General features: G+C 41.7%; 96 protein-coding genes, 1 tRNA gene and 1 pseudogene. 47 read left to right on the plus strand and 51 right to left on the minus strand.

Features of this window, described 5'->3' with window-relative positions:
- Positions 1-80: 80 nt before the first annotated feature.
- Positions 81-242 (minus strand): hypothetical protein, encoded by a 162-nt coding sequence (locus tag CQ839_RS25210; protein ID WP_181016235.1) that lies wholly within the window; start codon positions 240-242, stop codon positions 81-83.
- A 96-nt stretch (positions 243-338) separates the two neighbouring features.
- On the opposite strand from CQ839_RS25210, the gene CQ839_RS17425 reads away from it, so the two are divergent.
- From CQ839_RS17425 to CQ839_RS17435, 3 genes are all read left to right on the plus strand, one after another.
- Complete coding sequence (locus tag CQ839_RS17425; protein ID WP_103669566.1) at positions 339-806, plus strand: hypothetical protein; 468 nt, start codon at positions 339-341, stop codon at positions 804-806.
- 104 nt (positions 807-910) lie between these two features.
- Complete coding sequence (locus CQ839_RS17430; protein ID WP_103669567.1) at positions 911-2,605, plus strand: AarF/ABC1/UbiB kinase family protein; 1,695 nt, start codon at positions 911-913, stop codon at positions 2,603-2,605.
- Between the two features lie 86 nt (positions 2,606-2,691).
- Positions 2,692-3,648, plus strand: coding sequence for an RluA family pseudouridine synthase (locus CQ839_RS17435; RefSeq protein WP_103669568.1), 957 nt, complete (start codon positions 2,692-2,694; stop codon positions 3,646-3,648).
- Positions 3,649-3,764: 116 nt separating this feature from the next.
- On the opposite strand, the gene rsmI is transcribed toward CQ839_RS17435, so the two are convergent.
- On the minus strand, positions 3,765-4,607 hold the full coding sequence (gene rsmI, locus CQ839_RS17440; protein WP_103669569.1) for a 16S rRNA (cytidine(1402)-2'-O)-methyltransferase: 843 nt from the start codon (positions 4,605-4,607) through the stop codon (positions 3,765-3,767).
- A 3-nt stretch (positions 4,608-4,610) separates the two neighbouring features.
- Positions 4,611-4,934, minus strand: a complete 324-nt coding sequence (locus CQ839_RS17445; protein WP_103669570.1) for a phasin family protein — start codon at positions 4,932-4,934, stop codon at positions 4,611-4,613.
- Between the two features lie 425 nt (positions 4,935-5,359).
- Here CQ839_RS17445 and CQ839_RS17450 point away from each other — a divergent pair, with 425 nt between their 5' ends.
- Entirely contained in the window at positions 5,360-5,842 is a 483-nt protein-coding gene (locus CQ839_RS17450) for a peptidylprolyl isomerase (RefSeq protein ID WP_103669571.1), read from the plus strand.
- A gap of 63 nt (positions 5,843-5,905) precedes the next feature.
- On the opposite strand, the gene hmpF is transcribed toward CQ839_RS17450, so the two are convergent.
- The 5 genes from hmpF to CQ839_RS17475 all read right to left on the minus strand — a co-directional run bounded on the left by hmpF (position 5,906) and on the right by CQ839_RS17475 (position 10,152).
- On the minus strand, positions 5,906-7,591 hold the full coding sequence (gene hmpF, locus CQ839_RS17455; protein ID WP_103669572.1) for a pilus motility taxis protein HmpF: 1,686 nt from the start codon (positions 7,589-7,591) through the stop codon (positions 5,906-5,908).
- 169 nt (positions 7,592-7,760) lie between these two features.
- Positions 7,761-8,789, minus strand: a complete 1,029-nt coding sequence (locus tag CQ839_RS17460; RefSeq protein ID WP_103669573.1) for an ABC transporter permease — start codon at positions 8,787-8,789, stop codon at positions 7,761-7,763.
- On the minus strand, positions 8,789-8,974 hold the full coding sequence (locus tag CQ839_RS17465; protein ID WP_103669574.1) for a hypothetical protein: 186 nt from the start codon (positions 8,972-8,974) through the stop codon (positions 8,789-8,791). The genes CQ839_RS17460 and CQ839_RS17465 overlap by 1 nt, the downstream gene beginning before the upstream one ends.
- 18 nt (positions 8,975-8,992) lie before the next feature.
- The gene (locus CQ839_RS17470; protein WP_103669575.1) at positions 8,993-9,739 is read right to left on the minus strand and encodes a hypothetical protein; all 747 of its coding nucleotides are present in this window, start codon (positions 9,737-9,739) and stop codon (positions 8,993-8,995) included.
- 5 nt (positions 9,740-9,744) lie between these two features.
- Positions 9,745-10,152, minus strand: coding sequence for an endonuclease (locus CQ839_RS17475; RefSeq protein WP_103669576.1), 408 nt, complete (start codon positions 10,150-10,152; stop codon positions 9,745-9,747).
- A 130-nt stretch (positions 10,153-10,282) separates the two neighbouring features.
- Here CQ839_RS17475 and CQ839_RS25750 point away from each other — a divergent pair, with 130 nt between their 5' ends.
- The 4 genes from CQ839_RS25750 to CQ839_RS17490 all read left to right on the plus strand — a co-directional run bounded on the left by CQ839_RS25750 (position 10,283) and on the right by CQ839_RS17490 (position 12,679).
- Positions 10,283-10,417 (plus strand): hypothetical protein, encoded by a 135-nt coding sequence (locus CQ839_RS25750; protein WP_258040775.1) that lies wholly within the window; start codon positions 10,283-10,285, stop codon positions 10,415-10,417.
- 88 nt (positions 10,418-10,505) lie between these two features.
- On the plus strand, positions 10,506-10,994 hold the full coding sequence (locus tag CQ839_RS17480; protein ID WP_103669577.1) for a flavin reductase family protein: 489 nt from the start codon (positions 10,506-10,508) through the stop codon (positions 10,992-10,994).
- 111 nt (positions 10,995-11,105) lie between these two features.
- A tRNA-Gly gene (locus CQ839_RS17485) sits at positions 11,106-11,177 on the plus strand.
- A 59-nt stretch (positions 11,178-11,236) separates the two neighbouring features.
- The gene (locus CQ839_RS17490) at positions 11,237-12,679 is read left to right on the plus strand and encodes a TldD/PmbA family protein (protein ID WP_103669578.1); all 1,443 of its coding nucleotides are present in this window, start codon (positions 11,237-11,239) and stop codon (positions 12,677-12,679) included.
- Positions 12,680-12,708: 29 nt separating this feature from the next.
- Here CQ839_RS17490 and CQ839_RS25215 read toward each other — a convergent pair whose 3' ends face one another.
- Positions 12,709-12,864: a hypothetical protein gene (locus tag CQ839_RS25215; RefSeq protein WP_181016236.1), complete on the minus strand. Its 156-nt coding sequence runs from the start codon at positions 12,862-12,864 to the stop codon at positions 12,709-12,711.
- Between the two features lie 191 nt (positions 12,865-13,055).
- A complete protein-coding gene (locus tag CQ839_RS17495) occupies positions 13,056-14,654 on the minus strand; it encodes a glycoside hydrolase family 57 protein (RefSeq protein ID WP_103669579.1) in 1,599 nt (532 codons plus the stop codon).
- A gap of 1,043 nt (positions 14,655-15,697) precedes the next feature.
- On the opposite strand from CQ839_RS17495, the gene CQ839_RS17500 reads away from it, so the two are divergent.
- The 4 genes from CQ839_RS17500 (at position 15,698) to CQ839_RS17515 (ending at position 22,301) form a co-directional block, all read left to right on the plus strand.
- Entirely contained in the window at positions 15,698-18,214 is a 2,517-nt protein-coding gene (locus CQ839_RS17500) for a peptidoglycan DD-metalloendopeptidase family protein (protein ID WP_146048758.1), read from the plus strand.
- Between the two features lie 176 nt (positions 18,215-18,390).
- Positions 18,391-19,395 carry a phenylalanine--tRNA ligase subunit alpha gene (gene pheS, locus CQ839_RS17505; RefSeq protein ID WP_103669581.1) on the plus strand — a complete coding sequence of 335 codons (1,005 nt, stop codon included), beginning with the start codon at positions 18,391-18,393 and terminating at the stop codon, positions 19,393-19,395.
- Between the two features lie 194 nt (positions 19,396-19,589).
- The gene (hepA, locus tag CQ839_RS17510) at positions 19,590-21,437 is read left to right on the plus strand and encodes a heterocyst formation ABC transporter subunit HepA (protein WP_103669582.1); all 1,848 of its coding nucleotides are present in this window, start codon (positions 19,590-19,592) and stop codon (positions 21,435-21,437) included.
- 21 nt (positions 21,438-21,458) lie between these two features.
- Entirely contained in the window at positions 21,459-22,301 is an 843-nt protein-coding gene (locus tag CQ839_RS17515; protein WP_103669583.1) for an ABC transporter permease, read from the plus strand.
- 193 nt (positions 22,302-22,494) lie between these two features.
- Here CQ839_RS17515 and CQ839_RS17520 read toward each other — a convergent pair whose 3' ends face one another.
- From CQ839_RS17520 to cpeB, 6 genes are all read right to left on the minus strand, one after another.
- Positions 22,495-23,274 (minus strand): TIGR03943 family putative permease subunit, encoded by a 780-nt coding sequence (locus CQ839_RS17520; RefSeq protein WP_103669584.1) that lies wholly within the window; start codon positions 23,272-23,274, stop codon positions 22,495-22,497.
- A gap of 158 nt (positions 23,275-23,432) precedes the next feature.
- Positions 23,433-24,629, minus strand: coding sequence for a bifunctional 2-polyprenyl-6-hydroxyphenol methylase/3-demethylubiquinol 3-O-methyltransferase UbiG (locus tag CQ839_RS17525; protein WP_103669585.1), 1,197 nt, complete (start codon positions 24,627-24,629; stop codon positions 23,433-23,435).
- Between the two features lie 46 nt (positions 24,630-24,675).
- Positions 24,676-25,290, minus strand: coding sequence for a HEAT repeat domain-containing protein (locus CQ839_RS17530; protein ID WP_103669586.1), 615 nt, complete (start codon positions 25,288-25,290; stop codon positions 24,676-24,678).
- A 66-nt stretch (positions 25,291-25,356) separates the two neighbouring features.
- On the minus strand, positions 25,357-26,628 hold the full coding sequence (locus tag CQ839_RS17535; RefSeq protein WP_103669587.1) for a HEAT repeat domain-containing protein: 1,272 nt from the start codon (positions 26,626-26,628) through the stop codon (positions 25,357-25,359).
- 233 nt (positions 26,629-26,861) lie between these two features.
- The gene (gene cpeA, locus CQ839_RS17540; protein ID WP_103669588.1) at positions 26,862-27,356 is read right to left on the minus strand and encodes a C-phycoerythrin subunit alpha; all 495 of its coding nucleotides are present in this window, start codon (positions 27,354-27,356) and stop codon (positions 26,862-26,864) included.
- A gap of 96 nt (positions 27,357-27,452) precedes the next feature.
- Positions 27,453-28,007, minus strand: a complete 555-nt coding sequence (cpeB, locus tag CQ839_RS17545; protein ID WP_103669589.1) for a C-phycoerythrin subunit beta — start codon at positions 28,005-28,007, stop codon at positions 27,453-27,455.
- Positions 28,008-28,257: 250 nt separating this feature from the next.
- Here cpeB and CQ839_RS17550 point away from each other — a divergent pair, with 250 nt between their 5' ends.
- A complete protein-coding gene (locus tag CQ839_RS17550; protein ID WP_103669590.1) occupies positions 28,258-29,403 on the plus strand; it encodes an ABC transporter ATP-binding protein in 1,146 nt (381 codons plus the stop codon).
- 121 nt (positions 29,404-29,524) lie between these two features.
- On the opposite strand, the gene CQ839_RS17555 is transcribed toward CQ839_RS17550, so the two are convergent.
- Together CQ839_RS17555 and CQ839_RS17560 are read right to left on the minus strand one after the other, a co-directional pair.
- Complete coding sequence (locus CQ839_RS17555) at positions 29,525-30,100, minus strand: Uma2 family endonuclease (RefSeq protein ID WP_103669591.1); 576 nt, start codon at positions 30,098-30,100, stop codon at positions 29,525-29,527.
- 87 nt (positions 30,101-30,187) lie between these two features.
- Positions 30,188-30,394: a hypothetical protein gene (locus CQ839_RS17560; RefSeq protein ID WP_103669592.1), complete on the minus strand. Its 207-nt coding sequence runs from the start codon at positions 30,392-30,394 to the stop codon at positions 30,188-30,190.
- 330 nt (positions 30,395-30,724) lie between these two features.
- Between CQ839_RS17560 and CQ839_RS17565 the strand changes: the two genes are divergently transcribed.
- The 4 genes from CQ839_RS17565 (at position 30,725) to ispD (ending at position 36,046) form a co-directional block, all read left to right on the plus strand.
- A complete protein-coding gene (locus CQ839_RS17565; protein ID WP_219817805.1) occupies positions 30,725-33,460 on the plus strand; it encodes an ATP-binding protein in 2,736 nt (911 codons plus the stop codon).
- A gap of 11 nt (positions 33,461-33,471) precedes the next feature.
- Positions 33,472-34,875 carry a diguanylate cyclase domain-containing protein gene (locus tag CQ839_RS17570; RefSeq protein ID WP_181016238.1) on the plus strand — a complete coding sequence of 468 codons (1,404 nt, stop codon included), beginning with the start codon at positions 33,472-33,474 and terminating at the stop codon, positions 34,873-34,875.
- Positions 34,876-35,137: 262 nt separating this feature from the next.
- Entirely contained in the window at positions 35,138-35,356 is a 219-nt protein-coding gene (locus tag CQ839_RS17575; RefSeq protein ID WP_103669593.1) for a DUF2839 domain-containing protein, read from the plus strand.
- Positions 35,357-35,359: 3 nt separating this feature from the next.
- Positions 35,360-36,046: a 2-C-methyl-D-erythritol 4-phosphate cytidylyltransferase gene (gene ispD, locus CQ839_RS17580; RefSeq protein WP_103669594.1), complete on the plus strand. Its 687-nt coding sequence runs from the start codon at positions 35,360-35,362 to the stop codon at positions 36,044-36,046.
- Between the two features lie 36 nt (positions 36,047-36,082).
- Here the strand turns inward: ispD and CQ839_RS25220 are convergent, their stop codons facing one another.
- From CQ839_RS25220 to CQ839_RS17610, 8 genes are all read right to left on the minus strand, one after another.
- Complete coding sequence (locus CQ839_RS25220; RefSeq protein WP_181016239.1) at positions 36,083-36,247, minus strand: hypothetical protein; 165 nt, start codon at positions 36,245-36,247, stop codon at positions 36,083-36,085.
- Positions 36,248-36,301: 54 nt separating this feature from the next.
- The gene (locus tag CQ839_RS25225; protein ID WP_181016240.1) at positions 36,302-36,463 is read right to left on the minus strand and encodes a hypothetical protein; all 162 of its coding nucleotides are present in this window, start codon (positions 36,461-36,463) and stop codon (positions 36,302-36,304) included.
- A gap of 490 nt (positions 36,464-36,953) precedes the next feature.
- Positions 36,954-37,463 (minus strand): hypothetical protein, encoded by a 510-nt coding sequence (locus CQ839_RS17585; protein ID WP_103669595.1) that lies wholly within the window; start codon positions 37,461-37,463, stop codon positions 36,954-36,956.
- Entirely contained in the window at positions 37,460-38,557 is a 1,098-nt protein-coding gene (locus tag CQ839_RS17590) for an AAA family ATPase (RefSeq protein ID WP_103669596.1), read from the minus strand. Before CQ839_RS17590 ends, CQ839_RS17585 begins: the two co-directional genes overlap by 4 nt.
- Positions 38,558-38,633: 76 nt before the next feature.
- A complete protein-coding gene (locus tag CQ839_RS17595) occupies positions 38,634-38,822 on the minus strand; it encodes a type II toxin-antitoxin system prevent-host-death family antitoxin (protein ID WP_103669597.1) in 189 nt (62 codons plus the stop codon).
- Between the two features lie 43 nt (positions 38,823-38,865).
- Entirely contained in the window at positions 38,866-40,134 is a 1,269-nt protein-coding gene (locus CQ839_RS17600) for a PIN-like domain-containing protein (protein WP_103669598.1), read from the minus strand.
- A complete protein-coding gene (locus tag CQ839_RS17605; protein ID WP_103669599.1) occupies positions 40,131-40,391 on the minus strand; it encodes a DUF2281 domain-containing protein in 261 nt (86 codons plus the stop codon). The genes CQ839_RS17600 and CQ839_RS17605 overlap by 4 nt, the downstream gene beginning before the upstream one ends.
- A 118-nt stretch (positions 40,392-40,509) precedes the next feature.
- Positions 40,510-41,214: a Uma2 family endonuclease gene (locus CQ839_RS17610; protein ID WP_258040776.1), complete on the minus strand. Its 705-nt coding sequence runs from the start codon at positions 41,212-41,214 to the stop codon at positions 40,510-40,512.
- Positions 41,215-41,535: 321 nt separating this feature from the next.
- Between CQ839_RS17610 and CQ839_RS17615 the strand changes: the two genes are divergently transcribed.
- The 3 genes from CQ839_RS17615 to CQ839_RS17625 all read left to right on the plus strand — a co-directional run bounded on the left by CQ839_RS17615 (position 41,536) and on the right by CQ839_RS17625 (position 47,594).
- Positions 41,536-44,286: a phycobilisome rod-core linker polypeptide gene (locus CQ839_RS17615; RefSeq protein WP_103669601.1), complete on the plus strand. Its 2,751-nt coding sequence runs from the start codon at positions 41,536-41,538 to the stop codon at positions 44,284-44,286.
- A gap of 204 nt (positions 44,287-44,490) precedes the next feature.
- Complete coding sequence (locus CQ839_RS17620; protein ID WP_103669602.1) at positions 44,491-45,504, plus strand: type I glyceraldehyde-3-phosphate dehydrogenase; 1,014 nt, start codon at positions 44,491-44,493, stop codon at positions 45,502-45,504.
- Between the two features lie 122 nt (positions 45,505-45,626).
- Positions 45,627-47,594 (plus strand): CHASE2 domain-containing protein, encoded by a 1,968-nt coding sequence (locus CQ839_RS17625; RefSeq protein ID WP_103669603.1) that lies wholly within the window; start codon positions 45,627-45,629, stop codon positions 47,592-47,594.
- Between the two features lie 27 nt (positions 47,595-47,621).
- On the opposite strand, the gene CQ839_RS17630 is transcribed toward CQ839_RS17625, so the two are convergent.
- Positions 47,622-49,481 (minus strand): hypothetical protein, encoded by a 1,860-nt coding sequence (locus CQ839_RS17630; protein WP_103669604.1) that lies wholly within the window; start codon positions 49,479-49,481, stop codon positions 47,622-47,624.
- A 179-nt stretch (positions 49,482-49,660) separates the two neighbouring features.
- Between CQ839_RS17630 and trpC the strand changes: the two genes are divergently transcribed.
- The 6 genes from trpC (at position 49,661) to CQ839_RS17660 (ending at position 53,908) form a co-directional block, all read left to right on the plus strand.
- The gene (gene trpC, locus CQ839_RS17635) at positions 49,661-50,530 is read left to right on the plus strand and encodes an indole-3-glycerol phosphate synthase TrpC (protein ID WP_103669605.1); all 870 of its coding nucleotides are present in this window, start codon (positions 49,661-49,663) and stop codon (positions 50,528-50,530) included.
- A gap of 27 nt (positions 50,531-50,557) precedes the next feature.
- Complete coding sequence (locus tag CQ839_RS17640) at positions 50,558-51,211, plus strand: type I restriction endonuclease subunit R (protein ID WP_103669606.1); 654 nt, start codon at positions 50,558-50,560, stop codon at positions 51,209-51,211.
- A gap of 2 nt (positions 51,212-51,213) precedes the next feature.
- The gene (locus tag CQ839_RS17645; protein WP_103669607.1) at positions 51,214-52,092 is read left to right on the plus strand and encodes an alpha/beta hydrolase; all 879 of its coding nucleotides are present in this window, start codon (positions 51,214-51,216) and stop codon (positions 52,090-52,092) included.
- A 102-nt stretch (positions 52,093-52,194) separates the two neighbouring features.
- A complete protein-coding gene (ruvX, locus tag CQ839_RS17650) occupies positions 52,195-52,596 on the plus strand; it encodes a Holliday junction resolvase RuvX (protein WP_103669608.1) in 402 nt (133 codons plus the stop codon).
- A gap of 241 nt (positions 52,597-52,837) precedes the next feature.
- Entirely contained in the window at positions 52,838-53,281 is a 444-nt protein-coding gene (locus CQ839_RS17655; protein WP_103669609.1) for a photosystem I reaction center subunit II PsaD, read from the plus strand.
- A 480-nt stretch (positions 53,282-53,761) separates the two neighbouring features.
- Complete coding sequence (locus CQ839_RS17660; RefSeq protein WP_103669610.1) at positions 53,762-53,908, plus strand: chlorophyll a/b-binding protein; 147 nt, start codon at positions 53,762-53,764, stop codon at positions 53,906-53,908.
- Between the two features lie 54 nt (positions 53,909-53,962).
- On the opposite strand, the gene CQ839_RS17665 is transcribed toward CQ839_RS17660, so the two are convergent.
- From CQ839_RS17665 to CQ839_RS17705, 9 genes and pseudogenes are all read right to left on the minus strand, one after another.
- Entirely contained in the window at positions 53,963-54,799 is an 837-nt protein-coding gene (locus tag CQ839_RS17665; protein ID WP_103669611.1) for a RimK family alpha-L-glutamate ligase, read from the minus strand.
- Between the two features lie 58 nt (positions 54,800-54,857).
- Positions 54,858-57,494, minus strand: a complete 2,637-nt coding sequence (gene alaS, locus CQ839_RS17670) for an alanine--tRNA ligase (RefSeq protein WP_103669651.1) — start codon at positions 57,492-57,494, stop codon at positions 54,858-54,860.
- 427 nt (positions 57,495-57,921) lie between these two features.
- Entirely contained in the window at positions 57,922-58,767 is an 846-nt protein-coding gene (locus tag CQ839_RS17675; protein ID WP_181016241.1) for an AAA family ATPase, read from the minus strand.
- Complete coding sequence (locus CQ839_RS17680; protein WP_103669612.1) at positions 58,768-59,343, minus strand: Uma2 family endonuclease; 576 nt, start codon at positions 59,341-59,343, stop codon at positions 58,768-58,770.
- Positions 59,344-59,833: 490 nt separating this feature from the next.
- Positions 59,834-60,091 (minus strand): annotated as a pseudogene (gene minE / locus CQ839_RS26070) (cell division topological specificity factor MinE); the annotation flags it as partial.
- An 8-nt stretch (positions 60,092-60,099) separates the two neighbouring features.
- On the minus strand, positions 60,100-60,903 hold the full coding sequence (gene minD / locus CQ839_RS17690; RefSeq protein ID WP_103669614.1) for a septum site-determining protein MinD: 804 nt from the start codon (positions 60,901-60,903) through the stop codon (positions 60,100-60,102).
- A 2-nt stretch (positions 60,904-60,905) separates the two neighbouring features.
- Positions 60,906-61,991: a septum site-determining protein MinC gene (gene minC, locus CQ839_RS17695; RefSeq protein WP_181016242.1), complete on the minus strand. Its 1,086-nt coding sequence runs from the start codon at positions 61,989-61,991 to the stop codon at positions 60,906-60,908.
- Positions 61,992-62,082: 91 nt separating this feature from the next.
- Positions 62,083-64,572 (minus strand): ATP-dependent Clp protease ATP-binding subunit, encoded by a 2,490-nt coding sequence (locus CQ839_RS17700; protein ID WP_103669616.1) that lies wholly within the window; start codon positions 64,570-64,572, stop codon positions 62,083-62,085.
- Between the two features lie 452 nt (positions 64,573-65,024).
- Positions 65,025-65,939 carry a sulfite exporter TauE/SafE family protein gene (locus CQ839_RS17705; RefSeq protein ID WP_103669653.1) on the minus strand — a complete coding sequence of 305 codons (915 nt, stop codon included), beginning with the start codon at positions 65,937-65,939 and terminating at the stop codon, positions 65,025-65,027.
- A 93-nt stretch (positions 65,940-66,032) separates the two neighbouring features.
- Here CQ839_RS17705 and rimI point away from each other — a divergent pair, with 93 nt between their 5' ends.
- The 3 genes from rimI to CQ839_RS25905 all read left to right on the plus strand — a co-directional run bounded on the left by rimI (position 66,033) and on the right by CQ839_RS25905 (position 68,809).
- Complete coding sequence (rimI, locus tag CQ839_RS17710; RefSeq protein WP_103669617.1) at positions 66,033-66,572, plus strand: ribosomal protein S18-alanine N-acetyltransferase; 540 nt, start codon at positions 66,033-66,035, stop codon at positions 66,570-66,572.
- Between the two features lie 256 nt (positions 66,573-66,828).
- Positions 66,829-67,440: a hypothetical protein gene (locus tag CQ839_RS17715; protein ID WP_103669618.1), complete on the plus strand. Its 612-nt coding sequence runs from the start codon at positions 66,829-66,831 to the stop codon at positions 67,438-67,440.
- 100 nt (positions 67,441-67,540) lie between these two features.
- On the plus strand, positions 67,541-68,809 hold the full coding sequence (locus CQ839_RS25905) for a peptidoglycan-binding protein (protein WP_103669619.1): 1,269 nt from the start codon (positions 67,541-67,543) through the stop codon (positions 68,807-68,809).
- A gap of 33 nt (positions 68,810-68,842) precedes the next feature.
- On the opposite strand, the gene CQ839_RS17725 is transcribed toward CQ839_RS25905, so the two are convergent.
- Both CQ839_RS17725 and CQ839_RS17730 read right to left on the minus strand, forming a co-directional pair.
- Entirely contained in the window at positions 68,843-69,421 is a 579-nt protein-coding gene (locus CQ839_RS17725) for an L-threonylcarbamoyladenylate synthase (protein ID WP_103669620.1), read from the minus strand.
- Positions 69,422-69,514: 93 nt separating this feature from the next.
- Complete coding sequence (locus tag CQ839_RS17730; protein ID WP_103669621.1) at positions 69,515-70,081, minus strand: DUF2854 domain-containing protein; 567 nt, start codon at positions 70,079-70,081, stop codon at positions 69,515-69,517.
- 482 nt (positions 70,082-70,563) lie between these two features.
- Between CQ839_RS17730 and rpoD the strand changes: the two genes are divergently transcribed.
- The 7 genes from rpoD to CQ839_RS17765 all read left to right on the plus strand — a co-directional run bounded on the left by rpoD (position 70,564) and on the right by CQ839_RS17765 (position 75,472).
- Positions 70,564-71,751, plus strand: coding sequence for an RNA polymerase sigma factor RpoD (gene rpoD, locus CQ839_RS17735; RefSeq protein WP_219817806.1), 1,188 nt, complete (start codon positions 70,564-70,566; stop codon positions 71,749-71,751).
- A gap of 258 nt (positions 71,752-72,009) precedes the next feature.
- The gene (rpmH, locus tag CQ839_RS17740; protein ID WP_103669622.1) at positions 72,010-72,150 is read left to right on the plus strand and encodes a 50S ribosomal protein L34; all 141 of its coding nucleotides are present in this window, start codon (positions 72,010-72,012) and stop codon (positions 72,148-72,150) included.
- A 76-nt stretch (positions 72,151-72,226) separates the two neighbouring features.
- On the plus strand, positions 72,227-72,577 hold the full coding sequence (gene rnpA, locus CQ839_RS17745; protein WP_103669623.1) for a ribonuclease P protein component: 351 nt from the start codon (positions 72,227-72,229) through the stop codon (positions 72,575-72,577).
- Positions 72,567-72,965 carry a PH domain-containing protein gene (locus CQ839_RS17750; RefSeq protein WP_103669624.1) on the plus strand — a complete coding sequence of 133 codons (399 nt, stop codon included), beginning with the start codon at positions 72,567-72,569 and terminating at the stop codon, positions 72,963-72,965. Before rnpA ends, CQ839_RS17750 begins: the two co-directional genes overlap by 11 nt.
- 102 nt (positions 72,966-73,067) lie before the next feature.
- A complete protein-coding gene (gene yidC / locus CQ839_RS17755) occupies positions 73,068-74,369 on the plus strand; it encodes a membrane protein insertase YidC (RefSeq protein WP_103669625.1) in 1,302 nt (433 codons plus the stop codon).
- Between the two features lie 81 nt (positions 74,370-74,450).
- The gene (locus CQ839_RS17760) at positions 74,451-74,969 is read left to right on the plus strand and encodes a R3H domain-containing nucleic acid-binding protein (RefSeq protein WP_103669626.1); all 519 of its coding nucleotides are present in this window, start codon (positions 74,451-74,453) and stop codon (positions 74,967-74,969) included.
- A complete protein-coding gene (locus CQ839_RS17765) occupies positions 74,969-75,472 on the plus strand; it encodes a DUF177 domain-containing protein (RefSeq protein WP_103669627.1) in 504 nt (167 codons plus the stop codon). Before CQ839_RS17760 ends, CQ839_RS17765 begins: the two co-directional genes overlap by 1 nt.
- A gap of 285 nt (positions 75,473-75,757) precedes the next feature.
- On the opposite strand, the gene CQ839_RS17770 is transcribed toward CQ839_RS17765, so the two are convergent.
- Entirely contained in the window at positions 75,758-77,290 is a 1,533-nt protein-coding gene (locus CQ839_RS17770) for a lipopolysaccharide assembly protein LapB (protein WP_103669628.1), read from the minus strand.
- 310 nt (positions 77,291-77,600) lie between these two features.
- Between CQ839_RS17770 and CQ839_RS17775 the strand changes: the two genes are divergently transcribed.
- A complete protein-coding gene (locus CQ839_RS17775) occupies positions 77,601-77,753 on the plus strand; it encodes a chlorophyll A-B binding protein (protein WP_094534911.1) in 153 nt (50 codons plus the stop codon).
- An 86-nt stretch (positions 77,754-77,839) separates the two neighbouring features.
- On the opposite strand, the gene rpsF is transcribed toward CQ839_RS17775, so the two are convergent.
- Positions 77,840-78,235: a 30S ribosomal protein S6 gene (gene rpsF, locus CQ839_RS17780; protein ID WP_103669629.1), complete on the minus strand. Its 396-nt coding sequence runs from the start codon at positions 78,233-78,235 to the stop codon at positions 77,840-77,842.
- A 314-nt stretch (positions 78,236-78,549) separates the two neighbouring features.
- Between rpsF and CQ839_RS17785 the strand changes: the two genes are divergently transcribed.
- The 4 genes from CQ839_RS17785 (at position 78,550) to CQ839_RS17800 (ending at position 81,807) form a co-directional block, all read left to right on the plus strand.
- Positions 78,550-79,662 carry an ATP-binding protein gene (locus tag CQ839_RS17785; protein WP_103669630.1) on the plus strand — a complete coding sequence of 371 codons (1,113 nt, stop codon included), beginning with the start codon at positions 78,550-78,552 and terminating at the stop codon, positions 79,660-79,662.
- Positions 79,663-80,346: 684 nt separating this feature from the next.
- Positions 80,347-81,120: an SDR family oxidoreductase gene (locus CQ839_RS17790; RefSeq protein WP_103669631.1), complete on the plus strand. Its 774-nt coding sequence runs from the start codon at positions 80,347-80,349 to the stop codon at positions 81,118-81,120.
- 209 nt (positions 81,121-81,329) lie between these two features.
- On the plus strand, positions 81,330-81,545 hold the full coding sequence (locus CQ839_RS17795; RefSeq protein WP_103669632.1) for a hypothetical protein: 216 nt from the start codon (positions 81,330-81,332) through the stop codon (positions 81,543-81,545).
- Positions 81,538-81,807 (plus strand): type II toxin-antitoxin system mRNA interferase toxin, RelE/StbE family, encoded by a 270-nt coding sequence (locus CQ839_RS17800; protein WP_103669633.1) that lies wholly within the window; start codon positions 81,538-81,540, stop codon positions 81,805-81,807. Before CQ839_RS17795 ends, CQ839_RS17800 begins: the two co-directional genes overlap by 8 nt.
- Before the next feature lie 57 nt (positions 81,808-81,864).
- On the opposite strand, the gene CQ839_RS17805 is transcribed toward CQ839_RS17800, so the two are convergent.
- From CQ839_RS17805 to CQ839_RS17820, 4 genes are all read right to left on the minus strand, one after another.
- Positions 81,865-82,440, minus strand: a complete 576-nt coding sequence (locus tag CQ839_RS17805; RefSeq protein ID WP_103669634.1) for a Uma2 family endonuclease — start codon at positions 82,438-82,440, stop codon at positions 81,865-81,867.
- A gap of 220 nt (positions 82,441-82,660) precedes the next feature.
- Positions 82,661-83,812 (minus strand): IscS subfamily cysteine desulfurase, encoded by a 1,152-nt coding sequence (locus CQ839_RS17810; RefSeq protein WP_103669655.1) that lies wholly within the window; start codon positions 83,810-83,812, stop codon positions 82,661-82,663.
- 180 nt (positions 83,813-83,992) lie between these two features.
- Positions 83,993-84,451, minus strand: coding sequence for a photosystem II protein PsbQ (gene psbQ / locus CQ839_RS17815; protein ID WP_103669635.1), 459 nt, complete (start codon positions 84,449-84,451; stop codon positions 83,993-83,995).
- Between the two features lie 102 nt (positions 84,452-84,553).
- On the minus strand, positions 84,554-85,807 hold the full coding sequence (locus CQ839_RS17820; protein WP_103669636.1) for a pitrilysin family protein: 1,254 nt from the start codon (positions 85,805-85,807) through the stop codon (positions 84,554-84,556).
- Positions 85,808-86,706: 899 nt separating this feature from the next.
- Between CQ839_RS17820 and CQ839_RS17830 the strand changes: the two genes are divergently transcribed.
- Together CQ839_RS17830 and CQ839_RS17835 are read left to right on the plus strand one after the other, a co-directional pair.
- Complete coding sequence (locus CQ839_RS17830) at positions 86,707-88,065, plus strand: hypothetical protein (protein WP_103669638.1); 1,359 nt, start codon at positions 86,707-86,709, stop codon at positions 88,063-88,065.
- A 169-nt stretch (positions 88,066-88,234) separates the two neighbouring features.
- Positions 88,235-88,450, plus strand: coding sequence for a hypothetical protein (locus CQ839_RS17835; protein ID WP_103669639.1), 216 nt, complete (start codon positions 88,235-88,237; stop codon positions 88,448-88,450).
- 136 nt (positions 88,451-88,586) lie between these two features.
- On the opposite strand, the gene CQ839_RS17840 is transcribed toward CQ839_RS17835, so the two are convergent.
- The 4 genes from CQ839_RS17840 to CQ839_RS17855 form a co-directional block, all read right to left on the minus strand.
- Entirely contained in the window at positions 88,587-88,988 is a 402-nt protein-coding gene (locus CQ839_RS17840; RefSeq protein WP_103669640.1) for a ferredoxin, read from the minus strand.
- A 304-nt stretch (positions 88,989-89,292) separates the two neighbouring features.
- Complete coding sequence (locus tag CQ839_RS17845) at positions 89,293-89,874, minus strand: thylakoid membrane photosystem I accumulation factor (RefSeq protein WP_103669641.1); 582 nt, start codon at positions 89,872-89,874, stop codon at positions 89,293-89,295.
- 126 nt (positions 89,875-90,000) lie between these two features.
- Positions 90,001-90,768, minus strand: a complete 768-nt coding sequence (gene folE, locus CQ839_RS17850) for a GTP cyclohydrolase I (RefSeq protein WP_181016243.1) — start codon at positions 90,766-90,768, stop codon at positions 90,001-90,003.
- A 691-nt stretch (positions 90,769-91,459) separates the two neighbouring features.
- Positions 91,460-92,194, minus strand: a complete 735-nt coding sequence (locus CQ839_RS17855) for an SDR family oxidoreductase (RefSeq protein ID WP_103669642.1) — start codon at positions 92,192-92,194, stop codon at positions 91,460-91,462.
- Positions 92,195-92,233: 39 nt separating this feature from the next.
- Here CQ839_RS17855 and CQ839_RS17860 point away from each other — a divergent pair, with 39 nt between their 5' ends.
- Positions 92,234-92,794, plus strand: a complete 561-nt coding sequence (locus tag CQ839_RS17860) for a hypothetical protein (RefSeq protein ID WP_103669643.1) — start codon at positions 92,234-92,236, stop codon at positions 92,792-92,794.
- A gap of 11 nt (positions 92,795-92,805) precedes the next feature.
- Here the strand turns inward: CQ839_RS17860 and CQ839_RS17865 are convergent, their stop codons facing one another.
- On the minus strand, positions 92,806-93,306 hold the full coding sequence (locus CQ839_RS17865; protein ID WP_103669644.1) for a hypothetical protein: 501 nt from the start codon (positions 93,304-93,306) through the stop codon (positions 92,806-92,808).
- 92 nt (positions 93,307-93,398) lie between these two features.
- On the opposite strand from CQ839_RS17865, the gene CQ839_RS17870 reads away from it, so the two are divergent.
- From CQ839_RS17870 to CQ839_RS17880, 3 genes are all read left to right on the plus strand, one after another.
- Positions 93,399-93,851 (plus strand): peroxiredoxin, encoded by a 453-nt coding sequence (locus CQ839_RS17870; protein WP_103669645.1) that lies wholly within the window; start codon positions 93,399-93,401, stop codon positions 93,849-93,851.
- A 125-nt stretch (positions 93,852-93,976) separates the two neighbouring features.
- A complete protein-coding gene (locus CQ839_RS17875; RefSeq protein WP_146048759.1) occupies positions 93,977-94,669 on the plus strand; it encodes a DUF6636 domain-containing protein in 693 nt (230 codons plus the stop codon).
- A 442-nt stretch (positions 94,670-95,111) separates the two neighbouring features.
- Positions 95,112-96,086, plus strand: a complete 975-nt coding sequence (locus CQ839_RS17880; RefSeq protein WP_103669647.1) for an alpha-ketoacid dehydrogenase subunit beta — start codon at positions 95,112-95,114, stop codon at positions 96,084-96,086.
- A 33-nt stretch (positions 96,087-96,119) separates the two neighbouring features.
- On the opposite strand, the gene CQ839_RS17885 is transcribed toward CQ839_RS17880, so the two are convergent.
- Together CQ839_RS17885 and CQ839_RS17890 are read right to left on the minus strand one after the other, a co-directional pair.
- On the minus strand, positions 96,120-97,310 hold the full coding sequence (locus CQ839_RS17885; RefSeq protein ID WP_258040777.1) for a Y-family DNA polymerase: 1,191 nt from the start codon (positions 97,308-97,310) through the stop codon (positions 96,120-96,122).
- Positions 97,311-97,350: 40 nt separating this feature from the next.
- Positions 97,351-97,788 carry a translesion error-prone DNA polymerase V autoproteolytic subunit gene (locus CQ839_RS17890; protein WP_103669657.1) on the minus strand — a complete coding sequence of 146 codons (438 nt, stop codon included), beginning with the start codon at positions 97,786-97,788 and terminating at the stop codon, positions 97,351-97,353.
- Positions 97,789-98,315 lie beyond the last annotated feature (527 nt).

Here is a 98,315-nt window from a genome sequence, read left to right on the forward strand (position 1 = left end):
AATATCGGGAGCCGAGTGCAGTGAAAGTTGCACGCTCGGATCTAATAGAGAGGGGCTGGGGATAATACCCCACCTCGACTCTAACAGAACTCCTCGAACCCGCCAACATAGCCCTCCAAGAACGCGGACAAAAAGGCATAGTCGCGATCGTCGATAGCCTCGATCGCCTCGAAAACACCAAAGAACGCAACCAAGCCGAATATATCTTCGTCACACGCGGCGAAAAACTCCGTCAATTCCATTGCCACATCGTCTATACCACCCCCCTCGTCCTCAACTTCTCTAACTCGATCGCACCCCTCAGCGATCGCTTCGGCGGCGCACCCAAAGTCCTACCAATGGTGCGCGTCAAAAATCGCGATAACCAACTCCACGCCGAAGGCATCCACCTATTACGCGACATGGTTCTCGCCCGTGCCTTTCCCGACCTCCCCTCAGAGGAACGCGCCCAATATCTCGACCAAGTATTTGAAAATCAAGAAACTTGCGATCGGCTCTGCACCGTCAGTGGTGGTCACGTCCGCAACCTCCTCGTTCTCCTATACGGTTGTCTCCAAAAACAAGACCCACCCATCGATCGCGATACCCTCGAAGAAGTAATCGCCACCCAACGCGATTCCCTCGTCAGAGCGATCACCGCCAATGAATGGGAACTTCTGCAACAAGTCAAAGCCCAAAAAGCAGTAGTCGGTGAAGAAGGCTATCAAACCCTCCTCCGCAGCCTCTTTGTGTTTGAGTATCTCGACGAACTTGGCACATGGTTCGGACTTAACCCGATCCTCGCCGAAGCCGAGCAATTAAAATAGATTTTTGCCCCAATTATTGCAACTCTTTAAAAATTATTACAAATATATTATGTATTTTTGTATACTGGTAGGTTGAATGGGATATAAAAAAGGTATTTATCAGCGTGAGTCAGCATCCCCTCGAACAGCTAAATCGCTACGACGCAAAAGCCAATGCCGAATATTACGGTCGTCGTCCTTGGTTAGCGATCGCACGTATTTTCAAAATCATTTATTTTGCATTGAGCTTTGCGATCGCCTTTGGCTGGGATGTCTTGACAGGCAACACAGTCAGTCAGCCGAAGCTAGCTGAGCAGTTGCGCCGCATTATAACGGCTCTTGGCCCCACCTATATCAAAGTCGGGCAAGCACTATCGACAAGACCTGACTTGGTGCGGATCGATTTCCTAGAAGAACTCACTAAACTCCAAGACCAGTTACCACCGTTTTCTAACGAACAGGCTTTTGCAATTATTGAGTCAGAGCTAGGCAAACCAGTAAATGCAGTTTATCGCAACATCTCTGAAGATGCAGTCGCGGCAGCAAGTTTAGGACAGGTTTACAAAGCCACGCTTTACACTGGCGAAGAAGTAGCCGTCAAGGTGCAGCGTCCCGCATTAGTGCCTACGCTCACCCTCGATCTCTATATCATGCGGGGCATTGCAGGCTGGCTGGGACCACTATTACCACTTAACCTCGGTAATAGTTTAGAAGCGATCGTCGATGAGTTCGGCTTAAAGCTATTTGAAGAAATCGATTACGTCCATGAGGCAACCAACGCGGAACGTTTCGCTGGTTATTTCAAAAACGATCCTGATGTCAAAGTTCCATCGATTTATCGTCAATTTAGCACTCATCGAGTTTTGACACTTGAATGGATTAATGGTATCAAGCTCACTGAAATCGACCAGATTAAATCCGCAGGACTAAACACAGACAATCTCGTAAAAATTGGTGTTATGTCTGGTTTACGTCAACTTCTAGAATTTGGCTTTTTCCACGCTGATCCACATCCTGGCAATCTCTTCGCCACCTACGATGGCAAGATGGCATATATCGATTTTGGCATGATGGATCAATTAGACCTCACTACCAAAGAGCAGTTGGTTGACTCAGTTGTTCACTTACTGAATAAGGATTACGATGAACTTGGTCAGGACTATGTGAGACTGGGATTCCTGCAACCTGACATCGAGATGAAGCCAATTGTCAATGCTCTCGAATCAGTGCTAGGCGATATCATGTCCGAGAAAGTAAAAGACTTCAACTTTAAAGTTGTGACCGATCGCTTCTCGAAAGTGATGTATGACTATCCTTTCTGTTTACCCGCCAAGTTTGCGCTCATCATTCGCTCTGTAATTACCCAAGAAGGTGTTGCTCTGAGCCTAAATCCAGAGTTTCAAATCGTGCAGGTTGCCTATCCCTACGTGGCGAGACGTTTGCTTACTGATGAATCGGAAAGTCTGCGTCAACGTTTAGTTGGAATTCTTTTCAAAGACGATAAGTTCCAATGGGCAAGATTAGAGAATTTATTGGCGATCGCTAAATCCGATAATGATTTTGACATTATCCCCACCGCAAGCATGGGATTAAAATTCCTTACTTCCAAAGATGGCGAATATATCCGCCGCCGCATTTTGTTAGCTCTTACCGAAGATAATCGCCTTCATACCGAGGAGCTAATGCGTATATGGCAAATGATTGGCGCAGATCTCGAACCTGCGAAGCTATGGGATATGGCAGTTAAGACATTAACTGGAGCAGTTCCTAAAGCGATCGCAGCGGCTCTCCCCTTCGCTGCTTTTCAAAACATCAATTAATAAACTTGGCGTAATCAAAAACAAAAAAAGGAAAATCGACCGCTACGCGGTCGATTTTCCTTTTTACATGTACAATCAAATTTGATATGAATCTAGAAATCATCCCTACAGCGAATAATAATACTAACTTGATTGAAGTCGGGACAGATTTGATTAAATCTGAGCGAATTGATCGCTTCTTAGCACATCACCTCACCGAACTATCCCGCTCGCGAATACAAACATTAATTGATGAAGGGCATGTCACCGTTAATGACGTTCTTTGTAACAACAAAAAGGATTTAATCAAAGCAGGCGATCGCATTCAAATCATTACTCCCGATGCAACGCCCCTCGATATCGTTGCCCAAGAAATTCCCTTAGATGTTCTGTACGAAGATGAGCATTTAATTGTAATCAATAAATCTGCGGGAATAGTCGTCCATCCTGCGGCGGGACATAGTGATGGAACTTTAGTGAATGCGCTTTTAGCACATTGCAATGAGCTTTCGGGGATAAATGGAACTCAGCGCCCAGGAATTGTGCATCGTTTAGATAAAGATACCAGTGGCGTAATGGTGGTTGCCAAGAGCGATCGCGCTCATCAAGATTTACAAGCCCAGATTCAAGCAAAAACGGCACGACGGGAATATCTAGGCATTGTGCGCGGCGTTCCCAAAGGTGAATCAGGCATAATTGACGCTGCGATCGCCCGACACAAGAGCGATCGCAAAAAAATGGCAGTCATTTCCGATGGCAGAAAAGCGATTACACATTGGCAAATTCAGGAACGTTTGGGAAATTACACGCTTGTTAAGTTTGATTTAGAAACAGGACGTACCCATCAAATTCGCGTTCATTCCGCATATATGGGCTGGGCGATCGCTGGCGATCCTGTCTATGGATATCCGAATAAGGAAACTTCGCAATATCTGTCAGGTCAGGCGCTACATGCATGGCGGCTTACATTTACCCATCCAGTCTCAGGCGTATTAATTGAAAATACTGCCCCAATACCTGAAGGGTTTGAGAAGCTATTAGTATTTTTACGACGCAGAAAATAAAACCCTGCACTCAAGTGCGGGCTGAAAGCTAAAACCCGTTGAAACGGGTTAAAGAGAAATTTTTTTAGTCCACTTCAGTGGACTTGAGCTTTTAGCCAAGAACTTGATTTCTTGGCTTATTCTTGTAGAGTCAGCGCTAGCTGATAAATTTGGCGGCGTGGTAAATCGGCTAGTTCGGCTAATTGGCGACTTGCATCTGATCGCGAAACACCAGAATTAATCAAATCTTGCAACTCTTTTAAAATTACTTCCTCTGTCCAAACTGGCTTTAGACTAGCTTTCGCACCTTCTAAAACCAACGTGAATTCCCCTCTAGGAGCCTGTACCGTAAAATAGGCGATCGCATCTTCAATGGAACCACGCCAAAATTCCTCATGTAATTTGGTTAATTCCCTAGCGATCGCGATTTGACGTTCTTTCCCCAAACTTTCGGCAAGTTCTTCGAGAGTTCGTAATAAACGATGTGGCGATTCATAGAGAATCATCGTGCGGGTTTCTAAACGCAAAATCTCTAAGCGATCGCGTTTTTCTTTTTTATCAGTTGGCAAAAATCCATCAAACCCAAAATACTGAGTAGCAAAACCCGAAGCGGTCAAAGCAGCAATTCCTGCGGTGACAACAGGAATCGGGACAATCCGAATTCCTGCCGCGATACAACCCTGCACCAGTTCTACCCCAGGATCAGAAATCGCTGGCATTCCTGCATCGGTGACTAAGGCGATCGCCATACCTTGCAACAACTTTTCTACTAGTTCGGGGACACGCTTAAAAGCATTATGTTCGTGATAGCTTGTCTGCGGAGTCTCAATTCCAAAATGATGCAACAGCTTGCCCGTATGTCTAGTATCCTCCGCCGCAATTAAATCAACCTGTTTCAGCGTCGCGATCGCCCTGAAAGTCATATCCTCCAAATTACCGATCGGCGTTCCCACTAAATACAGAATTCCTGAAGCTTCCATTAATTAGCGCCACTGCTTATTTTCTAAATCACGCATCTGACGCTCTAGGCGATCGATTCGTCCACGCAATTCATCCATTTCATTTTGACGTGGTACACCCAAATCTTGCATCACATTACGAATCTGCCGCTGAATTAAAGTTTCCAGATTTCCCTGCTCTGACTTGAGTCGGCTTGCAATATCATTGAGGATCTCTGAAGCCTGTTCAGGATCGATTTTGCCATCTTTGACCCAATCTTCACTAGCTTCTTTTATTTTTTCTAGCACCATCGAAGTCGTGCCAACTCCAAGCATGAGTAACTGCTTGAGCAAATTATTGCTATCCATAACTATATGTGATCCTCAAAGCCGATCTATCACTCCATCATACTACTTCCTTCTCTGTCAAAAACAGTGGAGTGGGGCTAAGCCCCACTCCACTGTTTTTAATTATAGAAATGCAAATTCTAAACCCATAAGAATAATGGCGGCGCAAAGCGCCGCCATTATTCTTATGGGTTTATGTCCTATTTCCTTCCCACAAAAAAATAGACGTTGCAAAACCAAGAATTAGTGTTACGAGGCGAAGCCCCGCATCACTAATTCTTGGTTTAGAAGGACGGAACTAATTTGAGCATTACTATAAAAAACAAACAAAAGCGTGGGTAATTCATGAATTAACGCAGCTTTTGAGGTTTTGCATCTTAACCGCCTTGGCGGTTGCTATACTTTAAGCTGATTTAAAATTCAAAAACTTTTAGGTAAGTCTACTTATGATCCGTGCTGTAATCGAGACCGCTAAGGGAACTATCCGTGCTGAGTTTGATGATCAACACGCCCCAATCACTGTCAAAAATTTCGTAGACCTAGCCAAGCATGGTTTTTATGATGGATTAACTTTTCATCGTGTCGAACCAGGATTTGTAATTCAAGGCGGCGATCCTCTTGGTAATGGTACTGGTGGATCGGGCGATCGCATCAAACTCGAAATCTGGGCAGAAGGTGATACTGAAGCCACTATTGGCAACATCTTAACTGGTGGCAAAAAACCCGTGATTAAGCACAACAAAGCAGGTGTTTTCTCCATGGCACGCACTAATGACCCTAATAGTGCCACTAGTCAGTTTTTTATCACTCTTGGTGATGCATCATTTTTAGATGGTCAATATGCAGCTTTTGGATATACAGAAGATACCGAAGTTGCGCAAGCAATTCGTCGTGGTGACAAAATCCTCTCAATTAAAGTTGAAGAATAAAAACTACTCCAAAAAAGCAAAGCGCCCGCGTAGCGGGCGCTTTGCTTTTTTGGAGTAGTTTTCTTAAGAAGAAACTAAACTTTGAATAACAGATTGTAGATCAGTGAGAATTTGTGCGGAGCTATTACCATTTGACATAACTCCCAGATCCTGAATCGCTGCCTCTAGCTGTGGGCGTAACGTGTCCACAATATCCTGCACAGGACGTAAAAGCTGCTCTCTAGCACTAATTTGTCCTAACAATTCAGCAACAACTCTAACCTGATCTTGCTGTTGAGCCTCGGCAGCACGAATTGATTGTTCTTGTTGCTGATGTTCATGCGTTTGCTTTGCAAGAACATCTTGCTGCTGCTGCGTATAGTTTCTCACTGTCTCAATTTGGCTTTCCATCTTACGAAGCTCTTGTTCTTGACGATTCTTTTGAGCTTCAATTTGCGATAACAAAGGCAATAAATTCTGGACTGGATTTAAATTAACCGCAATTCCTTTACGGCGATCCAGAATCGCCTTTTGTTTATTTAGTACAGAAAGGCGCTGTTGCATCCCCCCTCGTGATCCCATAACGCTTTCTTCAAGAACCTTGTATTGTTCCTCAGCAAAATCCTTATTGCTTTCTAGTTCAATACGCTCAAATTGATCCGCAGTTTCAACCTGACTCTGTAGATCCGCTATTTCGCCTTCTAGCCCAGCTAGCTCATCTTCTTGAGCACTTACATAATTGGCTAACCTATCAAAATCAGCTTGCAATGCCTTAATTGTTGATTCTAGTTCTTCAATAGACATTGACTGTAAGCGACTTTCTTCTTCAGGACTAAGTACATCCATACAGCCAGGCCCCCCAAACTCCTCGATCGCTTTGAATGTCTGCTGATAGAGGTCAATTTGAGCATCTAGTTGTAACCTAGACATCGCCATATTATTTTCTTGTAGCTTTAGGATGCCACGCTGAGCTTTAAGCTCCGCTTGAGCATCAGCAAGTGCAATTTGAGTCTGCTGCCAATGAGTTTTACGAGCGTTAAGTTCTTCTGTCGATTTGCTTAGACTACTTTTTTGCTTCTCAGCTTCATTTTTTATTCTGTCTAAACTTTGCCAAAATCCTGTAAGTATTTCTTGACGCTGGTTGAGAAGATCAATAGCACTATGGATTCTGTCTCTAAGAGAATCAGGATTTGTAAACCCAGTTGACAATTGACTGATCAGCGTTTTGATATGCTCAGCCTGATCGACAGTTAAGGCTGCTGCCTTAGCTTCAAACCGCCCCCGTTCTGATTCAATATTCTTGCGTAATTCCTCAATTTCACTACGCTCTTTGCTAAATTTTGATTCTAACTCCTCAATTTCTTGTTTTCTATCATTAAGATGTTCTAGCTCTAGCTCTTTTTGTTCTAACTCTTGCTCACGCCGATGCAGCTCTTGACTCTGAAAATTAAGAGATTGCTTCCACTGCTCGACTTCTTCTTCGGCAGATTTATATTTATCTTGTGATCGTGAAAAAGCCTGCAAGATATTGACAATTTTTTTTGAAGCATCTTGGATACTTTGCACTTGGTTACTACCAGTAACCTCAGCAATTACTAACTGACCATCTTTAAAATCTTTTGCCATAGCCGAGTCAATTGGCAATGTTTGCTCGTTAGTAATCGGCTGCCAAACATTTTCACCCGTATTACGTGCTAATAGACGGATTGACGAATTACCGCCTAATCCAAAAGCTGCTTTCGATATTTGAAGTTCCGCTAAGTACTGCACGCTGAATATACTCCTATTTTGCTGATGCTAACTTTCAGATTGACACGACGAAAGAGCAAAAACCCTTCACAAACAATACAAAATAGCCTAAGTCCTAGTCTCATACTACCTAATTGCCTAAGCATTTTGGCGACAAATTTTCAGACTGTTGGGATTTTTTTTAAAAAGTCTATTGCCTAATGTTTTTGGGGTCAAGGGCATCGCGCAAACTATCACCCAAGAGATTAAATGATAGCACCGTCAATACGATCGCAAATGCAGGAACCCATACTAGCCAAGGTTGCAGAATTACAATCGAGGCATTTGTAGACACTGACAGCATATTACCCCATGAGGGATCAGGAGGTTGTATACCTAGTCCAACAAGACTTAAAACTGCCTCTACAACAATAAATCGGGGGATATCGAGGGTTGCAGAGATAATAATAAATGTGATTGTTTGTGGTAAGACATGATTGACAATGATCCGTAATGGGCTTGCTCCTGAAGCACGAGCTGCCAAAATAAAAGTTTGTTCTTTGATGGACAGTACTTGCCCTCGAATAATTCTTGCTAAGCCTGCCCATGATACAAATGAAATTATCGCAATGATTAACGCGAATCGCTCAGTATTACTGATTTCAGCTGGCAAAATTGCAGTTAATGCTACTAACAAATAAATTGAAGGGACTGACATCAGAACCTCAACAAAACGCATTAACACCACATCAAGCCATCCGCCAACATAGCCTGAAATACCACCGACAAGGCAGCCCACAGTATAAGAGATAATTGTACCGATAAAGCCGATTAGGAGACTAATCCTACCGCCATACAGTAATCTGGTCAATTGATCCCGTCCTTGCTCATCTGTTCCTAGTATATTCAGTTGAGCACTACTAGTGGTACTAAACAAATGTCCGCCATGAAAAATCTGAATCTGTGAAGGCTTGGTGTAGTCAACGATTAAGGCACGATCGCCTGTTTCCATATCGACTTTGCCCTGAGTAGTCGGATAGACATGAGCACCAATATATTGACCTTGACGATCGCGCCAATGAATTTGGGTAGGTGGTAGCAGTGCACCATTTTTAGCCGATTCATTAACACCATAGGGGGTTACAAAATTAGCAAATATAGCCAAGCCATAGAAAGTCGTTAAAATTACAATACCAATCCAAGCAAGAGGATTGGTTCTGAGTCGTTTCCACCAAGTCATTAGGAGCCTTTAAGTGCTTTAAAGAAATTTTTGCGGTAGTTGCCATTCATGGCGAATAAGACTGGCCAGAGCAATGCTAGTCCAATCTGATTTCCTTCAAAATCGGTACGACGAAAACCTAACAAAAATTTTATAACGCCGAATATATAGGCGATCAGTAGCAAAATTCCAATTAGCTGTGGCATATATCAATTTCTCTCGACTTAGTTATCTAATTTAACATCAAAAACTCCAGACCATTCTGCCCATAGCTGATCGCCTATTATTGCGCCTTTGGTCAAGATATCCTGATTCTGATTAGCTATATTTCCAATTTCACCCAAATATGCCGAGGCGATCGCCACCGCTTGTAGTGCGATTTGGAGATTATTAAGATTATTTGATTGTGGACAGCTTTGAGCGCGTTCAGTGATTAAGTGCAAACTATGAGGTGTGCTCAGGAAATAATACAAACTACTAGCGATCGCATCGGATAATCCATTTGCACTATGGGCTGTGATCGCGCTTGCACCTTGATTAACAAATTCATGTGCTAGCTGTAATTGTTCCAAGCATTTTTGTTGAGATTTAAGATCGCGACTGAGAGCTCTTCTTTTATTAAAATCATGACAAACCTGATTAATAAATGATTGCGGTTTCAACTCATTCTGACAAGCCAAGGCGATCGCATAGGCTAACACCAATTCTTGAATATCAGCATTGCTGTGGGACTGCAATCCTAATATTCGCGATCGCACTTCTTGTAAGTCTTGATGCCAGTATGCACCGATGGCAATCGTGACTATAGTTATATCTATTTCGTTTATGAGTTCTAGATTTCTCAGCTCGTCATTAATTACGGAGTTTGTCAGCGCTTTTATGTGACAGGCAAAATTTGGCGGTGCAATTAGCAAAATGCTTGTAAAAATAGCTCTAAATCGACTTTTTAAAGATCTTTGTGTTGTTAACATAGAATTCAATTTGATAGCAAATAGATAAGAGCTGTGATCGCAAGAAGTAGCAGCAAAACATAAATGACTACTCGTCCCCACACTGCCACAAACAGACATAGTAAATCCCCAAAGGTCACTCTTGCCGTGCCATTCCATGCAGGACGCAACCTCGCAATCTCAGCTTTTTCGTAGGAATGGATCTGAGTAGTTGTCAATACTTTGTAATGTAGTCTTCCAAACGGATGGAGTAGTTTAAATTGTTGATAACGATGATGGGCAGTTTTCCAGCGATTGCGTAAATTCTTTGCTTTACCAACATATAGCACGATCCATAAAGCCGTAATGTAATATACGCCTGCATCTTGAGGTAACTCCTTTAACTTCTGTATGGGTTTAGATGGTAGCCAAAAAATACGAAGCCATTCAGTCATAGGTAATTTACTATCCAAGCTCGCTGATTCCCAGAGATTTGATTATTTTTGCGCGATCGCTATAAAAGTTGAGCTATAACTAAATTGTTTTGCTTAGGCAATCTAAATCATTTAGTTAGGATTTGCTTGTATGACAGATTTTAATCGCGGCATCATGAAGTTTGAAAATGCTGATAGCCCTTTGTCAATTGTGCTTTCTAGCGTTGTTGTTTTGAGTGCGATCGGATTCTTACTCTGGTGGGGATTCCAGACTGCTTACGTCTAGGCTTATATTTAATAAAAAGCGGCGCAATGCGCCGCTTTTTATTTGCTAGGTTAAGCTAAGACAACTCTTTATCTGATTTTAGTAAATAATGACCGTTACCATTCCTCAAGATGAACAGCTTGGAGCCGCAATTGGCGCGATCCCCAGTGGCTTATTCATTGTTACCTCTCAACAAAATGGCAAAACTGCCACCATGCTAGCTTCATGGGTACAGCAGTCTGGGTTTACTCCTCCTTCCGCAACAATAATTGTTGCCAAAGGCAGACCAATTGAGTCTTTTTTAACAATCGGTAGTCCTGTCGTGGTTAATATTGCCGAAAAGGGACAGGGCAAAATCATCGGACATTTTGCCAAGGGTTTTGCTCCAGATATCGATCCTTTTGATGGTATCGAAACTGCTACTGCGCCAAGCGGACAGCCATATCTAACCGATGCGATCGCCTATCTTGATGCAACTGTTGTAGGTAGTCTTGATGCAGGTGATCACACAGTAATTTTGGCAACCATTAACGCAGGTGAGCGCCTCCGTGAAGGCGAATCAGCTATCCACACTCGCAAAAATGGTTTCAAGTATTAAAATAAGGCGGCGCAAAGCGCCGCCTTATTTTAATACTTGAAAAAAAATAGTTGACATTGTTCCCAATGTTTGTCATATTAGTAAAGCGCTAAACGCAGAAGACCACTGAATGCGGGTGTGGCTCAGTGGTAGAGCATCTCCTTGCCAAGGAGAATGTCGTGGGTTCGAATCCCATCACCCGCTTAATAATTGATAAAGTAAAAGGGACGCATTGCGTCCCTTTTACTTTATGGATTTTCCTGATGCAATTTGATTTAAAAGCTGCCTTATCTCATATTGATCTACCATCTGCCGAATGGATCGGCTTGCGTGAAGTCAAAGAAATTAATACAACTCGATATGTACGCGATCGCAAGCCACAGTCAAATGGACGTAGCCAATCCCATGGCGTAATGATCGAAGTGCTAGCAAACGGACAATTTGGCTATGCCAGCACCAATCATCTTGATCTCAAAAATATTCAATTAACGGCTCAGAAAGCCTATCAACAAGCGAAAACATCAGCACAGTGGGCAGTACATCACTTTACGATCGCTCAAAGGCCAAAGGCGATTGGGCAGTATTTCTCACCATTTCTCAAATCATCAGATGCGATCGCCCCAAAAGAAATAAATGAACTCCTAATCGAAATCTGCGACACCTTAAAGGTTTCCGATCAAATCGTTAAAACTAGTGCCTATGCAGTAATTACTGAAATCGAGACAAGATTTGTCAGCAGTAACGGTTCTGACATTTATCAAAAATTTCTCGCCATCGCTACGGACTATGCTGCTACAGCCCAAGATGGTGCAATTATTCAAAAACGTGGGGATAATGGACAACTGGCTCGTTGCAATCAGATTGGGATGGAAGTATTTGATCGTGAGGAAATCTTGCAAAGAGCGCAAGTTGTCGGTGAGCAAGCAGTTGAATTACTCACCGCTGTAGAATGTCCCACGGAGACTACAGCACTAGTTTTAGCACCAGATCAAATGTTGCTACAAATCCATGAAAGCATCGGACATCCCTTAGAAATTGATCGCATCTTAGGCGATGAGCGCAACTACGCAGGCGGCAGCTTTATCAAGCTCGAAGACTTTGGCAACATGCAGTATGGCTCATCGCTAATGAATGTCTCCTTCGACCCCACAATGGCTGGCGAATTTGCTAGTTATGCCTTTGATGATGCTGGGATTCCAGCCACCAAAGAATATTTAATTAAAGAAGGTAAATTATTGCGCGGTTTAGGCAGTTCTGAGAGTCAAGTGCGCTCTGGCATTGAAGGTGTAGCTAATGCCAGAGCCAACTCATGGAACCGTCCTGCGATCGATCGCATGGCAAATATTAATCTTGAGTCGGGAGAATATGCTTTTCAGGAGATGATCGCCGATATCGAACGCGGCGTATATATGGAATCAAATCGCTCATGGTCAATTGATGATTATCGCAACAAGTTCCAATTTGGCTGTGAATACGCGAAACTCATTGAAAATGGCAAATTAACCAAAACTCTCCGTAATCCTAACTATCGCGGCATCACCAATCAATTCTGGAATAGTCTTACTAAAGTTGGCGATCGCCACACAGTCGAAGCTTATGGTTCTCCCTTTTGCGGTAAAGGTGAACCTAACCAAGTGATTCGCGTTGGACATGCTTCGCCTGTTTGCTTATTTGCAAACATTGAAGTCTTTGGCGGTGCTACCTAAAAAAGAAGGGCGCTGCGCGCCCTTCTTTTTTAATTTAAGCCCAGTTGCTTCATTTCTTGTTCAAGGACATTTATTAATCCAGCATCATTATTGGTACGAGCAACTTCCATACGGCGTTTAATTGAAGCTGATAGACTAGCTTTATGATTTGCAGCGGCTTCAGCCTTTCTTTGAATAGTATTCATTACTAAATATCCCTTAAATTACACATTGTTTATATATAGCTACCATAACATATAATTATTTAAACGGTAACATACACTACTAAAATTTCATTAAAAAAAGGTTAAGAAAAGCTTCAGAATATAAAACAGAAAAGAGAGCTGCGGCGCTTCGCGCCGCAGCTCTCTTTTCTGTTTTGGGACTATAGCTATAATTAGCCAGCCGTCAATGGACGATAAGTTCTGTAATTGATATCGGGAAATATATTGTCAATATATTCAATTTTTTCTAGCCAGCCAGCATCGATTGTGCCAGCCTCAATATCATCAAATAGTTTCTCCAATCGCATTAAATGCGATCGCGTCCTTCTAATTGCATAGGGAACCATCGTGCCAGTGCGCATAATGAAAGCCCAATCAGAGGACTGCGCTAAAAGCAACTCACGCGCTGCTTGATTAAGCGCTCGCCATTCTAGCTCGTCAACAGGCTCACGATAGGACAAATGAATCATCCTCTCCGCACCTTTATGCAGATGTTGATAAACCCAAGCATTCGTCTCATTTAGCCAGTATTCATGGAAGCCCTTATAGCCCCAACTAGATTGAGCAGGACGAGATACCTGTTGAGTTGGATTGCCACGTAGATAGTCGGCAAGATGCGTCATCTCAAAAGTGGTTTGATCGTAATGAGACTTACGAATCAGAAAATCAATAAACCAAGGACCCTCATACCACCAATGCCCAAACAATTCTGCATCATAAGGAGATACCACTAGTGGCGGGCGACCCATCATGTCATGCAGATAACCGATCTGACTTTCACGATTTTGCATGAAATTAGTCGCATGTTCAGCTGCTTTCTCCTTTGCCCAATATGGATCATAAAGCTGCTTTGCATCTAGCCCAAAATCACTTCCTGTAATGCGGTGATACTTGACACCTGTATTTTTGCGCTGACCGTTAGGCATGATAAACGGCTTGATATATTCATACTCTGCCTCCCATCCTAGGTCTTTATAAAATTCTCGATAAACAGCATTACCAGGGTAGCCAACTTTTGATGACCATACTTGCTGTGAAGACTCATGATCACGGGCAAATGCAGCTACGCCTGTCTCTGTAAAAATAGGTGCATATGTCCCAAAACGAGGTCGGGGCTGACCATACAAAAGCCCATGCCCATCAGTCAGAAAATAGCGCAATCCTACATCCGCCAATAATCTCTCTAGCCCATCGTAATACGCACATTCTGGCAACCAAATTCCATTAGGTGCTCGTCCAAACTCTTGCGTGTAATGTTCAACGGCGACTTCTAATTGTGCCCAAACTGCCTCTGGATACATTTTCATCAGCGGCAGATAGCCATGCGTTGCACCACAGGTGATGATCTCAAGGTTATTTGTATCTTGGAACTGTTTGAATGCAGTTATAAGATCGCCACCATATTTTTCCCAAGTTTCGCGAGTTTCTGCAAATTCTTTAACGTAGTATTCAGCAAGATACTTGACATGACCATTATGCTCATTGCGAATTACTTCAAGTTCAACCAATTGCTGTAGCATCGCTAGATGCTTGTCATACCGTTCTTGCAGAAGTGGATCACGCAGCATTGAGACAAGCGGCGGTGTCATGCTCATGGTCATCTTGAAATCAATGCCATCTCGCCTAAGTCCCTCGTAGACTTTGATGAGGGGAATATAAGTCTCGGTGATCGCCTCATATAGCCATTCTTCTTCAAGTACGTAGTCGCTTTCGGGGTGGCGGACGTAAGGCAGGTGAGCGTGTAAGACCAGCGCGAGATATCCAATGCTCATAGATCTTCTTTTCCTAAAAAGTCTTTAAATTAGCCGATAGTGCTAAAAATGGCAGAATTTCACTATCACAACTGACAACGCTATATGTTGCCTATCTTGATATTGAAACCTACTCATTAGTCTGACAACAATTTTCAAGCAAATTAAGTACGTTAGAGCCTGACTACACGAATTTAAATGTGGGTAGGGGCTAAGTACCTTGGCGATGCATATGAAAGGTGCTGTCTACAAATGTGATTTCATTTTTTAAGGCATTTTTAAAGTAATTTTAAGCTATTCCTGTACCCATTGTGATTATGTATACATCTTGATAATTGCGAGTAAGATCAAAACCAAAAAGAGAGTTGCGGTGCAAAGCGGCGTAACTCTCTTTTTGGTTTTATGTTTTCAAAGTGGCGATCAGTTAGAGTTTTTAGACGAGCCAGTCTCATCCAAAAATTCTAACCAAAAGATAAAAAAATCCTGTAAATCGCCAACTTGAGATTTATTTTGTAAATTTTTTCCAGCAAATTGTTAAAAAATGATTACACAATAGAATAAATTGATTTCAATCGTTAAACACAGTAAACAGCAGCAAAATGGAGATATTAAGAGCTAACCCCTATGAAAAACTATAATAGCTGCTATTGCTATCTGTGGAGATGAGAGATACCTTAAGAACTCGAATTAAGCAAAATCATCTTCTAGACTCAAAAAAGGGATCGATTCGGAAATAAGGTTTTTAACAAAAACTATCTTTAGGTATAGTTAATTACAAATTGATTTTTTACAGATTTTGCAAGATTATTTTACCAAACTGATGGTTGACACAACAAACCTCCATATGCATTAAGCAAATGCGAAGGATTGAATGCACAAAATCAAGTTATTTACTGTTCATCATGAACTTGTTTTAAGGAAAAAAGCAAGGTAACTTATGATCTGTAATTGCTCCTTAAGCTGGGTTAATGATTTACTTATTTTAATAGGTTTAAATTATTTAACTCGCTTTATTCTCACACTTGATTTATCAGGAGCAAAGCTAGTTAAGAGGAGGCAGTTTTTTGAAAAAGATATCTTCCAAAGACGAGGATCTAAAGCCTAATGTTTCCCTGACATTAAGCGACAAGATGTCCTCTTTGAAGGTGCGTCGTTCGCTTGCAGTTTTAGGATTCGCGCTATCTGCTGGAACCGTGGGGGTGTTGGTCAACCAACAAACAGCGAATAATAATCTGAAGGCTTTGCCTGTTGCGGCTTCATCGCAAACCCTGACTGATGTAATGGCGCAAAATCAGGATCGCAAATATGAAATGGCAAGAACTGCGATCGCCTCAGGTATATGGGACAACTCCCAAGGCGTTATTGTCCATGAGGTTCGAGAAGATGAGACCTTATGGAAATTAACCCAAGTCTATCAAGTTGATGCAGCTGCGATCGCAGCTTCAAATAACATCAGTGCAAATACTGAGTTGCAGCCAGGCACAAAGCTAGTAATTCCACCTGTGAACGGGTTAGTTCACAAGGTTAAATCGGGAGACACTCTAGAAGCTATCTCCAGCTACTACAACGTTCCTAAGAGCGAAATTATTAAGTATACGTCTTTAAGTTCTGGCGACTTTTTGGCTATCGACCAGTCTCTAGTAATTCCAGGAAATGTATCGACTTTAATGCAAGTTAAAGAAGGTCATGTAAAGAGACAATTAGTGGCAGAAAAAGAGCGCTTAATGCAGCGCTTGCAGGAATTAGAAGGTAAAAAAGCTGTAGCGACCCTAGCTAGCAACAGTTCCAAGCCAACATTGGCTGAGAATGCGATCGCTAAGCAACCAAAGTATACTTCCTACCGAGTTCAGAATGGCGACACAATCGAGACAGTTGCACGTCGCTATGGGATTACTCAAAAATCAATTATTGAAGCAAATAAGCTAGAAAACCCTCAATGGTTAGAGCTTAATCAAGAGTTAAAGCTTCCTCAAGAGCGCAACCTACCTTCAACCCAGACAGTTGCATCTGTAAATGAAAAGCCAATCAAGCAGATTCCATCACCTGTAGCATCTTTGTCTGAGACTACTAGATTAGAGCCCACTAGAGTAGAAGCAGTTAGAGTTACTGCGGCAACACCGATGGTTTTGCCCAAAGATGCAGTAAAAATTGCAGCAGCTAATCGCGTTTCTCCTTGGGACGGCTTAATGCAGCTAACTGGAACAGAGGCTTCTGCTAATCTGCCAATTGCTCCTGCTCAAGAGCAGTCAAATAGCTTGCAAACTAAAGCAACGGCTATCCAACCAAGCTTACCTGTCGCTGGTGAGCCAGCAATTAAGGTTGCAGTTGCGCTTTTCCCTTTTGCGCCCAATCAGCTATTGGGAGAATTAGGTGCGCCTAATAACAAGAAAAGTCCTGCGATGTCTTCAACGGCACTTAATTTGCCAGCCAGATCGATCGCAACACCATCGATTCCTGCAGCAAGCGCATCTGAGCAGTTCAATAACAATCGCTCAATTCCCATCGAAGCCAACTTTGCTCAGCCAGTAGCTGAACCAAAGATCCAATTCTCACCTAGAGTTGCAGCAGCGTTATCGATACCACAGATTCCTACAGCCCTGATAAAGGAACAAAGAGTCAATGTGGGTAATACTCCTGCGGAAACATTAAATCAACCAGCCGCCGAGCCAGTTACAAAGCCTACGCCAGTAGCCGCAATCTCGACTCCGACTATTCCCGCAAATCAAGCGATCGAGCAAAGCAATAACTCTAACTCCGAGCCAATATCTGCCATCTCCCAACCTGCTTCTGAGCCAAACGTTCAGATTCCTGCAAGGCTAGCAGCTAATCTCGCACCGAAAGTGCCTGCTTCAGCTTCTGTTGAGCAACAGGGAGGAAGCATAGCACAGCCCAATCAAGTTGCGCTATTACCTGAGTCTGAAGCAAGGGTCACTTCTCTTGAAGTGAAGCTTTTGGAGTCGGAAGTGGATCAACTTAACAAAAAAGTCCGTGATGCTGAAATCAAGGAAGCATCTCGTAAAGCTGAAATGGCTAAGATTGCCGCAGCAAATTTAAATGCCTCACCTAATCCCGATCGCAATTTCGATAGTAATCGTAGTGCGATCGCAAATCCAGGTGATCGCTCAGGCATTTCTCCACAGTTGCCACAACTGACAGCTAGTGCTTACTTACCTGATGTCCAAGACTATGGATTATCGACTGGGTTTATCTGGCCCGCCGATGGTGTATTTACCTCTGGATACGGATGGCGTTGGGGCAGAATTCATGCAGGTATTGACATTGCCGCACCTGTTGGCACGCCAATTTTGGCAGCAGCATCAGGCGTAATTGAGTATGCTACTTGGAATGATGGTGGCTATGGCAATATGATCGATATTCGTCATGCTGATGGCACAATCACCAGATATGCTCACATGAATGAACTCTATGTCAAAGAAGGTCAAACCGTTAGCCAAGGTCAAACCATTGGTGCAATGGGAAGTACTGGTTTTAGTACTGGTCCTCACCTACACTTTGAAATCCGTCCAAACGGTGGCAGTGCGATTGATCCAATGGCATTCTTAGCTAGTGCCAAAAGATAAGGTTTAATCGTAAAAACGACAGAGAGTTGAGGCGCTTTGCGCCTCAACTCTCTGTCGTTTTTTGACTAGCTATATTTAATCCATACCGAGGAAATTTAGTAATCACCACAGAGTTTGTATTTTTTCTGCTAAAGTTATGACAGAAAAGATTCTTCATAAACAAATAGGAAGCGTTGATGGCAACGGACTTAGAGGGCTTAACCGCTCAATTGCAATCTCTAGCAGAACTCGCTACAAAATCAGTTGGAGATGTGCAAACTCCCGAAGAATTAGAGCAGTTAAGAGTTGAGTATTTAGGTAAGAAAGGTACACTTTCTCAGATACTTGGAGCGATGGGTAAATTATCAGCTGAAGAACGTCCTCAAGTTGGCGCGATCGCCAATCAGGTTAAGCAAACATTACAAACACAGCTAGAAGAACGCAAAACTACAATCCAGCAATTATTAATCGCCAAGCGTTTGGAAGCAGAAACTCTTGATGTGACAATGCCAGGAATACTGCATTCATATCAAGGTAGACAACACCCAATCCAAAGCACAATTGACCGTATGTTGGATATTTTGGTGGGGTTGGGATTTACCGTTGCTCAAGGGCCAGAGATTGAGACCGATTATTATAACTTTGAAGCCCTAAACACCCCTGCCGATCATCCAGCCCGTGACATGGCAGATACCTTGTATTTAAGCGATGGTAAATTACTGCGATCGCAAACTTCTTCAGTGCAAATTCGCTATATGGAAGAGAACGATCCCCCTTTAAGAATCGCTTGTCCTGGACGTGTTTATCGCAAAGATGATATCGATGCTACCCACTCACCAATTTTCCATCAGATCGAGCTTTTAGCTGTCGAAGAAGGGTTAACATTTGGGGATCTTAAAGGTACAGTCAAAACCTTTGTCGAAGAATTACTCGGTGAATGCCCAATTCGCTTCCGTCCTAGCTACTTCCCTTTCACTGAGCCATCTGCTGAAGTCGATGTGATGTGGAATGGACGATGGCTCGAACTTGGCGGCTGTGGTATGGTTGATCCCAACGTTTTCAAGGCTGTGGGCTACGATCCTGAACTAGTCACTGGCTTTGCTTGGGGATTTGGAGTAGATCGAGTTGCTATGGTTTTACATAAAATAGACGATATCCGCCGTCTATTTACAAGTGACTCACGATTTTTACGTCAGTTCTAGCAATTAATTTTAATCAATTCCATTAACATGATGTCTAATATAAAACTAATCAAACATATCTTGTAACTATACTTTCAATGCTATTGAAAAAAGGGACTTATTTGTAAAATCTGCGTTTAAGCTGCTAATAGACAGATCAGCACAATGCTTTAATAGGGTTTAAGATTAATTATCTATTTCTCAAGTAACATCATATGCAGAATGTCTTCGCATCCTTACGAAGCCTAATTAAGGTTACTTCATTTTGGAAAGAAAACCATGTTTTTCTACGAGAATTTAAGTATTTTTGGGGCGTAGCAGTTCTTGCGATTGTATTCTCATTTCTAGGTGCATTTTTTGAAGGCGCAGCACTTGCTGTGATAAATGCTTTTCTCCAAGTTTTAACTAGCCCTGATAAACCATCAGTCAAGTTGGGAATTGATTGGCTAAATTTATGGGCGCTTGGCAATCAATCTAACACAAGTGATCGACTCTCACGTCTTGGTTTTTTAGTAATCTTTTTGTCTTGGCTAAGATCGCTTTTTGCATATTTGGGTCCAGTTTATGCCAAATTAACCGACGCATCCTTTGCCGACCGAATGCGGAAGTCGATGTTTGAGCAATTAATTAGTTTAAGTCTTGGATACTATTCTCAAACGAGATCGGGTGATTTAGTAAACAGCCTAAATAACGAGATTGCCACTATTCAGAGAGGATTTGGTTCTGCATCTGCATTTGCAATTAGAGGGTCAACCCTGCTCGTTTATATTGTTGCTATGTTTTTGATATCTTGGCAGCTCTCGATTGTATCTCTAACGCTTTTTGGAATGCTCTCAGTAATGATATCCAGCTTTGTGGTACGGGTAAGAGAAGCAAGTTTTCCAGTATCTCAGGCTGGGGCAGATTTTACATCTTCAGGCATTGAGTTAATTAGCGCAATGCGAACAATCCAGACATCATCTACACAAGATTTTGAGAGGGTTCGCTTTTATAATGTTTCCGAAAAAGTCAAAAAAGCATTATATAAACTGAATAAAGCAGTAGATATTATTCGTCCTCTAGCCGAGGCTATTTCTACAACGATTTTAATCTGTGTGATTGTTTTTGCCTTTAATATTTTTGTCGTGAGTGGTCAATTGCAGACCGCTTCTTTACTTACTTTTATGTTCGTTCTATTTAGAATGATGCCTCTAATTGAACAAGTAAATGGATTGAGAGTTGAACTAGGAAGCTATGGCGGCTCGATCGCCAAGATCAAAGAAATTTTGACAACAGAAGATAAGATTTATCTCAAGGATGGAGAATTAGAGTTTACACATCTTGAGAATTCAATTGATTTCGTTTCTGTTGACTTTAGTTATAATGCCTTTGACAATCCTGTATTACATGATATCAATTTGTCAATTAAAAGGGGGCAAACAACCGCTTTGGTGGGAACTTCTGGGGCTGGGAAGACAACCTTAGCAGATCTAATTCCCAGATTATATGATCCGACCAATGGGGAAATTTTTATAGATGGCATTGATTTAAAGGATATTAAAATTAACTCATTGCGCCGCCGAATGGCAATCGTCAGTCAAAGTACATTTATTTTCAATGCTTCAGTGCGCTATAACATTGCCTATGGAGTCGATGACATTGATGAAGATCTTGTGGTACGGGTGGCTGAGCAAGCCAATGCTCTTGATTTTATTTTAGATATGCCGCAAGGTTTTGACACTGTACTAGGCGATCGCGGTGTGCGGTTGTCAGGTGGTCAATGTCAAAGAATTGCGATCGCCCGTGCGTTACTCCGTAAGCCAGATATTTTAATTTTAGATGAAGCAACAAGTGCGCTTGATTCTGTGACAGAACGATTGATTCAAGAATCGCTCGATCATCTATCCAAAGGATGTACTGTAATTGCGATCGCCCATCGTCTTTCGACCATAGTTCGAGCAGATAAGGTTGTTGTGCTGGAGAAAGGCAGAATAGTTGAGCAAGGGAAATATCAAGAACTAATTGAAAGAAAAGGGGCATTATGGAAATACCACCAGATGCAAAATTCTTCTGCTCAAGGATGATCACAAGTAAAAGTTAAATGTATGAAAGAGCAAAATGTTGCTTCCACAAAGGAACTAGTGATTGAAGCTGGACGAACTGAGAAGCAGTATTGGAAGGATTTGTGGCGCTATCGAGAACTATTCTATTTTTTAGCATGGCGCGATATTTTAGTGCGCTACAAGCAAACAGCGATCGGGATTACTTGGGCTCTGATTAGACCATTTCTGACTATGGTTGTGTTCACTGTAGTTTTTGGACAATTAGCTAAATTACCTGATCAGGGAGTACCCTATCCAATTCTTGTTTTTGCAGGAATGTTGCCTTGGCAGTTTTTTTCTAATGCATTGGGTGAATGCAGCAACAGCTTAGTTGGAAATGCAAATTTGATTTCTAAGGTGTACTTTCCGCGATTGATTGTGCCGACTAGTGCTGTGATTGTGAGTTTTGTGGATTTCTTGATTTCAGGGATGATTCTGTTGGGATTAATGGCATATTATAGTTTTGTCCCTGATTGGCGCATTTTGACTTTGCCGATTTTTATCCTAATAGCCTTTGCGGCTTCTATGGGTGTAGGTTTATGGTTGGCGGCGCTGACTGTGCAGTATCGAGACTTTCGGTTTGTTGTACCTTTTATTATCCAATTTGGGCTGTATATTTCGCCAGTTGGTTTTAGTAGCAGTATTGTGCCCCAGCAATGGCGTTTACTCTATTCCATCAATCCAATAGTAGGTGTGATTGATGGTTTCCGTTGGGCTATTTTAGGTGGCGAATTTAGTCTGTATTTACCTGGCTTTATTCTATCTTTGGTACTTGTTTTCTTGTTTCTTTGGAGTGGTATTTGGTATTTTCGCAAAATGGAGCGAACGTTTGCTGATGTTATCTAATTGTTAAGAACTAAACATCAAAAGAGCAAAGCGCCAGCTACATGGGAGCTTTGCTCTTTTGATGTTTAAGCGTTCTTCTGTCTAGTTATACCAATTCACAAAAGTGTGACAACACTTCTGTGAATTAAAAAGCAAACCCTGTAAGGATTTTAAAAACACAAAGTGGCGTAGCCACTTTGTGTTTTGGTATTACTTAGTAATCGTATGGGTTTTTCGGCTCAGCGATCGCAGTGATATTACTCGCGACGATCACAACTTGGCGCTTACCGCTGGATGTTTCCACATCGGCTTGACCTTCTATTTGTAACCAGCGATCAGGTGGATAGCTGGAACGACTTTCGGTAATCTTGACTGGCAAGCTGACAGGATATACATCAGCAGCACAACAGGTAATCACAAACCGCGTAATCAGAAACATATTGTCTGGCTGATCTGGGGCATGGACAACAAAGCCTGTGAGTTTTACCTTTTGCCCTTTATAGGCATCAGGTTCAGGATAAGCACTGATTGTACGCACCCATTCTACGAGAGTCCGCTCTTCAGGACGATTACTAGCTCGAAATGATTTGGGAATAGTTCTGGCATCGGCAATATTGTCAATTACGCCACGATGAATTGCTTTTTCGCTGGTGAAAGGGCGAGGATTGATGCATAAAGATGCGATCGCTACTATCAAAAGTAAGCTACTGCTCAAGGATGGCTTGATCAATGTCACATGTTGCTGATTATTGGTATAGCCTCGTCGCCGCTTAGTTACGCGCCAAGCCTCAGCTATTCCAACAACAGTTAGTCCTATACCTGCAATTACAGTTAGGGGAATGTAGTTGGGATGGACTAAGAGATATAGCTGCCCTGCTAGCCATAGCTTCAGCAGCGTGATTCCCCAAGCAGCGATCGCACAGGATTCTAGCCAAGGTGAGAACTTTTGCCAGTACTTATTTATAAGCGACGAATTCGCGGAACGAGATGGCATGGAGAAAGACTGCTAAATAGGGACTAGTTTGTATCTTATCCCAATTCTCAAAATGGCGTTGCCATTTTGAGAATTTAGTATTACAGCGATTTACGCTGAGATAAATGCCAAAAAGTGTTGCGCCCGCATAGCGAGCGTAATAATTTTTGAGATACTGATTAGATTTTATTCAAAAGAATAACTTGTTGTTTTTGAAGCGATCGCACATCTTCTAAACTTGCATCTACAGACTGTAAGATCTGAGCAACAGTTTGCTGTTTAGTTTGGTTTTCGTCACAAGCTCGCAAGAACTTCCACGCAGCATCACCAATTTTCGCAAGTTGATAATTATAGTCAAAGAAGTTAGGGCTATCTTTCCAGCCATAGATACAGGGACTAGGTTCAGGAACTGCCGCTAGTAAATCTGCATCAACTTTCCAAGTTTGCTTAGGAATTGGAGGACGTGCCAAAAAGAACTCATAATGGGAAATCGTCTGGGGATCGAGCACTTCAATGAGTCTGTAGCGCTGACGTTCAGAGAGATGCTGCGATCGCTCAATTAAGTTTGGAACTTTCCCAATTAAGCGATCTAAATCCCACACATGAGGATTTGAAAAACCGAGAAACTCCAAACCCGATGCATCAATTAATTCAAACAGCGTATTAACGTTGTAATCAATTTCTTGGGGATGCACATACATATCGGCAAAACAAGCATCCTGAGCGTTTTCCATTGACCATCGTTCTTTCTCACGACGACTTAGAGCATTAGTCTCAGGAAGATTCGCAAATAGCTCTCGTCCAATTTTTACACCATCGACATAATCTCCACGTTTGTCACCTTGCAATAGAGCGATCGCTTCTTGCATTAGTCTGATTTCCCATCGACCTAATTCGCCATAGACAAAGATATGCAACAGTCCTCCAGGAGCCAGCTTATTTGCCAAAGCTTGGATTCCTCGAATGGGATCGGATGTATGGTGTAGTACTCCCACTGAGTTGATTAAATCAAATTCGCCTTCGAGTTGATCGGCATCAAATAAGCTGAGATGATGGAATTCTACTCTAGTTGCTCCCGATCTTTTGCAACGTTCCTTGGCAACGGCAAGAGTTCCTTCGCTGAGATCAATTCCCACGACGGTGGCTTCAGGATTCAGGTGGACTAAATATTCTGTACTAACTCCCGATCCACAACCAGCATCAAGAATCCGAATATTATCTTTTGCAGGCTTTTGCCCAGTACAAAAGCTATAAGCCGCTTGCCAATTCCATCGCCAGTTATACCCTGGTGGTGGTTCATCCAAGATTGGCTCTGGAGGAAAAGGATAAGTATTATAGAGGCTGGCTACGGCGGCGCTAACTTTGGGATCTGACATGGTATTCGGGAGATTTTCCTTCAAAAAAGACTGCTAGCATATTAACCTAAGCTTGTCCTCTCTTAAAACCTGCCATCATCTCTAGCCTAGAGAATGCGCTAGTTGCAGTCTCTCTCACATAGGAATCCGCCGACTCATCATTAATAATTGCTTGTAACACGTCAATGCCACGGCTATCTCCAATTGTAGCGATCGCATTGACTAGAGAAACCGCCAAAGCAGGATTATCGGTCTCCGTCAAAGCCTCAATCAAAATATCCACAACAGGCTCACCGATCTCGCCCATCGCCATTACCGCCGCAATATTAACGACAGGATTAGGATCTTGCAACGCTGTTTTTAAACCTTGAACGCCTTCTGAGGACAATGGCTGCTCAGGATGGCAAATCACCACTTGCGCGATCGCCTTCGCAGCACTGCCTCGTACCGTCACATTTTCACTATTGAGCATCGCTTCAACCAATTGAGTCACGGTCGCATGACCAATTTCGCCTAGGGTTTTGACGGCTGCTCGCCGATAGGTCGTATCTTGCTCATCAAGGATGCTCATTAACTTGGCGATGATTGCTTCATCATAGTTTTCAGCAAGTTCCCACATCGCTTGATTGCGAAGATTAGGATTGGGATGTTTGAGTTGTTGAAATAGAGTTTCAGTTGACATGGGTTAATCAAGGTAAAAGGTAAAAGGTAAACCAAGAGACATTAATGGCGGCGCAAAGCGCCGTCATTAATGTCTCTTGGTTTTGTTTTTTTCGCGAATTAATAGGTCGCTATCGTTGGCTAGTATTTTGTAGGCGCTGCGATCGCCAAATTTTTCTAATGCCATCAGGGCAGCATATTTGAGATCCCAGATGGGTGTATTTAGGCAGGCTTTGATCTCGGGGATGGCTCTTTCATCACCGATTTCAGCAAGGGCGATTGCGGCGGCAGCGCGTGATTTTTGGAACTGTGGTTGCTTATTGTGCAAAGCAGTCAGCAATAAATCATAAGCGGGAGCATATTTCAGCCAGCCGAAAAGTTTCATCACATGGAAGTGCGCACCATAGTCATTGTGAGCCTCTTCTGCATATGTTCCAAAAAGTGCTTCAGGAGCTTTATCAGCATAGCTTTCTAAGATTGTCTTGATGGCAAGATAGCAACGTCCAAAATCTGTCTCGTACAACTCTCGTAGTAAAAAAGAAAGCTCAGGCAAAGTATCGTAACTATGCACCAAAATCAAATCTTCTGGATGGTCGCGTAAGGACTTTTCTAAATAAGGTTGCATATCGGAGAAGGCGATCGCGCCCGCTTTAATCCCTTCTTCGCCTAACATTCTAATTCCGCGCAATCGAAATACTAGGGATACTGGACAAGTCGAAATATCAGGAATCGCCGCGTGATAATTTGCATCAATCAAATCTTGAATTGATAAGCGTCTGGCAATCACACTAGCGTTATGCAATAGATCGACCACTTTCTCCATTTGCGAATAGTCTTTAGTCAAACGACAAACTGCTGTGATGGCAGCGCTAGCTAAAGACAGATCACTTTCAGTTGTAAATTTGCGAATCCGATCTAATGCTGGTTTGTAATCTAGTTTGGCTAAAGTCTGAATAATAGCGCGATAGGATTGTCCCGATCTATCTAACAACTGTGCGACTTCTTCTAATATCCGTAAGTCATCAGTGCCAATTTCACCGATCGCCCAAACGGCATTTTCTACTAAAAAACAATCAGGCTCACTTAAACATTCACGAATCACAGGTAACGCTTGTGATGCTCGCAGTCTTCCTAATGTTTCAACAGATTTTCGCCGCACAATCCGATTATCCATCGCATCGTCTTTTTGTTGAATAGCTCTACTAAGAGCAGCAATCGATTTATCCGTTGAGAAATTTATTAAATGTGAAGCAGCAATATAGCGAGAATCCTCCTCACCTATTTGATCTTGAGGTGTATCTAAAAGGGCGATCGCGTGATCTTCTGTCAAATTAAAAAAACTATTAAAGCGTTTATCCATAATCTTAAAATTATATCAATCGCTAACCAACCTATACCAAAGTACAAAGTGGTGTAGCCATTTTGTACTTTTAAAACCCTTACTGGGTTTGGCTTTTAATCCACAAAAGTGTGACAACATTTTTGTGGATTAGCATTAACTAGCAACACCAAAAAAGAAGAGGAAGCACTAAGTACTTCCTCTTCTTTTTTCTCAAGAGCAGCGCTTAGCTCTGCCCTTATCAAATCAATTGATTAGGAGAGTGAGTTGATTGCATAGTCGAGCAATGCATTGTACTCAGTCAATGCTTGTGCTGACATGTCACGAGGTGTGCAACCACGGTTACGAGCATAGCTCAAAGCTTCTACGTAAGGAGCGGTAGGCAAGCTCAATGCACGATATACTTCGCGTTGACCTGCAATACCCCATTCGTCCAAAGGCCCTGTACCACCAACAACAAGGCTGTACTGAATCAAACGCAAGTAGTGCTTGATGTCGCGAGCACACTTGGACTTGAAGGTATCGGTGGAGTTTGCTTCACCAGCATTGTTCAAGTAGGGATACTTCTTGATACAAGCATTGTAAGCTTCAGTAGCTACGTTATCAAGGTTAGCAGCTAGCTTTTCAGCAGCTTCCAAACGTGCTGCTGCACGTTGGATAGAACCTTGTACTGATTCTAAGTCAGAGGTGCTAGGGAAACGACCTGCTGCATCAGCAGAGGCGATGACGGTAGTAACAACGGATTTCATTTATTAAATCTCCAAACTGGATTCTTTTTATACTAGTGAGCTTAGTTTTAGTCGGGCTGAGCAAGTCTCAATCAGTAAATTGCAATCAGCAATCAATTAGCTAAGAGCTGCAATTACGCGATCGAAGTAGCTGGAAGCTTCAGCAACCAAGCTAGCGCAACGATCTTCAACAACAGGAGTTCCCATCTTGCGGAGCTTAGCACCTGCGCGAGCTTCGCTAGGATTGTCTTGAATGTGAGCAACTGCTTGTGCCTTCATGATTTGGACAGCACGTACTGTAGAGGTTGTAGGTACGCCCAAAGCAGAGTAGGTTTCTTTCAAACCGTTCAAGCAACGATCATCCAATACGGAAGAATCACCAGCCAACAAAGCGTAGGTGACATAACGTAGGATAATTTCAGCGTCACGCAAGCAAGCTGCCATGCGGCGGTTAGGGTAGCAGTTGCCACCAGCTTGAATCAAGCCTTGGTTTTCGCAAATCATACCTGCTGCTGCATCGGAAACCATGCAACTTGCATTGCTGGCGATCGCATTTACAGCATCCAAACGACGGTTGCCGCTAGCTACGAATGCCTTAAGAGCATTAATATCACCTACTACAGAGGTGCTAGCATCGGCTGAAACTACAGCTCTAGAAAAAGCGTCAAGCATTTCGCTCTCCTTAAAAAAATTGGTTATCTTATTAAAACGTTGTTCGCTTGTTTGATTTACAAGACATGTAGAACATAAAAGATCGAGGTATGCGTAGTCTCATCTATTGGAAACAAAGTAACATTCCTTAATAAACTAATAAAGAAGCCATTTGTTGTGGCGCGGCGAAGCCGCACCACAACAAATGGGTTCTTTTACTGAGGGGATTTCGAGATAAAATCGTTCAGGCTAATTTTTAGGATGTTTTGCGATGGCTCCCGTTCGTTTGTGTGGCATTACCAAGAAATTTGGACAAAATATAGTTCTTCGAGAGATTGATCTAGAAGTACAAGATCGGGAGTTTATGGTATTGGTGGGGCCATCGGGCTGTGGCAAAAGTACTTTGTTACGGCTGATTGCAGGATTGGAGGAGGTGACCGACGGGTCTATATATTTGGGCGATCGCCAAATTAATCATTTGCCGCCCAAGGTACGTGATATCGCGATGGTTTTTCAAAGTTATGCGCTTTATCCGCACATGACTGTATATAACAATATTGCTTTTGGTTTGAGGCGACAGCGATCGCGCCAATTAGCTGCATGGTTTGTGCCTCTGCCTAAAAAACAACGCGCAGAAATTGATCAGAGGGTGCAGGAGGTTGCTAAGTCTTTGCAAATCTCTCATTTACTTGATCGCAAACCCAAAGAATTATCGGGCGGACAAAAACAGAGGGTTGCACTAGGTCGGGCGATCGCCAGAAATCCCCAAGTTTTTCTAATGGATGAGCCGCTATCCAATCTCGATGCTCAGTTACGCAGTGATACGCGATCGCAAATTGTCCAGTTACAAAAGCAATTGCAGGTTACGACGATTTATGTAACCCATGATCAAGTTGAAGCGATGACTATGGGCGATCGGATTGTGGTTTTAAATAAGGGAGATATTCAGCAAGTAGATACACCTCTGAATATCTATCGCAAACCCGCAAATCAATTTGTGGCTGGATTTATGGGTTCTCCACCGATGAATTTTCTGTCCGTAAAAGTTGATGCTAATGGATGTTTGCAAGGAGAAAGTCTGCTCAAGACCATTTCTATTAACAAGTTCTCAATTAATGAAATTGGTTGCGATCGTCCATTTACATTGGGATTTCGTCCCGAAGATTTGCAACCTACAACGGCTGATATGGCACATATTGAAGGAACTGTAGAACTAGTGGAAGCTCTTGGCTCAGAAACAATTGTGCTATTGAAACTGCAAGATAGCGAATTAAGAGCGCGAGTCTCAGCGGATATTGGTTTAGAACATCATTGGCAAATTGGCGATCGCAGTTTCTGGCGCTTAGATCTAAATAAGCTCTATGGCTTTGATGCCGAGTCAGGCGTTACCTTGCATCATCCTTATAACAAAATTTAGCTTTTTAGTAGGAAGGCTTAATTTTTACAGGATGCGTTAGTGCAATGTAACGAATCCATTAGTCATCAATGATGGGTTACGCTATCGCTAACCCATCCTACATTTAATTCCAACAACTTACTTACCAAATAGAGGCTAAATCTAGAACAAATTCGGGTAATACGGTTTCACCAGAGAGCGAAATTGGTGATTGGAGAATTTCCACAGGTTGTCCAATGCGGTAAATTTCTACTTGGCGATCGCGACGATTGATCAGCCAACCGAGTCTTGCACCGTTGTCTTGATATTCTTGCATTTTGGCTTGCACGGTGGGCAAGCTATCAGTTCTCGACATTAACTCGATTACAAAGTCTGGACAAATTGGTGCAAATTTAGATTGCTGCTCTGGAGTCAGCACATCCCATCTTTCTTGTAATATCCAACAAGCATCAGGCGATCGCATTGCACCATTAGGCAAGATAAAACCTCCAGAAGAACCAAATGCTACACCTAACTTTTTGCGACGATTCCAAATTACCAAGTCTGCACTAAGCTCGATGCTACGCATACTTGTATCGCTACCTTCTGGAGCCATGATCGTAATATCTCCTTGAGCGCTACGCTCGAATCTTAAATCGCGATTTTTTTGGCAGAGTTGAAAAAACTTTTCTTCGGTCAGTTCAAATATTGGCTCTAGGCTTATAGTTAGGGCGTTCATAAAGAATATTTGCCTCTTGCTGCTAGGTATTGCAGATCCCAATTTTCATTATGACAGAATTACAGCTATCCTATAGGCGATCGCCTTCTAATCGTCGGGAAATTGCCAGCACATAATCCGTTCGACACTTTTGGAGCCGCATCGACATGCCTCGGCATGGGAGGCAACCCATTCATAATCACATTTACGACAGTGATGTAGGACGTTGTTAATATTAGCGGCGGCAATGCGATCGCGTCCAGCTTTTAATTCTTCAGGTGTTAGCAAAGACTCAGGATAATTTGGCTCAGTCATTATGAAATCTCCTTTTTTGGACAGCTTATCGATTGAATCATCTTTTATAAATTATCACTATAGAAAAGGATTTTGGATTTCTCCAACAGGCTGACAGCTCTGAATATCTAAGCAAAGCGACTCTTTCCCCCTCCTCCATATACTATAATGAATTTATTATTAAACTTTTCAACTTCTATATTCACTACTTCATTTTTTTCTCTGCGATTGTGTTACAACAACATCGGAAATAATTATAATTTTCCATTGCCTAATAGCTTCTAAGAGTTAATGATTAGCGATAAAAATCGAACACAAAAGAAAAATCGCCAAATCTCCCTGAGATTAATATTGATCATCCCCTTTGTTTTACAAATTGTCGGCTCAGTGGGTCTAGTAGGCTATCTTTCTTATCGCAGTGGACAAAAAGCGGTAGAAGACATTTCTGAATCTTTAATGAAAGAGGTGGGCGATCGCATTCATGAGAACCTAAAAAATTACTTTCGTAAACCTACAGAAGTTCTCCAAAGTAATGCTAATGCTATTAAACTTGGCATGATTCCTTCGCAAGATTTTGTGGACTTAGAGCAGTACTTTCGGCAACAACTGCAAGCTTTTGATGGCATCGGTTCTTTAGGGATTATTAATGAACAAAAAGAGCTTTTGATTTTACAAAAAAATGATGATAATTCTCAGACTATTAGTATCAGAGATCAATCAACTAATTACTTTTTCAATAGTTACATTGCTGACAATCAAGGAACCCGACTTAAACTAGTTAGAAGTTCCAACAAATCTGACACCCATAAATATCCACCTAACGACCCTTGGTATGAAAAAGCAAAAAAAGCCAATCGTTTAATTTGGATAATTAATGTTGAACGCATTAAAACTGATAAGTCTCCTTTTGTTGCTTTAAACTTTATGCCTTATTACGATCGCAACAATGTCTTTCAAGGAATTGTTGGTTCGTCAGTATCCTTAACACAACTGGGGAATTTCTTGAAAAGCCTAAAAATAGGCAAAACTGGTCAAGCTTTTATTATAGATCGAGAAGGATTACTAATTGATAGTTCTACCAACGAAAATCCTTTGATATCGGAATTACCTGTAACTAATCCTAAGCAAACCGTAGGGAAGAATAAGCTCGCTAAACCAGAGCGTTTAAATATTATTAATAGTAACAACTTGGTATTTCAAAAAGCAGCCATTTATTTGAAAAAGTATTTTACTGATTTTTACCAAATTAAAAATAGTCAAAATCTTAGCGTAGTTATTGATAACAGGAAATATTATATTCAAATTGTTCCATTTCAAGATCAAGTAGATTTGGATTGGTTAACAGTTGTGATCGTTCCTGAATCTGATTTCATGGCAGAAATTCAGGCAAATACTCAATGGACAATTGTTCTATGTAGTTTTACCTTGCTAATCGCTACTGGAATCGGTGTTTTGACTGCAAGGCGAATTACCAAGCCGATCCAAAAATTAAGTCAAGCAAGCCAGACTTTAGCCCATCAAGAATGGCAAAAATCTACTCTCGAACAAGGCTTTTTAGGATTTGAAAATATTACAGAATTAGCAATCTTATCGGACTCTTTTAATCAAATGGCGACCGAGTTACAAACGTCCTTTGAAACCTTGGAAAATCGAGTGGAGGAACGTACCGTAGAGCTAGTTATTGCTAAAGACAATGCAGAAGTAGCAAATCAGGCTAAAAGTACTTTTATCGCTAACATGAGCCATGAACTGCGATCGCCTCTTACTGCAATCATTGGTTTTTCGCAGCTTACGTTACGCACCAAACATTTACCATCCGCACAGTATGAAAATGCAGGAATTATTCAGCATAGTGGAGAATATTTACTAACTTTAATCAATAATGTATTGGATTTTTCTAAAATTGAGGCAGGGAAAACGACTCTCAATCAAAAGGATATTGACCTCTATCAATTGCTTGATGATTTGGACGATATGCTGCATCTGCAAGCGGTAAATGCTGGATTAGAGCTAATCTTCGATCGCTGTGATAATTTGCCCCATTATATTTATACAGATGGAGTGAAATTACGTCAGGTTTTACTAAATTTATTGAGTAATGCGCTGAAATTTACGCATCAAGGCGAAGTGGTTTTGAGTGTCAATTCTATAGAAAATCAAGATCCTCAAGAATATACTTTAAATTTCAGCGTTCGTGATACGGGAGTGGGGATTTCCTCTACAGAATTAGACAAATTATTTGAGGCTTTTAGTCAAACAGAATCAGGACGAGAATCTCAAGAAGGTACAGGATTAGGATTAGCAATTAGTCATCAGTTTGTACAGTTAATGGGAGGAGATATTACGGTCGAGAGTCAATTGGGTAAAGGTACAACTTTTAGCTTCTCAATTCAGGCGCAATCGGGTAAGGAAACTAGTAATGAAGAAGCCGATCTAAGACGAGTAATTGCGATCGCCCCAAATCAACCGACTTATAAACTTTTGGCGGTGGATGATAAAGCGATTAACCGTCAGTTATTAATGAGGATCCTCGCCCCTTTAGGATTTGAGATCAAAGAAGCCAGTAACGGACAAGAGGCGATCGCAATTTGGGATGAGTGGGAACCGCATTTAATCTGGATGGATATGCGGATGCCCGTGATGGATGGTTATGAGGCGACTAAATATATTAAATCCACCACCAAAGGTAATGCTACGGCAGTAATTGCTTTAACTGCAAGTGTGTTAGAAGAAGAAAAAGCGATCGTGATGTCGGCGGGATGTGATGACTTTGTTCGCAAGCCTTTCAAAGAACATGTAATTTTTGATACTCTTGCGAAGCATTTAGGCGTGCAATACATTTATCAGGAGATAGCTCCTGAAGGTACAATTAGCGATCGCTACGATCCTGTATTGGTATCTATAGATTTAGCCGTAATGTCTGATCAATGGCGATCGCAAATATACGAAGCTTTACTTGAAGCTGATAGTAATCGCGTTACAGAACTGATTCAAGAGATCCCTAACCAAGAATCACATATAGTAAAAGTCCTCAAGAAACATAATCGACAATATAAATTTGATGAATTACTAGAGTTATTATCTTAGATGAGAAAACCATGTATCAATTAGTTAAAGGAGCTTTAGTGAATCTTGATTCTCTATCTAAGAAAAAAGGCAATATTCTCTTAATTGACGATTTACCAGAAAATTTAAAGTTGTTAACTGATTCACTCTCTAAGCTTGGCTACACAGTTCGTTGTGCTATCAGTGGAAGTAGAGCACTCAAGACTATAAAGTCGAAACTCCCCGACATAATTATATTAGATGTGAAAATACCAGAGATGGATGGATATCAAATTTGTGAAGCTTTTAAAGCCGATCCCGATTTGTGTGATATTCCCATACTATTCATCAGTGCGTTAGACGAAGCTTTTGACAAATTAAAGGCATTTCAAGTGGGTGGTGTGGATTATATCACGAAGCCCTTTCAAATAGAAGAAGTCGTGGCTCGTTTAGAAGCTCATTTAACGATTCAGAAACAACATAGAATCTTGCAAGAAGAAATTATAAAACGCAAGGAAATTGAAGAAATCTTATATCAATCCAGAGCTATCCTTTCTGGTATTTTAAATAGTTCTTTAGATGGAATTGCGGCTATGCAAGCAGTCCGAGATCCGCTTACGGGCGATATTCAAGATTTTTGTTGCTTGGTGGTTAATCCCATAGTATCTAAAGTCCTCAACCGTAAGCGTGAAGATTTAATTGGCAAATCATTTCTGAAAGAGCTTCTTAAAAATATTTCTCCAGACCTATTCGATCGCTTTGTGAAAGTTGTTGATTTGGGCGAACCTTTAGATGAAGATTTTAACTATGTTTCAGGGGATTCTTATTGGTATCACTATGTTGTTGTGAAGTTAGGCGATGGGTTTGCGATTACGATCCGCGATATTACCACCCGCAAGCAAACTGAACTCGCTTTACAGAACTCAAATGACAAATTGGAATTGATTGCTAATTTAGATGGTTTAACCCAGATAGCCAATCGTCGCTGCTTTGATGATTACCTAGCAACAGAATGGCTACGTCATCAAAGAGAACAAAATCCTCTCTCACTAATCCTGATCGATATTGACTATTTCAAACGCTACAACGATAGTAATGGGCATCAGGCTGGAGACAATTGTTTAATTCGAGTTGCACAGGAAATTGCTAGAGTCACACAGCGTCCAACTGATTTAGTAGCTCGCTATGGTGGTGAAGAATTTGCCGTGATCTTGAGCAATACAAATATGGAAGGGGCGCTAAAGGTTGCCGCAGTCACCCAAACCGCGATCGCCAATCTCGCAATTCCTCACGATAATTCTGATATAAGCGATCTTATTACCCTGAGCATTGGTGTCGCTAGCCTGATTCCCACATCGGAACGGAGTATCGAAGGCTTAATTTCCCGTACCGATCAAGCGATGTATGAGGCAAAAAACCGAGGACGAAATCGAGTGATCGCATCACTTGTACGATAAATCGTCATCTCACTCATCTCCAAATAATGCTCTTGCTGTAAGACTTTAAAAAATCGAATTTCTTGGTAACGAAAAATTAAAGACACCGACGGCAATTCTGATCTCATAGTCACGCCACCATATTTTGGGGATCAATTATTTTATGTAAGCCCCTAAAACCCAAAGGAGAGTTGCGGCGCTTCGCGCCGCAACTCTCCTTTGGGTTTTAAGAAACCGAACTGATATCATGGGATAAATTATTTAGTTAGTAGGAGCATTAGCTATGGGCGAGTCAAAGCGCCGTAAGGAAGTCATGGGTGAAAAGTATGGAAGCTCAGAGCCGATCGCATCTTGGATACCTTTTTTAACCAAAGACAAGGCTGACACATTTGTGAAAGTTTCTACCCAAGCGGCTTGGTATGGTATTGGTGCAATGGTAGTCATTTGGGTGACAATTCGGTTTATTGGTCCCGCCTTTGGTTGGTGGCATCTTGCCGATTAACCTATGACCTGTCATTTATTAATTCCTGCGGCGGGTAGCGGCAAACGCATGGGAGCTGATTGCAATAAATTGCTGCTACCACTGCTAGGCAAACCAATTTTGCAATGGACTCTCGAAGCTGCGATCGCATCCGAAGCGATCGCTTGGATCGGAGTAATGGGACAACCCCATGACTATCCAGAATTTCAAAAGATTTTTAATGAGATTAGTCAACTTAAACCAATTCGACTAATTCAAGGTGGAGCAACCCGTCAAGCTTCCGTATTTAATGGCTTAAAAGCTTTACCAATAGACTGCGATCGCGTTTTAATTCATGATGGCGCAAGATGCCTAGCCACGCCTGAATTATTTGATCGCTGTGACGAAGCTTTGCAAAAAATGCAAGGTTTCATTGCGGCTGTTCCCGTCAAAGATACTATTAAAATCGTCGATGGTCTAACCATTGTCGATACCCCCAACCGAGATCATCTCTGGGCTGCTCAAACTCCCCAAGGGTTCCAATTAGAAGTGATCAAAAATGCTCATCTCACAGCAATAGAGTTAGGATGGGAAGTTACCGATGACGCAGCTTTATTAGAAAAAGTTGGCTTGGCAGTACAGATTGTGATGGGAGAAGAAACTAATCTCAAAATAACCACTCAACAGGATTTAGCGATCGCTGAATTTATCTTGAAACAAAGAGATTCATAAAAAAGAGATGGAGTGCTTTGGCACTCCATCTCTTTTTTATGGATTAGGACATTTTAGTCTCAAGAAATCTGCTCTAATCCAGCCCTTATAATCACTTGCTCTAAATCTTGTGGTCAAGTACCAGACATCTCCTTGGCTATCTTGGCGACTAAGTGGAGAGACAACACCACTTGTTTCTCGGTCGTCATTGGCGACAATCACCAGATTGCCTACCGATACCGTACCTATGACGTTAAAAATGGTTCCTGCACCCGATCAGATATTAACTTGAGAGCCAATATCTTCACCAATAATATTAGCAACGCAGCTTTTGTCTGTAATAGATTGAGCACTGACACTAGAGGTAAATTGTGGTGCAAATGTGGCTAGAGTAGCAATCTCTGCAAAGATGAAAGCACAAATTTTGATAGATTTCATAGGTGACATCCCAAACTAATTTTTGAGATTAAGATGAGCTCTGATTTAATCTGTCCATCTTAAAATCCTATAGATTAAGACTTCGCAATATCATTGGGAGTTCCACAACAGAGCCTATTCTGAAACAGCACAAGATTAAAAACACAAAAGGATAAGTCGCTTTACGACCTAATTCTTCCTAGTAAATAAGTTAGTGGTGCGCGGCAAAGCTGCGCACCACTAACTTATTTACTAGCTATTGCGGTTTTTAGATAAGTACGGTACTAGATTCAGTCTCAATAAAATAGCCAAGAAGGTCTTTTCGCTGAAGAGAGGCGTTAAAAAAAGTAACCTCTGCCATATAAATCTGTGATTGTATCTATGATTATGTAAACAAGTCTTAAGCGATTATATCTTTTGGGGTGCGACAATACACAATCTTGCTTATTGACTCTAGATTCATACTAAAAAATGACTAGCAACATTACCAACAATTTTTAAGAATCTGACGTTAATTAAAGAGAAATGGTTTGACAGCCAGACGTACACGCTTCAGCTCATTTTCGTTATGTCTAAGAAGGTGATGCTCCCATGTTTCATTCATATTTTCAACACAATCCTTAGCAAGAGCTTCGCCAATGTCTTCAAAACTCTTTTTCATATCATTCTTCAGTTTCTCTGGTGCAGTCCGAGAGCCAAGAATAAATACCCGTTCTTGTAGCTCCTCTGGAACTTGACTCTTGATATAAATTAGTCGATTTTCATAACTCAATCCATCTGGTTCCTTATAATCATCAAAATCGATAACCAAGACAATCATTCTCTTTGGGAATTTTCCCATCTCAGAAACATGATCGTTCTTGAATTTATCTACCACTTTTTTCCAGCCATTAGCGATCGGTAAAACCTGAATAGCAGTTTCGTTAACGTTTGAATTAAGAATAAATCCATTGATAATTTGGCGATTAGCATCATCTTCAGGTAGCACAAGAATATGCTCAACAAACTTATTCACGCTCATAGTTCTATGTCGCCAAGAATCAAGCTATTCACAAGATCGCCATTTATAGGTATCTCACTAAGCATCCTAATCAAAGTTGGCTCTGAGTGACTTTTGCGATCGAGTATAAAAGTATTTTCGTTAGAAAACTTGCGAATCGCTTCTTCGTTATGCGACGTTACTAAAATTTGTCCACTATTCTTAAATGAGCGCCGTAAAGTTGTGATGAAATGTCCAACTTCTGATAGTGAAAGATAGTTGTCAGGCTCATCCCAGAAGCAAAAAGGACTATAGTATTTGTTGGCTGCTAGAACGACAGCACAGAGAAAAAAGCATTTTTCGCCATCAGATAAGTCTTTAAAATCCAGACTCAATATTTGATTATTTGCTTCAAACTGAACAATCATGCTTTTAGCATCTTTGCCAATTAGTTCATTCTGGATATCCTGAATATCGGGCATGACTTCTCGAAGATATCTGTCAACTTGTGTATAAGCGGCGGGGTATCGTCTCAGTAAGCCAGAAAACCATTCGCCAAAATTTGATCCATCCCGCTTTGGTTCCAGAGTCTCACCACTAGATTCTCCTGTCATCAAGCTTGGGATCGGAGCTAAAATAATCATGCGCGATAGCCAATTCTTGAAAATATAAAGAGGATCAGTCTCTGATTGCACCTGAATTAATGTAAGAGCAACAAGATTCCAGCCTAATTGAAACAGAGCTGGACTGGTGTAAAGGCTGACCTGTGAAGCTTCACGCGAATAAATTGGAATTCCAGCAACTAACAAATGCTCTTCAAATATGCGGATTTCCTTGGAATTTTCGGTCGATAATTCTAACGCTAGGACATACTTATATAATTGCTCTTTAAGTAATACTTCTATTTCAAAACGGATTGGAATACCAGATCTACCATTATTAAAGTCCTTAGTCTGTATAAGCTGACTAACTCTATTAATGCCTCGACCTATACTTTGTAATACTTCTAACGCCGAAGCGATCGTTGACTTGCCTGTGCCATTTTTGCCAATTAAAAGTGAAGAGGGCAGATCTTTTAGATTTAGTTCAAAATTCTCCAAGCATCTAAAATTATGTACATAGAGTCTTTGAAGCATAAAAAACTATTCCAATAAATTTTAATGAGTATTAAAGTATTTTACAAGATCTGCGATCGCGCCATAATTTCTCAATTCACCATTCTAATGTCTCGCTACATTCACTAATGGGAGTTGCTAAACCTTCTACAATTGACTCTCCCACTTCAGGGATTGAAAGTAAATAGATTGTTTCTTGAATCCCTTTCCAATCTTGAGACTGTGAAACTTCATTTATTAGATATTGAAGCTTAACTTGAGCTTCGGTTAAAGGTATAGTTCCCATTTGTTGTTCCCTAGTTGTCGAGTTTTGCTTAACAAACTTAGTACTAACTATCGTCACTCTCAGCAATCTTTGCCTGTTCATGGACTTGTGATAAATCATCTGCCGTTTGGGCTAGGGCATTAATTCCATTAGACCGATCAGCCAGTATTTGATTAGACGCAGCAAGTATTTGAGAAACACCAGCCAAATTATACTGCTCAGCCAGTATTTGATTAGACGCAGCAAGTATTTGAGAAACACCAGCCAAATTATACTGCTCAGCCATTGCCTTAGCCACCAAATTAGACCCAGCAACCATTTGTGAAAATGCTTTAGACATCTTATTCTGCTCAAGAGACTGCGTTGTAGAGTCAGAAATTTGTATTTGTTCGAGATCTTGTCTTAGAGATTCGTCATCAGTTTCAAGATCGGCAATTGCGATTGTTTCATCAATTGATCTTTGCTCAATCTTAATTTTTAACCTCTGAACAACTAAATCAAGGAAATCCTGCGTTTGATATATCCAAAATGGTTGCTGAGTAACCTCTAGAAATTCGCACCTTAGATCTTCACGCGGAGAGACTGGTTTTCCATTTCGCTTTATCCACCAATCATCTTTCTTTTCCCCAGTCACAAAAATAATTGGTCGAGATTCTTTTTTTGCAAAATTTAGTATTTGTTTCCAAAGAAGAAAATCTCCGTATTCTCGTTCATCTTTTTTATTTTTATCCTTAAATCCAGGGGCTTGCAATCTTTGATATCTTTCATCAGCTTCCTTTTTTAGATTTGTCAAATCTTCTTCTGGGAAAGGTTCTCCTACTTTGGTGTCAAATAGCAAGAGAAGTTTTTCCAGAATAAAATCTTCATCTGGATTAAGTGAAGCATGATCTTTTTCTAGTTGCTCTATCTTTTCTCTAAAAGATTTCTCTACCTGTTCAATCGAGTCAAAATATGTTTTCTGATCATTAAATAAGCATTCCACCTCAGATGAAACTATCCTTCCTGCTTGACTAAGACAGCCACGAAGCCTACTAAAGCTTTGCTGCTCAGCTTTCCATTTCTCAAGCTCTGATATAGCCTTTTGAAAAGATTCTGCCTCTTTTTGTATGACACCTTCACGACGATCAAAAAATTCACTAGCTACTTGGTGAGGCAACCAAACTCTATTTTGAATATGCTCCAATATGTTATTTAGATAATCTTCTGCCGTAAAACGTGATACTCGATATAAGTCGAGGAGAAAATTTGTATCAAAAACAAATGTGGCGTTTTTCCATAAATCAGAAAATTCAGCTTCAGATGGTTTTATTCTCCAAGAAAATAAATTTTTCATATACGTATGCTCCAACCGCTAATTGAATTTATTTCACTAGCTAAAATTTCTTCATCTCTATCTGAAACATCTTTTTCAATAGAACTTCCTATCCCAGCAATTGAAAGCAGAAAGTTGGGTTTAGGCTCCTCAGGCTTTTGCTCAACTGACTTGTAACGCAGATATCCAATAAAACTAATAAGTTCAGAAAAAGCATCATCTGGCAATGTGTCTATCACCTCAATAACCTGTTGCCTTGATAAAGTTGAAGTATCCATCGTGATTATTTTGTATTGCTTTGATTGGATGAAGCCCGAAACTTCTGTGTAATTATTTTAGCTCTACCGCAAGCCGAAAAAGATCTGATTTTTGCTGAAATAGCGATTGCACTCAAGTTTAAACTTCCCCTTGCTGTGAATAATTTGCCCTCACCCATCCACGAAACTCTTTTAAAGTCTTACTTTCGCCTAATATCAATCGCTTCTGCACATATTCCACAATAATTGCGGCGGGTAAAGTCGGAAACGATAAACTATTTTCTATCGCCACATATACCCCATTTTGCAAAGCTAAAAACTCTAAACTATAACCATCATAAAGCCAGACTTCAGGCACACCGAGAAGCGCATAGATCGGTAAACGGCGATCGCTAGGATTCGTGATATCCACTTCTAAAACCAGATCAGGAGGAGGATCTTGTCCAACGATGACATTTTCTTGAGCGCGAATAGCCAACTCATTTTTGATGTAATAACAGGAATCTGGCTCCCCACCAATTTTTAGTTCTGAGCTTTTCATTAATAGCGAGCCTAAACATCGCATATCGATATCCAGTTCATCAACGAAAATAGTCAATAGCTTATCGAAAAAACGACTGCTTCCTTCATGGAGTGAGAGCGGAGACATAATCTCTAAATTACCTTTAATATAATTGAATAGAGTTTTACGACGATCACCAACATCTGCAAGTAAGCACTCAAAAGTTTCCCAACTCACCCCATGAAGCAAGACCCGATTTTCAGATAGTGGTCTGGATTTCTCGATTTCTTCACTTACTGATGTAGTAGCTTGCTCTCTTGGTAAGGTTGGAGTATTCATCATGATTGTTTAGAGAAAAATACGGGCAGTTGTAAACCTAGATCTTTAATGCTGAGAACAAGATCCAAAAATTTAAACCCAAATTTAGCTTAACAAAGATCGCTATAGCGATCGCCAATATGCCCTACTTACAGCTATATATAAATACATAGCGCAACCAACATACGTGCTTTACAAAACTTATCGTGTCTTTCTAGTTGAAATACCTGTAAATGCGGCATTTTCTGATGAGATAGAGATATATATTTAAGTTGGAAAACCCTATACTTGGGTAGATATTATTTCGACTTTTTACATACCCTTTAAAGATCTCAAGGCAGACACATGAGCGTAACAGCGTCAAGTGGTGCAGTAAATGCCCGCCCCAGTCTATATCAGACCGCTTTAACTTCCACAATTTCTCAGATAGAGCAACAAGATCGCTTTGCGACTCGTAGCGAATTAGATGATTTATCCATATATTTTCAATCTGGACTAAAACGCCTCGAAATTGCAGAAATTTTGACAAAAAACTCTGACAATATCGTATCCAAGGCTGCTAGCCGTATTTTTACGGGTGGTTCAGCAATGGCATTTTTGGAAAAACCCAAAAATTCCGAAGCCTTGGAGGTCGATCGCGCTGGTCGAGTAGTTGATGTCAAGATCGGCATGGAGCTTGGTACAACTACTTATACTGAGGCAAGCGAAGGTGGCTTTTTAGGGACAATCAAGAATTTCTTCAGTAACACAGGCATTACTGGCGTTGTTGATTCTGTGCCAGCCAATTTCCGCCCCATTAACATTTCTCGTTATGGCGCAGACCGCATGAAGAAGTCCCTACGCGACTTGTCATGGTTCTTGCGCTATGCCACCTATGCGATCGTTGCAGGTGACCCAAATATTCTTGCCCAAAACGTGCGTGGCTTGCGTGAAATCATTGAAGCAGCTTGCTCCACTGACGCAACTATTGTTGCTTTGCAAACCATGAAGCAAGCCGCAGCAGGTTATTTCCTCAACGATCCTGCGGCGATCGAAATTATCAAGCAATATATGGATGTAGCGATCGCTGAATTCAAAGCAGCGACCCCTTCACCTAAAGTCCGTCAGCGTAATTCTCCTGACCTTCAAGGGCTTGCACTGCCTCAGATTTACTTCAATACTGCTGAGCGTCGCCAGAAGTTTGTAATGAAGGCTGCCATGACGGGAGCTGAGAAAAATGAAGTAGTTAAGGCTGCCTATCGCCAAGTTTTCGAGCGTGATATCGCCCGTGCTTACAGCCAAGGTGTTTCTGACCTTGACTCTAAGGTGAAAAATGGTGAAATCTCGGTGCGTGAGTTTGTGCGCCGCTTAGGTTTATCGCCTCTATACCGCGATCAATTCTTTCTACCTTTCATCAACTCCCGTGCAGTTGAGCTAGCATTCAAGCATTTCCTTGGACGCTCACCCGAAAGCCGTGAAGAAGTTGCCGCTTACTTTGCGATCGTCTCCAAAGGTGGTTTGCCTGCACTAGTCAATGCTCTAGTTAACTCCAGAGAGTACAGCGACTACTTCGGCGAAGAAACCGTCCCTTACCAACGTGGATACGGACAAGAAGCCCAAACCGCACGTAACTGGGGCGCACAGTTTGACTTGTTCAACTACTCTGCACCTTTCCGTAAGGTTCCTCAATTTATTACCTTGTTTGCAGCCTATGAGCAACCATTGCCAGATCAGCATGTTTATGGCGCTGGTAATGATCCTCTCGAAATCCAATTTGGCGCGATCTTCCCTAAAGAAACTCGTAATCCTAGTGCATCCCCTGCGCCTTTTGGTAAGGATACTCGCCGCATCTTGATTCGTAATGGTGCTGGTATCACCAACCAACTTGGTAATCCTGCGGCAACTGGCTCGATTGATTCAATGAGTCCCAAGGTATTCAAGCTCGATCAAACCCAACGCGATAGCGTCAAGATTGGCAAAGGAGCTAGAATCAGTTCGATTAAAGGTCAGAGTGTTAATAACTCGGAAAGCTCTACTCAAGCTGTGATTCGCGCAATTTACTTACAAGTCACTGGCTACATTCCTTTTGCAGGTCAGCGCCTCACGGCAGCCGAGAGCAAGTTGGAAAATGGTCAAATCTCGGTACGCGAATTTGTCCGCATCTTGGCTAAGTCGCCTTTATTCCGCGATCGCTATTGGACGAAGCTTTATGTATGTAAAGCGATCGAATATACTCACCGCCGTCTATTAGGTCGTCCTACCTATGGTCGCCCTGAAATGAACGCTTACTTTGATCTTGCATCCAAGAAAGGCTTCTATGCAGTCGTTGATGCGATCCTTGAGACCAAGGAATACGAGCAAGCCTTTGGCGAAGATACCGTTCCTTACGAGCGCTATTTGACTCCCGCAGGTGTATCACTTCGCAACAATCGCAACAGCACCTTGGGTGAAGAAAAAGGCACTAAGGTTGTGGTTGAACCAACCGCTAAGTTCATTGAACTTGGTCAAGTCACCGAAGAGCGCTCCTCTGTATCGATCCGCGATCGCATCAACCAAGGTGTTGATAAGAAGCGCGAACAACGCAAGATTTTCAAGCTCACCACCACCGATCCTGTGGAAACAGGCGCATTGGTACGTGCAGCTTACCGTCAAGTGTTCGAGCGGGACATGGATGCCTATGTTGCTGACTCACAGTTCAGCCAGTTTACTTCTAAGTTGCTCAACGAAGAAACCACGGTCAAGGAATTCATTTTGGCGATCGGTACATCCGAACTCTATATCAAGGAATTCTACGCACCATTCCCCAACACCAAGGTTATCGAATTGGGTACAAAGCATTTCTTAGGACGTGCACCCCTCGATCAAGCAGAAATCCGTAAATACAACGTGATTTTGGCTACTAGCGGTATCAAGGCGATGGTGACGGAAATGGTTAACAGCCGCGAATACCTCGATGCTTTTGGCGAAGATGTAGTACCTTACAACCGCTTTGAAACTTTCCCTGCGGCTAACTACCCTAATACCAAGGAGCTATACGATCGCCTGACTAAACAGGACAAGTCGATCGTTGTACCTAGCTTTGCACCAGTGAAATCGAAAATTCCAACTACGGTGTAGTCAATAAAAAACAGATGAAATACGCATAGCCTATTTTATCTAAAAATCAAAAAGGTAGGGGCAATTCATGAATTGCCCCTACCTTTTTGATTTTAGAAAGATTCAAAATTTTGCTTGAATAGACAATAAATTGGTGACGGTTTTTCGGTATCATAAGCATCAGATTAAAGTAAAAAGTTAAATTTATATAAAGGGCGATAAGAAGTGACTATCAGGGTAGCGATTAATGGATTTGGGCGTATCGGACGTAACTTTCTCAGATGCTGGGCTGGTCGCTCAGAGACAAACATAGAACTAGTTGGACTTAACGATACGTCCGATCCCCGTACCAACGCTCACTTGCTAAAGTACGACTCCATGCTCGGCAAATTTGCTGGAGAAGTTAGTGCTGATGACACCACAATTACTGTCAATGGCAAAACCATCAAAACGGTTTCTGATCGCAATCCTGACAATTTACCTTGGAAAGATTGGGGCATTGATTTAGTCATCGAATCTACGGGTGTATTTATCGATAAAGTTGGAGCTGGCCGACATATTGGTGCAGGTGCTAAGAAAGTTCTAATTACTGCCCCTGGTAAAAACGAAGATGGTACATTTGTCGTTGGTGTTAATGATAAAGATTACAACCATGATATTCACCACATCATCAGTAATGCTAGTTGCACCACCAACTGTTTAGCACCCGTTGCCAAAGTCTTGCTAGAAAACTTTGGCATTGTTAAAGGTGTAATGACTACCACCCACAGCTACACTGGTGACCAACGCTTGCTTGATGCTAGCCACCGTGATTTGCGTCGTGCTAGAGCTGCTGCTTTGAGCATTGTACCAACCTCCACAGGTGCGGCAAAAGCAGTTGCACTCGTATTACCACAACTAGCTGGCAAATTGAATGGTATTGCTTTGCGAGTGCCAACTCCTAACGTTTCAGTCGTTGACTTTGTGGTCGAAGTGGAAAAAGCCACGATCGCTCAAGAAGTTAATGAAGCATTCCGCGTTGCTGCCGAAGGTCCAATGAAAGGCATTTTGGAATATAACGAATTGCCTTTGGTGTCTATCGACTATCGTGGTGTTGATGCGTCTTCGATCGTTGACTCTTCTTTGACGATGGTTATGGGTGGCAATATGGTTAAAGTTGTTGCTTGGTATGACAACGAATGGGGCTATAGCCAACGTGTTGTTGACTTAGCTGAAATTGTTGCTAAAAACTGGAAATAATTTCCCCGAAAATGGTCGGTGCAAAGCACCGCCCATTTTTTGTTCACGCAATTTCGCTGATGTATGAGTATCCAGAGATGTAGATAGAATATTGTGAAGTCAATGTTCTTATAGCGATCGCAATGAAACTTCCTGGTGCTTTGGTTAATTTCGGAGCTTTTTGTAAACGTAATCATCAGCAATTAGTAGCTGGATTGATTACGTTTTCATTGTCTTTAGGGGTATTGGGCTTAAGGGAAAGCGGAGCTTTTAAGGAAGTGGAGCTTTGGGTTTATGACAGCTTGATGCGATCGCAGCTCAAAGAACCTCCCGATCGCCGTGTTGTGATTGTCGAGATTTCGGAAGCAGATATTCAAGACTTCTCTAAGTTGTATTCTGAGCGATGGCCAATTTCGGATCGCTTATTTGCCAGACTGATTAACCAAATTTCCGTAGCTAAACCAGCCGTGATCGGCATTGATAAATATCTGGATTTACCAGTTCTAGAAGGACGTAGTGAGTTAGTTGCCGCAGTTAAAAATGCTGGAAATGTAGTTAATGCTAAATTTATTGCAACAGTCGAAGGTCGGAGTGGTGTCGATCCTGCAAAAGATTTAGAACCAATTAGCAGCTATGGATATGTGAATTTACCCACCGACAAAGGGGCACTTGTGCGGCGGGCTTCAATAGTTGGAGATTCAGGTTCTTTAGCCTTTGAAATCGCCAATTTATATTTAAAAAAATTACACGGCAAGCAACTTGAATTTAACCCAGCCGCAATTCAATTTACGGCGGGCAAACAAATTATTCCGAGGGTAACGGCAAATTACGGTGCATATCGTAAGGAGGATGATAGTGGATATCAAATGATGATTCGCTATCGAGGGAAATCGAGAGCTTTTGAGCATATTCGAGCGACTGATGTACTTGAGAAGCGAGTTGATCCTGAGAAACTGCGCGATCGCATTGTCCTTATTGGGGTGACTGCGGAAAGCCTCAAAGATAGCTTCCCCACTCCTGTCAGTGTTGATGGTGATGTGATGTATGGAGTGGAAATCCATGCAAATATTGTCAGCCAGTTGATTAGTAGTACTTTAGACGATCGCAAATTTATTCAGGTGTGGTCAAACGATATTGAAAATATTTGGATTTTGTTTTGGGCGATCGCTGGTGGTGCAATGGCAGCATTTATTGCTCATGCTGGTAAAAATATAGGGCTTTTAGTTCTCTTCTCTGGTGGTTTAGTTTGGGCTAGCTATTTTGCCTTTGGTCAGGCTCTGTGGATACCATTATTTCCAGCCTTGTTGGGTTTAATTTCTTCAAATGTACTAGTCATGGCTTATCAGCTTGCAATTCAGCAATCAGAACGCAAAGTGCTGATGGGATTATTCTCACGACATGTCTCCAAGGAATTAGCCGATATTATTTGGTCAAACCGTGAAAAATTTTTGCTAGAGGGTCGGATCACGGGACAAGAGGTATATGTTACGGTCTTGTTTACGGATATGCGAAACTTTAGTACTGCGGCGGAGGCGCAAGCTCCAGGCGAGACACTAAATTGGCTCAATAATTATTTGGGAACGATTGCTAACGAAGTTTTAGCCCATGGCGGCATGGTCGATAAGTATATTGGAGATGCGGTGATGGCAGTATTTGGCGTGCCTATTCCCCATAGCAATGAAGTGGAACGTACCCGCGATGCTCAATGTGCTGTTGCTGCGTCTTTAGCGATCGCTCATAAATTAGCAGAAATGAATGAGGTATGGGTAGCCCAAGGTCTACCTCCTGTCTCGACAGGAATTGGTATTAACTCTGGGCTTGTAATTGCAGGAAGTTTAGGAAGTTCGGAGCGACTGGAATATTCTGTATTAGGAGATGCGGTGAATGTTGCATCGCGCCTAGAAAGCTTTAATAAAGAAGTCGATGGTGGACCTCATCATATTTTGATTAGTGAAGAAACGCATCGGCGCTTAGATAATAATTTCCAGACTGAGTTTGTGGGTAAATTCGCTCTCAAAGGGAAAACACAAGAAACAGGGATTTACCGAGTTTTGGATGTCCAAAAGAAGTCTAATCAACTTAGTCCCACAAGCGCGTTTGAAAATAGATAAAGGGCGGCGCTAAGCACCGCCCTTTATCTATTTTTTAGTTAACACTTTAATTGGTGATGTTGTAGTTGTAGACAAATCCGTTAATGCTGGAGGCTTGTCTGTTGATTTAGCGTCAGATTTATTTTCTGATATGTCTTTGGTCTCGGAAGACTTATTTACAGGTTCTGTTTCTTCAGTTTTGGTTGGGAAAAATTTACTTGGATCAAAGTTGAAATTTTTGAATACATCTGTTGGAGCAGCAGTTGGTTTGAACTTCTTCGGTTCCTTCTCAGGCAAAACATCTTTGGGTGGTTCAGATTTTGGTATTACCAGAGTTGTATTTTTAGAGACTTCTTTGGCGGCTTCCTGATGAGCTTCTTTAGGTGTTGTTACTTGAGGTGAGACTTTGGGTGCGATCGGTCTTCCTGGTATTGCAATAGGGGCATATTTACTCCTAACTGGAGCAGGAGCGCTCTTGACAGGTTCTACAACATTTATAGATTTAGCCTTGGCAGATTCTGAAGTAACCTTTTCTGACTCAGTAACTGGTGTGTTTTTAGCCTTGATGGGCGCAGTTTTTACAGGTTCGGTAGACACAGGAGCATCTTTGACTTTAATTGGTTCAACTTTGACTGGTTCTGGGACTGGAACTGCCTTAGTCGGAATAGGTTCAACCTTGACTGGCTCAGCTACTGGTGATGATTTTGTAATAATTGGTGCAGCTGGAGCAACAGGAACTACAGGAATTACAGGAACTACAGGAATTACAGATGATGCTTTATCAACAGGTTTAGTCTCTTCCTTGGGTGCATCTACTGGCGTAGATGTGGGGCTAACAACCTCAGCTTTAGGTGATTCGGTTGGCTTTTCCGTAGGAGTGACGACTGGTGCGACAGACTCAACAGGCGAAGGTATAACTTCAGGAGCAGGTGGCACATAGTCTGGGTTAACGATCGCATCGATATTGGCAATCTTTTCCCCACGGACTAGACGCGCTAGGGTGTCAGTACCATTTGGTTGATAGTTAATGACATGGGCAGTGCTGTTAAATACATTCGCGATCGCATCGCCATCTGGTTCTAGCAATTCCAGTTTTACCCAATTTTGTCCAGTTTTAAAGCCTTTGAGATAGATTGGCTCCCAGCGATCAAAGGTAAAGCTTTGTCCATCAATGGTGGCGCGAACTTGCCAATCATCGATCGCCTCATCATCTTTGCCGAGTAAATGCAACGGTGCATTTTGGAGATAAAAATCAAGCATGATTGGCTCAGCACCATAGGTTCCTACAGGACGGCTGTAGGTGAGCAAAGGTGTTTTTGCTTCGGGAGTATTTTCGCCAGTCTTTGTCAATACATTAAAGGTCGTCTGTGCATACGCACCTTGGTTTTTGAAGCTTTCATGCCAAGGTCGCGAAGCAAAGGCTCGAATTGTATGAGTTCCCGCGCTGAGGTGATCAAATGTTGCGGTTTGATTTAGGTCGTAAATTGCTTTGTATTCTTGGTTATCCAAAGTCACATGGATATGTGGCCCTAAGCCAAAATCAGCATTTTTAAAAATCGGCAAATTTTTGACATCAAACTTCACTGAGACTTGGGTGTCGTTTAGCACTTCATCAGGTTTTGGGCTGACAATGCTGACCTGAGGTGCGTAGCCATCGAGTAGGCGACTGAGGCGTTGAATTTCAGTGGGTGGCGAAACTTCGGTGATGTTGATGCTAGTTACAACTTTTTTGTCTGTGGCTTTACTGACTGGCTTATTATTACCACCGCAAGCTGTGAGGTAAAAGCACAGGGCGATCGCCATGACCAAACTGGATAACTTTTTCCAAGGGATATTTCGCCAATAAGATGAAACTCGCGAAGTCTTTGGCTTGTCTTCGGGTTGGTTAGAGTTTGCGATCGCGCTCATAAAAACTATGCTCAACTCACATTACACAGGCAAATATACCGAAAAATGAGCGCTTTGCTTGTAAAGAAACCTCATAATTTATAAAGTAATTTGCTAAAAAGTAACCATAGGCGGCTTTTTGATAAATTGCTTTATGCTAAAAGCTATATCTTTTTACACGATCAACCAAATTCTCATCAATGCAAGTACGCCGCCAATCTGAAACCGCTAGTAGCAAAGGCTATGCGATCGCTGCCCTAACTGAAGCGCCCCAAAACATTTTAGAAAAAATCGTTTGGCATAAGGAGCAAGAGGTTGCGCAGATGTATGCCACCGAGCCGATTGAGTCAATTAAAGCTAAATTAACTAGCGTTAGTCCGCCGCGAGATTTTTATGGCAAGTTGCAAAATTCCCCGATTAAGCCTGCCCTAATCGCCGAAGTCAAAAAAGCCTCACCTAGCAAAGGTTTATTTCGTAAAGACTTTGATCCTATAGCGATCGCCCAAGCCTACGAACGCGGCGGCGCGAGTTGTCTCTCAGTATTAACTGATCGAGAATTCTTTCAAGGTGGTTTTGAAAATTTACAACTGGTACGCCAAGCCGTTGATTTGCCTCTACTGTGCAAAGAATTTATTATTGATCCCTATCAAATTTATCTGGGGCGATCGCATGGTGCGGATGCAGTTTTATTAATCGCCGCAATTCTTACTGATACTGAATTAACCGAACTGCAAGCATTAATCCATGAGTTAGGCATGACTGCACTAGTTGAAGTGCATACTCAAGCTGAGCTAGATCGTGTTTTACAAATTCCTGATGTGCGCTTAATCGGGATTAATAATCGCAATTTAGAAAATTTTGTCGTAGAGCTTGAACAAACTAAAATTTTAATGGATAGACTAGATCCATTAACTAGAGATAAATACCTTTGGGTGAGCGAGTCTGGCATTTATACCCGTCAAGATCTAGATTTTGTACAAAGTTGTGGAGCGAGTTCTGTGCTAGTTGGCGAGTCTTTAATCAAACAAGAAAATATTGAAGATGCAATCACAAATTTGCTAGAAAAATAAATCTCTAATCTTAAGAGCTAGGAATTAATGGTCACAACATTAGCAATTTCTAAACATGTTAATAGTTTGCTGGAAGTAGAAACTAGATTCTCAGCACAACAAGCTATCGGCGATCGCTTTTTCAGTGAATGCTATGAAGACTTACCAGAGTTGACGGAACTTGAAAAAGAACGCTGCGATCGCCTGAAGGAGCGATATCTTTACCATCGTCATCATGGACATATCAGTGAAGGGTTAATTAATCAAATTGCGATCGCACCTTTATTGGAAATGGCAAAATTTTATGATCCACCTTTTGATATTAGATCTGAGTATCCTGTTCAAATTGAATCTATAGAATTTGATGTAGACGAAAACGAACAAACTATTTATCAAGGTCGTATTGATACGCTTGTGATTCACAAAAAACTATGGGTGCTGGTAATCGAATCTAAAGGTCAATCGTTTAGTATCGAATCAGGCATGGCGCAGGCGCTTACTTATATGATGAGTAGTCCCAATCAATTGCAGTCAACCTATGGATTTATTAGCAATGGTGGGTTTTCGATTTTTCTTAAGGTGACTCAAGGAGAGGTTTTTCAATATCAATTCTCTAATGATTTTTCGCTATACAATCGCAATGCAAATGAATTTTTGACTGTACTTCAGATTCTTAAAAAAATCGCTCAGTTATTTCAGTAAAAATGAACCCGAATTTACAGCCAGTATTGCAAATATTACAAAAGTTTTTATTGCCAGTTGGTCGTATTCTGGTGCTTGCTTATATTGGCTTGGCGATCGCTTTATATCTCGGACAATCAAACCTAGTCTATATGCCGAGTCAAGAGCTAATAGATACGCCTGCAACCATAGGCTTAAAATTTGATGATGTACAGCTCACAACTAAAGATAATGTCAATTTAGATTCTTGGTTTGTGCCAGCTAAAGATAACGATCAAATTGGTAAAGGTGTGATTTTGTTTTGTCATGGCAATGGTGGCAATATTGGCAATCGTGTTAGTTATTTACCAATTTTTAAAGATTTGGGGCTTGCTACTTTCCTGTTTGATTATCGTGGCTACGGTAAGAGTGAGGGTAAACCCAGCGAAGAAGGAACCTATAACGATGTCGAAGCTGCGTGGCAATATCTCACTCAAGAGAAACAAATTCCACCTCAAAAAATTATTATCTACGGTGAATCATTAGGAGGTGCGATCGCCTCTTACTTAGCTCAGAAAATCTCACAACAAGATGGTAAAAATTCAGCAGGTGGTTTGATTCTTGCTTCAACATTTACCTCAATTAGCGATCGCGCGGCTGAGCTTTATCCATTTTTGCCAATTCGGTTTCTCTCGCGATTTTCCTACAACTCCATTGATCGCTTACCCAGTATCAAAACTCCTGTTTTAATTATTCATAGCACCGATGATGAGATCATTCCCTTTCATCATGGCGATCGCAATTTTCAAGCAGCCAATCAGCCTAAAAAATTAGTCAAACTACGCGGCGATCATAACGGTGGCTTCCTAGACTCTCTCGAAACCTATCGCAAGGGGCTGAAGGAATTTGTCCAAAGTATATAATTGTGGACAGCGTAAACAAAAATTACGAATTACGAATTACGAATTGAAATCTCCTTGATAATTCGTAATTCGTAATTCGTAATTATCAATTCAGGAATATCCGTGCTGTTAGGTTTCGATCCAGGAAAACAAAAATGTGGTCTTGCTGTCATGGGCTTAGATCGCAAGATTCACTTTCAGGCTGTTATTCCAAGCAAAGATGCGATCGCTAAAGTTGGCAGCTTATTAGATAGCTATCCCATTTCGCTGATGGTGATGGGTGATCAAACTGCCTCTAAGCAATGGAAAGCTGAACTACAGTCAACATTCCCCGATTTGCGAATCATCACCGTTGATGAGCGTTATAGCAGCGAAGAAGCTCGCCTACGATTTTGGGAGATTTATCCCGCACAAGGCTTAAAGAAATTAGTCCCACTTGGAATGCGATCGCCTGATCGTCCAATCGATGACATTGTTGCCATTATCCTAATTGAACGTTATCTCAGTCGCTTAATTAGCTCATAAGTATAAATTACAAACCCGTAAAGTTGCGCCCCGCAGGGGCGCAACTTTACGGGTTTGCGTTTGTAATTAATTATGCTTAGCTACTTAGACAAGAAAATATCTTGCTTCACGAGATATTTTCTCTAAAAGTTTTGTCAAGCTTCGTAAAGTAACGTTAAGTAAGCTTGAAGCAGGGGTATATAGAAATGATATCTTTGCTCTTGATATCAAAAGCATATACGCAATTTGGGAGAACATCTCAATGTCAGAAGAAACAGCAACCTTTACTGCACCTGCCCCTAAAGGCAAAACCCCTATCTGGGGTGGTAGCACAGGTGGTTTGCTCAACTCCGCCTTCACCGAAGAAAAGTACTTAATCTCTTGGAATAGCCCAAAAGAGCAAGTATTTGAAATGCCCACAGGCGGCGCTGCAACTATGGTCAGTGGCGACAACTTGCTTTACTTAGCTAAGAAAGAGCAAGCTCTTGCTTTGGGTACACAGTTGCGTAAATTTAAGATCACCAATTACAAAATTTGGCGCGAATTTCCTAATGGCGACCAAGTTTATCTACATCCTAGCGATGGTGTATTCCCTGAGAAGGTGAATGCTGGTCGTGTTGCCGCTAATAGCGTCAGCCGCAAGATTGGTGATAATCCTAATCCTATAAGCGTCAAGTTTACAGGTAAGGCAACTTACGATGTCTAATTAATGGCCTTGGCTATTAATATCGCTCTCATTTATTTTTATTTTCACAAAAGCTAATGCGATCGCTAGATGGCATTAGCTTTTGTTTGTCAAGGCAGGTTTCGATCAAGCGAACCACCATCAGTTATTGAACGCATTGCTTTGCAACACCTTCAAAAACTTATGAGTTTGGTGTTGAGTCTAAAGCACTGCGAGTCTCTGTAATACCAATTTACGAAAGTGTGGCAACACTTTTGTAAATTAAAAACCAAACCCAGTAAGGGTTTTAAAAGCACAAAATGGCTACGCCATTTTGTGCTTTGGTATAAAATAGGTAGATGGCAAAAGTGCCATCTACCTATTTGCTTTTGTAATTAATCTCATAACTTTGTCGAATCTACCTTTAGCGGTATAGCATATTAAGAAATATAAAGTAATATTAAAAAGAGCAAAGATTATTAACATCTACTTAATAGTTAAACCACCAAGGAGATTACTGAAATGGAAAACACTACAGAGCCAAAATTCGGTTTCAACAACTTCGCTGAAACTTGGAACGGTCGCCTCGCAATGCTAGGATTCGTTATCGGTTTGGCAACAGAATTAATCACTGGACAAGGCATTCTTACTCAAATTGGCTTGATGTAATTTCATCACATAAGCAAACAAAAAGGGAGCGCTTAGCGCTCCCTTTTTGTTTGCTTATGCACATTCCAAATATCTTAAAATCTTTTGGAAAAGCCCTATGATCGGCTCTTCTCCATTATCTCGAATAAAAATATCAAAATTTGGATGCGAATTCGCCTCAATCAGCCAGTAAACACCACGATCATCTATTGCAACATCTAGCCCTACATAAGCGATCGCAGGCATCTTCTGGAAAATTGGTTTGATAAACTCATCGATCGCTGCAATAGTTTCGTGATTACTAACTTGTTTCGCGATCGCCCCTTCCCAATGCAAAGGACTGAGATTTCCTGTAAACTCAGCCTGCGAAATATCTTTGTCATACAGAACTATTTGCTCATGATTGAGACATACGGAGCGATATTCTTTAACGATATTAATTGGCTCCTGTACTAGAGCAACATAGTCATAGTTTTTGCTATTAACATTAAAAATACAATCTAAAGCACTCCGAATCTGTAGTAAATCAAAACACTTAAAGACATTATTCCCCCCCGATCCCCGATTCCGCTTTACAATGATTGGCAACTCAAAGTTGCTTTCAATCTCTGCAATAATTTCCTCGATAGTCGAGAATTTTAAATACTCTTTGTATTTCTGATCACAATAGGGTGAGATAAAAGACAACGTGCGAGGCATCTTCACGATATCTTGAAATACTTGATAAAAATATTGCTTATCCTTAAAGATTTCCGCTATAGATTGCGGCGTGAGAGGGGTTGAATAGTTGGTAAAGTAATATTCGCGATCGCTGAGTTTAACCTTAACTAGATTCTGATTCGGATGCAAAATCTCATATTCAATGGATAGCTTTTTACAAGCTTCCAATAACATTTTGATGTTTGTGAGCATATTTACTTGATTCTATTTCAAAAAATAGAGGAGGCACTTTGAGCCTCCTCTCCAACTTTTAAGCTAGCGTATTTCTGAGCTGAGCTTCAGCAGCTTCTAGAGCTTCGGGCAACTTACTGGCATCTTTCCCACCTGCTTGAGCGAGGTTGGGGCGACCGCCGCCGCCGCCGCCACAGATTTTGGCGATCGCACCAATAAATTTGCCAGCTTGCAGACCTTTATCAATAACTTCCTTACTGAAGGAAGCAACTAGCGTTACTTTGCCATCATCGCTAAAGGAACCAAGCACAACTGCACTATGTCCAAGCTTTGCCGAGAGCTTTTCGGCAGCCGCTTTCAATGCTTCGGCTTCGATATCAGGAAGCTGAGCAACCAGAATCTTAAATTCGCCAACAGCTTCCGCTTCATGGATGAGAGAATCCGCTTTAACTAGGGCTAGTTGCTGTTTGAGATGTTCGACTTCCTTCTGAGCAGTTTTTAGCTCATGCTGCAAGCCTGTAATCCGATCGCTAATTTCTTCAGGCTTGATTTTAAAGCGATCGCTTAAATCCTTGGCAATATTGTCGCGCAGGGTGAGATATTCCAACACAGCTTGACCTGCGATCGCTTCGATTCGACGTACACCAGAAGCAACACCTGCTTCAGAAATGATTTTGAATAGTCCAATTTCGCTTGTGTTTTTTACATGCGTACCGCCGCAAAGTTCCATTGATACATTAGGAATATCCATAACACGGACTTCTGCGCCATATTTTTCACCGAACATCGCGATCGCACCTTTGGCTTTTGCTTGGGCGATCGGCAATACTTCGATTACTGATTCATGGGCTTCGGAGATCCAGTTATTGATCTGCAATTCGATTTGCTGAAGCTCTTCAGAAGTGACCGCTCGATTGAGATTAAAGTCAAAACGCAGGCGATCGCTATCAACTAATGAGCCTGCTTGAGAAACATTAGGATCAACGATTTTCTTCAGGGCTGCTTGTAAGAGGTGCGTGGCGGTGTGATGTGCCTGAATGCGCCGACGTTCAGATACTGCAACTTGAGCATTGACGTTATCACCAACAGCAATTTCACCACGCTCTACTTGTCCAATGTGAATGAATAGATCGGCTTGCTTCTGGACATCATTAACCTTGGCGATCGCTTCACCAATAGCGAGATAACCTGTATCGCCAACCTGTCCACCTGATTCGGCATAGAAAGGAGTGCGATCTAAAACAATTTGAAATTTGCTACCAGCGATCGCAGTTTTAACCAGTTCGCCATTGACGAGAATTGCTTTCACGGTCGCAGTGCTACTAAGTTCCGTATAGCCAAGAAATTCAGTCTTACCAATTTCTTTAGCGATATTCACCCAGCTATCTTTCGCCATGAGATCAATATCTTCGTGGGCGGCTTGCGATCGCTCCTGTTGCTTCTTCATTTCCGACTCGAAGCCGACCGCATCAACAGTAAAGCCTTCTTCTTCGGCGATCTCTTGGGTTAATTCAAGTGGAAATCCGTAAGTATCATAGAGAGTGAAAGCATCTATGCCCGAAATCGTCTTGCCAGATTGCACTTCAGGTTTTGTCAGAATCTCTTCAAGCAGCTTTTCTCCACGTTCTAGGGTTTGCAAAAAGCGAACTTCTTCGATTTTGATCTCATCTTTGATTATTTGCTCTCTTTCGCGAGTATTGGGATAAACGGATTCTGAAAGTGCGATCGCAACTTCAGCTACTTCAGACGCAAATGTGCCTGAGATGCCTATCAACCGTCCATGACGAACTACACGGCGCAAGAGACGACGCATAATGTAACCGCGTCCTACATTCGACGCATTGATTCCATCGGCAATCATATGGACAACGGAGCGAACATGATCTCCAATCACCTTCAGCGAAGTTTTTACTTTTTCATCGCTCTGATGATAATCAATTCCTGCAATATCCGCAGCTTTTTTGATAATTGGGAAGATTAAATCTGTCTCGTAGTTATTGGGAACAGCCTGCAAAACCTGCGCCATGCGCTCTAAGCCCAAGCCTGTATCAATATTTTGCTTCTTTAGTTTTGTAAGATTGCCAGCCGCGTCACGATTTAACTCCATGAAGACCAGATTATAAATCTCCAAGAATCGTGAATCATCTTCCAAATCAATCGCATCGTCACCCAATTCAGGATGAAAATCATAATAGATTTCTGAACAAGGCCCACAAGGTCCCGTCGCACCCGAAGCCCAGAAGTTATCATCGCCCATTCGTTGAATTCGATGCGCTGGAATTCCGATCGCATCGCGCCAAATTGCAAAGGCATCTTCATCGGTATGATAGACGCTGACAACTAGGCGATCGGGCGGTAGTTGAAATACTTTAGTGACTAATTCCCATCCCCAAGCGATCGCTTCTTTTTTGAAATAGTCGCCAAAACTGAAATTCCCTAACATTTCAAAAAATGTGTGGTGACGCGCTGTTCTACCGACATTCTCGATGTCATTGGTACGAATACATTTTTGAGAGGTAGTAGCGCGAGGAACCTCAGGCTCCTGCTGCCCCAAAAAAATCGGCTTAAATGGTAGCATTCCCGCGATCGTTAGTAGCACTGTAGGATCAGCAGGTACGAGTGATGCGCTAGGCATTACCTTATGACCGCGCTCCTCAAAGAAATTGAGAAACTTCGCGCGGATTTCAGCACCAGTAAGAGAGGGAAGGCTAGCCATAAAAGTTTGAATTAATGCAGACAGTAATATAGATTCAGGAAAACTCAACAAGTTTGCAACATGAAATGAATATGTTGGGCAAACCTAATATAAATTCTTACAAATTTTAACAATTTTCTACTTGTATTATAGCGATTAGGGCATCCTTGCCCAAAATTTTGGCGATAATACCAATCCTCTAAATAGTGTTGCCAGTTAGTTGAAATTAAACGTAGGATGGGTTAGCGATAGCGTAACCCATCATTGCTGACTACTTGATGCGTTACGCTATCGCTAACGCATCCTACATTTAGTTATAACAATTCACAGAAGTGTGACAACACTTCTGTGAATTGAAAACCAAACCCTGCAAGGGCTTTAAAAGCACAAAATGGCTACGCCATTTTGTGCTTTGATATGATGTCTTCCTACTGATTATCGTGAAAAGCTAGAAATCTCCGTAGTCAACTTGTAGGCAAGTTAAACCCAGATCTCGCCAAACTTTGACAACCTGATCGCGATCGTCTAATACAAACGCCACATTGTATTTATCAAGAATAAATTCATCATAAATCTCTCTCTTAACAATGCTGTCTTTTCTCATGTCACCAGACTTTCGCATATGCAGAGCCTCAAAACATATACCATGCTTCTCTAGCCATGCTAATGTCTGAGGCTTGGACTTGTCCTCTCTACCAGACACAAATACGATCGCCTTTCCTGATGTCTGCAAAATTGATCGCACGGGTTCATTAACCAAATCTTTCTCACAGCTAGCGCCATCATAGGGACTGCGATCGCCAATCAAAGCAAGCGTTCCATCCAAATCACAGATAATCGCTTCAGGCAAGTCTGGATTATGAACAGGTTTTGGGTTTCTAGGCGGTGCGATAAATTGGTTGTACATATCGCGAATCACCTTCTCCCCAACTGAGTTAAATCGCTGTAAATCTCGCTTAATGCAGGTTTCTAAATCTACATGCCGAAAGTCTACGATTTCTAATACTGCCAAGCCCTTGATCAACTCTCTAATTCTCGCTTCGTGTTTAGGAGCAAGGTGCGTATTATCTACAATTACATGCTTTCCTTCTTCTAAAGCCGCTTTAATAATCTGATCTTGTATATTTAAAACAAATTTCTCATTACCTTTGGAGAAATAAGAATTATCTAGCATGGCTCGAAGTTCGTCTTTATTAACCCTCTTAATTCCATTGGGTGATTTATCCACTTTTGCCTTTGCCCATGTGGATTTGCCAGAAGCGGGCAACCCAATCGTGAAATAAACTGTCAGCATTTATTCAAAAATCTCGGTGAGCTTACATACGAAATCTGGTAATAGAGGCGAAGTTATAGAATCATTCTCAAACAGAGTTGCTACTAAACCTAGAGCAGCATTCTCTCTTCTATATACTTGGATTGACTTCTTTCTCCAATCCACAATCCAATATTCAAGTACACCTTGAATGGAATACAGCTTTAACTTCAACTCGCGATCGCGTCGCTCTTGTCCTGCCCCTTCTGATAATACTTCCACTACTAGATCAGGTGCGGCAGTTAAATGTCCCTGATCATCAAGTATTTCTCTTAAGCGTCCTTGTCTTAACCAAACCAGATCTGGTATGACATTATCAGAATCAGTAAAAACTATCCCTGGAGTTGTGGCAATTACGCCTAGTCCAGTTAAGCGATTCCAAGACTTTAAGGCAAAACAAAGATTGTCGATCGCAGTTTGATGATGCCAATGCGGCGCTCTAGCCACTAATAATTCTCCATCAATGATTTCATAGCGAGTATTATCATCAGGGAAAAGCTCTAAATCAGAAGCTGTCCAGCGTACTTTGGCGATGTTAGCCTCTGTCGTTATTGCCATGATTCTCTTCCTCTTGATTATAAAGTTTTGGAGATTCTTCAACTACCACTTCTTGAGATTCTAGAGAGTTAGAAAAACCTAAAGACAACTCTAACTGATCGCTTGCTTGCTCATCTAATCCTTCTGATTTTTCATTGATAGAATTTTCTAATGATGCATCAGACGAAACTAAATCAGAATTACTGGAAACATCTGTAATTACAGTGGGGGCTGTATCAGTTTCTACTCCGTTGCGATCGTTGATCCCCTCATTTTGATTCTTATTAGCAGCTGTTCTTATTTTGCTGGTTACTTCGATAGTCCGCTCCGCAATTACAGCAATACGCTCTGGAGAAATATCTTCAGTTGGAGCTTTGATGTTTTCTTTGGATAGGATCGCATCCAGAGCATCTTCTGCCGATTGATCCATTTCTAAGATACTAGAGATATTTGCTGAATCTACTTCTTCAGTGGGCTCATCAAAAAGACTTACTAGATCAGGCAACTCTTCTCGCACCATCCGAATTGGCAAGTTGGCAATCAATGCTGTCATTCGCTTGTCAGACTCTAAGCGAATATCTAATGAGCCTTCATCAAGTTCTACATACTTAGAGACTACACGCATAATCTCATGGCGCATATTTTCAAATACCTGAGGCTCGATCGCAGCTCGATCATGGGCAAGGATAAATTTCAAACGCTGCTTGACTTTTGCCCCACTAGGGACATTACTTCTTTGAAATAGGCGATCGAGCAGTGTTGAAATCATCACAAACCTCAGGAGTTCCCACTAATCCAACTTGACAGACGGGCAAAAAATCCTTTAGGAGGAGCTTCGAGTTTTAAAAACTCAATATTTTTTCCTTCAAGGCGTTTTGCTACGTTTTCATAGGCAGTGCCTGCCAACGATGGCTTATCTGACAACACCAATGGTTCCCCTTTATTTGTAGAAACGATCACCTGTTCATCATCAGGAATTACACCAATCAATTTAACTGACAAAATATCCAGCACATCTTCGACACTCATCATGTCGTTGTTTTGTACCATCGCAGGACGAATACGATTCAGAATTAATTTAATATCCGTAATTCGATTGGCTTCGAGTAACCCAACTACGCGATCGGCATCTCGCACAGCCGAAATTTCAGGAGTCGTTACTACGATAGCCTCTTTTGCCCCAGCGATCGCATTTTGAAATCCTGACTCAATGCCTGCGGGGCAGTCAATCAAAACGTAATCAAAATATCTGCCTAAAACCTCTACTAGAGCCTTCATGTGTGCTGCTGTAATAGCCGTTTTGTTTCGCGTTTGTGGAGCTGCCAATAAAGATAAGTTTGGTTGACGCTTATCTTTGACTAGGGCTTGGTCGAGTTTACATTCTCGCGCAATAACTTCTAGAGCCGTATATACGATGCGATTTTCTAGTCCCAATAAAAGATCAAGATTGCGTAAGCCAAAGTCAGCATCCACCAAGACCACTTTGCGTCCTAGTTTGGCGAGCGCCATGCCGAGATTTGCTGAAGATGTGGTCTTGCCGACACCACCTTTACCAGAGGTAACAACGATAATGCGACTCATGTTTACGAATTACTGATTAACGAGGGATAGTTGAGCGAATAATGATTAAATGCTGAAAAATCAACAACTTGGACAATTTTAATGGCAGGCGTGCCTTGCGTACTTACAAATGCGACTTCTGGGCAGAAAGATGTACTCGGACTCTCAACACGGGCAATAAAACTAGCAATCCTAATTTGGGTTGCATCTAGGTGCAAAGCCATGACTACCGCTTGGGCGTTGCCTTTTACACCTGCATGAGCCATGCCTTTTAGCTTGCCACACACAATAATATCGCCTTCAGAGATAAGCTCTGCACCAGCATTAACATCACCGAAGATAATAATACTGCCAGAATGACGAATTTCTGTGCCAGATCTTACCGTCATCTTAATGTATAGAGGATCATCCGTCGGTGCATTAGGAATTGGATTAAACCCTAACAGCTCGCGAAAGACCGTACCTTGCTCTACACAGAAGCCCATGCTAGCAGCATTAACCGCAGTTTGGCGACGATTGGTGACAATACAATGTAGCAAAAGCTGATAATTTTGCAGTGACTCGGATAACTCTTGGAGTTGGCGTGTATCCAACAGGCGATCTCCTGCTTGCAAATGCACCTGTGTGCGCGGCTTCCAATCATGACCACTCGCTGCCATGCGTTGCTCTAACTGAGAAAGTATTTCTTCCCAGTTTAAAGTTAGAAGCGAAGTCTCAGAATTATTTGACTGACTACTATCTAAGTCAAATGATCTAAATTCGCCATCATCGTTTGATTTGCTAAATGGCAACTTGACTTTTTTGTCAGTTGGTAAAAGCAGATTCAGTTTCCCATCAAGCGTTTTAAAACGAACCTGCGAGATCTCTGGATCGGGTTCTGGATCCGGCTGAGATCTCGCAGGTTTGCTGATAGGAATAGGCTTAAGTTCACCACCTTCGACATCTGCGACAGTTAGAGGTGCAGGCACATTACCGACATACTCTTCATTTTGAGTTACGACAATGACTTCAGGCATCTCCGCAGATGACAAATCCCCAGCGACCGACTGTAATTTTGTAGGATGCAGAGGATTAGATTTCACGGCAATATTACGCTGGTTGGCATTCATGAAGCTTGTTTTAAATTTAGCGCTATGCAAATTACCTACAGCCATATAAAGGTAGACCCTGCGCTTTGCGTAGGGTCTACCTTTATATGGCTTAAGCTGATGGCAGCAACTGAAGGTTATTTTCAGAGCCGCTTAGAGCTTCTTGTTCGATAACTTTGACCTTGCCATCGTCATCGACATCCACTTGTACAGATGCGCCTTCACGCACTTTACCTGTCAGGATCTCTTCTGCAAGAGAATCTTCTAGTAAGCGCATAATCGCTCGACGTAATGGACGTGCACCGTAGCTAGGGTTGTAACCTTCTTGGACAAGCAGATCTTTAAATCGCTCAGTTACGGTAAGGACTATATCCTTATCGAGCATCCGCTTGAAGAACTCATTGAGCATGAGATCGGCAATCTCTTTGACTTCGGGCTTAGTCAACTGACGGAAGACGATGATTTCGTCAAGACGGTTGAGAAACTCTGGGCGGAAGTATTGCTTCAGCTCTTCATTAACTAGCGATCGGATGCGGGTATAAAGCGCATCTTCTTGGCTAGCCGCGAAGTCAAAGCCGAGTCCACCACCACCTTTTTCGATTACCTTAGAGCCGACATTGGAGGTCATAATCAATAAGGTGTTCTTGAAGTCAACAGTGCGACCCTTAGAGTCAGTCAAGCGACCATCTTCAAGTACTTGTAGGAGTAAATTGAAAACATCGGGGTGAGCTTTTTCGATTTCGTCGAATAGCACCACGGTGTAAGGACGACGACGCACAGCTTCAGTAAGCTGACCACCTTCGTTATAGCCAACATATCCTGGAGGTGAACCGATCAATTTAGATACGGTGTGACGCTCCATATATTCAGACATATCGAGGCGGATCATCGCATCTTCAGATCCGAAGAAGTAAGCGGCGAGAGCCTTAGTTAGCTCAGTCTTACCAACGCCTGTAGGCCCTGAGAAGATAAAACTAGCGATCGGACGGTTGGGACTCTTAAGTCCAACACGGGCGCGACGGATCGCACGGGAAATAGCTTTAACCGCTTCATCTTGTCCGATTACGCGGCTATGCAGAGTTTCTTCCATCTGCATGAGCTTGACAGATTCAGATTCAGTGATTTTGAGGACAGGTACGCCAGTCCAAGAACTGACGATATAGGCGATGTCTTCTTCGGTTACATGGATCTCAGGTGCATCTTCGGCAGGTGTTTCCGCCTTTTTAGTTTGGCTGAGGGCACGAATTTGTTGCTTGAGATCAATTTCCTTATCGCGTAATTCGGCGGCTTTATCAAAGTCCTGTTTGCGAACTGCGTCATCCTTATCTTTGAGAGTTTGACGCAATTCTTTGTCTAGTTCTTTGGCTGCGGGAGGTAACTGTGAGTTGATCAGGCGCACACGAGAACCTGCTTCATCCACTAGATCGATCGCTTTGTCTGGCAAGAAGCGATCGCTAATGTAGCGATCAGCTAGTTTTGCAGCGGCAACTAATGCTGCATCATCAATCTTGAGTTTGTGATGTTCTTCGTAGCGCTGACGCAAGCCAATCAAAATTTCGATGGTTTCTTCGACGCTAGGCTCACCAACCATGACAGGTTGGAAGCGACGTTCTAGAGCCGCATCGCGTTCGATGTGTTTGCGATATTCATCAAGGGTTGTTGCGCCGATGCATTGTAGTTCGCCACGAGCAAGGGCTGGCTTAAGAATGTTAGCGGCATCGATCGCACCTTCAGCTGCACCAGCACCGATCAAGGTGTGAACTTCATCAATTACCAAGATCACATTGCCAGCAGTGCGAATCTCTTCCATGATCTTTTTGAGGCGTTCCTCAAATTCACCCCGATACTTTGTACCAGCGACTAGCAAGCCAATATCTAAGGTGACAACGCGCTTTTCTTGAAGGATATCTGGTATGTCACTGTTAGAAATACGTTGTGCTAGACCTTCAGCGATCGCAGTTTTACCAACACCAGGTTCACCGATCAAAACAGGGTTGTTTTTGGTGCGGCGACCGAGGATTTGGATTACTCGTTCAATTTCCTTCTCGCGACCCACAACAGGATCGAGTTTGCCATCTTGAGCAAGCTGGGTCAGGTTTGAGCCAAACTCGTCAAGGGTTGGTGTTTTGGTGCGTCCTGATGAACCTCCACCTGCGGAGACTTCAGCAGTCTCACCTAACATGCGGATTACTTGTGTGCGGACTTTTGACAAATCAACGCCCAGATTTTCTAAAACTCTAGCGGCAACACCTTCGCCTTCGCGAATTAGTCCTAGCAATAGATGCTCAGTACCGATGTAGTTATGTCCCAACTGGCGAGCTTCTTCTAAGGACAACTCTAGGACTCTCTTGGCGCGAGGCGTGAAAGGGATTTCTACCGCGACAAAACCAGAGCCGCGTCCGATGATTTTCTCAACCTCAATCCGTGCATCTTTGAGGTTTACACCCATCGACTTCAGTACTTTGGCGGCAACGCCAGTTCCTTCTCCGATCAGACCCAATAGAATTTGCTCTGTGCCGACAAAGTTATGACCGAGGCGGCGAGCTTCCTCTTGAGCCAGCATGATGACTTTAATTGCTTTTTCTGTAAAGCGTTCAAACATGGCGTTTCCCCATACTTTGCTGCGTTCTGGTTAAAGTTAATACTAGCACAGCCTTAGCAGCATTCTATGTGTACGGATCTCACACCTTTTTGAGTGGAATTTATAGATACCTCTTAGGGATAATTTTTGCTTTTTATGGTGGATCTTGCCAATCATTTTGATCTGTTTTATCCATATTTGTGACTCAGAAAACAGATCAAATGACAAGTTAATGAGTAAACCGACAGCAATTCTCATTATGAAACCGATTTGGTGTTTCCAGTGCCTGCGGCACTGGAAACACCAAATCGGTCATTTGAAAGCCTGCCAAAGGCGGGCTTTCAAATAATCGATTTTTATAATGAGAACTGCTGGTAAACCGAAAACTCATATCGATTTGCTTATGGTTGTTGTTATTTATTAAAAAAGATGAGAGACGGCGCAAAGCGCCGTCTCTCATCTTTTAGTTTTTATTACAAGGTGCTGCTAAAAAAATTAGTAAACAAATCTCTTTGCCCCCACAGCATCCAAATTCCGCCGACAGTCATAAATGCTAAGACAACTTGGCGAAATTGATGCGGACTCATATGTTTGAGGAGAGCTTTGCCAATAAGATTGGCAGGTATGGCGGCTAAACCGATCGCTAATCCTGCGATTATTTGTTCCTTCGACATCGCCGCCAGTAGCCCATAGGTGAAAATTTTGGCCAGATGAATGATCGTCATATGAGTGGCTTTAGTGGCAATCATTTTCTCTTTGACTAAGCCATAGCGGAGATAGAAAGGATTTAACACGGGGCCAGTTGTTCCCACTAGACCTGATACATAGGCTTTGAGGAAACCTGCTGGCATGATATGCCAAGCTTTGAGTTGAAATTTGGGCTTTACTTTTTCAGGAATTAACTCTGACTGCTCTAGATCGCTTAACTCGGTCAATTCACCTAACTGATTGGTCTCGATGAGTTCCTCGATCTCTTCTAACTCTTTGGAGTCATTGACCAGTTTGATCTGTTTTGCCTTGTCTTCGGCAACGGTTTTCTCGGGACTTTTTTCTAGTTCAAATAAAACTGCACTCACAATTAGGAAGATTGCAATCGCTATTTGCAGCCAATCTAGATGGATTTTGGTAAAGGTATATGCGCCTAAGACTGCGCCTGCGATCGCCCCAGGTGCATACCAAGCTGTCAATACCCAGTCAATATCATGCCAAAACAGTAAAATTCGGTGGGCATTGCCAAAAAACATCCCGATCGTGATTACGGGTGGAACGGCAGCGGCTCCCATGAGGAGATTGACTAATGGAATCAAGATAAATGGACTGCCGCCACCCGCCAGTGTGCTGACAATCCAAGCGAAAAAGCTAACCACGCTGAGATATACAATTGGCATGAATTCTGACATTGGTTAATAATCCGTTTTGATCAGGTTCGGATTCGTGGTGCACACAATACATCCCCATAAATCTTTAGATAATTACAACACATGAGCCTCTCGACGAGAATCTATTTGAGTGAGATTGATCAAAAATTTTTATCGCAGTTACGGGCGATCGATTGTGCATGTCTTGGTGATTTTTGGAGCTTAGAAGCCTATCAGCGTGAAATTGACAATCCCAGTAGTCTTATATTGGGATTAACTAACGAAAATTATGAATTACTGGGTTTTGGTTGTTTATGGTCAATTCTTGAAGAGGCACATATAACAGTATTAGCAGTGCGTCCCGAATATCAAGGTCAAGGTTTTGGTAAGTCATTGGTCTGGGGCTTACTTAAAAAAGCTCGCGATCGCAATTTAGAGTGGGCAACTCTCGAAGTCCGTGAATCTAATCATGTGGCGATCGCTTTATACGAAAGTTTTGGCTTTAAGGAAATTGGTAGAAGACCCAAATATTATGAAGTGACTGGCGAAGATGCTTTGATGTTATGGTGCAAAGGACTTCATACAGAGGAATTCGGGGTATTGCTAGAGCAATGGCATGAGTCAATCTCGGAGAATTTATTAGCTAAGGGCTGGAATTTATAATTTCAGAAAAGTGCAAAACACCTAAACATCCTAAATATATAGCTGTCGCCAAGTGTAAACCCAATCAATTCTTGGGTTTTGCTTTGTCCTAAGACAAGTGACTGCAACTATAAAAACCAAAAAACTATACCGTCCACGTAGCGGGCGGTATAGTTTTTTGGTTTTGGTTTTTAAATTATGCCAAGGTACTTACGATAGAATTATCTTAAGTTCATGAGCAATTAAGTCGCTTTAGGGTTATAAGGTCTAAACAACGATGAAGATATCAGACTGGGCAAAACAAGCTATTAGCTTAGCGATCGCAAGTTGGGGATTTTGGAATGTGGCGATCTCAAATGCTAATGCTCAATTAGGCAATGTTGTTGTCTATATAGCTGGCAATAATCCTGTAACCCTAAATATTGCAAGGCAAGTAGTCACTAATCCTGTAGTTGCTTCAGTTAATGGACAGACTGCTATCGTAGCAGGAGCATTCGATGCTTCGACCGCAGATTCAGTGACGCGCGAATTGCAACGACGTGGCGTAGCCGCACAGCAGGCTTATCAAACTTCCCAGACTGTTCAGACTGTTCAGCCTGTTCAAACCGTTAATACTTCACCCTATGTGACCTTGCCTAGTTATTTGCCTAGCAATTACTCTACAAATAGCATTGAAAACTCGGCACAATATCGCTACGTTACCGCAGTTCCCATGCGATCTATGGCAACTTTAGCCCAAGTCAGACAATTTATTCCTAACGCTTTTGTGGCAAAGTCAGGTCGTGGCGACTATATTTATGCTGGCGGATATACAAATCGCGATGCCGCCGAATCTTTGAAACATTTCTTGCGATCTCAAGGACTAGATGCTCGTGTACTCTATTTCTAACTTTAGAGACTACAAAGGGTTTAAAGCACCACTTCTTTTCTCTAAAGTCTAGATTGTGAGCCAATTACAGACCATAAACTTTTATAAACTTGGGCTAATCATGGACTCGATATTAAGACAAGGTAGTAAGGGTAGTGCTGTCGCTGAGTTGCAGCAACTTCTCCAAAGTAAAGGATTTTATAGTGGCAAGATTGACAGTGATTTTGGTGCTGGTACAACAAATGCTGTCCTGAAATTTCAAAAAGCGAATGGATTAGTACCTGATGGCATCGTTGGTAGTTCTAGCTGGGCTAAATTGCGTATGGGGATACCGACTTCATCTCAGAGCTTGCCAACATTGTTGCCTGGTTCCAAAGGAGATGCTGTTTCTCAAGCGCAACAACTACTCAAAGACAAAGGCTATTACCAAGGTCGCATTGATGGTGATTTTGGCGTGGGTACAAGGGACGCGATCGCAGCATTTCAACGCGCTAATGGCTTGACTATTGATGGCAAAGTGGGCGAGCAAACATGGAAAAAATTGCAAGCACCAGCGATCGCAGATGTCACGCCGCCAGTCACAGTTGTCGAGATTGTCCGCCCATCATCGCCGACTCCAACTCCAGTTCCAACTCCAACTCCAACACCTTCGATTTTTGTCCCCTCCCCAACAACTCCAGTAACATCTAATAATCCAAGTGTTAACACGCCATCAACTGTTCCTGCTGCAAGTGCGATTAGCCTAGCCGATGCTGCGAATAGTTATAGCCGAGCTAGATTGCCAAATCAAACCGCTGCAATTAACAACTTGCAGGCAAGTGTCTCGCCAGAAATATTGCAGCAATTCTTTCAACGTTGGCAAATTGCTTCTGGACAAACAACTACAGCTACATCTTTGCAAGATGCCTTCAGTGGTTATAACAATGCCCAAATGCTCAACCAAAATCTTGCCTTGCAATGGTTACAAAGCCAACTCTTGTCACAGACGATTATTCAATTTCGCCAAGATTGGTCAAACCTGAATGCAGGAACAGTTACAGGGACAACTACTCCATTTACGCCGACGCTACCTACTGAACCTACAACTAACAATCCTCAACTCCAACTTATCAATCTAACTGCTGCTGTAAAAGCTTATACACGTTCGGCAAATCAGCTTATTGCATTGGAAAATCTTCAAGCGTCTTTACCCGCGCAGACTATGCAACAGTTTTTCCAACGTTGGTCACTTGCCTCAGAACAATCGGTGATCGCCATTTCTTTGGTGGATGTGTTTCAAGACTACGACAGTCAGAAATTTCCTAGCCAAGTAACAGCCCTGCAATGGTTAGAAAAAGAGCTAACTACAGCCAATCTAGGAAAATTCTCACGAGATTGGCAAACAATCTGAACAAAAAAAGGGCTCGAAGCGCCCTTTTTTTGTTCAGAAACTGACCGAACCTTGGCGGCGAACTAACCAACCATCTTTTGTCCATTCCACCACAGTTGATGGCAGTCCACTACCAGTTCTTTCAGTAATGTCGATCTCATCGCCCAAAGTCATTACTGAAGGAAAAGTATTATTAATTTCGAGCATTTTGCGTAAAGGTGGCTCGTTACTTTTATTGGCACTCGTGGTTAGCATTGCCCCTGTCTGCTGCAAAATGGCGATCGCTGTTTTACTATCAGGAATTCTCACCCCTAGAGTGGTAAAGCCTTGATTTAAACTACATCCGCGATCACTAGCTGGCAAAACCAGAGTCACCGCGCCTGCAAAATATTTCTGAGCAGTTTGTTGCCAAATCGCCAAATCAGGATGAGCTATATCTAGAAATGGGAGAAATTCTTGCCAACTCGCAGCCATCAAAATTAACGGCTTATCAGGCGATCGCTGTTTGAGTGTAAAAATATCAGCGCTGCGATCGGGACGCACTGCCAAAGCAGGTACAGTATCTGTCGGGAAACTCACTAATTTCCCCGATCTTGCACTTGCTACCAAAGCTATCAAAGAAACTAAAGCCACTGAATCGCGCTATCTCCAAACTGCTTAACTATATAAAAAATAAAAAGCCAGTTTTTTGTGGCGTGGCTTTGCCACGCCACAAAAAACTGGCTTTTATTTTACCGAAACCAACTTTAAATCAACTTCCTTATTTTCTAATTCTGTAACAACGGCTATGATCCCAGGTCCAAAAAATCGTGTTAACTTATCTTGTTTTTGTTGCCAAGTCGCAAAATCCATCAAAGGCGATCGAAAACGCAGAACTAAACTGTAGAATCCTTTAGTTTCTTCAGATTCAGAAATTTCTTCATAAATCCCAGCTAAGACTGGACGCTCCTCATCGGTAGGACTCATCCCCAATTTTTCTAAAATTTCGTCTAAGTGTGCCTTGATCCCGTAACGATAGCGGGTTACATCTTTGCGTAACTGCTTTTGTGTTGCAGTTTCTTGTAAATTACGCAAAGCCAGAACCGCTTCAGATGCAGGAACAATGACTGGTATTGGTGTTACTTCCGAAGACTTAAAAGCAAATCCTCCCAATAAAATTGGAAAACCATAGAAAAAGCCAATCAGATTTAGTGTGGAATTGCCTTTAGCATAAGCCCAAAAGCCCACTACAAATAGAACTGCGCCAACATACAAACCAATTGAAGCTAGAGATATCTTATTAGGCTTAAACATGATTAAAATTTAATAATACTTAATAAATGTATCTGTTAACCGCATAACTGCATCGATTTTCTTGAAGATCTTTTGAGCGATCACGTTATTTATAGTCATAGTTACTTGTAAAGCCCAGATAGTATGAGGCGACATAGCTTCGCCTCATACTATCTGGGCTTTATGATCTGTTCTAAGACACCTGCCGAGAAAAAATGTCCCATCAAGTAAGTACCTAATATCAAGTGGCTTTGGGTATAGTGCCCAAATTTTTTTTGTCAAAAAAATTTTTTAATCGGGGTTGCCATCATTAGACTATAAATATATAAGTAGGAATTACGCCAGTTTGACTAAATCAAAGGATTGTAAATTAACCCTTAGACAGGTTTTTCATAATTTTAAGTAGCCCAAACCACCATTTTTATATTTGGCAAGCTACAATCATCTAGGTGTAATTCCCCGTAGCACAAAGTTTTAGACAGTACGGATCTGAGGAATCTGGCATGAGCAAAACAGCCATCGACCTACCTATTGAAATCAAGTTGCCTGTTGGCAAACTTGGCGGAAATCTTGAAGAAATTGAAGAAGACCTTGAAGACCTAGATGATGATATCGAACTCGAAAAGGATGATTTAATTGATGACTCAGATGAAGACGCTGACCCTGATGATGACCCTGACAAAGCTGGCAAAGCAAGGGGGACTAAAAAACGAGCTAGCCAGACTAAGAAAAAGCATTTTACTGAAGACTCGATTCGCCTCTACCTTCAAGAAATTGGTCGTATTCGCTTACTCAGAGCTGATGAAGAAATTGAGCTTGCTCGAAAGATTGCCGATCTTCTAGAGCTAGAGCTAAAGCGAGAAGAAATAGCTACCGAAGTTGAATGTCATCCTGACGATGTAAGGGAAGCAGACTGGGCAGTCAAAATGGACATGCCCCTTGGAGAGTTTCGCAAACGCCTCCACTCTGGTCGCCGCGCCAAAGACAAAATGGTGCAGTCTAACCTGAGACTTGTGGTATCAATCGCCAAAAAATACATGAATCGGGGGTTGTCTTTCCAAGATTTAATTCAAGAGGGCAGTTTGGGATTGATCCGTGCCGCCGAGAAGTTCGACCATGAAAAGGGTTATAAGTTCTCAACCTATGCGACATGGTGGATTCGTCAGGCAATTACTCGTGCGATCGCTGATCAATCTCGCACGATTCGCTTACCTGTCCACCTTTACGAAACTATTTCGCGGATTAAGAAAACAACTAAGTTACTTTCCCAAGAAATGGGGCGTAAGCCAACTGAGGAAGAGATCGCCACTCGCATGGAGATGACGATCGAAAAGCTGCGGTTTATTGCCAAATCTGCCCAGTTGCCGATCTCTCTGGAAACTCCTATTGGTAAGGAAGAAGATTCTCGCCTCGGTGACTTTATTGAATCTGAAGGAGAGACACCTGATGATCAAGTTGCTAAGAGCTTATTACGCGAAGATCTTGAAAGCGTGCTTGGCACTCTTAGCCCTAGAGAACGTGATGTCTTGCGTCTACGCTACGGACTTGATGATGGGCGCATGAAAACGCTCGAAGAAATTGGTCAAATCTTCAATGTCACCCGCGAGCGCATCCGCCAAATCGAAGCTAAAGCTCTTCGCAAGTTGCGACATCCTAATCGCAATAGTGTTTTAAAAGAGTACATTCGTTAAAAAGTAAAGGGAGCGCTGAGCGCTCCCTTTACTTTTTATATATCAAACTGATTTTGTTGTTTCTAGCGCCAAAGGCGCTAGAAACAACAAAATCAGTTTTTTGAAAGTCAGCCTACGGCTGACTTTCAAAAAACTGATTTTTATAATGAGAATTAATAGCCTTGTTGGTAAAACTATACATAGGCTAAACACAGGTGTTATACTTAGAAGCCTGTGAAAAAATGACATCCTTAGAAACTAAATAAGTAAGTAACGGTTATGACAAAACGTACCCTACGCGGTAGTGTCCGCAAAAAGAAGCGCACCTCTGGATTTCGTGCCAGAATGCAAACTCCTACAGGTCGCCGAGTAATCAGAGCGCGTCGTAGCAGAGGTCGTGTTCGCCTCACAACTGTATAAGCGATCGCTAGATCTGCTATTACTAGATTTAATTCATAACCATAATTTGTACTCGATTTGCAATTGTTAATCTCTAGTGCTTCCTAATCAAAACCGTCTGCGGCGGCGTGAAGACTTCGCAAAAGTATATGCCAAAGGCGATCGCTACAGAGGCACTTACTTGAATTTGCGAATTCTTATTGATAGCAATGACCTTTTAACCAAGATAGGCATAGTTGTTAGCAAAAAAGTGAGCAAGTTGGCGGTAACCCGTAATCGATTTAAGCGTCAACTTCGCGCCATTTTTCGTCAACTTCTGTCACAATTGAAGAATGGATTGCAAATAGTTGTAACAGTGACTACTGTTCAGAGCAAGCCAAGTTATCAAGAGCTTTGGGATGACCTAAAGAATTTACTAGCAAAGGCGAAGGTTTTGCATGGCAGTTAACGAGGAAGTTTTCTACGAAGGCGCACCCCACATTGGCGATCTAATTATTAGCTTGCTGATGAGTATTTTTGTGATCACAATTCCTTTTGGCATTGCCGCGATCGCAAGAGCGTTGTGGGTACGTTATCGCATCACCAACCGACGCATTACCGTCACGGGTGGTTGGAGAAGTCAAACCCGTACAGATATTGTGTACGCGGAAATTGCCAAGATTGTCACAGTTCCTCGTGGTTTTGGCAGTTGGGGTGATATGGTACTGACCCTCAAAGATGGTTCTCGCCTTGAACTAAAATCTTTGCCTAAATTTCGAGAAACATACGAATATATTGAATCGAAGCTAAGCCTTAAAGCGCAAGACATAAGTGGCGCAATTGGTGGCAAAGCCTAAAATATTTAAGGATCGCCCTCCAACATTAGTTATTGGGCGATCCTAATTTTAATGAGTGATATTCGTTATCATTCGGATGCAAACCCAACAGTAAAGTAGAAAATGGATTTCGGTGTAGGTTTTCTTTCCAACAACATAATGTTGCCTTTCCTAGATTTTTTCTACGGCATCGTGCCGAACTATGGATTGGCAATTATTGCATTAACGTTGGTTGTACGTTTTGTGTTGTTCCCAGTTAGTGCCAATCAGCTTCGCAGTATGCGCCGCATGAAAATCGCTAACCCAGTGATGCAACAAAGAATCAAAGAAGTTCAAGAGCGCTACAAGAGCGATCCCGCTAAGCAGCAAGAAGAGCTAGCCAAGGTCAACTCCGCTAACTTCAAAGAATTTGGAAATCCTTTGTCGGGATGTCTACCTGCACTAATTCAGTTGCCAATCCTGTTTGCGTTGTTTGCAACCTTGAGAGGATCGCCCTTTGCAGACATCAATTATTCTCTCAACTTTCAGATTGCGCCCCCCGAAAATCAAGCCGAGATTCAACATCAGCCTTTTACTTCCGCTAGCCAGAACGTTTATTTTGCAGATCGCGTGCATTTCCCAGTTCTTGCAACTGCTGTAAATGGCACAAACTTAGCGATCGGTGAACAATCGAAGATTGTTTTGCAGACTTCACTAGGGAAAGACTTCAACGCTCTAGCTACTGAATATCCAGATGTAGAGCTAACAACTAAGTGGAATGTCACAAAGGGGCAAGGTTTGGTTGAAGTTCTAGATGATGGAACTGTAATTGCCAAGCAAGCTGGTGATGTGACAGTTCAAGCAACAGTTCCTGGATTAGCATCAAATAAAGGCTTCCTGTTCATCAAAGCCCTCGGTAAAACTGGTGTTACCAATGCTGATGGCAGCATTAACTGGGACATCGTGATCATGGTGTTGGGATTTGGCATCAGTCTTTATGCCAACCAAAATATTTCCAGTGGATCTACGCCTAAGCCTAACAATGCCACTCCTGAAGCTTCGCAACAGGACACGATGAACAAACTCACACCAATTATTTTCTCTGGTATGTTTTTGTTCTTCCCACTGCCATCTGGTGTAATGCTTTACATGTTGATTGCGAATATTTTCCAAACTTTGCAAGCCTTTATTGTTGCTAAGGAACCACTGCCCGAAAACTTGCAAAAGTTGGTAGCGGTTTCGGCGAATTCTTCGCCTTCAGCTAAAGCTAGCTCTAAGCCTGACAGTAAAACTAGCGTCTCTAGCAAATCTGAAACGACTAAGACCGTTGATGCCAAGGCTAAAGTTGTCGTTGACGATAAAGAGCAAGATACAAAGAGTCCGACTAAGTCTGCGCTACCTTTTGAGCCTAACTCTTCTAACAAGAAAAAGAAAAAAGGCTCTTAATTAAATTGGGTGACGCTTTGCGTCACCCAATTTAATATTGGAATTATATTTAATAGAAATTTGATCAGGCAAGCAGGGTTTATGGAAGATACTTCAGCAGGGGCAAATTGGCTGCAAGAGCTTTTAAGTTTGATGGGTTATGCGACTTCGGTTGATATTCGTCTTGCCGAGGTATCTCCAGAACAAGCTGCCACTGGCTCTAAGAACTATTGGCTAGACATAAGTGCTGATGGTTTACAGGATCAGCAAATTCAAAGGTTGATTGGTAAAGATGGCATAGTACTTGACTCGTTACAGTATCTGTCCAGTATTCTTTTAAATCGTCATTTACCGTCTGACAAGTTAGAAACGGAAAATAGAAATTTTTACACGGTCGAATTAAATGGCTATCGTTCAAATCGGATAGCTGACTTACAGTCTTTAGCAGAAAATGCGGTAAAGCAGGTTCGCGAGACTCAAACTGAATTTGTAATTAAGCAATTGTCGTCTGCCGATCGCAGACATATTCATCAGCTTTTAGAAGATTTTCCAGATATTGAAACCCATAGTCAGGGGCGAGAGCCAAATCGTCATTTGATTGTCAAATTGGTGCAGAGCTAATGGAAAAGTTATATATACCTCAGATTGCTAGATCTGTAGAAGCGACTGAAGCCTTTGAATTTAAGGAATTTATTGAGGGACTAGAGACATTAACTCCTGTCCAAGGGGTGATTAGTGTCAGGCATGTTGGTTCTTTTCTCGAAGTTAGTTCTAAAGCTTCGACGATTATCACTTTGACTTGCGATCGCACGTTGGTGCAATTTAACTACAGGTTGGTGATCGACAATTCTGAGAGGATTTGTCTGGCTGAGCCTTTACCAGAAAGCGAGTATCCTAGAGAGCGCGAAATTGAAGCAGATGACTTAGTCGAATCTATATCTCCCACTGGTTATTTTGATCCTGCGGCCTGGCTATACGAGCAATTAATTTTAGCTATTCCCTATCCGAAGATTGCACCTGATGCACCTGCTCTTGAAATTACTGATACAAGTAGTCTTAGCGGTTCAAATGCTCCCATAGATAAGCGATGGGAAATTTTAAATTCTTTAAAACTTCCTGAATAATACCAGCCATCCAAATAGCAACTTCATTTGGATGATTTATATCTGTTGCCAAATGTATTAGGACATAATACCAAAACATAAAATGGCTACGCCATTTTATGTTTTTAAACCCCTTACTGGGTTTGGTTTCTAATTCATGAAAGTGTTGCCACACTTTTGTGAATTGGTATAAAGCAAAAAAATAATAGGGGCGCTTCGCACCCCTATTATTTTTTTGCTTTTATCGAAGGTGTAGTCACACTTTTGAAAATTGGTAAAAAATGGCGTGCAAAGCACGCCATTTTTTTATCCAGCGCAGGCAAATAACTTTTCTAATTGTGATTTTTCTGCGGGGTTTTCGATAGTTTGAGCAATTTCCTTGGCTTTATCGCGTTGACCGATTGCCCAATAGGTACTGCTGATATCTGAGTAAGCTCTAGATCGAATGTTGGGATCTGGGGCAGTTTTGGCGATCGCAAGACTCTCTTCCAAAATTGGCACTACCTTTTCAGTTAGCCCAAATTCACCATAGGTACTGGCAATAATATTGAAAGCGAAGAGACGATCAATAGGTTGTGGTAGCGCTTTGGCGATTGCTAAGGATTGATCCCAAGCTTTAGTCGCTAAATCAGTCGATTTGATGGTTTGATACTGGCGACCGATTTCTACTAGTAGCGTAAAGACATCCATTGAAGGTGCAACCGCACTTAGTCCTTGCAGACTTTGATCAAATAATTTGATAGCCTCATCGTTTTTTTTGTCCTTGGTATAGGCGATCGCTACATTAGCTATACCAACGCTTTTTTCAATCGATTTCTCATCAAGGTTGCCAATAACTTCTAGTGCTTTGTCATACTGCTTAGATACTAAGTATTGACTTGCAACCAAAAAAAGCGATCGCGTTTTTAAGAGTTCAGCATTTGCGATCGCGGCTTGTTCGACAGCTTTAGGATCGGGCGCAGCCTTTTCCTCTTTCGGCGTATCAGCTTTTAAATATTTATTCGCTAGTTTCGGAGCGGTTTTTTTAGTGTTTTTGGCATTCTTAGCCGCTTCTTTTGCCGAGGTGATCGCATTATCACGCATCGCATCAAACTCTTGGAAAACTGCATTTAATGAGGCGATCGCTTTGGCATGATTTCCTGCTTGGGCGTAGCTACCAGTAATTTCAACTCGCGCTCTAGCTTTGATATTGGGATCTTCGATCATTGGCAACAAGTCAGTCGCAGCTGAAATCGAAGCTTCAGAATTAAAATCTTCGCCAATCTCAGTATAGACATTGGCGATCGCGGCAAAAGCCCGCGATCGGACATAGGAATCTATGATCTCAGGTGTTGCCTTAGTTGCATCGGCTAGTAAATTTTTAGCATTCTCCTTTTTACCTGCTTCACCATAGGCTTGTGCAATTTTGATATTCGCAAAGACTCTATCAACAGGTTCTGGTAATGTTTTGGCGATCGCGAAGGCATCATTTAGCGCATTCGCTGCCAATTTAAGCTGCTCAGCTTTGGTTAGGCGACCTGCTGTATCCAATAGAGCAAAAGTTTGGAGAGATGGGCTAGTGATTGTATTGGCTGTGGTTAAGCTTTTTTCTAAAACTTTTTTAGCTTGGTCTGGACGCTGCAATTCTATATATTTGCTTGCAATTTCAGAGTAGGCTGCAACCTTGGATTCTGGAGATGTTCCTGCATCTGCTAATGACACGAAGCATTGAAGTGGTACACCCTGAAATTTTACTTCTCCAGAATTTTTGGGGCTAGCTGCCCATACTGCGCTTGTTGTTGTCAGATTGACTAACAATGCTAAGCAGCTAGCCAGAAGCCGCATCCATATTTTTCGCATAGTTAATTTTGTCCTTGCGTAGATTATTGCTTGAATATCTCTTGGATTCTACCCAATTCGTTAGCGATCGCACCTATACCTATAGATGTTGCTAACCTAAACCAAAAAAAGTGGGTGGCGGCGATTTGCGTTGCTACCCGCTTTTTTTGTCACCTATAAAGTAGAAGTAGGAGATCTATTCTATGGCTTGGATGTCTTTACGAATATCAAGTTTGTCTGTCTAAAGGCAGAAAATCTAAAGAAAGATTGCGAATACCTAAACAATCTGTTACATTACTAAATATAAATTAACTGTAAAGGTAATTCGATTATGTCTGACGAAAGCCGTAACGTATGGAATTGGGGTTTCACTTCTGGTGCTGAAAACTGGAATGGACGCTTAGCAATGATCGGATTTGTATCTGCATTAGCGATCGAATTAATTAGCGGTCAAGGTGTATTGCACTTCTGGGGCATTCTGTAATTTTTTAAGATTTAGCCAATAAAAAAAGCCTCGACTAGTCGAGGCTTTTTTATTGGCTAAATAAAGTCGATGTGCCGACTTTATTTTTATTCAGCAGCAGGAGCTACGTCAGCAACAGCTACGTCAGCAACAGCTACAGGTTCTTCAGCATCAGGAATGATTGCTTCAGCATCTTCTTCAATAGCTTCTGGCTCTAATTTGATAGTCATATAACGAATCACATCATCAGCAAGACGCATGGATCTCTCTAAGCTTTCGATGGTTTTAGGAGTTGCGGTGTAATTTACTTGAATGTAAATGCCCTCGCGGTGACCTTTAATGTCATAGGCTAATCTGCGTCTGCCACGATGTTGAATCGTAATATCTTCAGACTCTTGTTGTACTAAGAAGTCTTGATATTTTGCGATCGCGGCATCGGCTTCCTGATCGGGAAGATCGGGACGCAGGATATACATGGTTTCGTACAAACGCTTAACAGTCATTGAATTTTTTCCTTACGGTCAGTATTTGGCTTCTGTTGGTTTAAGTTCAGAAGCAAGGATTTACTATCATATCGCGTTAAGGTGTTCAATAAAATAGATTTTCAGGAAATACAGCAATTCTCACTATCAAAATCAATTTTGGGCTTCAGCGCCACAGGCGTTGTAACCCAAAATTGGTTTCAACACAAAGATAAGGGTTGTCACAGAGTGACAACCCTTATTCTTTGGGCTAATTTTATATATTAATCGTATAATTACAATAAGTGGATCAAAAAGCCATTTAGCTTAGACGCAATAGAGACAGACTGAAAAATATGGCAGTGAAAACTAATTCGATCGCTGATGTCTTGATTGTTGAAGATGAACTTGTTACAGCAAATGCCCTTTCAGATGTTTTAGCTGATATGGGCTATCGAGTTCTGGCTATAGCTGATAGTAGTGATGGCGCAATTGCTTCAATCCATAATCAGATCCCAGATATTGTTTTGATGGATATAAAACTCAGAGGTTCAGTTAGTGGGATCACTGCGGCTAATGAGATTCACAAAATAGCGTCTATCCCCGTAATTTATCTAACAGCTTTTAGCGATCCTGAGACTTTAGAAGGCGCGATCGCTACTTCTCCCTATGGATATCTCACTAAGCCTCTTAGATATGCAGAAGTTAATGTCACAATCATGCTGGCTCTCAAGAAGCATCAGGAAGAAAAAATATTACAAGAAGCTCTGGACAAAGAAAAGGAGCTTCATATTTTAAAGTCTCGGTTACTTGCTATGGCATCCCATGAATTTTCAACGCCAATGTCAGTAATTCGATTATTGATTTGGAAATTACAAACCTTTGAAGAGCAACTAACTAAAGAAAGTAGAGCCAAGAATCTTGCTTCTATTCAATCAGCAATTAAAGATATTAATTGGTTACTTGAAGAGGTTAAATTTATTGCCTGTTCTGAATCGGGAAAATTCCCGTTTAATCCTGAAAGTGTAGATGCGATCGCCTATTGCCGACAATTAGTAGATAGCTTTGACACAGAAGATGGTATGCGTAAATGTCGGATTAAATTTCATAGCCATGGACAATGTCAAAAGTTGAAATTAGATAAGAAACTGCTATGGCATATATTTATGAACTTGGTCTCTAACGCTATTAAATATTCATACGAAGGGGGGACTATTGATGTGGAATTAATTTGCGAGTCAAGTCAGTTATTTCTAAGTATTGGTGACCATGGAATTGGTATACCTGATGAATATTTAAATAATCTATTTTTACCATTCTTAAGGGCTGATAATGTTGGATCTGTTAAGGGATTAGGAATGGGATTATATATAGTAAAGCAAGCTGTAGAAGCTCATTCTGGGAAGATTGCTATAGAGAGTGAAGTTAATATGGGTACAAAGTTTACAGTTGTTTTACCTTCCGCATAAAAAATAAAAATCTGTACCTCCCGTACAGAGTGTGGTACAGATTTTACCTCTGTTTTATATCTTTAGAGATAACTCTTTAGGCTTATTTTTGATTTCTAATTTATGATAATTACCTATTGAATTTTGAATAATTAAAAACTTGTAAAGTATATGGAGTAAGAATTACTTGCTTTGATTAAGTTGTTAATGGCTCTATGAAAGCAGATTGAAAATGTATTTAACAATACTTTACATATTGTGAAAACAGATGTAAGGTCTTATCCATGTTAAAAGTCTGTATTGATTTTCCTTTATTACTGCATAGACCATGTTTCCTAAAGGAGGTAACGACATGACAGAACTGGGGATAGGCTTCAAAGATTAATTTCTGACTGCTTACTTGTTGTGGGCAACGTGACTGAACAAAAACTTTTTAAAAACTCAACGCATATAGAAGTTTGGTCACAAGTTGTTGGCAACGAGATTATTAACCGTCTCACAAAATTTACTTTGGGTAATACCAATTCTCAAAATGGCAACGCCATTTTGAGAAATTAAAATCCTTCTAATGAGTTTGGGTTTTAATTACCTAAAGTGTAGTCACGCTTTAGGTAATTGGTATAAGTTTTAGTTAGCGGCATAGGCTAAAAAACTTACACCAATAACAAATAGTAAAACTAGTGAGACCTCAATATTGGAGGTTTTATGAATGTTCGTGGAAAAACAGCTCTAATCACTGGAGCTTCGCGAGGTATTGGAAGGGCGATCGCATTGGAACTCGCTCAACAGGGAGTTAAATGTTTGATTCTGGTTGCTCGCGATCTTGAACGCTTAAATTCTGTTTCTTTAGAAGTGGAATCTTTTGGAATAGAAGCGGTGAGTTTACCTCTAGATCTATCTCAGACAGTTGAGGTAAACATTGCGATCGCGCAAGTATGGCGTGATTTTGGCCCAATTGATATTCTAGTTAATTGTGCTGGAGTGGCGCATCAATCTTCTTTTTTGCGATCGCGCTTTCAAGATGTGCAATCGGAAATCGAGGTCAATTTACTGGGTATGTATGCGATCACGCGGATGGTGGCAAGGCGGATGGCGGTGCTGCGCAACGGCAGAATTGTCAATGTCTCTAGCCTGATGGGTAAAGTCGCTGCACCGACGATGGCGACTTATTCGGCAACTAAATTTGCGATCGTGGGATTCACTCAGGCTCTGCGTGGTGAGTTGGCTGCTTACAATATCAAGGTGTCGGCGCTACTTCCTTCTCTTACTGATACAGATATGGCGCATGATTTGGAGTGGTTTCGTTGGGTGGCGATGATGACTCCGAAGCAGGTGGCTAAGGCTCTGATTTCGGGGCTAGAGCGTGAGACTCCTGAAATCCTTGTCGGATGGCAAAGTCATCTGGCGGTTTGGGGGCATAGGCTCTTTCCATTCCTAATGGAAAAGATCTTGCTAATTGCTGCTCCTAAAGTTGGATAGAATTGTAGAAAGAGAAATCTGTAGGAGCGGGTTTTGCAGATACATCCTGTTTTTAGAACAGAATTGTCAACTAAGCCCGCCCCTGCAATACTTTTTATCTGGTTCTTGGGTCATGGTGCTTTGGGCGATCGCATTTCAAGCATTGTAAACTAATCAAAATAAATTGGTATGATCGTAAAGTAACAACATTGAAAATTGATCCAAGTTGTATGCAAACATTAACAGTCGGCAATATTTTAGAAGCTATATCGGTTCTTGACTTTGAAGATCAACTATTTGTAGTCGAAACCTTGCAAAAAAGAATGGTCGAACTACGCAGAAAACAAATTGCCTTAAGAATTCAAGAAGCCGAAGAAAACTATCGACTTGGTAAAGTTCGCACAGGTTCTATTGAAGATCTCATGATGGATTCTAGCGATGATTGAACTAACTTGGGATGAATCATTTGCGCGAATCTTAAAGAAATGGCGCAAAAAGAATCCTGAACTCGTTGCTCGATTTCAACAAAAACTTGAACTGTTCAAAAATGATCCATTTCATCCATCATTAAAAACCCATAGCCTAGTTGGAAATCTTGCAGGCTCTTGGTCAATCAGCATCAACTATGAGCAGAGATTAGTTTTTAGATTTCTATCCGATACCAAAGTTTTGTTAATCGATCTTGGTACTCATGATGATGTTTATTAGACTCAATGCGCTCTTGAGTCATGGTGCTTCGGGCGATCGCATATTCAATGTATCTTATTACCAAATTTCCGCAAGGCTCAAAACAAACTCAGGTAAAACATCTTCCCCAGACAGAGAAATTGGATTTTGCAAAACTTCCTTAGACTTCCCAATGCGATAAATTTCCACTTCCCGATCTTTGCGATTAATCAGCCAGCCCAGCCTTGCCCCATTATCCTGATATTCCTGCATCTTCGCTTGCGTCACCTTCAAGTTATCGCTAGGCGACATCAACTCAATTACAAAATCTGGACAAATTGGAGCAAATTTTGATTGTTGTTCTGGCGTTAAAGCTTCCCAACGTTCTTTTAATATCCAAGAAGCATCAGGAGAGCGATCGCTACCATTGGGAAGTTTAAAGCCCGTAGACGATCCAAAAGCAAAGCCTAACCTAGTTCTACGATTCCAAATCCCTAGATCGGTGGTAATGCTAGCACTCCTCATCCCTGTTTCGCCGCCTTCTGGAGCCATGACTGTAATATCTCCTTGAGCATTGCGCTCGAATCTGAGGTCGCTATTTTTGCGGCAAAGTTGAAAAAACTGTTCGTCAGTAAGATCGATGACAGATTCTAGGCTGATCGTTAAAGCATTCATAGTTCTCAGTAAAGTCTTGAGCCTACATTCCGATTTTATCACAAGCTCTGATTCAGGGTGTTTAGAGCGATCGCAAGATTATCGCTATATGATTAGCACAGATTAACTCAAAGGTGCAGTCATGGTCACTACTCCAGTTATCGATCGCATTGAAGCAATCCCACATGAAAGCCCAAAGAAGCAAATCGCCAGCATAGCTGGCGATTTGCTTCTTTAGGCTTTATAGTTCTTTTTGTAGCGATCGCACTGAAGTAATTACATGATTAGCGACAGTTTCTATCTCATCAAAAGTATTAAATCTCCCAATGCCAAACCGAATGGAAGCATAGGCTAACTCTTTAGAATGCCCTAAACAGGTAAGCACATGAGAAGGTTCCGTCTTTGCGGAAGTACAAGCAGAACCAGAAGAGACAGCGACAACTGGCTGTACCGCTAGCATTAAGGCTGCTCCATTCACTCCTGTAAAACTAACATTGAGATTGCCTGCGAGTCGTTGAGTAGGATGTCCATTGAGAATAATGCGATCGAGTTCGCTCAATCTCTGCCATAAATATTCACGCAGACCTAGAACTTTCTGCTGCTCCTCAACTTGAGAAGCGATCGCAATTTCGAGAGCCTTCGCAAAGCCGACAATCTGTGGCGTGTAGAGAGTACCAGAACGCATTCCTCGCTCATGTCCGCCGCCATGTAATTGGGGGGCAAGATTCACTCTTGGGCGACGACGTACATACAAAGCACCAATTCCCTTTGCCCCATAGATTTTATGGGCAGTGAGCGACATCAAATCAATCTGCATCGCGTTCACATCAATGGGGATTTTGCCGATCGCCTGAGCCGCATCGCTATGAAATAAAACTTGGTGATCATGACAAATTTGCCCGATTTCTGAGATCGGTTGTAGCACCCCAATCTCGTTATTTGCCGCCATCACCGAGACTAAAATTGTATCAGCACGAATTGCTGCCTCCAGTTGCTGTAAATCAACTAAACCATCAGATTTGACTGGTAAATAGGTAACCTCAAAACCAAGGGATTGCAAATAAGCACAGGGATCAAGCACCGCGCTATGTTCGGTTTGCATGGTGATGATATGCCGCCCTTTGGGGTGATACGCTTCAGCAACTCCCTTGATAGCAAGATTATTCGCTTCGGTTGCACCGCTAGTAAAGATAATTTCTTCAGGCGTGGCACTGATGGCAATAGCGATCGCCTCACGCGCTAACTTGACTGCTGCCTCTGCTTCCCAGCCATATAAATGTCCGACACTTGCAGCATTGCCAAATGATTCCCGAAAATATGGCAGCATTGCCTCTAACACCCTCTCATCGACGGATGTTGTGGCATGACAATCAAGATAAATTGGTCTTTGCATTAGTACTTGTGCAGAATAAATTCCCCAAACCACTAGAATTGCGCCCCTGCGGGGCTTAACTCTAGTGGTTTGGGGTGTAGTAATTAATTATGTCCAGCTACTTATAGCTTTAAAGATTAAAGAGGGCGCATCGCGCCCTCTTTAATCTTGTAGAAGAGATGCTTTGCGTACCTTTTATAATTAGCTAACTAAATCGACGATACTTTCAAAATCTTGGAGAGCATTTTTAAATGCATTCTCCGCCGCGATCGCATCTTTATCCTTGGCTGCATTATCAAGGATCACAAAATTTTTGAATAGGTTATTAGCTAAATCATTAGCAGCTTCTTTTTGAGTTTTGCTTAACTGCCCCGCGATCAATCTTAGCTCGCGTCGAATTTCGCCAAATGGACCATGAATGTAAGTAATCACATCATTCCATTTTTGGGAATATACAAATTTTTCAAGACTATCAAAGCGATCACTAAGCACCTGTAGCTTTGTTACAGATGCGGCAAGAGCAGCCGCCCGAGATCCACTTTGAGCGATCGCAGGTTGAGTTAAAACGGGCGTAAACAGCGTGCCGACTAGCGCCAGCATTAAGCAAAAGGCAATCGCAACTTTTTTGAAACCTTGCCAATAATTTTTGAGATTTAACACAGAAAAAAGTACTCCTTAATAAACACAGATCTAAATAAATGTGTTGTGGGTGCTTTGAGCCTACAACATACTATATAGAAGGCTCAAAGCTCCACACCAAGATTATTTTACCTGTTTCAAAGCATCTGCCGAGCCTGCTATTGAAATAGCAGGTGTTACAAAATATTTTTGCGCCACATTCTGGACATCAGTTTCAGTCACTCCTTCAATTGCCTCTACAAATTGGCGATCGAACTCTAGACCTAAGCCCATTACCTCATACCACCCATACACTTGAGCAATTTGACCATTCGTTTGTTTTCCAAGGGCATATTGTCCCAGTAATTTGCTCTTGCAAATTGCCAATTCTTCATTTGTGATCGCAATCGTGGCAAGTCGCTCACACTCATGACGCAAACCTTCCAGTGCAATTCCTGTATTTTGTGAAGCTGTCCCCATGTAGGCGACAAATTGCGACGCTTCTAAGCGAGTCGGATAAAAAGCGGATACTTCGTAAGCAAGCCCACGTTTTTCGCGCAATTCCACAAACAATCGGCTTGATAATCCATTGCCTAAATAGGTCGAAATAATCTTTAGTGCCGCATAATCTGGCGAGCTAACCGATGGCGCAGGATAACCAATTATGACGATCGCCTGTTGCGTATCTTGCTCATGGGTAATTAGTCGGGGCTGAAAAATGGGTGGGGGTGTCGCAATAACGGTTGGTTGATGAGGCTTTTTCCAATCACCAAATGCCTCACCCACAAGAGAGTGTGCTTGCTCTGGCGAAATCTTACCTGCGATGCTAACCACCATCTGATCTGGACGCAAATAGGTTTGGTGAAAATTAACCAAGTCATTGCGAGTAAGGTTGCAGACGCTTGACTCAGTACCAAGACTAGGGAATCCGTAGGGATGATCCCCGTACATTAGATGTTGTAAGTGATCATAAGCGATCGTAAATGGCCGCTCCTGCTGCGATCTGATCGATTGAATCGTTAGCCGTTTTTCGAGAGCAAGCTCGCTTTCAGGATAACTAGGCGATCGCAAAATTTCTGATCCCAGCAGCAACATGTCATGGAAATCTGATGAAATTGTTTTCAATGACAGCAAAAAATAATCACTTGAGCATTCTGTGCCCAATGATGCGCCAATCGACTCCACCTGTTCAGCAATTTCTAGGGAGGAAGATCTCTCAGTACCGCGAGTCATTAGGGATGCCGCTAGATGGGTTAGTCCTGATTTTGTTGAGGTTTGGACGCGCTCTCCACCTGCAAAAAAGCATCGTGCTGCGATGATGTCAGCCGTAGGGTTTTCGGTTACTAAGACCACAATGCCATTTGATAATACCAAGCGATCGCTGATTCGTTGTGACATTGTTAGTGACAAATTTTACTCCCCAACTTACAAAAAACAAACATTAGACGTAGTGACTGGCGATACCTTTAATCTTCTTAGCTTACGGCAAATTTAGCCCATATTTATGTAAAAGCCATGCAAAGCATGGCTTTTACATAAATATGGGCTAAATTTGTTCACAAGTCGTGTCATACAAATCCCCAAAAGTGCATCTACACTTTTGGGGATTAAGCATCAGGCTCAGGAAGGGTTTTAAGCTGTAGCCAGATCGTTTATGACAAAGAAGCACAGGATAATTGCTATAAGAAGCGCCGCAATTATCTTGTGCTTCTTATAGCAATTTTTGATCAAACACACCCAAACCAATAAATTTATTGGTTTGGGTGTGTTTGCTTGGATGTGAAGGCAAAGCGCTGTATGTTTTAACTAGAGCGAGTAAAGCTATAAAATATCTAAATTACGTTGCCATTTGGAGATTTGGGATCAGTGGAAAGATTTAGCGATTTCCAGCCAAACTGACGATATACATAACCTCAAACTTGATGAATTATGAGTAATGGCATAGAAAATGAGCTACTTGCGTTTAGTGGCCGACAGATTATGCTAGATTTTCTGTCATCTTCAAAGCGTCGTATTAATATGTTATGGATGGGAAAAGTTTTGGGCTGCCCATCTTTTGAATCGATTAAAAAATCTGAGCAAAATCATACAAATCCAATCAGTCATCAATACAATTCGGTTTAAGTTTCATGCAATATAGAGCCTACATAGCCTTGCGCTTAAAAAAATATCAACAAATTTAGGAGTAGATAATTAGGTAATTGTCGCTAATTGTCTAGATAATCACCAGCATTTTGTGGTTGAGATGCTCGAAAAAACGCTGTAAATAAGAAGATATTAAATGCGGAGAGGATTGGATGAATACGGCAACGGATAAACAGAAATGTTTAGATTGCTTAACACAAGCGATCACAGACTTACATGGTCAAGTTGACATAGATCAATTGACTAAAATCTCCAATTTGATCATTCAGACCATGACTGGCCCTTGGCGATCATTTCATACTCCAAATCATATTTTTGAGGTCGGAGAAGGGGGAGATGCGATCGAAGTGATATCGGCAATATTTCATGATCTGGTTTATGTACAGGTAGACCAGGGGATCAGTGTAAATATTAGTCGCTATATTTCACCCTATATCAAGCAAGATCGCGAGCAATTAGTCATTCTTGAACCTCCCGAACTTCAAGAGGACAAGATTTTTAAAATGGTAATAATGCTGTTTGGCTTTGAGAATGGGCAACCTTTACTACCAATGTCTGGGCAAAATGAGTTTTTGAGTGCCCTTATTGCCATCAAAGCCCTAGAAAACATGTTGCCTTTAAGAATATTGACAGAAATAGCTGCTTGTATCGAAGCTACAATTCCTTTTCGTCCACAATTAGATTCTGGCTTGACTTGCTCTGACTTACTATTTGGGCGCTTAGTTAATGCCAACGAGACATTTCAGTTTGGGTGGGGCGATCAAGAAATCTCGGAAATTGTCAAAAGAACAGTCCGTTTATCTAATCGTGATGTCGAAAATTTTGCGAGTACTAATTCGTCGCGTTTTCTCAATAATACTTGGAACTTGATTCCAGAGACAAATCATGATCTTAAGAATGGAAACTCCTATAGTGTGCATGGCTATCGAGTTTCCATTCAAAAGATGGAAGGATTTATGAACTTCCTCTCACCTGAAATTGTTTTTCGGCGCTATCGCAATGAGCCAAATGAGAAAGACTATTACAAATTACTTGCCCAAACGAAGCAAAATCTAGAAGTAGCAAGATTGTATTTAGGAACAAAACTGACGTCGATCGGAATTTTGGAAGCCTTATCATTTCGGATAGGGCGTGATATATCGCTATCGACCATGATGGGGGAATTGCCGTTAGAAGACAGAGCAGTGGTGGGATTAGAACAGTTCTTACCTGAAATTATCACGCCACAACAGCCTTCGAGTCCAATTGAAGCTGAAGTATTAGAACTGTTAGACAAGGGACGCACAGTTGATTCTAGTTACGATGTCAAAAATTCACCTGTAGCAACTTTTATGGTGAAATCGATTGGCTTTACTGAAATGCAACGTATGTTAAATCTTTCTAAGGAGTTTTTTAAGGGTAATTTGACCTCCGAGGATTTGCTTGCAAGTTGCGATCCTTATGTCATGTCTACGATCAAGAGTGCTGTTTTGCAATTATTTGACTCGCGTAAGGGTGCACTTTCTAAGTAAAGTTACGGTCTCAGACTTGTTGGAAAGCAAATAAGAATCCGTAGGTAAAAATATTGCTAGTTTAAGTTTCTCATTTTGTAAGATTTCATCATTCAATTTAAATTGAATTTAACCGTATTAGAGATTGGGATGTCTAAAGGAACATAGTTCACTAATATGGATGTCAGTCATGAAAATTTCAACCGTAGCATTACTTCTTGTTACTGTACTGGGTACTGTTGCATTCAATCCAGCTAGAGCATCGGCAGCGGAAGTAAACAATCGCTTGGCAAATCAACAGAATCACAACTCTGTAGTGGATAGAAATAGACTAGAATCGCAACGTATCGCCGAACAGAGAGCGCATGAACAACAACAGCGTATTGCTGCTCAAAATCATCTATAAATAAAACTTCTAGTTATGTTTAGCGATCGCTTTCGCCAAACATAACTAGAGTTGCAGAGAACTGAGACAGATACCTTAGCTGATTCGTTAAGGTATCTGTCTCTAATGTTGGGGAATTCCATTTTTGGAATCCTTTCTAGATATGGGGTATAACAAAGGCGTATTCTGAGACGATTTTGTTGCCAATAATATGTTCTTGAAGTACTCGCTCTAGTACCTCTGCGGTTGCTGAGTGATACCAAACTCCATCTGGATAAACTAATAAAATTGGGCCGCGATCGCATACCCGCAAGCAATTAGTTTTAGTCCGAAAGATTTTCGCTTCGAGATCGAGTTCTTTAATACGGCGTTTGAGATAGTCCCATGCTTGCAAACCTACTTCTTTTTTGCAGCAGAGGGGCTTAGTCGGATCGGCACATAGAAATAAATGTTTCTCGATCTGGGGAATTGATAGTTGCTGGGCGCGATTTGCTAGCTGTTGGCGAACCAAATCTAAATCTAAGACAAGATCTTCATTCATCACTAAATCTGGAGTCATAATTTTGCTTGTTATCCTCTCCTACCCCGCATAAGCAGGTAGCCAAGAACTTAAGTTCTTGTGCAGTCATCTAAAGATGACTGCACAAGATTAACCTGTTTCCAATGGGTTTAAATCTTAGCCTGTACTTGAGTGCAGGGCGCGTATATAACCGTATAGCGATTGTCATTTTGCAGTAGGCAAAATGACAACTCAAAAACCCTACTGAGATTGATTTGTTTTTTCAAATGAGTATGCACACATTTGAAAACCGCTATAGTGCAAAGAAGAGAGGCTGCTATGTGTAGGTGTGAGGTTTGTAGATCTAAGGGTTCAATTCGTTGATAACTTTATCGGTTTTACGGAATTTTAATTCGGGAGGAGCATCAGGTAGATGCAGTAAGTCGCGAATTGCCGAGTCTAATTCCTCAAAGCCAAATAGCCCTTCGCGATCATAAGTAACTTTGCCTTCACCAGAAATTAGTACTGTTTGGGGCACTGTTCCTTTGTAATAGTATGCTTCGTCGGCTGGGGTGTAGTTGTTTGTTTGTAAGTCCAAGCTATCAACAGGAACTGCAATCAGACTGATCGTTTTGCCATAAAACCCTTGAGCTAGATTGAGAATAGGCGAAAATCGCTTGCAGTCGGCACTGTCATCGACATAAAAAACTAACATCGAGGCTCGACCTAGCTCAAGGGATTGAGCCAAGCTAATTCTAGGTGGCACAATGGAGCCATTACCACCATAGAGCGCAAATATATTGCCATCGTATGTATCATCGGTAAGTCTAGCTTGAACGGGTTGAGTATCACCAAATACAGCTCCTAGCAATATACTTAGGCTTATACAACTTGCGATCGCTACACAAAAAATCAAATTAAAAGATCGCTTCAGCCAATTTTTCATTATCTTCAATATAAATTCTGCTACCAATCACTATAGATGCTAGCCATAACAAATTAAAAACCAGAGAGTATAAACGGCACTAAGTGCCGTTTATACTCTCTGGTTTTTTGTAAAGCGCTTAACATTTTATGAGTCGCCAAATCCGTGAGCACGAATAAGATCAAAGAACTCTTTTTTCATCGATGGATCTTGTCTGAAAGAACCGCGCACGATTGAGTTAACCATCTTGGTTTCGGGTTCTTTGACTCCTCGCCAAGTCATGCACATATGCTGTGCCTTGATCACAAAGGCAAGTCCTTTAGGTTTGATTAAATCTTCAATGGTATCAGCAACCATAATCGCCGCTTCCTCTTGAATATGGGGACGACTCATCACCCAGTCCACGATGCGATTGAATTTTGATATGCCAATTACGCGATCGCTTGGCACGATACCAATCCATGCTTGACCAACGATCGGCACAAAGTGGTGAGAGCAAGCTGAACGGACTGTAATTGGACCAAGAGTATAGATTTCGTCAAGTTCTTTGGCATTAGGAAAATCTGTAACTTTAGGCATGGGATGATAACGACCTTTGAACACTTCATCCACATACATCTTGGCTACTCGACGAGCCGTTTCTTTCGTGTTGTGATCATTTGCGGTATCAATAATTAAAGAGTCAAAAACCCCTTGCAGTTTTCCTTCAATTTCTTTTTTTAGCTCTTCCCGTTCGATCTCGCTGATGTGATGGGCGATCGTATCATTGGCAAAGAAAGGATCTCCAGCAGCGATCACACGATCACGAATAATCTGTGAAATTGCTTTTCTGCTGGGTAGAGATTCGAGGACTTTGGCAGGTTTTGAATCGTTCTCAGAGGTGTTGTTGACAGGGCGAGAAATACTGATCGTCATGGTGTGATACTTACTAGATATCTAGTGAATTAACTTAAAGATAAGAAAACCGAAAAAAATGCCGAGAAAACAGTGATTAAACATCAAAATTTTTCGCTTGAATTAAGCTAATTTCACGAGCATAAAACGGCGTTTAACTAGCAATTCAAACTATAAAATTTAATATATTCTCCCATATTCGCAGATCTACGGGAATTATTGCTTCTCTCGATAGATTGAAATTTTTCTGTCGTGGTTTAACTTTCATTAATAATTCTAGACTATTCCTTAGCTGCTATAAGTCATTATGGTTAAGTTTCAGTTAATTCCATCCTGAAGATAGATAGGGCTAATTGGTTAAGGGTTTTCCTTGAGATGCAATATCAATAGGCAAATAATTATTGATTTTTTGTGATCCACAAAATTTCTGGAAACTGATTGAGGATTCAATGAGTATAAAGAACATTTATCTGAAATTAATCTATCGTCAAAAAATTCTATAAAAACCAAAAACATTGCTAGAAGTGTTGCAAAGCAACACTTCTAGCAATGTTTTTGCTAAAATTCCAGTCTTTGCCTAGCGTCAAAGCGCTATATATCAATGCAAGAGATAGCTAGGGCAAATCAAAACCCAAAAGATGGGTGGCGGCGCTTCGCGCCACCACCCATCTTTTGGGTTTTAAATACAAAGTTTACTTTGTATTGCTATAGTTCAAAAAGCTTCTCCATTGGGCATGATCACATAGTCATTGATCATTGCATCGGCGGGAAGATTTACCAAGGTCATGATTGCATCGGCGACAGTAGCTGGGCTTAACATAGCTGCGCGATTAAAACTTGGTGGCACTTTATCACCGAGGGTATCCCATAGTGGCGTATCGACTGAGCCAGGACAGATTGCCATAATTTTGATGCCGTGAGGCTTTTCCTCTAACATGATCGCTTGAGTTAAACCTAATAGCGCAAATTTACTGGCGCAATATGCAGCCCAATTAGGAAAGCCTTGCTTAGCAGCGATCGAAGCGACGTTAATCACCGTTCCACTTTTTTGCGATCGCATGGTTGGCAACGTTGCTTGTAAACACTGAAATATACTGGTTAGGTTGAGATCAAACAACTTCTGCCATTCAGTCAGGGGCATATCGATCAATTCGCCGATATAAGCCATGCCAGCGTTGTTAATTAAAATATCCACGCCGCCCATATCGGCAACGATTGCTTGTATCTTGGCAGAGACTTGGGAGATATCACCAAGGTCAATCGCATAGCCTTTAGTATTGCTACCTGCGGGTAGTTCGTGGAGAATGCGATCGGGATTGCGGCTAAGCAGACTCACCTGTGCGCCCGATTCTAATAGTCGCAATGCTACTTCTTTGCCAATACCGCTACTTGCACCAGTAACGATCGCTCTCTTGCCTGCTAATTTACCTGATACTGTATCTGTCATGGTTTAACCTGTTTTCCTTAAGTCTATAGTCAAAAGTCTATGTCAAAAAAAGTAGGACGGAGCTTTTGGTGGCTATGGCTGATTGCAAATGTTATTGGCAATATGCTGTTATCTAGCTTTGTTTGGGAAGACCCTTACGATCTGCGATCGCGTATTTTTCTTAACGAAATACTGCATGGAGTGGGAATTTCTATCGCTCAGTCTCTAGTGCTACGCGATCGCTTTGCCAAAGAGGGCTGGTGGTTACCGCTAACTCTGTGGGGATGGATCTTGGGGCTAGCGATTGTATTTTTTCTGCCAACCCTATCACTACGTTCTCATGCGCAAAACATGCCATCACTCTCAATTTTGATGATTGATTTTGCAATTATTGGGACTATTGTTGGTATTTGCCAATGGCAATTACTCAAATCATTTCGGGCGGCGGGTGTGTGGTTAATATCTAGCCCGATCGCTTTGTCATTGAGTACTTTTGGGCTATATCTTGGCTACATGGCGAAATCCACAATATTGGCTAGCGCCTTGCAAGGCGCGATCTATGGAGCAATTACAGGATTTACTGCCATCAAAGTTCTGCGATCGCCCAAAGTTAGGAAATAAAAGTGCCGCTTTTATTGTTTTGGGGCAGATTCCACAAAACGTAAATCTCTTTTTAAGAATGTTTTTTCACCTGTATCGGTATCCACGGTTGCTCTAATTAAGCTAGTGCGAATTACTAAAAGCTTTGTCATGTAATAAGGACTATCGGGTTCAAGTACCAATACGAGATCGCCTACTTGTAATGGTTGAATTGTGGGAATTGGTAGAACTCGCTCAAATGATTTGCGATCGCTTATTTCTGGATTTGCAGCAACATTGCTTTGGCGATCTTTGATTAAGCTGTCTACATATTGCTTGAGCTTTTTTTCTAAATTAGCTTCGAGGATCGTGAAACGATCTTTTTCTGCTTTTTTGTCATCAGTCTGCTTTAAAACTTGTTGTAATCCCTCTACTACTAAATCGGTTTCGGTTTTGCCAGTTATTTTGACTTGTTCTAGTAAAGCTGTATAAAGTTCACCAGATAGCTCGATTGTTAATTGGTGATATTGACCTTGAGGTTTAGAACATTTCATGGTGATTATTCTTGATAAGATTATGGTTGGCTGTGAAATAAGTACTATGCTCCAGTCTAAATCCCAAATCAAAAGGTAATACAGGAAATTCTATGTCTGTCGAAGTTGGTCAAAAAGCTCCAGATTTTACTTTGCCTAGCGATCGCGGTGATATTACGCTCAGTCGCTACGAAGGTAAAACAAACGTCGTACTAGCATTTTACCCAGGGGATTTTTCGCCTCTTTGTACTAATGAAATGCAGTGCTTTGCAGATGATTGGACAAAGTTTCGTGAATCAGGAGCGGAGATATTAGGTATTAGTACTGACCCAATCGAAAAACATATTGCTTTCTCCAAAAAGTTGGGCTTACAGTTTCCCTTGCTCAGCGATCGCAACCAAGATGTTTGCAAAAAATATGGGGTTGCTAGTTTGTTTGGGAGTAAACGCGCCTACTGCATCATCGATATTCACGGAATCATTCGTTACAAGCATATTGAATTTTTGCCAGTCTTTAAGCGTGAAGATAGCGAGCTATTGGTCGTATTACGGAGCCTAAAACCTTAAGGTCAAAAGATACAAAAAATGATGAGGCAATCGCAACTATTTACCCAACTACAAGGTCTGAGTTTTTTGCAGGAATAATTAGGTAGATTTTTGCCAAATATTCTTATAAATCAATAAATTATTCTATGCTTAGCCTGAATTTTATAAGCCTCAGATCTATATTATTGACTGCGATCGCAAAACTATCATCATTTTCAAATTTAAAGAAACTGATTCTATTTTTCCTATGCTCTACTATTGTTGCCTGTAATCAAACACAAGCAACAACGGCATCCACCATTAGCAATGCCTCTTCCAAGAGCACCCCAATCGCACTAACTCCACAAATTGCTCGCACCTCAAATCAATCTGAAGAACTAACCTCAAAAGAAACGATTCCATCCACTTCTGTTATTCCTGATTTGACAACAGAAAGCAAATCAATCGCCCAATCAAGTACTAGCGATATTTTCAGCAGTAATGGATTTATAATGCCGAGCAAAAACATTTATTGTCTGCTCAGGGACTATTCGGCGCGCTCAGCATTGCAAAATATTTTTTTGCGCTGCGAGATTGTTAGTAGGCTTAAACCAATACCTCCAAAGCCTCCAGCCTGTGAATTTGACTGGGGTAGTGGGCTGGTATTACCTCGTAGTAAAGAAGCTCAAGTTCTCTGTGCTTCAGATTCTGCTTATTCCTCAAATTATCCAATACTTCAGTATGGACAGACATGGAAAAAGTCTGGATTCATTTGTAAATCATCTACTGATGGGCTTACTTGTACAAATCCTGAAGGTCAAGGCTTTTTCTTAAATCGTGAAGAGTGGCAAACTTTCTAACAATTATTTCCCTTGCCAGAGAGAAGATACTTTCTTCCCACCCCAAGAATATCTATGCAGTTTTCAGAACGAAATCGTACTTATCTGAAAACCGCAATAATGCTTTTCTATTCTCCGAAGAAGATTGAGAAAGAATTCAAGAAACAATTTATATTACCCTAAATTCCCGAAGTGGGAGCATCAATTGTGGAAAGTTTAGCAACTCCCATTAGTGAATGTAGCGAGACATTAGAATGGTGAATTGGAAACAAGAGTGTATCGAATTAAATTTTAGAAAAAATGATTGAAAGACGATTGCAAAAATAGCTTTTATGAAGGCTAGCTATTTTTGAGCATTCATCGTGACAATATCCCCAAGCAAGGTTGTGTGTATTGTCGCACCCCAAAAGATATAATCGCTTAAGACTTGTTTACATAATCATAGACACAATCACAGATTTATATGGCAGAGGTTACTTTTTTTAACGCCCTCAGAGAAGCGATCGATGAGGAAATGGAGCGCGATCCAGCCGTTTATGTTTTAGGCGAAGACGTGGGGCATTATGGCGGCTCCTACAAAGTAACCAAAGACCTTTACAAAAAATACGGTGACTTGCGCCTGCTCGACACCCCGATCGCAGAAAATAGCTTTACAGGTATGGCGATCGGTTCAGCAATGACAGGCTTACGCCCGATCATCGAAGGCATGAACATGGGCTTCTTGCTACTCGCCTTTAATCAAATCTCCAATAATGCAGGGATGTTGCGCTATACCTCTGGCGGTAATTTCAAAATCCCGATCGTTATTCGTGGGCCTGGTGGCGTTGGTCGCAACCTCGGAGCCGAGCATTCACAACGTCTCGAAACCTATTTTCAAGCTGTGCCTGGGATTAAGATGGTGGCTTGCTCCACGCCTTACAATGCCAAAGGCTTGCTGAAGTCAGCAATTCGTAATGATAACCCGATCCTTTTCTTTGAGCATGTGTTGCTGTACAACCTCAAGGAAGATATCCCCGACGAAGAATATTTGTTGCCTCTCGACAAAGCCGAAATCGTACGCGAAGGTAATGATGTGACGATCCTGACCTATTCACGGATGCGCTACCACGTACTCAAGGCAGTCGAGACTTTAGTTGATAGAGGCTACGATCCTGAAGTGATTGACTTGATTTCGCTCAAGCCTTTGGACATGGAAACCATTGTTACTTCGTTGCGGAAAACTCATCGCATTGTGATTGTTGAAGAAGGTATGCGCTGCGCCAGCATTGGTTCAGAGATCATTGCTTCGATTAATGATAGCTATTTTGATGAACTTGATGCGCCGATTGTGCGTCTTGCTGCGCTTGATGTACCAACTCCCTATAACGGGGGCTTAGAAAATCTGACGATTCCTCAACCCGAGGATGTGATTGCCGCAGTTGAGAAATTGTTGGCATAAAAAAAGAGGTGGTGCTAAGCACCACCTCTTTTTTTATGAAACTTCGAGTAGATCTTGCCAACAGGTTGTATATTTTGGAGATCGCTGTTCAGATTTAGTTTTCCAGACTTGGATCACTCCAGTGGTCGCAAACCGCAAAGTATCCCTACCATATATTTCATTGATCGTATCCATTACGCTCATCAGATTGCGCGATCGCATTTTTTCCTCATCATTACTAACATCAAAAAGATTACCTTGGACTTGCTTTTCAGACACAAGCCCTGTCATGATCACACCAGCTTTTTTAAAATTTTGTCCTTTGCGATAGATACTTTCAGTTAGCTGAGCCGCAACACGGGATAGTTCAAGCGTGTAGTTAGTTGATAAATCCAATTCTGCGGTGGCGCTATTTGAGTAGAAATTATCTCGAAAAGGACTAGTTCTCGCAAAAACGGTGATCACACTGGCGGCTTGTTTTTGCCGTCGTAGTTTCTCTGCGGCTCGATGCGTAAAAGAAGCGATAGCTTCTTTTAGTTCGGGCATTGTATCTATTGACTGTGGAAAAGAGCGAGAGACGCAGGTTCCTTTTTTGGGATTATCCAGTAACTCCATCGCTAAACAAGATTCACCTCTCAGCTCTAATTGCAATTTGACACCAACGATACCCATTTTTTTCCGAATCAAGCTCTCATCGGCATTTTTTAATTGTAATGCTGTATTGATGCCTTTTTCTCTCAGCCAAGTAGCATATTTGAAGCCAACACCCCAAATATCACCAACATCTACCTGAGATAGAATTTCATCAATAGATGGATAAACACTGAGATCGAAAACACCTGAGTTAGATTTTTTAGCAATCAGATTGGCTAACTTTGCTAAGGTTTTGGTCGGGGCAATTCCTACTGAAACTGGAATTCCCACCCATTGCAGCACTCTTTGACGGATTTCATTGCCATATTCCGTTAAGTCACGATATCGAAACCCTGATAAATCGATAAAGGCTTCATCAATTGAGTAGATTTCCACATCGGGAGCAAAGTAAGCCAATGTAGACATGACTCTACCTGATAAATCGCCATAAAGACTGTAGTTAGAAGAGTAGACCTGAACATCGTAGCGCTTAATGAGTTCGTAGATTCGGAAGACAGGCACGCCCATCTTGATACCGAGATCTTTGACTTCCTGCGATCGCGCCACTACACAACCATCATTGTTTGATAGGACTACTACAGGTTTTCCCATGAGTGCGGGATTAAATAAACGTTCACAGGAAACGTAAAAGTTATTGCAATCGACCAGAGCGAATCTTTTTTTGGCTTTTTGGTCTAATACTGTGGATAACATTAGTGACAACTCCCCAAATATGTAGTTCGGAATGTTCGTTAATGAAAATCGTCTTGTAGCCAGCGTTCTCAGGAACTAGAGCAACTTCTCCTTTCTGATAATGCAAGCGTTTGACAGTTATTTCTCCCTGTACTACAGCGATTACGATATCGCCGTGGGTGGCTTCAAGAGAGCGATCGACAATCAGTAGATCTCCATCATGAATATGTGCTCCAGTCATCGAATTCCCTGAAGTTCTCACAAAGAAAGTCGCCGCAGGATGAGTCACTAAATAACTATTGAGATCGAGCTTATGTTCCACATAGTCTTCCGCAGGAGAAGGGAAACCCGCAGGGACAGAACAATTTTGCAATGGCAATTCTAATTTAGTGCTCATATCGGGAAGATGAATATCCCTAACACTTTCGGCAAGATTACTAACCTGTTCCTTTGTCCATACGCCAATATTCACTACGACCTGATTGGTAGGCAATTGTATATTTGGCGAGAATTGATGGCGCTTACTATCTCTGAATTGCCTAAATCTACTTTGATGCGGATCGTCACTTTCCATAAGCCTATTTTTGATTAAAGTACGATATTCAAACAATCTAACACGATCTCCTCTGTATAGCAAGATCAAAAAAGAGAATTGCGTCACTTCGCGACACAATTCTCTTTTGTTTTTTTAATTTTTGACTACTCCCTTCCCACCAAAAAGATAGGCATTATAAAGTGAATAATTAGGCGTGCGCGGCTTTGCCGCGCACGCCTAATTATTCACTGGGAAGGGATTAACATGAATGGCTGTAGCATTTTTTTAATCTTGGCTGACTAAGGAATGAAAAATAAATAACTTATGCATTTCAGTTATTTTGAGGAATGGCTCTATAATTCCATTTAGGAAGATATTCATCAAAAATG

Source organism: Pseudanabaena sp. BC1403, from assembly GCF_002914585.1.
In the GTDB taxonomy this organism is placed as follows: Bacteria; Cyanobacteriota; Cyanobacteriia; order Pseudanabaenales; family Pseudanabaenaceae; genus Pseudanabaena.

Excerpts from the sequence above, each read along its gene's own strand:
- CQ839_RS25210 (WP_181016235.1), bottom strand. The coding sequence starts at position 242 with ATGGAATTGACGGAGTTTTTCGCCGCGTGTGACGAAGATATATTCGGC.
- CQ839_RS17425 (WP_103669566.1), top strand. The coding sequence starts at position 339 with ATGGTGCGCGTCAAAAATCGCGATAACCAACTCCACGCCGAAGGCATC.
- CQ839_RS17435 (WP_103669568.1), top strand. The coding sequence starts at position 2,692 with ATGAATCTAGAAATCATCCCTACAGCGAATAATAATACTAACTTGATT.
- rsmI (WP_103669569.1), bottom strand. The coding sequence starts at position 4,607 with ATGGAAGCTTCAGGAATTCTGTATTTAGTGGGAACGCCGATCGGTAAT.
- CQ839_RS17445 (WP_103669570.1), bottom strand. The coding sequence starts at position 4,934 with ATGGATAGCAATAATTTGCTCAAGCAGTTACTCATGCTTGGAGTTGGC.
- CQ839_RS17450 (WP_103669571.1), top strand. The coding sequence starts at position 5,360 with ATGATCCGTGCTGTAATCGAGACCGCTAAGGGAACTATCCGTGCTGAG.
- CQ839_RS17460 (WP_103669573.1), bottom strand. The coding sequence starts at position 8,789 with ATGACTTGGTGGAAACGACTCAGAACCAATCCTCTTGCTTGGATTGGT.
- CQ839_RS17465 (WP_103669574.1), bottom strand. The coding sequence starts at position 8,974 with ATGCCACAGCTAATTGGAATTTTGCTACTGATCGCCTATATATTCGGC.
- CQ839_RS17470 (WP_103669575.1), bottom strand. The coding sequence starts at position 9,739 with ATGTTAACAACACAAAGATCTTTAAAAAGTCGATTTAGAGCTATTTTT.
- CQ839_RS17475 (WP_103669576.1), bottom strand. The coding sequence starts at position 10,152 with ATGACTGAATGGCTTCGTATTTTTTGGCTACCATCTAAACCCATACAG.
- CQ839_RS25750 (WP_258040775.1), top strand. The coding sequence starts at position 10,283 with ATGACAGATTTTAATCGCGGCATCATGAAGTTTGAAAATGCTGATAGC.
- CQ839_RS17480 (WP_103669577.1), top strand. The coding sequence starts at position 10,506 with ATGACCGTTACCATTCCTCAAGATGAACAGCTTGGAGCCGCAATTGGC.
- CQ839_RS17490 (WP_103669578.1), top strand. The coding sequence starts at position 11,237 with ATGCAATTTGATTTAAAAGCTGCCTTATCTCATATTGATCTACCATCT.
- CQ839_RS25215 (WP_181016236.1), bottom strand. The coding sequence starts at position 12,864 with ATGAATACTATTCAAAGAAAGGCTGAAGCCGCTGCAAATCATAAAGCT.
- CQ839_RS17495 (WP_103669579.1), bottom strand. The coding sequence starts at position 14,654 with ATGAGCATTGGATATCTCGCGCTGGTCTTACACGCTCACCTGCCTTAC.
- pheS (WP_103669581.1), top strand. The coding sequence starts at position 18,391 with ATGGCAACGGACTTAGAGGGCTTAACCGCTCAATTGCAATCTCTAGCA.
- hepA (WP_103669582.1), top strand. The coding sequence starts at position 19,590 with ATGCAGAATGTCTTCGCATCCTTACGAAGCCTAATTAAGGTTACTTCA.
- CQ839_RS17515 (WP_103669583.1), top strand. The coding sequence starts at position 21,459 with ATGAAAGAGCAAAATGTTGCTTCCACAAAGGAACTAGTGATTGAAGCT.
- CQ839_RS17520 (WP_103669584.1), bottom strand. The coding sequence starts at position 23,274 with ATGCCATCTCGTTCCGCGAATTCGTCGCTTATAAATAAGTACTGGCAA.
- CQ839_RS17525 (WP_103669585.1), bottom strand. The coding sequence starts at position 24,629 with ATGTCAGATCCCAAAGTTAGCGCCGCCGTAGCCAGCCTCTATAATACT.
- CQ839_RS17530 (WP_103669586.1), bottom strand. The coding sequence starts at position 25,290 with ATGTCAACTGAAACTCTATTTCAACAACTCAAACATCCCAATCCTAAT.
- CQ839_RS17535 (WP_103669587.1), bottom strand. The coding sequence starts at position 26,628 with ATGGATAAACGCTTTAATAGTTTTTTTAATTTGACAGAAGATCACGCG.
- cpeA (WP_103669588.1), bottom strand. The coding sequence starts at position 27,356 with ATGAAATCCGTTGTTACTACCGTCATCGCCTCTGCTGATGCAGCAGGT.
- cpeB (WP_103669589.1), bottom strand. The coding sequence starts at position 28,007 with ATGCTTGACGCTTTTTCTAGAGCTGTAGTTTCAGCCGATGCTAGCACC.
- CQ839_RS17550 (WP_103669590.1), top strand. The coding sequence starts at position 28,258 with ATGGCTCCCGTTCGTTTGTGTGGCATTACCAAGAAATTTGGACAAAAT.
- CQ839_RS17555 (WP_103669591.1), bottom strand. The coding sequence starts at position 30,100 with ATGAACGCCCTAACTATAAGCCTAGAGCCAATATTTGAACTGACCGAA.
- CQ839_RS17560 (WP_103669592.1), bottom strand. The coding sequence starts at position 30,394 with ATGACTGAGCCAAATTATCCTGAGTCTTTGCTAACACCTGAAGAATTA.
- CQ839_RS17570 (WP_181016238.1), top strand. The coding sequence starts at position 33,472 with ATGTATCAATTAGTTAAAGGAGCTTTAGTGAATCTTGATTCTCTATCT.
- CQ839_RS17575 (WP_103669593.1), top strand. The coding sequence starts at position 35,138 with ATGGGCGAGTCAAAGCGCCGTAAGGAAGTCATGGGTGAAAAGTATGGA.
- ispD (WP_103669594.1), top strand. The coding sequence starts at position 35,360 with ATGACCTGTCATTTATTAATTCCTGCGGCGGGTAGCGGCAAACGCATG.
- CQ839_RS25225 (WP_181016240.1), bottom strand. The coding sequence starts at position 36,463 with ATGAAATCTATCAAAATTTGTGCTTTCATCTTTGCAGAGATTGCTACT.
- CQ839_RS17585 (WP_103669595.1), bottom strand. The coding sequence starts at position 37,463 with ATGAGCGTGAATAAGTTTGTTGAGCATATTCTTGTGCTACCTGAAGAT.
- CQ839_RS17590 (WP_103669596.1), bottom strand. The coding sequence starts at position 38,557 with ATGCTTCAAAGACTCTATGTACATAATTTTAGATGCTTGGAGAATTTT.
- CQ839_RS17595 (WP_103669597.1), bottom strand. The coding sequence starts at position 38,822 with ATGGGAACTATACCTTTAACCGAAGCTCAAGTTAAGCTTCAATATCTA.
- CQ839_RS17600 (WP_103669598.1), bottom strand. The coding sequence starts at position 40,134 with ATGAAAAATTTATTTTCTTGGAGAATAAAACCATCTGAAGCTGAATTT.
- CQ839_RS17605 (WP_103669599.1), bottom strand. The coding sequence starts at position 40,391 with ATGGATACTTCAACTTTATCAAGGCAACAGGTTATTGAGGTGATAGAC.
- CQ839_RS17610 (WP_258040776.1), bottom strand. The coding sequence starts at position 41,214 with ATGATGAATACTCCAACCTTACCAAGAGAGCAAGCTACTACATCAGTA.
- CQ839_RS17615 (WP_103669601.1), top strand. The coding sequence starts at position 41,536 with ATGAGCGTAACAGCGTCAAGTGGTGCAGTAAATGCCCGCCCCAGTCTA.
- CQ839_RS17625 (WP_103669603.1), top strand. The coding sequence starts at position 45,627 with ATGAAACTTCCTGGTGCTTTGGTTAATTTCGGAGCTTTTTGTAAACGT.
- CQ839_RS17630 (WP_103669604.1), bottom strand. The coding sequence starts at position 49,481 with ATGAGCGCGATCGCAAACTCTAACCAACCCGAAGACAAGCCAAAGACT.
- trpC (WP_103669605.1), top strand. The coding sequence starts at position 49,661 with ATGCAAGTACGCCGCCAATCTGAAACCGCTAGTAGCAAAGGCTATGCG.
- CQ839_RS17640 (WP_103669606.1), top strand. The coding sequence starts at position 50,558 with ATGGTCACAACATTAGCAATTTCTAAACATGTTAATAGTTTGCTGGAA.
- CQ839_RS17645 (WP_103669607.1), top strand. The coding sequence starts at position 51,214 with ATGAACCCGAATTTACAGCCAGTATTGCAAATATTACAAAAGTTTTTA.
- CQ839_RS17655 (WP_103669609.1), top strand. The coding sequence starts at position 52,838 with ATGTCAGAAGAAACAGCAACCTTTACTGCACCTGCCCCTAAAGGCAAA.
- CQ839_RS17660 (WP_103669610.1), top strand. The coding sequence starts at position 53,762 with ATGGAAAACACTACAGAGCCAAAATTCGGTTTCAACAACTTCGCTGAA.
- CQ839_RS17665 (WP_103669611.1), bottom strand. The coding sequence starts at position 54,799 with ATGCTCACAAACATCAAAATGTTATTGGAAGCTTGTAAAAAGCTATCC.
- alaS (WP_103669651.1), bottom strand. The coding sequence starts at position 57,494 with ATGGCTAGCCTTCCCTCTCTTACTGGTGCTGAAATCCGCGCGAAGTTT.
- CQ839_RS17675 (WP_181016241.1), bottom strand. The coding sequence starts at position 58,767 with ATGCTGACAGTTTATTTCACGATTGGGTTGCCCGCTTCTGGCAAATCC.
- CQ839_RS17680 (WP_103669612.1), bottom strand. The coding sequence starts at position 59,343 with ATGGCAATAACGACAGAGGCTAACATCGCCAAAGTACGCTGGACAGCT.
- minD (WP_103669614.1), bottom strand. The coding sequence starts at position 60,903 with ATGAGTCGCATTATCGTTGTTACCTCTGGTAAAGGTGGTGTCGGCAAG.
- minC (WP_181016242.1), bottom strand. The coding sequence starts at position 61,991 with ATGAATGCCAACCAGCGTAATATTGCCGTGAAATCTAATCCTCTGCAT.
- CQ839_RS17700 (WP_103669616.1), bottom strand. The coding sequence starts at position 64,572 with ATGTTTGAACGCTTTACAGAAAAAGCAATTAAAGTCATCATGCTGGCT.
- CQ839_RS17705 (WP_103669653.1), bottom strand. The coding sequence starts at position 65,939 with ATGCCAATTGTATATCTCAGCGTGGTTAGCTTTTTCGCTTGGATTGTC.
- rimI (WP_103669617.1), top strand. The coding sequence starts at position 66,033 with ATGAGCCTCTCGACGAGAATCTATTTGAGTGAGATTGATCAAAAATTT.
- CQ839_RS17715 (WP_103669618.1), top strand. The coding sequence starts at position 66,829 with ATGAAGATATCAGACTGGGCAAAACAAGCTATTAGCTTAGCGATCGCA.
- CQ839_RS25905 (WP_103669619.1), top strand. The coding sequence starts at position 67,541 with ATGGACTCGATATTAAGACAAGGTAGTAAGGGTAGTGCTGTCGCTGAG.
- CQ839_RS17730 (WP_103669621.1), bottom strand. The coding sequence starts at position 70,081 with ATGTTTAAGCCTAATAAGATATCTCTAGCTTCAATTGGTTTGTATGTT.
- rpoD (WP_219817806.1), top strand. The coding sequence starts at position 70,564 with ATGAGCAAAACAGCCATCGACCTACCTATTGAAATCAAGTTGCCTGTT.
- rpmH (WP_103669622.1), top strand. The coding sequence starts at position 72,010 with ATGACAAAACGTACCCTACGCGGTAGTGTCCGCAAAAAGAAGCGCACC.
- CQ839_RS17750 (WP_103669624.1), top strand. The coding sequence starts at position 72,567 with ATGGCAGTTAACGAGGAAGTTTTCTACGAAGGCGCACCCCACATTGGC.
- yidC (WP_103669625.1), top strand. The coding sequence starts at position 73,068 with ATGGATTTCGGTGTAGGTTTTCTTTCCAACAACATAATGTTGCCTTTC.
- CQ839_RS17760 (WP_103669626.1), top strand. The coding sequence starts at position 74,451 with ATGGAAGATACTTCAGCAGGGGCAAATTGGCTGCAAGAGCTTTTAAGT.
- CQ839_RS17765 (WP_103669627.1), top strand. The coding sequence starts at position 74,969 with ATGGAAAAGTTATATATACCTCAGATTGCTAGATCTGTAGAAGCGACT.
- CQ839_RS17770 (WP_103669628.1), bottom strand. The coding sequence starts at position 77,290 with ATGCGAAAAATATGGATGCGGCTTCTGGCTAGCTGCTTAGCATTGTTA.
- CQ839_RS17775 (WP_094534911.1), top strand. The coding sequence starts at position 77,601 with ATGTCTGACGAAAGCCGTAACGTATGGAATTGGGGTTTCACTTCTGGT.
- rpsF (WP_103669629.1), bottom strand. The coding sequence starts at position 78,235 with ATGACTGTTAAGCGTTTGTACGAAACCATGTATATCCTGCGTCCCGAT.
- CQ839_RS17785 (WP_103669630.1), top strand. The coding sequence starts at position 78,550 with ATGGCAGTGAAAACTAATTCGATCGCTGATGTCTTGATTGTTGAAGAT.
- CQ839_RS17790 (WP_103669631.1), top strand. The coding sequence starts at position 80,347 with ATGAATGTTCGTGGAAAAACAGCTCTAATCACTGGAGCTTCGCGAGGT.
- CQ839_RS17795 (WP_103669632.1), top strand. The coding sequence starts at position 81,330 with ATGCAAACATTAACAGTCGGCAATATTTTAGAAGCTATATCGGTTCTT.
- CQ839_RS17800 (WP_103669633.1), top strand. The coding sequence starts at position 81,538 with ATGATTGAACTAACTTGGGATGAATCATTTGCGCGAATCTTAAAGAAA.
- CQ839_RS17805 (WP_103669634.1), bottom strand. The coding sequence starts at position 82,440 with ATGAATGCTTTAACGATCAGCCTAGAATCTGTCATCGATCTTACTGAC.
- CQ839_RS17810 (WP_103669655.1), bottom strand. The coding sequence starts at position 83,812 with ATGCAAAGACCAATTTATCTTGATTGTCATGCCACAACATCCGTCGAT.
- CQ839_RS17820 (WP_103669636.1), bottom strand. The coding sequence starts at position 85,807 with ATGTCACAACGAATCAGCGATCGCTTGGTATTATCAAATGGCATTGTG.
- CQ839_RS17830 (WP_103669638.1), top strand. The coding sequence starts at position 86,707 with ATGAATACGGCAACGGATAAACAGAAATGTTTAGATTGCTTAACACAA.
- CQ839_RS17835 (WP_103669639.1), top strand. The coding sequence starts at position 88,235 with ATGAAAATTTCAACCGTAGCATTACTTCTTGTTACTGTACTGGGTACT.
- CQ839_RS17840 (WP_103669640.1), bottom strand. The coding sequence starts at position 88,988 with ATGACTCCAGATTTAGTGATGAATGAAGATCTTGTCTTAGATTTAGAT.
- CQ839_RS17845 (WP_103669641.1), bottom strand. The coding sequence starts at position 89,874 with ATGAAAAATTGGCTGAAGCGATCTTTTAATTTGATTTTTTGTGTAGCG.
- folE (WP_181016243.1), bottom strand. The coding sequence starts at position 90,768 with ATGACGATCAGTATTTCTCGCCCTGTCAACAACACCTCTGAGAACGAT.
- CQ839_RS17855 (WP_103669642.1), bottom strand. The coding sequence starts at position 92,194 with ATGACAGATACAGTATCAGGTAAATTAGCAGGCAAGAGAGCGATCGTT.
- CQ839_RS17860 (WP_103669643.1), top strand. The coding sequence starts at position 92,234 with ATGTCAAAAAAAGTAGGACGGAGCTTTTGGTGGCTATGGCTGATTGCA.
- CQ839_RS17865 (WP_103669644.1), bottom strand. The coding sequence starts at position 93,306 with ATGAAATGTTCTAAACCTCAAGGTCAATATCACCAATTAACAATCGAG.
- CQ839_RS17870 (WP_103669645.1), top strand. The coding sequence starts at position 93,399 with ATGTCTGTCGAAGTTGGTCAAAAAGCTCCAGATTTTACTTTGCCTAGC.
- CQ839_RS17875 (WP_146048759.1), top strand. The coding sequence starts at position 93,977 with ATGCTTAGCCTGAATTTTATAAGCCTCAGATCTATATTATTGACTGCG.
- CQ839_RS17880 (WP_103669647.1), top strand. The coding sequence starts at position 95,112 with ATGGCAGAGGTTACTTTTTTTAACGCCCTCAGAGAAGCGATCGATGAG.
- CQ839_RS17885 (WP_258040777.1), bottom strand. The coding sequence starts at position 97,310 with ATGGGAAAACCTGTAGTAGTCCTATCAAACAATGATGGTTGTGTAGTG.
- CQ839_RS17890 (WP_103669657.1), bottom strand. The coding sequence starts at position 97,788 with ATGAGCACTAAATTAGAATTGCCATTGCAAAATTGTTCTGTCCCTGCG.